Origin of the sequence: Roseateles sp. 22389 (genome assembly GCF_052044995.1) — a bacterium.
GTDB lineage: Bacteria > Pseudomonadota > Gammaproteobacteria > Burkholderiales > Burkholderiaceae_C > Roseateles.
The window spans coordinates 1-113926 of record NZ_JBQEOF010000015.1 but is presented as its reverse complement, the minus strand read 5'-3'; the positions used below and the strand labels follow the sequence as shown (position 1 = coordinate 113926).

At 70.6% G+C, this 113926-nt stretch carries 93 protein-coding genes, 1 tRNA gene and 1 pseudogene (1 of these 95 cut by a window edge); 44 read left to right on the top strand and 51 right to left on the bottom strand.

Annotation, left to right across the window (positions count from 1 at the left end; all coding sequences use genetic code 11):
* The 6 genes from ACTJKJ_RS19650 to ACTJKJ_RS19625 form a co-directional block, all read left to right on the top strand.
* On the top strand, positions 1-1270 hold the 3' portion of the coding sequence (locus tag ACTJKJ_RS19650) for a lipopolysaccharide biosynthesis protein (protein WP_297386122.1). It extends 248 nt beyond the left edge of the window; the window shows 1270 of its 1518 coding nt (coding positions 249-1518); the start codon falls outside the window, past its left edge; it ends in the stop codon at positions 1268-1270.
* Between the two features lie 22 nt (positions 1271-1292).
* Complete coding sequence (locus ACTJKJ_RS19645) at positions 1293-1853, top strand: acyltransferase (RefSeq protein ID WP_440821457.1); 561 nt, start codon at positions 1293-1295, stop codon at positions 1851-1853.
* 28 nt (positions 1854-1881) lie between these two features.
* Entirely contained in the window at positions 1882-3030 is a 1149-nt protein-coding gene (locus tag ACTJKJ_RS19640; protein WP_297386118.1) for an acyltransferase family protein, read from the top strand.
* 258 nt (positions 3031-3288) lie between these two features.
* Positions 3289-4314: a glycosyltransferase family 2 protein gene (locus ACTJKJ_RS19635; RefSeq protein ID WP_440821456.1), complete on the top strand. Its 1026-nt coding sequence runs from the start codon at positions 3289-3291 to the stop codon at positions 4312-4314.
* Positions 4315-4399: 85 nt separating this feature from the next.
* Positions 4400-5407 (top strand): NAD-dependent epimerase, encoded by a 1008-nt coding sequence (locus tag ACTJKJ_RS19630; RefSeq protein WP_440821455.1) that lies wholly within the window; start codon positions 4400-4402, stop codon positions 5405-5407.
* A gap of 56 nt (positions 5408-5463) precedes the next feature.
* Complete coding sequence (locus ACTJKJ_RS19625; protein ID WP_297386112.1) at positions 5464-6807, top strand: UDP-glucose dehydrogenase family protein; 1344 nt, start codon at positions 5464-5466, stop codon at positions 6805-6807.
* Here ACTJKJ_RS19625 and ACTJKJ_RS19620 read toward each other — a convergent pair whose 3' ends face one another.
* On the bottom strand, positions 6808-8439 hold the full coding sequence (locus tag ACTJKJ_RS19620; RefSeq protein ID WP_440821454.1) for an Atrophin-1 multi-domain protein: 1632 nt from the start codon (positions 8437-8439) through the stop codon (positions 6808-6810).
* Positions 8440-9033: 594 nt separating this feature from the next.
* On the opposite strand from ACTJKJ_RS19620, the gene kdsA reads away from it, so the two are divergent.
* Positions 9034-9873 carry a 3-deoxy-8-phosphooctulonate synthase gene (gene kdsA / locus ACTJKJ_RS19615; RefSeq protein WP_183489734.1) on the top strand — a complete coding sequence of 280 codons (840 nt, stop codon included), beginning with the start codon at positions 9034-9036 and terminating at the stop codon, positions 9871-9873.
* Between the two features lie 36 nt (positions 9874-9909).
* On the opposite strand, the gene ACTJKJ_RS19610 is transcribed toward kdsA, so the two are convergent.
* From ACTJKJ_RS19610 to ACTJKJ_RS19560, 11 genes are all read right to left on the bottom strand, one after another.
* Positions 9910-11148, bottom strand: a complete 1239-nt coding sequence (locus tag ACTJKJ_RS19610) for an acyltransferase family protein (protein WP_440821453.1) — start codon at positions 11146-11148, stop codon at positions 9910-9912.
* 132 nt (positions 11149-11280) lie between these two features.
* Positions 11281-12438 carry a non-hydrolyzing UDP-N-acetylglucosamine 2-epimerase gene (gene wecB, locus ACTJKJ_RS19605; RefSeq protein ID WP_440821452.1) on the bottom strand — a complete coding sequence of 386 codons (1158 nt, stop codon included), beginning with the start codon at positions 12436-12438 and terminating at the stop codon, positions 11281-11283.
* A 7-nt stretch (positions 12439-12445) separates the two neighbouring features.
* The gene (rfbC, locus tag ACTJKJ_RS19600; protein ID WP_297386101.1) at positions 12446-12997 is read right to left on the bottom strand and encodes a dTDP-4-dehydrorhamnose 3,5-epimerase; all 552 of its coding nucleotides are present in this window, start codon (positions 12995-12997) and stop codon (positions 12446-12448) included.
* Positions 12997-13887 (bottom strand): glucose-1-phosphate thymidylyltransferase RfbA, encoded by an 891-nt coding sequence (rfbA, locus tag ACTJKJ_RS19595; protein ID WP_440821451.1) that lies wholly within the window; start codon positions 13885-13887, stop codon positions 12997-12999. The genes rfbC and rfbA overlap by 1 nt, the downstream gene beginning before the upstream one ends.
* A 14-nt stretch (positions 13888-13901) precedes the next feature.
* Entirely contained in the window at positions 13902-14783 is an 882-nt protein-coding gene (rfbD, locus tag ACTJKJ_RS19590) for a dTDP-4-dehydrorhamnose reductase (protein WP_297386097.1), read from the bottom strand.
* A 21-nt stretch (positions 14784-14804) separates the two neighbouring features.
* Complete coding sequence (gene rfbB / locus ACTJKJ_RS19585) at positions 14805-15863, bottom strand: dTDP-glucose 4,6-dehydratase (protein WP_440821450.1); 1059 nt, start codon at positions 15861-15863, stop codon at positions 14805-14807.
* Between the two features lie 82 nt (positions 15864-15945).
* The gene (locus ACTJKJ_RS19580; protein WP_440821449.1) at positions 15946-17226 is read right to left on the bottom strand and encodes a nucleotide sugar dehydrogenase; all 1281 of its coding nucleotides are present in this window, start codon (positions 17224-17226) and stop codon (positions 15946-15948) included.
* A 189-nt stretch (positions 17227-17415) separates the two neighbouring features.
* On the bottom strand, positions 17416-18825 hold the full coding sequence (locus ACTJKJ_RS19575) for a mannose-1-phosphate guanylyltransferase/mannose-6-phosphate isomerase (RefSeq protein ID WP_297389800.1): 1410 nt from the start codon (positions 18823-18825) through the stop codon (positions 17416-17418).
* A gap of 121 nt (positions 18826-18946) precedes the next feature.
* Complete coding sequence (gene galE, locus ACTJKJ_RS19570) at positions 18947-19969, bottom strand: UDP-glucose 4-epimerase GalE (RefSeq protein ID WP_297389794.1); 1023 nt, start codon at positions 19967-19969, stop codon at positions 18947-18949.
* Between the two features lie 12 nt (positions 19970-19981).
* Positions 19982-21148 carry a hypothetical protein gene (locus ACTJKJ_RS19565; RefSeq protein ID WP_440821448.1) on the bottom strand — a complete coding sequence of 389 codons (1167 nt, stop codon included), beginning with the start codon at positions 21146-21148 and terminating at the stop codon, positions 19982-19984.
* Between the two features lie 21 nt (positions 21149-21169).
* The gene (locus ACTJKJ_RS19560) at positions 21170-22564 is read right to left on the bottom strand and encodes an undecaprenyl-phosphate glucose phosphotransferase (protein ID WP_440821447.1); all 1395 of its coding nucleotides are present in this window, start codon (positions 22562-22564) and stop codon (positions 21170-21172) included.
* Positions 22565-22757: 193 nt separating this feature from the next.
* Between ACTJKJ_RS19560 and ACTJKJ_RS19555 the strand changes: the two genes are divergently transcribed.
* Both ACTJKJ_RS19555 and ubiB read left to right on the top strand, forming a co-directional pair.
* Positions 22758-23291 (top strand): hypothetical protein, encoded by a 534-nt coding sequence (locus ACTJKJ_RS19555; protein WP_297389785.1) that lies wholly within the window; start codon positions 22758-22760, stop codon positions 23289-23291.
* Between the two features lie 22 nt (positions 23292-23313).
* Positions 23314-24867 carry a ubiquinone biosynthesis regulatory protein kinase UbiB gene (ubiB, locus tag ACTJKJ_RS19550; RefSeq protein WP_297389781.1) on the top strand — a complete coding sequence of 518 codons (1554 nt, stop codon included), beginning with the start codon at positions 23314-23316 and terminating at the stop codon, positions 24865-24867.
* A 54-nt stretch (positions 24868-24921) separates the two neighbouring features.
* Here ubiB and ACTJKJ_RS19545 read toward each other — a convergent pair whose 3' ends face one another.
* Both ACTJKJ_RS19545 and ACTJKJ_RS19540 read right to left on the bottom strand, forming a co-directional pair.
* Positions 24922-25638, bottom strand: a complete 717-nt coding sequence (locus tag ACTJKJ_RS19545) for a sigma-70 family RNA polymerase sigma factor (protein WP_297389778.1) — start codon at positions 25636-25638, stop codon at positions 24922-24924.
* Positions 25639-25727: 89 nt separating this feature from the next.
* Entirely contained in the window at positions 25728-25949 is a 222-nt protein-coding gene (locus ACTJKJ_RS19540; RefSeq protein ID WP_175538166.1) for a FliM/FliN family flagellar motor switch protein, read from the bottom strand.
* A gap of 305 nt (positions 25950-26254) precedes the next feature.
* On the opposite strand from ACTJKJ_RS19540, the gene ACTJKJ_RS19535 reads away from it, so the two are divergent.
* From ACTJKJ_RS19535 to aspS, 4 genes are all read left to right on the top strand, one after another.
* On the top strand, positions 26255-27718 hold the full coding sequence (locus tag ACTJKJ_RS19535) for a sodium:solute symporter family protein (protein WP_297389773.1): 1464 nt from the start codon (positions 26255-26257) through the stop codon (positions 27716-27718).
* Between the two features lie 30 nt (positions 27719-27748).
* Positions 27749-28093, top strand: coding sequence for an FmdB family zinc ribbon protein (locus tag ACTJKJ_RS19530; protein WP_297389771.1), 345 nt, complete (start codon positions 27749-27751; stop codon positions 28091-28093).
* A gap of 20 nt (positions 28094-28113) precedes the next feature.
* Positions 28114-28788 (top strand): DUF502 domain-containing protein, encoded by a 675-nt coding sequence (locus ACTJKJ_RS19525; RefSeq protein WP_091721619.1) that lies wholly within the window; start codon positions 28114-28116, stop codon positions 28786-28788.
* Positions 28789-28952: 164 nt separating this feature from the next.
* Positions 28953-30746, top strand: a complete 1794-nt coding sequence (gene aspS / locus ACTJKJ_RS19520; protein WP_091721624.1) for an aspartate--tRNA ligase — start codon at positions 28953-28955, stop codon at positions 30744-30746.
* Between the two features lie 154 nt (positions 30747-30900).
* Here the strand turns inward: aspS and ACTJKJ_RS19515 are convergent, their stop codons facing one another.
* Positions 30901-35127, bottom strand: a complete 4227-nt coding sequence (locus tag ACTJKJ_RS19515) for a type I secretion C-terminal target domain-containing protein (protein ID WP_440821446.1) — start codon at positions 35125-35127, stop codon at positions 30901-30903.
* 45 nt (positions 35128-35172) lie between these two features.
* Between ACTJKJ_RS19515 and ACTJKJ_RS19510 the strand changes: the two genes are divergently transcribed.
* Positions 35173-36207 (top strand): hypothetical protein, encoded by a 1035-nt coding sequence (locus ACTJKJ_RS19510; RefSeq protein ID WP_440821445.1) that lies wholly within the window; start codon positions 35173-35175, stop codon positions 36205-36207.
* A 235-nt stretch (positions 36208-36442) separates the two neighbouring features.
* Positions 36443-38017: a hypothetical protein gene (locus ACTJKJ_RS19505; RefSeq protein WP_440821444.1), complete on the top strand. Its 1575-nt coding sequence runs from the start codon at positions 36443-36445 to the stop codon at positions 38015-38017.
* Between the two features lie 58 nt (positions 38018-38075).
* Here ACTJKJ_RS19505 and ACTJKJ_RS19500 read toward each other — a convergent pair whose 3' ends face one another.
* Both ACTJKJ_RS19500 and ACTJKJ_RS19495 read right to left on the bottom strand, forming a co-directional pair.
* The gene (locus tag ACTJKJ_RS19500; RefSeq protein ID WP_440821443.1) at positions 38076-41006 is read right to left on the bottom strand and encodes a hypothetical protein; all 2931 of its coding nucleotides are present in this window, start codon (positions 41004-41006) and stop codon (positions 38076-38078) included.
* 1231 nt (positions 41007-42237) lie between these two features.
* Positions 42238-42651, bottom strand: coding sequence for a hypothetical protein (locus tag ACTJKJ_RS19495; RefSeq protein ID WP_440821442.1), 414 nt, complete (start codon positions 42649-42651; stop codon positions 42238-42240).
* Between the two features lie 331 nt (positions 42652-42982).
* On the opposite strand from ACTJKJ_RS19495, the gene nudB reads away from it, so the two are divergent.
* From nudB to clsB, 3 genes are read left to right on the top strand one after another with little or no spacing between them, the layout of a single operon-like run.
* A complete protein-coding gene (gene nudB / locus ACTJKJ_RS19490) occupies positions 42983-43510 on the top strand; it encodes a dihydroneopterin triphosphate diphosphatase (protein ID WP_440821483.1) in 528 nt (175 codons plus the stop codon).
* Positions 43507-44337, top strand: a complete 831-nt coding sequence (locus tag ACTJKJ_RS19485; protein ID WP_091721653.1) for an endonuclease/exonuclease/phosphatase family protein — start codon at positions 43507-43509, stop codon at positions 44335-44337. Before nudB ends, ACTJKJ_RS19485 begins: the two co-directional genes overlap by 4 nt.
* Positions 44334-45608, top strand: a complete 1275-nt coding sequence (clsB, locus tag ACTJKJ_RS19480; RefSeq protein WP_440821441.1) for a cardiolipin synthase ClsB — start codon at positions 44334-44336, stop codon at positions 45606-45608. Before ACTJKJ_RS19485 ends, clsB begins: the two co-directional genes overlap by 4 nt.
* 127 nt (positions 45609-45735) lie before the next feature.
* Here the strand turns inward: clsB and ACTJKJ_RS19475 are convergent, their stop codons facing one another.
* The 4 genes from ACTJKJ_RS19475 to ACTJKJ_RS19460 all read right to left on the bottom strand — a co-directional run bounded on the left by ACTJKJ_RS19475 (position 45736) and on the right by ACTJKJ_RS19460 (position 52035).
* Positions 45736-47103 carry an alpha/beta hydrolase gene (locus ACTJKJ_RS19475; protein WP_440821440.1) on the bottom strand — a complete coding sequence of 456 codons (1368 nt, stop codon included), beginning with the start codon at positions 47101-47103 and terminating at the stop codon, positions 45736-45738.
* An 83-nt stretch (positions 47104-47186) separates the two neighbouring features.
* Positions 47187-48746 carry a histidine ammonia-lyase gene (hutH, locus tag ACTJKJ_RS19470; RefSeq protein ID WP_440821439.1) on the bottom strand — a complete coding sequence of 520 codons (1560 nt, stop codon included), beginning with the start codon at positions 48744-48746 and terminating at the stop codon, positions 47187-47189.
* A 78-nt stretch (positions 48747-48824) separates the two neighbouring features.
* Positions 48825-50519, bottom strand: a complete 1695-nt coding sequence (hutU, locus tag ACTJKJ_RS19465) for a urocanate hydratase (protein WP_091721664.1) — start codon at positions 50517-50519, stop codon at positions 48825-48827.
* Between the two features lie 64 nt (positions 50520-50583).
* A complete protein-coding gene (locus tag ACTJKJ_RS19460; protein WP_440821438.1) occupies positions 50584-52035 on the bottom strand; it encodes a purine-cytosine permease family protein in 1452 nt (483 codons plus the stop codon).
* Between the two features lie 98 nt (positions 52036-52133).
* On the opposite strand from ACTJKJ_RS19460, the gene hutC reads away from it, so the two are divergent.
* The 6 genes from hutC (at position 52134) to ACTJKJ_RS19430 (ending at position 58936) form a co-directional block, all read left to right on the top strand.
* The gene (gene hutC / locus ACTJKJ_RS19455; protein WP_440821437.1) at positions 52134-52889 is read left to right on the top strand and encodes a histidine utilization repressor; all 756 of its coding nucleotides are present in this window, start codon (positions 52134-52136) and stop codon (positions 52887-52889) included.
* Between the two features lie 88 nt (positions 52890-52977).
* Positions 52978-53532: a HutD/Ves family protein gene (locus tag ACTJKJ_RS19450; RefSeq protein ID WP_175538170.1), complete on the top strand. Its 555-nt coding sequence runs from the start codon at positions 52978-52980 to the stop codon at positions 53530-53532.
* Positions 53533-53534: 2 nt separating this feature from the next.
* Positions 53535-54761, top strand: a complete 1227-nt coding sequence (hutI, locus tag ACTJKJ_RS19445; protein ID WP_440821482.1) for an imidazolonepropionase — start codon at positions 53535-53537, stop codon at positions 54759-54761.
* A gap of 88 nt (positions 54762-54849) precedes the next feature.
* Entirely contained in the window at positions 54850-55710 is an 861-nt protein-coding gene (hutG, locus tag ACTJKJ_RS19440; RefSeq protein WP_440821436.1) for an N-formylglutamate deformylase, read from the top strand.
* The gene (gene hutF / locus ACTJKJ_RS19435; protein WP_440821435.1) at positions 55707-57077 is read left to right on the top strand and encodes a formimidoylglutamate deiminase; all 1371 of its coding nucleotides are present in this window, start codon (positions 55707-55709) and stop codon (positions 57075-57077) included. The genes hutG and hutF overlap by 4 nt, the downstream gene beginning before the upstream one ends.
* Positions 57078-57379: 302 nt before the next feature.
* Positions 57380-58936 (top strand): methyl-accepting chemotaxis protein, encoded by a 1557-nt coding sequence (locus ACTJKJ_RS19430; protein WP_440821434.1) that lies wholly within the window; start codon positions 57380-57382, stop codon positions 58934-58936.
* A 25-nt stretch (positions 58937-58961) separates the two neighbouring features.
* Here the strand turns inward: ACTJKJ_RS19430 and ACTJKJ_RS19425 are convergent, their stop codons facing one another.
* A complete protein-coding gene (locus ACTJKJ_RS19425; protein ID WP_183489796.1) occupies positions 58962-60644 on the bottom strand; it encodes a GGDEF domain-containing protein in 1683 nt (560 codons plus the stop codon).
* A 179-nt stretch (positions 60645-60823) separates the two neighbouring features.
* Between ACTJKJ_RS19425 and ACTJKJ_RS19420 the strand changes: the two genes are divergently transcribed.
* Together ACTJKJ_RS19420 and ACTJKJ_RS19415 are read left to right on the top strand one after the other, a co-directional pair.
* A complete protein-coding gene (locus tag ACTJKJ_RS19420; RefSeq protein WP_440821433.1) occupies positions 60824-61648 on the top strand; it encodes a DUF429 domain-containing protein in 825 nt (274 codons plus the stop codon).
* A 116-nt stretch (positions 61649-61764) separates the two neighbouring features.
* Positions 61765-62658 (top strand): ketopantoate reductase family protein, encoded by an 894-nt coding sequence (locus ACTJKJ_RS19415; RefSeq protein WP_091724981.1) that lies wholly within the window; start codon positions 61765-61767, stop codon positions 62656-62658.
* Between the two features lie 123 nt (positions 62659-62781).
* Here the strand turns inward: ACTJKJ_RS19415 and rocF are convergent, their stop codons facing one another.
* The 4 genes from rocF to ACTJKJ_RS19395 all read right to left on the bottom strand — a co-directional run bounded on the left by rocF (position 62782) and on the right by ACTJKJ_RS19395 (position 66666).
* Positions 62782-63702, bottom strand: a complete 921-nt coding sequence (gene rocF / locus ACTJKJ_RS19410; protein ID WP_091721709.1) for an arginase — start codon at positions 63700-63702, stop codon at positions 62782-62784.
* A gap of 42 nt (positions 63703-63744) precedes the next feature.
* Positions 63745-64653, bottom strand: coding sequence for an LOG family protein (locus ACTJKJ_RS19405; protein ID WP_440821432.1), 909 nt, complete (start codon positions 64651-64653; stop codon positions 63745-63747).
* Positions 64654-64749: 96 nt separating this feature from the next.
* Positions 64750-65499, bottom strand: coding sequence for a HesA/MoeB/ThiF family protein (locus ACTJKJ_RS19400; RefSeq protein WP_440821431.1), 750 nt, complete (start codon positions 65497-65499; stop codon positions 64750-64752).
* 3 nt (positions 65500-65502) lie between these two features.
* Positions 65503-66666 (bottom strand): trypsin-like peptidase domain-containing protein, encoded by a 1164-nt coding sequence (locus ACTJKJ_RS19395; protein WP_183485454.1) that lies wholly within the window; start codon positions 66664-66666, stop codon positions 65503-65505.
* A gap of 13 nt (positions 66667-66679) precedes the next feature.
* On the opposite strand from ACTJKJ_RS19395, the gene ACTJKJ_RS19390 reads away from it, so the two are divergent.
* The 3 genes from ACTJKJ_RS19390 to ACTJKJ_RS19380 all read left to right on the top strand — a co-directional run bounded on the left by ACTJKJ_RS19390 (position 66680) and on the right by ACTJKJ_RS19380 (position 69243).
* The gene (locus ACTJKJ_RS19390; RefSeq protein WP_091721727.1) at positions 66680-67432 is read left to right on the top strand and encodes a Nif3-like dinuclear metal center hexameric protein; all 753 of its coding nucleotides are present in this window, start codon (positions 66680-66682) and stop codon (positions 67430-67432) included.
* Complete coding sequence (pdxA, locus tag ACTJKJ_RS19385) at positions 67429-68466, top strand: 4-hydroxythreonine-4-phosphate dehydrogenase PdxA (protein WP_440821430.1); 1038 nt, start codon at positions 67429-67431, stop codon at positions 68464-68466. Before ACTJKJ_RS19390 ends, pdxA begins: the two co-directional genes overlap by 4 nt.
* Positions 68467-68586: 120 nt before the next feature.
* Complete coding sequence (locus tag ACTJKJ_RS19380) at positions 68587-69243, top strand: energy transducer TonB (protein WP_440821429.1); 657 nt, start codon at positions 68587-68589, stop codon at positions 69241-69243.
* Between the two features lie 42 nt (positions 69244-69285).
* On the opposite strand, the gene ACTJKJ_RS19375 is transcribed toward ACTJKJ_RS19380, so the two are convergent.
* Positions 69286-71718: a DUF1631 family protein gene (locus ACTJKJ_RS19375; protein ID WP_440821428.1), complete on the bottom strand. Its 2433-nt coding sequence runs from the start codon at positions 71716-71718 to the stop codon at positions 69286-69288.
* Positions 71719-71835: 117 nt separating this feature from the next.
* Entirely contained in the window at positions 71836-72279 is a 444-nt protein-coding gene (mscL, locus tag ACTJKJ_RS19370) for a large conductance mechanosensitive channel protein MscL (RefSeq protein ID WP_091721743.1), read from the bottom strand.
* Between the two features lie 220 nt (positions 72280-72499).
* On the opposite strand from mscL, the gene petA reads away from it, so the two are divergent.
* The 6 genes from petA to ACTJKJ_RS19340 all read left to right on the top strand — a co-directional run bounded on the left by petA (position 72500) and on the right by ACTJKJ_RS19340 (position 76857).
* The gene (petA, locus tag ACTJKJ_RS19365; RefSeq protein ID WP_091721747.1) at positions 72500-73096 is read left to right on the top strand and encodes a ubiquinol-cytochrome c reductase iron-sulfur subunit; all 597 of its coding nucleotides are present in this window, start codon (positions 72500-72502) and stop codon (positions 73094-73096) included.
* 20 nt (positions 73097-73116) lie between these two features.
* Positions 73117-74517 (top strand): cytochrome b, encoded by a 1401-nt coding sequence (locus ACTJKJ_RS19360; protein ID WP_440821427.1) that lies wholly within the window; start codon positions 73117-73119, stop codon positions 74515-74517.
* 26 nt (positions 74518-74543) lie between these two features.
* Positions 74544-75326 carry a cytochrome c1 gene (locus ACTJKJ_RS19355; protein ID WP_297389469.1) on the top strand — a complete coding sequence of 261 codons (783 nt, stop codon included), beginning with the start codon at positions 74544-74546 and terminating at the stop codon, positions 75324-75326.
* A 167-nt stretch (positions 75327-75493) separates the two neighbouring features.
* On the top strand, positions 75494-76111 hold the full coding sequence (locus ACTJKJ_RS19350) for a glutathione S-transferase N-terminal domain-containing protein (protein WP_091721758.1): 618 nt from the start codon (positions 75494-75496) through the stop codon (positions 76109-76111).
* Between the two features lie 14 nt (positions 76112-76125).
* Complete coding sequence (locus ACTJKJ_RS19345; RefSeq protein ID WP_147242159.1) at positions 76126-76674, top strand: ClpXP protease specificity-enhancing factor; 549 nt, start codon at positions 76126-76128, stop codon at positions 76672-76674.
* A gap of 107 nt (positions 76675-76781) precedes the next feature.
* Positions 76782-76857, top strand: a tRNA-Thr gene (locus ACTJKJ_RS19340).
* Between the two features lie 64 nt (positions 76858-76921).
* Here the strand turns inward: ACTJKJ_RS19340 and ACTJKJ_RS19335 are convergent.
* From ACTJKJ_RS19335 to ACTJKJ_RS19265, 15 genes are all read right to left on the bottom strand, one after another.
* Positions 76922-77731: a tetratricopeptide repeat protein gene (locus ACTJKJ_RS19335; RefSeq protein WP_440821426.1), complete on the bottom strand. Its 810-nt coding sequence runs from the start codon at positions 77729-77731 to the stop codon at positions 76922-76924.
* A complete protein-coding gene (locus ACTJKJ_RS19330; RefSeq protein ID WP_440821425.1) occupies positions 77728-78267 on the bottom strand; it encodes a cytochrome c-type biogenesis protein in 540 nt (179 codons plus the stop codon). The genes ACTJKJ_RS19335 and ACTJKJ_RS19330 overlap by 4 nt, the downstream gene beginning before the upstream one ends.
* Positions 78264-78782, bottom strand: a complete 519-nt coding sequence (locus tag ACTJKJ_RS19325) for a DsbE family thiol:disulfide interchange protein (RefSeq protein WP_091721774.1) — start codon at positions 78780-78782, stop codon at positions 78264-78266. The genes ACTJKJ_RS19330 and ACTJKJ_RS19325 overlap by 4 nt, the downstream gene beginning before the upstream one ends.
* On the bottom strand, positions 78782-80854 hold the full coding sequence (locus tag ACTJKJ_RS19320; RefSeq protein ID WP_440821424.1) for a heme lyase CcmF/NrfE family subunit: 2073 nt from the start codon (positions 80852-80854) through the stop codon (positions 78782-78784). Before ACTJKJ_RS19320 ends, ACTJKJ_RS19325 begins: the two co-directional genes overlap by 1 nt.
* Positions 80851-81357, bottom strand: coding sequence for a cytochrome c maturation protein CcmE (ccmE, locus tag ACTJKJ_RS19315; protein ID WP_440821423.1), 507 nt, complete (start codon positions 81355-81357; stop codon positions 80851-80853). Before ccmE ends, ACTJKJ_RS19320 begins: the two co-directional genes overlap by 4 nt.
* A complete protein-coding gene (locus tag ACTJKJ_RS19310; protein WP_297389446.1) occupies positions 81354-81488 on the bottom strand; it encodes a hypothetical protein in 135 nt (44 codons plus the stop codon). The genes ccmE and ACTJKJ_RS19310 overlap by 4 nt, the downstream gene beginning before the upstream one ends.
* Positions 81485-82288 (bottom strand): heme ABC transporter permease CcmC, encoded by an 804-nt coding sequence (gene ccmC / locus ACTJKJ_RS19305; protein WP_440821481.1) that lies wholly within the window; start codon positions 82286-82288, stop codon positions 81485-81487. Before ccmC ends, ACTJKJ_RS19310 begins: the two co-directional genes overlap by 4 nt.
* 70 nt (positions 82289-82358) lie before the next feature.
* Positions 82359-83012, bottom strand: coding sequence for a heme exporter protein CcmB (gene ccmB, locus ACTJKJ_RS19300; RefSeq protein WP_440821480.1), 654 nt, complete (start codon positions 83010-83012; stop codon positions 82359-82361).
* Positions 83012-83743, bottom strand: a complete 732-nt coding sequence (gene ccmA / locus ACTJKJ_RS19295) for a heme ABC exporter ATP-binding protein CcmA (RefSeq protein ID WP_440821422.1) — start codon at positions 83741-83743, stop codon at positions 83012-83014. Before ccmA ends, ccmB begins: the two co-directional genes overlap by 1 nt.
* Positions 83730-84419, bottom strand: a complete 690-nt coding sequence (locus ACTJKJ_RS19290; RefSeq protein ID WP_440821421.1) for a cytochrome c3 family protein — start codon at positions 84417-84419, stop codon at positions 83730-83732. Before ACTJKJ_RS19290 ends, ccmA begins: the two co-directional genes overlap by 14 nt.
* Positions 84420-84435: 16 nt before the next feature.
* Positions 84436-85032 carry a nitrate reductase cytochrome c-type subunit gene (locus ACTJKJ_RS19285; protein ID WP_254783189.1) on the bottom strand — a complete coding sequence of 199 codons (597 nt, stop codon included), beginning with the start codon at positions 85030-85032 and terminating at the stop codon, positions 84436-84438.
* Positions 85033-85045: 13 nt separating this feature from the next.
* Positions 85046-87541, bottom strand: coding sequence for a periplasmic nitrate reductase subunit alpha (gene napA / locus ACTJKJ_RS19280; protein WP_440821420.1), 2496 nt, complete (start codon positions 87539-87541; stop codon positions 85046-85048).
* Entirely contained in the window at positions 87538-87816 is a 279-nt protein-coding gene (locus ACTJKJ_RS19275; RefSeq protein WP_440821419.1) for a chaperone NapD, read from the bottom strand. The genes napA and ACTJKJ_RS19275 overlap by 4 nt, the downstream gene beginning before the upstream one ends.
* 95 nt (positions 87817-87911) lie before the next feature.
* Positions 87912-88082: a periplasmic nitrate reductase, NapE protein gene (napE, locus tag ACTJKJ_RS19270; protein ID WP_440821418.1), complete on the bottom strand. Its 171-nt coding sequence runs from the start codon at positions 88080-88082 to the stop codon at positions 87912-87914.
* Positions 88083-88361: 279 nt separating this feature from the next.
* Positions 88362-88697 (bottom strand): hypothetical protein, encoded by a 336-nt coding sequence (locus ACTJKJ_RS19265; protein WP_091721812.1) that lies wholly within the window; start codon positions 88695-88697, stop codon positions 88362-88364.
* Between the two features lie 236 nt (positions 88698-88933).
* On the opposite strand from ACTJKJ_RS19265, the gene secA reads away from it, so the two are divergent.
* The 5 genes and pseudogenes from secA to ACTJKJ_RS19240 all read left to right on the top strand — a co-directional run bounded on the left by secA (position 88934) and on the right by ACTJKJ_RS19240 (position 99778).
* Positions 88934-91693: a preprotein translocase subunit SecA gene (gene secA, locus ACTJKJ_RS19260; RefSeq protein ID WP_440821417.1), complete on the top strand. Its 2760-nt coding sequence runs from the start codon at positions 88934-88936 to the stop codon at positions 91691-91693.
* A 212-nt stretch (positions 91694-91905) separates the two neighbouring features.
* Positions 91906-93112, top strand: a pseudogene (argJ, locus tag ACTJKJ_RS19255) (bifunctional glutamate N-acetyltransferase/amino-acid acetyltransferase ArgJ).
* Between the two features lie 1758 nt (positions 93113-94870).
* Positions 94871-95827 (top strand): response regulator, encoded by a 957-nt coding sequence (locus ACTJKJ_RS19250; protein WP_440821416.1) that lies wholly within the window; start codon positions 94871-94873, stop codon positions 95825-95827.
* A 25-nt stretch (positions 95828-95852) separates the two neighbouring features.
* Positions 95853-97184: a class I SAM-dependent methyltransferase gene (locus ACTJKJ_RS19245; protein WP_440821415.1), complete on the top strand. Its 1332-nt coding sequence runs from the start codon at positions 95853-95855 to the stop codon at positions 97182-97184.
* Positions 97185-97345: 161 nt separating this feature from the next.
* The gene (locus ACTJKJ_RS19240) at positions 97346-99778 is read left to right on the top strand and encodes a membrane-bound PQQ-dependent dehydrogenase, glucose/quinate/shikimate family (protein ID WP_440821414.1); all 2433 of its coding nucleotides are present in this window, start codon (positions 97346-97348) and stop codon (positions 99776-99778) included.
* 438 nt (positions 99779-100216) lie between these two features.
* On the opposite strand, the gene ACTJKJ_RS19235 is transcribed toward ACTJKJ_RS19240, so the two are convergent.
* Entirely contained in the window at positions 100217-102412 is a 2196-nt protein-coding gene (locus tag ACTJKJ_RS19235; RefSeq protein WP_297384632.1) for a prolyl oligopeptidase family serine peptidase, read from the bottom strand.
* Between the two features lie 305 nt (positions 102413-102717).
* On the opposite strand from ACTJKJ_RS19235, the gene ACTJKJ_RS19230 reads away from it, so the two are divergent.
* Positions 102718-103062, top strand: coding sequence for a hypothetical protein (locus ACTJKJ_RS19230; RefSeq protein WP_091721839.1), 345 nt, complete (start codon positions 102718-102720; stop codon positions 103060-103062).
* Positions 103059-103337: a type II toxin-antitoxin system RelE/ParE family toxin gene (locus tag ACTJKJ_RS19225; RefSeq protein ID WP_440821413.1), complete on the top strand. Its 279-nt coding sequence runs from the start codon at positions 103059-103061 to the stop codon at positions 103335-103337. The genes ACTJKJ_RS19230 and ACTJKJ_RS19225 overlap by 4 nt, the downstream gene beginning before the upstream one ends.
* A 9-nt stretch (positions 103338-103346) precedes the next feature.
* Here the strand turns inward: ACTJKJ_RS19225 and ACTJKJ_RS19220 are convergent, their stop codons facing one another.
* From ACTJKJ_RS19220 to ACTJKJ_RS19195, 6 genes are all read right to left on the bottom strand, one after another.
* Entirely contained in the window at positions 103347-105761 is a 2415-nt protein-coding gene (locus ACTJKJ_RS19220; RefSeq protein WP_297384637.1) for a TonB-dependent receptor, read from the bottom strand.
* 179 nt (positions 105762-105940) lie between these two features.
* Positions 105941-106339 (bottom strand): DUF2946 domain-containing protein, encoded by a 399-nt coding sequence (locus tag ACTJKJ_RS19215; RefSeq protein WP_440821412.1) that lies wholly within the window; start codon positions 106337-106339, stop codon positions 105941-105943.
* A gap of 210 nt (positions 106340-106549) precedes the next feature.
* Positions 106550-107797 carry a M20 family metallopeptidase gene (locus ACTJKJ_RS19210; protein WP_440821411.1) on the bottom strand — a complete coding sequence of 416 codons (1248 nt, stop codon included), beginning with the start codon at positions 107795-107797 and terminating at the stop codon, positions 106550-106552.
* Between the two features lie 108 nt (positions 107798-107905).
* A complete protein-coding gene (uraD, locus tag ACTJKJ_RS19205; protein ID WP_440821410.1) occupies positions 107906-109732 on the bottom strand; it encodes a 2-oxo-4-hydroxy-4-carboxy-5-ureidoimidazoline decarboxylase in 1827 nt (608 codons plus the stop codon).
* Positions 109733-109765: 33 nt separating this feature from the next.
* Positions 109766-110722 carry an allantoinase PuuE gene (gene puuE, locus ACTJKJ_RS19200; protein WP_183485509.1) on the bottom strand — a complete coding sequence of 319 codons (957 nt, stop codon included), beginning with the start codon at positions 110720-110722 and terminating at the stop codon, positions 109766-109768.
* Between the two features lie 13 nt (positions 110723-110735).
* Positions 110736-111419 carry a GntR family transcriptional regulator gene (locus tag ACTJKJ_RS19195; RefSeq protein WP_091721867.1) on the bottom strand — a complete coding sequence of 228 codons (684 nt, stop codon included), beginning with the start codon at positions 111417-111419 and terminating at the stop codon, positions 110736-110738.
* A gap of 72 nt (positions 111420-111491) precedes the next feature.
* Here ACTJKJ_RS19195 and uraH point away from each other — a divergent pair, with 72 nt between their 5' ends.
* The gene (uraH, locus tag ACTJKJ_RS19190; RefSeq protein WP_440821409.1) at positions 111492-111845 is read left to right on the top strand and encodes a hydroxyisourate hydrolase; all 354 of its coding nucleotides are present in this window, start codon (positions 111492-111494) and stop codon (positions 111843-111845) included.
* An 8-nt stretch (positions 111846-111853) separates the two neighbouring features.
* A complete protein-coding gene (gene xdhC / locus ACTJKJ_RS19185; protein ID WP_297384651.1) occupies positions 111854-112672 on the top strand; it encodes a xanthine dehydrogenase accessory protein XdhC in 819 nt (272 codons plus the stop codon).
* Positions 112673-112748: 76 nt separating this feature from the next.
* Here xdhC and ACTJKJ_RS19180 read toward each other — a convergent pair whose 3' ends face one another.
* Positions 112749-113729: an IS110 family transposase gene (locus ACTJKJ_RS19180; protein WP_440819474.1), complete on the bottom strand. Its 981-nt coding sequence runs from the start codon at positions 113727-113729 to the stop codon at positions 112749-112751.
* Positions 113730-113926: the final 197 nt, after the last annotated feature.

Here is a 113926-nt window from a genome sequence, read left to right as displayed (position 1 = left end):
CTTCAACTCCTCGCTGTGGGCCGCGGCGCTGGTCGGGCTGCTGATGTGCGTGCTGGGCCTGCCGCTGCTCACCCACATCGCGCGCTGGATCGAGGTGCCGGCCGGCTGGGAGCGGGACGCCGGTTGGCTGTTCTTCCTGACCGTCGGCGGCCTGGCGGTGACCACGCTGGGCACGCCCTTCCAGTCCGTCGTCTACAGCCGCAACCGCTTCGACCTGCAGAACCTGGGCAACATCCTCGGGCTGGTGGCGCGCGTGGTCGTCGTCGTCGCGCTGTTCCAGCTGACGGCGCCCCGGCTCTGGCATGTGGGCGCGAGCGTGCTGTGCGCCGCGCTGGCCACGATCGCGGTGGTGATCGCCGCCTCGCGCCGCCTCGCGCCGGCGCTGCGGCCGCGGCTGGACGGCTTCTCCTGGCCGATGGTCAAGGAGATCGGCGGCACCGGCGGTTGGGTGTTCATCAGCCAGATCGGCACGCTGCTGCTGATCAACATCGACCTGCTGGTGGCCAACAAGGTAGTCGGCGCGGCGGCCGGCGGCCAGTACGCGCTGGTGCTGCAGTGGTCGATGCTGCTGCGCAACTTCGCGCTGGTGGTGTCCGGCGTGTTCGGACCGACCATCCTGACGCTGCACGCCCAGGGACGGCTCGACGAGATGATCGACTACGCCCGCGCCTCGGTGCGCCACCTGGGGTTGGTGATGGCGATCCCGATCGGCATCGTCTGCGGCTTCTCGGAATCGATCCTGCAAGTGTGGCTGGGACCGGCGTTCGCGCCGCTGTGGGGTGTGATGGTGCTGGCCACCGCCCATCTGGCGCTCAACCTCGCCTACCTGCCGCTGCACAACGTCAGCCTGGCCACCAACCATGTCAAGGTGCCCGGCATCCTCCAGGTGGTGGCGGGCGTGGTGAACCTGGCGCTGGCCATCGCGATGGCGCGCGCCTGGGGGTTGTACGGGATCGCGATCGCCGGCGGGCTGGTGCTGCTGCTGCGCAACCTGGTCTTCACGCCGCTGTACGCGGCCCACATCCTGTCGCGGCCGTGGTGGACTTTCGCTCGCGAGGCGCTGCCCATCCTGGCCCTGGCCACCCTGGTGTTCGCGGCCGCGCTGGCGGTGTCACGCTGGGCTACGCCCGGCTCCTGGCCAGCGCTGGCCCTGTGCGCCGGCGCGGTGGGCGTTGGCGGCGCGCTGCTGCTGTGGACGCTGTTCCTGCGCCGGGAGGACCGCGCGGCGGTGATGGGCAAGGTCCGCGGCAAGCTGCAGCGAGCGGGATGAACGGACAACGGAGATCGATGCGATGGGAAGGCTCTCGACACTGGTGCGACGGTTGCTGGGACGACCGGCGCGAGAGGTCGCGTTCAAGGCGCGCGGCGAGGGCTGCGGCATCGCTGGCGGCAACGAGTTCGTGTTCCCCGAGCGCATCACGCTCGGGCATCACGTCCACATCGAAGGCAAGGGCTACTTCAACGGACAGGGCGGGCTGAACATCGGCGACCACGTCATCTTCGCGCCCGGCGTAGCGGTGATGACCTCGATGCATCGCTACAAGGACGCGACGATGGTGCCTTACGACGAGGTCGACCTGCTGCGTCCGGTGACCATCGAGCGCTTCGTCTGGGTCGGCATGCGCGCGATGATCCTGCCCGGCGTGACGCTGCGCGAGGGCACCATCGTCGGCGCCGGCGCCGTCGTCACCAAGTCCCATCCGCCGGGCGCGATCCTGGGCGGCAACCCGGCCGTGCAGATCGGCACGCGCGACATGGTCGCCTTCCGGAAGATGGTCGACGAGGGCCGGCATTACCTGGCGCTCAAGCAGGCGCAGGGCCTGCGCAAGCGCGAAGTGCTGGACGCGCGCTGAGGCGGTCCGACGACACGAGCAGTACCCGATGGCCACGACTCCAGAGACCTCCGCGGCCGTCCCCTCGACCGCCGCCCTGGCCGCCTCCCCGGCCGCGACGACCGGAACGAGCGCGAGCCGCGGCGCGGCCGCCCGCTCCGACTGGATCGACATCGCCAAGGGCATCGGCATCCTGCTGGTGGTCTACGGCCATGTGGCGCGCGGCCTGGTGAACGGCGGCGTCCCGCTGGACCGCGCCTGGTTCACCGCGCTGGACACGGCGATCTACGCCTTCCACATGCCGCTGTTCTTCCTGCTGTCGGGCTGGTTCTTCGTCGGCTCGCTGACGCGGCGCGGCCCGCGCGACTACCTCGCCACGCGCGTGGCGACGGTGCTTTATCCCTATGTCCTGTGGTCGCTGCTGCAGGGCGGCATCGAGCTGCTGCTGTCGCGCTGGACCAGCCAGCCGCTGGCGCTGGCCGACGTGCTCGCGCTGGGCTGGGCGCCGCGGGCGCAGTTCTGGTTCCTCTATGCGCTGTTCCTCATCAGCCTGATTGCGCTGGTGATGTGTGCACGCCATCCCAGGGCCGGCGTGGGCGCGCTGGTCCTGACCGGCGCGCTGCTGCTGGCGGCCCAGCCGCGGGACTGGCCGATGCCGGCGGCGCTGGTGGCCAGCCATCTGCTCCACTTCGCCGTCGGCGCCTGGCTCGGCGCCCGCCGGGACACGCCCGCCACGGTGTCGCGGATCGCGCTCGCCGGCGTGCTGGTCGGGGCCGGCGCGCTCCTGGCGCTGCAGCCGCTGGGCGCCGAGTGGCCCAAGCTGCTCCGGCTCGCGGCAGCGCTACTCGGCGTGGCCCTGGTCGCGGGCCTGGCGCTGGCGCTCGCCGCGCGTGGATGGGGCCATCGGCTGGCGGCGCTGGGGCGAGCCTCGATGGCGGTCTTCCTCGCCCACATCCTGGTGGCCAGCGGCACCCGCATCGTGCTGGTCAAGGTGCTGGGCATCACCAGCCCCTCGATGCACCTCGTGGCCGGCATGGTCGCCGGCACGCTGCTGCCGTGGTGGCTGTGGCGGGCCGTGCAGGGGCGCGCCGGGATGGCGCTCTTCGAGTTGCCGCCGGCCTGGCGGCTGCGGCTGGCGGGCCAAGCGCCGCCGCGACAGGAATCCGCAGCGGCCGCGCCCGTGTCCGCTGAACGCTGAACGCCGGGGCTGCGGTCCGGGGTCCGCAGCTGCGGGCAGAGCGGCGCGCATCGCGCTGAGGACGCCGTACGCCGAGCCGTCCTTCGGGGACAGCGCCGGCATGACGCCGAGTTGGTGCGGCGTTAACATTTTTGGTGCGTTTGGCGTACGTCCTGGCACCACAGCGGGGCGATATCCCCTCCCGTGGCTGTACGGGGAGCGCCAACCCCCACCGGGCTCACGGGCTCCCGGTCGCGCTCCACCGCCACCGAGACCGCCATGGCCGCCACGTCCGATCACCCGCGACTGTCCGTCGTCATCCCCCTCTACAACAAGGCCGGGCAGATCGCCCGGGCGCTCGATTCAGTGCGCGCCCAGACGGTGCGCGACATCGAGGTCATCGTCGTCGACGACGGCTCCACCGACGGCGGCGCCGACATCGTGCAGGCCTGTGGCGACGCGCGCGTGCGGCTGCACCGCCAGCCCAACGGCGGCGTCTCGGCGGCGCGCAACCAGGGCGTGGCGCTGTCGCGTTGCCCGCTGGTGGCCTTCCTCGACGCCGACGACGCCTGGCATCCCGACCACCTGGAGCGCCTGTGGCGCCTGCGCCTGGCCCATCCGGGCGCGGTCGGCTGGGCCACCAACTACGAGATCGTCGAGCCCGACGGCCGGCGCACGCCTGGCGTGCGCTCGGAAACCGCGCCCCACGTCGTGCTGACGCCGGAGAACTTCTACCGGATCGCGCTGCAGGGCTCGCCCGTCTGTTCCTCGGCGGTGATGGTGGACAAGGAAGCGCTGCTGGAAGTCGGCGGCTTCCCGGTCGGCGTCCGCCTGGGCGAGGACCTCGACACCTGGATCCGGCTGCTGTTCGCCGGCCCCATCGTGTTCGATCCCCAGCCCGGCGCCTGCTATCACGCCGACGGCGACGACCGGGCGCTGGTGCGCCATGCGCCGCCGGCCCGGTACGTCTTCTTCGACACCGGCGAGGCCTGGCGCCGCGCCCATCCGCAGGCGACGCAGGTCGGCCGGGACATGGAGGAGTTCCACAACTTCTTCCGCATCTCGCACGCGCATCACCAGATCAAGTGGGGCGACAAGGCCGCGGGCCGCGCGGTGCTCAAGGCCTGCGACACCCGCGCGTTCGCCGACGAGCGCCGCCGGCTGCTGCGGATGAGCCTGCTGCCGCAGTGGGCCTACCAGGGCCTGACGCGCCTGAAGCGGGCGCTGCGCCCGCCGCCGCCAGCGCCGGCGCCGCTCCCCCCGGAGCCGGGCGCCACCGCCCCGGCCTCCCGCGCCTACCCCTGACTGAGCGGGGCCCCGGACTCGGCAGCGTCACTCGCCTGGGTGAGAATCGGCGCCGTTCGCAACGCCTCACCCCCGGGGAGCAGGTTTGAAAGTTCTCGTCACCGGCGCCGCCGGCTTCATCGGCATGCACGTGAGCCAGATCCTGCTGGCCCGCGGCGACCAGGTCGTCGGCCTGGACAACCTCAACGACTACTACGACCCGACGCTCAAGGAGGCCCGGCTGGCGCGCCTGAGCGGCCACCCCGGTTTCAGCTTCGTGCGCATGGACGTGGCGGACCGCGCCGGCATCGCCGCGCTGTTCGAGCAGCAGCGCTTCGACCGCGTCGTGCACCTGGCCGCGCAGGCCGGCGTGCGCTACTCGCTGGTCAACCCGCATGCCTACATCGACGCCAACATCGTCGGCTTCACCAACATCCTCGAGGGCTGCCGCCACACCGGCGTGCAGCACCTGGCCTACGCGTCCAGCTCCAGCGTCTACGGCGGCAACACCCACATGCCGTTCAGCGAGCATCACGGCGTGGACCATCCGGTCAGCCTGTACGCCGCGACCAAGAAGGCCAACGAGCTGATGGCGCACACCTACAGTCACCTCTTCGGCCTGCCGACCACCGGCCTGCGCTTCTTCACCGTCTACGGGCCGTGGGGCCGGCCCGACATGGCGCTGTTCCTGTTCACCAAGGCCATCCTCGCCGGCGAGCCGATCAAGGTCTTCAACCACGGGAAGATGATCCGCGACTTCACCTACATCGACGACATCGCCGAGGGCGTGGTGCGGGTGCTGGACCGCGCCGCGACGGCCGACCCTTCCTATGACCCGGCGAGCGCCGACCCGGCGCGCTCGAATGCGCCCTATCGCGTCTTCAACATCGGCAACCACGACCCGATCCCGCTGATGGACTTCATCGGCGCGATCGAGCAGGCGGTCGGCCGCGAAGCGGTCAAGGAGCTGCTGCCGCTGCAGGACGGCGACGTGCCGGCCACGCATGCGGACGTCGAGGAACTGGCCGCCTGGACCGGTTTCCGCCCGGCCATGCCGGTGCCCGAGGGCATCCGCCGCTTCGTCGCCTGGTACCGCGACTACTACAAGGTCTGAGGACCGCCGTCCGGCCGCGCGCCGGACCGCCAACGCATCCGAGCTGGAGAGAACGAATGAAAGTGACGACCATCGGCACCGGCTACGTCGGCCTCGTGACCGGCGCCTGCCTGGCCGAGATGGGCAACCACGTGGTGTGCCTCGATGTGAATCCGGAGAAGATCCGCGTGCTCAACGAGGGCGGCATCCCCATCCATGAGCCGGGCCTGGACGCGGTCGTGGCGCGCAACCGCGCCGCCGGCCGGCTGCAGTTCACCACCGACGTGGACGCCGCCGTCGCGCACGGCACGCTGCTGTTCATCGCGGTGGGCACGCCGCCGGGCGAGGACGGCTCGGCCGACCTGCAGTACGTGCTGGCCGCGGCGCGCTCGATCGGCGAGCGCATGACCGACTACAAGGTCGTCGTCGACAAGAGCACCGTGCCGGTGGGCACCGCCGACAAGGTCCGCGCCGAGATCGCGCGGGCGCTGCAGGCGCGAGGTTCGGACGTGAACTTCGCGGTGGTCTCCAACCCCGAGTTCCTCAAGGAGGGCGCGGCGCTGGAGGACTTCATGAAGCCGGACCGCATCATCGTCGGCTCCGACGACGAGCAGGCCACGCTGATGATGCGCGCGCTGTATGCGCCCTTCACCCGCAGCCACGACCGGCTGATGGTGATGGACGTCAAGAGCGCCGAGTTCACCAAGTACGCCGCCAACGCGATGCTGGCCACCCGCATCAGCTTCATGAACGAGCTGGCGCTGCTGGCCGAGAAGGTCGGCGCCGACATCGAGCTGGTGCGCCGCGGCATCGGCTCCGATCCGCGCATCGGCTACCAGTTCCTGTACGCGGGCGCCGGCTATGGCGGCTCGTGCTTCCCGAAGGATGTCAAGGCGCTGGTGCGCACCGGCCGCGAGCACGGCCAGGACCTGAAGGTGCTGAACGCCGTCGAGGAAGCCAACGATCGCCAGAAGCTGGTGCTGGTCGACAAGGTGGTGGCGCGCTTCGGCGAAGACCTGACGGGCCGGCGCTTCGCGCTGTGGGGCCTGGCCTTCAAGCCCAACACCGACGACATGCGCGAGGCGCCGTCGCTGGTGGTGGTGGAGGAACTGGCGCGGCGCGGCGCCGCGGTGGCGGCCTACGACCCGGTCGCGATGGGCGAGGCCGCCAAGCTGCTGAGCCAGGTGCCCGGCGTCAGCTTCTGCGAGCGCGCCGAGCACGCGCTGAGCGGCTCGGACGCGTTGATCGTCATCACCGAGTGGAAGGAGTTCCGCACGCCGGACTTCGACCGCATCAGGAGCGACCTCAAGCAGCCGGTGGTCTTCGACGGCCGCAACCTGTACGAGCCGGCGACGATGGCGATGCTGGGCCTGGAGCATCACGCCATCGGCCGCGGCACGGCGCCGCGGCCGACCGCCTGATCATCCGGCGCAGACGCTGCCCGCCGGGCCGCCGGTCTTGACCAGCGTCGGGCGCACGACCGACTCGACGTTGTCCACGCCGCTGCGGGCCCAGGTGGTGACCTTGAAGCTGGCCACGTTGGGCCACACCAGGGTGGTGGACTGGCCGTCGGTCAGATAGCCGCTGTCGTACAGGGTGGCGCCGCTGGTCTTGTCGCTGACGACCATCCGGAACGAGGCGCCGCCGCTGGCGTCGACGTCCAGCCGGAAGGTGTCGCCCGCCACCGGCGTGGCCCAGGTGACCGGGTTCATCGCGCGGCCGGTGGCATTGGCCTGCTCGATCAGCGTCGTCGTGGCGGGGAACACCAGCGCCTGGCGCCAGGTGTCGAACTCGCCGCTGACGGTGCCCTTGGTGCGCCACCAGGCGCCGCGCATCGACAGCAGGTTCAGCGCGGTGCTGGTCACCGTGGACGAAGCGGCGCCGTTGCCGTCGACCCAGCCCGCGGCGTCTTGCAGCGGGCGCAGCGCGGCGCGGATCAGGTTGAGGTCGTTGGCGGTGGCATTGCTCCAGCCGTTGCGATGCAGCTTGAAGTCGGCGCCGATCTCGACGTAGACGACGAAGGGCGTGCCGGTGTTGCGGTCCACCACGTAGGCGCCGTAGGCCTTGAGCGTCTCGGCGACCTTGCGCAGCTCGGGCGTGGCCAGGGCCTGCGCGTTGAAGCTGGCCGGCAGCATCATCAGCGCGCCCATCGGGATCTGGCCGCTGTTGGTCGTGCCCGCATTGCTGTCGGCCGAGGTGGCCGGGAAGCGGTAGGTCGGGGCGGCGCTCAGGCCGGTGGCATCCAGCGACATCGCCAGCGCGTGGCGGAACATGGTGTCGCCGTCATTGGCCTCGGCGACGCGGATCAGACCGCCCAGCGTCGAGACGCCCGCGGCGCGCGCGCCCTGGTAGTAGTGCGAGGGGTCGCCCATGCCCCGGCCGGCCAGCGGCGTCCAGGCGTACTGCTTGGCGACCCAGGCGCCGTTGACCTGCTTCAGGCCCCAGAACGAGTGGACGATGCCGGTGGTCGTGTCGACCACCTCGGCATGGCCGTCGGTGCCGGTGGCCGGCGTGGTCTCGGCCGGCCAGTGCGCGATCGTGACGCTCGGGCGGTAGACCTCGCTGTCCGGATCCCAGACGCCCTGCGTGGTGGCGCCGGTCACCACCATCGGCGGATCCTCGGCGGTGCCCTCGAAGGCGGCGCTCGACCAGGCGCCGGCGGCGACGGTCGGGGTGTAGAGGGCGGTCGGGATGGTCGCGCTGCCCAGAACCGGCGACACCGGGCGGCTGTTCCACGGCGAATCCGGGCTGAACGGGCGCTGGAAGCTGCCGAAGTTGCCCGACGTGCAGGCGGCGGTCGCGGAGGCACGGGCGATGGTGTCGGCGGCCAGGACGGCGACACCGGCGACGGCCTCGCTGGCCGGCGAGGCGGGCGTCGTGGCGACCGAGACCGGGGTGGAGGCGGCGGTCGGCGGCGTCTCCAGGGCCAGCGGCGCGACGCCGGCGGCGCTGCTGCCGCCCCCGCCGCCGCAACCGGCCAGCAGCAGGCTGGCGGCGAGCGCGCAGGCGTTCAGGCCGGCGGAGATTCCAAAGGAAGAAGAGGTTTTCGTCATGGTGTTTCGAACTGCTGAAAATGCGCGGAGCGCGTTGACGAGTAAATGCCGGCGATCTCTTCTTCTTGTGCGCCGACGCTGCGTATCGCAGCCTTCGGCGGGACTCTTGTTACTGGATGTTGGCACCGCGGAAACTGACTGCTTCATTCCCGCCCCGTGGAGCAGGTGTTGCGGCCATGACTCAGTATGCGGAGTCCTATGGGCTCATTTCCAGCGCAGAGGCCGGCCGCGCGGAGGTGATTCCGGGAATATTGGGCAGCCGCGGTGAGGTACTCTTTGAAACATCCAGGTCAAGGATTGACAACCTGACGGATGTCTCGGATCGAGGGGTTATTGCCCGTCGTTACATACCCGTCCTCGAGCCCGAGATACTCGGGTTCGATATTCGAAACAAAACATCGGACGTCGCACGAAACTCGGGAAGGCAAGCCGCTGAAGGCCGTGTCAGCCGATTCCCGACGGGCCCTCGACGGGTGGGCGGGCCGGTCGATGCCGGCCCCTCAACGAGGGGGACGAGGCGGCCGGGGGGGCGGCCGGTCGCCAAAGGGGCCTATGGGATACTCCGCGCCTTCGCCTCAGGGAATCGGAATCGAGATGGTCAAGATCAATGACATCGTGGTCGACAACGCCCGGCCGTTCGTGCTGTTCGGCGGTGTCAACGTGCTGGAGTCGGAGCAGTTCGCGGTCGACGTGTGCGGCGAATACCTGCGCGTGACCCGGGAACTGGGCATTCCCTACGTCTTCAAGGCGTCCTTCGACAAGGCCAACCGGTCCTCGATCAAGAGCTACCGCGGCCCGGGCCTGGACGCCGGCCTGAAGATCTTCGAGGCGGTCAAGAAGGCGCATGGCGTCGCGGTGCTGACCGACGTGCACGAACCCCACCAGGCGGCCGAGGTGGCCGCCGTCTGCGACGTGCTGCAACTGCCGGCCTTCCTGGCCCGCCAGACCGACCTGGTGATCGCGCTCGCGAAGACCGGCCGGGTGATCAACATCAAGAAGCCGCAGTTCGTCAGCCCGCCGCAGATGAAGAACATCGTCGAGAAGTTCGAGGAAGGCGGCAATCCGAACGTGATGCTGTGCGACCGCGGCGCCCAGTTCGGCTACGACAACCTGGTCGTGGACATGCTGGGCTTCGGCGTGATGAAGCAGGTCAGCGGCGGCAAGCCGGTGATCTTCGACGTGACCCATGCGCTGCAGCAGCGCGAGTCCGGCGCCGCCGCCTCGGGCGGCCGCCGCGGCCAGGTGACCGAGCTGGCCCGCGCCGGCATGGCGATCGGCCTGGCCGGCCTGTTCCTGGAGGCCCATCCCGAGCCCGAGAAGGCGCTGTGCGACGGCCCCAGCGCGCTGCGGCTGTCGCAGCTCAAGCCCTTTCTGGAGCAGGTCAAGGCGATCGACGACCTGGTCAAGGGCTTCCCGGTCCTGGACACCCACTGACCGCCGCGGCCCCCGGCCGCGTGGGCCGGCGCCGGATCAAGCGCCGGATCGGGCGCGGCCCGGCGCGGGCGTGACCGGGCGCTCGCCCTGGGGGGCGGGCGTGCGGCCGTTGAAGAGCAGCCGCATGAGGGCGAAGGGCCGCACCAGCCAGCGGTGGATCGCCAGGCTCAGCGCCAGCGTGGCCAGCGCGATGATCGGGAACTTGACCGCCGCCGGCCAATCGAGCGGCAGCAGCAGCAGCGCCAGCGCCACCACCAGCAGGTGGTGGACGAGGAAGATCGTGTAGCTCGCCTCGGCGAGCATGCGGCCGAGCCAGCCGCGCGGGCCGGTGCGCCAGCGCGCCAGCGCGCCCACGGCGGCCCCGGTCGCGATCCAGATGCCCAGCAGTTCCACCGCCAGTGCCGCCTCGCGGGCCAGCGGATGCGGCAGCGTGGCGCTGGCCGCGTCGCCCCAGTTGGCCGCGAAGGCGGCCACCGGCAGCAGCCAGAGCGGCGTCGACAGCCACGCCCGCAGCCAGGCCGGGCGATGCCACAGCGCCAGGCCGGCGAGGAACAGCGGCGCGTAGAAGGCCAGGTTGAACAGCGTCAGGTCGCCCGGGCCGGCCTCGTAGGCGATGCCGGTCAGCCGGACGGCGAGGATCAAGGCATGGCCCAGCAGCGCGCCGGCCAGCGCCACCGACAGCCAGTGCGCCGGCCCGGCGTCGCCGGCACGCGCGAGCCAGGCGGCGAAGCGCCCGGGGCTGCGGGCGGCGGTCCGGGCGGCGCGGCGATGCCGGCCCTGGGCGATGGCCCAGGCGGCGAGCACCAGCAGGTTCAGCACCAGCAGGTCGCGCAGGAACCAGAGGTGGAACACCGGGGCGGCCAGGCCGTCCAGCGCCGCCCAGGGATCGGCGCCCCGTTGCCAGGCGAGCAGTGCCTGCTGCGCGCCGTTGAGCAGCAGCCAGCAGCTCAGCAGCGGCACCCCCAGGCGCAGCAGCTGGCGCACGAGCAGGTCGGGCGTGGCGTGGCGGCGCAGGCTGCCGGCGAAGAGCAGGCCCGACAGCAGGAAGAAGCCGGGCACCCGGAAGCTGTGGATCAGCGCGACCAGGGCGTCGAAGAAAGCGCTGCGGTGGCTGTCGGCGACCAGCCAGTCGCCCGAGGTGATGAAGACATCCGCGGTGTGCAGGGCGATGCCCAGGACCATCAGCGTCGCGCGGGTCCTGTCGAGGTCCAGATCCGCTGCGCCGGCGATGCCGGGGCGGTGCGCCTCCCCGGTGGAGGCGGTTGAAACATCCATGGCGATCTCCCTCTGCCCATGCCCGGCGCTTCTCTGAGCGCGTGAGGCCGCAACTGTACGCCCGCGACCCCGCCCGGCTTCACGCCAGCGTGACAACTTCCGGTGGCAGACCCCCGGAACGCGGGGGGAGGCTCAGCGGAGCAGATCCGTCGCCAGGCGCTCGACGATGCGCGCGGCCGACCGGCCGTCCCACAGCGGGGGGCGGCGCACCGGGGCGGTGCCCGTGCCGGCGGCGTCGAGCTCGTCCAGTCGCTGCCCTGCCAGCGCCAGGACGCGCGCGGCGTCGGTGCCGGCGATGCGGTTGGTGCCCAGGTCCACCGTCACCGGCCGCTCGGTGTTGTCGCGCACGGTGAGGCAGGGGATGCCCAGCGCGGTGGTTTCCTCCTGCAGGCCGCCGCTGTCGGTGAGTACCAGCGCGGCGCGGCGCCACAGCGCCAGGAAGGGACGGTAAGGCAGCGGCGGCAGCAGGTGCAGGCCCGGCGTGGGCGCCAGGCCCAGCGCCGCCAGCCGGTCGCGGGTGCGCGGATGGACCGGGAAGAGCAGCGGCAGCCGCCCGGCGAGCGTGCCCAGCGCGCCCATCAGTGCCGCGAGCTGGGCCGGCTCGTCGACGTTGGACGGCCGGTGCAGCGTGACCACGCCGAAACGGCCAGCGATCGCATGCCGGGCGCCGGCCGCGTCGAGCGCGGCGAGCGCCGCGGCCTCGGCGGCCCGGGCCGGGGCGTCGCCGGCCTCCAGGCGGTCGAGCTGGAACAGCAGGTTGTCGACCATCACATGGCCGACCTCGACGATGCGGGTGTCGGGATGGCCTTCGCGGCGCAGGTGGGCGGCGGCGCTCGGCTCGGTCGTGAAGAGCCAGTCCGCGATCGCGTCGGTGGCGCGACGGTTGATCTCTTCCGGCATGGTCATGTCGCCGCTGCGCAGGCCGGCCTCGACATGCGCCACCGGCACGCCGAGCTTGCGGGCCGCCAGCGCGCTGGCGAGCGTCGAGTCGACATCGCCGACGACGACGCAGGCCGCGGGCCGGTCGGCCAGCAGGTGCGGCTCATAGGCCTGCAGGATGGCGGCCGTCAGCCGCGCGTGGCCGCCGCCGTGGCAGTCCAGCGAGACGTCCGGCGGCGGCAGCCCGAGCTCGTCGAAGAAGACACCGCTCATCGCGGCGTCGTGGTGCTGGCCGGTGTGGATCAGCTTCCAGTCGAGCCGGCCGTCCGCGCGCAGCGCCCGCACCAGCGGCGCGAGCTTCATGAAGTTGGGTCGCGCGCCCGCGATCAGGTGCAGCAGCGGCGCGGCCATCGGCGGGTCAGTCGAAGGACTTCGCGTCGGCGAGCAGCGGCGCCTTCGCGTCCTTCTCGGCGAGCTTGAACTCGACGCCGAGCGTCGGCCAGTCGATGCCGATGGCCGGATCGTCCCAGCGCACCGAGCCCTCGGCCTGCGGCGCGTAGAGGTCGGTGGTCTTGTAGAGGAAGTCGGCGGTCTCGCTCAGCACCAGGAAGCCGTGGGCGAAGCCCGGCGGGATCCAGAGCTGGCGGTGGTTCTCGCCGGTGAGCTCGACGCCGGCCCACTTGCCGAAGTTGGGGCTGGAGCGGCGCATGTCGACGGCCACGTCGAACACCGCGCCGGCGGTGCAGCGCACCAGCTTGCCCTGCGCATGCGGCGGCAGCTGGAAGTGCAGGCCGCGCAGCACGCCCTGGCTGGAGCGCGAATGATTGTCCTGCACGAAGCGCACGTCGTAGCCGCAGGCGGCGTTGAACTTCGGCTCGGTCCAGCTCTCCATGAAGAAGCCACGCGCATCGCCGAAGACCTTCGGCTCGATGATCAGCACCTCGGGCAGCGCGGTCGGGATCACATTCATCAGAACACCTGTTCGTTGAGCACCTGCTTCAGGTACTGGCCATATCCGTTCTTGAGCATCGGCTGCGCCAGCTTCTCCAGCTGCTCGGCCGTGATCCAGCCCTTGCGGTAGGCGATCTCCTCCGGGCAGGCGGCCTTCAGGCCCTGGCGCTTCTCCAGCGTCGCGATGAACTGGCCGGCTTCCATCAGGCTGTCATGCGTGCCGGTGTCCAGCCAGGCGTACCCGCGGCCCATGATCTCGACGCGCAGCTGCTGCTGCGCGAGGTAGCGGGCGTTGACGTCGGTGATCTCGAGCTCGCCGCGCGGGCTGGGCTTGATGTCGGCGGCGATGTCGCAGACCTGGCGGTCGTAGAAGTACAGGCCGGTCACCGCGTAGTTGCTCTTGGGCGCCTTGGGCTTTTCCTCGATGCTGACCGCGCGCTGGGCGGCGTCGAACTCGACCACGCCATAACGCTCCGGATCGTGCACGTGGTAGGCGAAGACGGTGGCGCCGTCGGTCTGCGCATCGGCGCTGTCCAGCAGGCCGGCGAAGTCGTGGCCGTAGAAGATGTTGTCGCCCAGCACCAGCGCGCTGGGCGCGCCGCCGATGAAGTCCTTGCCGAGCACGAAGGCCTGCGCCAGGCCGTCCGGGCTGGGTTGCACGCAGTACTGGAGGTTCAGGCCCCAGCGCGCGCCGTCGCCCAGCAGGGCTTCGAAGCGCGGCAGGTCCTGCGGCGTGCTGATCAGCAGGATGTCGCGCATGCCCGCCAGCATCAGCGTGCTGAGCGGGTAATAGACCATCGGCTTGTCGTAGACCGGCAGCAGCTGCTTGCTGATGGCCAGCGTCGCCGGGTGCAGCCGGGTGCCGGAACCGCCGGCCAGGATGATGCCCTTGCGGGGGGTGTTGCTCATCGCGGTCTCTCCGATCACAGGATTTCTTCGAGCAGGCGGTCGACGCCGACCTGCCAGTGCGGCAGCACCAGCCCGAAGCGGTCCTGCAGCTTGTGGTTGTCCAGGCGCGAGTTCAGCGGGCGCGGCGCCGGCGTCGGATAGGCGCTGCTGGGCAGCGCCTCGACCTGCTCGGGCTGCACCTTCAGCGCCAGTCCCTTGTCGCGGGCGCGGCCGAGCACATGCCGGGCGTAGGCATGCCAGCTGGTCTCGCCGCTCGCCACGGCGTGGTAGATGCCGCACAGCGCGCGGTCCCGCAGCGTGGTGCGGACCAGGTGGGCGGTGACATCGGCCAGCAGGTCCGCGCCGGTGGGCGCGCCGATCTGGTCGGCGACGACCTTGAGCTGCTCGCGCTCGGCCGCCAGCCGCAGCATGGTCTTGGCGAAGTTGCCGCCGCGCGCCGCGTAGACCCAGCTGGTGCGCAGCACCAGCGCATCGGCGCCGCTCGCGGCGATGCGCTGCTCGCCCTCGAGCTTGGTCTTGCCGTAGACGCTCAGCGGGCCGGTGGGCGCGTCCTCGAAGCGCCAGTCCGAGCCGGCACCATCGAAGACGTAGTCCGTCGAGTAATGGACCAGCAGCGCGCCCCGGGCCTTGGCCTCCTCGGCCAGCACGCCGGGGGCCAGCGCGTTGATCTGGCGCGCGGCCTCGGGCTCGCTCTCGGCCTTGTCGACGGCGGTGTAGGCCGCGGCATTGACGATCACGTCGGGCGCCACGCGGCGCAGCGTGGCGCGCAGCGCCTCGCTGTCGCCGAGGTCGCCGCCCTCATGGCGGTCCAGCGCGACCAACTCGCCCAGCGGGGCGAGCGCGCGTTGCAGTTCCCAGCCGAGCTGGCCGTTCTTTCCGAGCAGCAGAATCTTCATGCCGATGTCCTGCCCGGGCGCTCAGGCGCCGTATTGCTTCGAGACCCACTCGCGGTACGCGCCCGAGAGCACGCGCGAGGCCCAGTCCTCGTTGGCCAGGTACCACTGCACCGTCTTGCGGATGCCGGTCTCGAAGGTCTCGGCGGGGCGCCAGCCCAGGTCGCGCTCGATCTTGCGGGCGTCGATCGCGTAGCGGCGGTCGTGGCCGGGGCGGTCCTTCACGTAGGTGATGAGCCGCGAGTAGGGGCCGGCGGGATCGGGGCGCAGTTCGTCGAGCAGGGCGCACACCGTCTTCACGATGTCGATGTTGGCCTTCTCGTTCCAGCCGCCGATGTTGTAGGTCTCGCCCAGCGTGCCGCCGGCCAGCACCGCGCGGATGCCCGAGCAGTGGTCGGTGACGTAGAGCCAGTCGCGGATCTGCTGGCCGTCGCCGTACACCGGCAGCGGCTTGCCGGCCAGCGCGTTGACGATCATCAGCGGGATCAGCTTCTCGGGGAAGTGATACGGCCCGTAGTTGTTGGAGCAGTTGGTCGTCACCACCGGCAGGCCGTAGGTGTGGTGCCAGGCGCGGACCAGGTGGTCGCTGGCCGCCTTGGAGGCCGAGTACGGGCTGTTGGGCTCGTAGGGATTCGTCTCGGCGAAGGGCGGGTCCTCGGCCTTCAGCGAGCCGTAGACCTCGTCGGTGGAGACGTGATGGAAGCGGAAGGCCGCCTTGGCCTCGCCCTCCAGCGCGCTCCAGTAGCCGCGCGCGGCCTCCAGCAGCGTGAAGGTGCCCTCGACATTGGTGCGCATGAAGGCGCCGGGGCCGTGGATGGAGCGGTCGACGTGGGACTCGGCCGCGAAGTGCACGATCGCGCGCGGGCGGTGCTTGGCCAGCAGCTGGTCGACGAGCGCGCGGTCGCAGATGTCGCCCTTGACGAAGACATGGCGCGCGTCGTCCTTCAGCGAGGCCAGGTTCTCGAGGTTGCCCGCGTAGGTGAGGGCGTCCAGGTTCACGACCGGCTCGTCCGAGGTCTTGAACCAGTCGAGCACGAAATTGCTGCCGATGAATCCGGCACCGCCGGTGACGAGGATCGTCATGGAACTTCCCTGAAATGTCTTTGGGGGCCCCGAGGCCCCGGTCCGGCGCGGCGCATCGAGGGGGTCGACGCGCCGTCCGTGCTTACAGCCGCCAGACCTTGAGGCCGGCGGCGCGCAAATTGTCGCTGCTAAAGGCAGCCTTCACGTCGATGAAGGCGCCGCCCGGGACGACCTTGGCGGCGAGCGCCTGCGCGCCCAGGGCCTTGTATTCGCGGTGCGCCACCGCCGCGACGATGGCATCGGCGCGGGGCAGGGTGTCGAAGGCGTGCAGCCGCACGCCGTATTCATGCATGGCTTCGTCAGCCTCGGCCGCCGGGTCGGTGACGAAGACCTCCACGCCGTAGGTCTTGAGCTCGCGGATGATGTCGATCACCTTGGAGTTGCGCAGGTCGCCGCAGTCCTCCTTGAAGGTCAGGCCCAGCACGTTGACCTTGGCCCCCTTGATCGGCGAGCCCGCGGCGATCATCTGCTTGATGGTCTGCTCGGCGATGAACTTGCCCATGCCGTCGTTGATGCGCCGGCCCGCCAGGATGACCTGCGGGTGGTAGCCCAGCATGTCGGCCTTGTGCGTGAGGTAGTAGGGGTCCACGCCGATGCAGTGGCCGCCGACCAGGCCCGGCTTGAACTTCAGGAAGTTCCACTTCGTGCCGGCGGCCTCCAGCACCTCGGAGGTGTCCAGGCCCAGACGCTCGAAGATGATCGCCAGCTCGTTCATCAGCGCGATGTTCAGGTCGCGCTGGGTGTTCTCGATGACCTTGGCCGCCTCGGCCGTCTTGATGCTGGAGGCGCGGTGCACGCCCGGCACGATGATGCGCTCGTAGGTCCTGGCGACGATCTCCAGTGTCTCGGGCGTGTCGCCGGAGACGATCTTGAGGATCTTCGTCAGCGTGTGGTCCTTGTCGCCCGGATTGATCCGCTCGGGGCTGTAGCCGACGAAGAAGTCCTGCTTCCACTTGAAGCCGGATTCGCGCTCCAGCACCGGGATGCAGACCTCCTCGGTCGCACCGGGATAGACGGTCGATTCGTACACGACGACCGCGCCGCGCTTCATGTGCCGGCCCACGCTGGTGGACGAGCCGACCAGCGGCCGGAAGTCGGGGATCTTGGCCTCGTCCACCGGCGTGGGCACGGCCACGATGATGACGTCGGCCTCGGCCAGGCAGGCCGGGTCGCTGTGGTATTCGGCGTGGACGGCGGCGCGGACTTCCTCGTCGCTCAGTTCGCGCGAGGGGTCGGTGCCGGCGCGGCATTTCTCGACCTTGTCCACCGCGATGTCGAAGCCGATCGTGCGGCCGTGCTTGCCGAACTCGACCACCAGCGGCAGTCCCACATATCCCAATCCGACGACGGCAATCACGGACACGGCCTTCTCCTGTAGCGGCGTTGCGCTCTGAACTCTTGTGAACGGGGCTGAATGCGCGGAACGCCCGGGCGTTGCCGACCGGGCGTTCGTGGATTCCCTCTCAGGACGGCTTTGTATCCGACTTTCGCCCGGCTGCCGACCCGGGCCCCCTGGGTGGTGGGGGCTCCCCCGTTGCGGGGGAGGCCGGCCTCAGTTCCGGCCGTAGGTGTCCTGGTAGCGCACGATGTCGTCCTCGCCCAGGTAGGAGCCGGACTGGACCTCGATGATCTCCAGCGGCACCTTGCCCGGGTTGGACAGGCGGTGCACCTGGCCCAGCGGGATGTAGGTCGACTGGTTCTCGGTCAGCAGCAAGGTCTTGTCGCCGTTGACGATCTCGGCGGTGCCCTGCACCACGATCCAGTGTTCGGCGCGGTGGTGGTGCATCTGCAGGCTCAGCGAGGCGCCGGGCTTGACCATGATGCGCTTGACCTGGAAGCGCTCGCCCATGTCGATGCTGTCGTACCAGCCCCAGGGGCGGTGCACCTTGCGATGCAGGTTCTGCTCGTCGCGCTGGGCGGCGGTCAACTGGCTGACGATCTTCTTGACGTCCTGGCTCTTGCTGCGGTCCGCGACCAGCACCGCGTCCGGCGTTTCGACGACGACGATGTTGTCCAGCCCCACCGCCGAGACCAGCCGGCTGGTCGCATGCACCAGCGTGTTGCGGCTGTCCGCGATGATCGCGTCGCCGCGGCTGGCGTTGCCGGCGGCATCCTTCTCCGCCACCTGCCAGACCGCTTCCCAGGCGCCCAGGTCGTTCCATCCGGCGTCCAGCGGCACCATGCGCAGCGCGACCGGGCTGCCGGGGCAGCGCTCCATCACGGCGTAGTCGATCGATTCCGACGGCACGGCCGCGAAGGCGTCCTTGGCCGGGCGCACGAAGGGACCGTCCACCGCCTTGCCGCCGAAGGCCACGCGCGTGGCCTGGTCGATGTCGGGGCGGAACTGCTGCAGCGCCTTCAGCCAGACGCTGGCGCGCAGCACGAACATGCCGCTGTTCCAGTAGTAGCCGCCCTGGTCGACGTACTTCTGCGCGGTCGCGGCATCGGGCTTCTCGACGAAGGCCTCGACGCGCAGGCCGGTGCCTTCGGCGCCGGCGCGGATGTAGCCGTAGCCGGTCTCGGGCCGGTCGGGCGTGATGCCGAGGATGACGATGGCGCCGCCGCTGGCCTGGCGCACCGCGTCCTGCAGCGCGGCGGTGAAGGCCGGGCCGTCGGTGACCGTCTGGTCGGCCGGCGTGACGACCAGCACCGGGTCCTCGCCGCCTTCCAGCGCCTGCAGCGCCGCCAGCGTGATCGCCGGCGCGGTGTTGCGGCCGACCGGCTCCAGCAGGACGGCGCTGGGCGCGAGCCGCTGCTCGCGCAGCTGGTCCAGCACCATGAAGCGGTGTTCCTCGTTGCCGACGACGATCGGCGGCTTCACCGCGATGTCCTCGGCACCGAGCGTGGCCAGGCGGTCCGCGGCCTGCTGGAACAGGCTGGTGTTGCCGTTCAGCACCAGGAACTGCTTGGGATAACCGGCGCGGGACAGCGGCCACAGCCGCGTGCCGCTGCCGCCCGCCATGATCACCGGTTGCGTGTCGATCTTGCTCAAGGTACTGCTCCCTCTGGAACTGGCGCCCCTTGCATGTCGATGCGGGGCTGTGGATTCGAAAAATGGGTCGGAAGTGTCGCAGAGCCGCGCATCAACCCTCGAAACCGTTCGGATTGGACGATTGCCAGCGCCAGCTGTCCTCGCACATGCGCTGCAGGTCGAAGCGGGCGCTCCAGCCCAGCTTCTCGCGCGCCAGCGCCGGATCGGCGTAGCAGGCGGCGACGTCGCCCGGGCGGCGGGCGACGATCTCGTAGGGGATCTCGCGGCCGCTGGCCTTGGCGAAGGCGTTCACCAGTTCCAGCACGCTGTAGCCGCGGCCGGTGCCCAGGTTGACCCAGATCGACTCCTGGCCGCGCAGCAGGAAGTTCAGCGCCGCCACATGGCCCTCGGCCAGGTCGACGACGTGGATGTAGTCGCGCACGCCGGTGCCGTCGGGGGTGTCGTAGTCGTTGCCGAAGATCGACAGCTTGGCGCGCCGGCCCACCGCCACCTGCGTGACGTAGGGCATCAGGTTGTTGGGGATGCCGCGCGGGTCCTCGCCGATGCGGCCGCTCTCGTGCGCGCCCACCGGGTTGAAGTAGCGCAGGCAGGCGGTCTGCCATTGCGGGTCCGAGGCGCCTAGGTCGCGCAGGATGCCTTCGCCGATCAGCTTGGTCGCGCCGTAGGGGTTGACCGCCATCAGCTCGGCGTCCTCGCGCAGCGGCAGCGACCTGGGCTGGCCGTACACGGTGGCGCTGGAGGAGAAGACGATGCGCTTGCAGTCATGCCGGCGCATCGCTTCGCAGACCGTCAGCAGCCCGTCCAGGTTGTTGCGGTAGTAGCTCAGCGGCTTGGCGGTGGACTCGCCGACCGCCTTGAAGGCGGCGAAGTGCACCACCGCGGCCGGCTTGTATTCGTTGAACACCGCGTCCAGCGCCGCGCCGTCGCAGACGTCGAGCTTCTCGAACAGCGGGGTCTGGCCGCTCAGCTCGGCCAGACGATCCAGCACCTTGGGCGAGCTGTTGCTGAAGTTGTCCACGCCGACGACGCGGTAGCCGGCCGCCAGCAGCGCGAGCCAGGTGTGGGAGGCGATGTAGCCGGTCGCGCCGGTCAGCAGGATGGTGTCGTTGGCCATGGAGTGGGAGCGTCAGCGGATCATGCCTTGCACGTAGCAGCCGGCGGTGTAGGCGTTGTAGGAATAGAGGACGTTGCTCGTGTCGCGGTCCAGGCGTGTGTATTGGCACCCGACCGTGACGTTGCGCAGCGCCTCCCAGGCCAGGCCCAGGCTGTACTGCTTGGAGTTGTCCTTGGGGCCGGCGCCGGGCAATGCGATGTTCTGGTCGCGGCTCAGGCGGGTGATGCCCACCCCGGCCGTCGCGGTGAGCTTGCCGGTGAGGCGGTAGCTCAGGTTGGCCTGCACCGCGGTCTGCACGCGGTTGAAGTCGGCCAGGCCGTTGTTGATGCCCAGGTAGTAGGTCTCGACGCCGGTGTCGCGGGACAGCTTGGTGTTCAGCACCCAGCGGCCGCCGGGCGCCCAGGTCCAGCTCAGCGCGCCGGTCACGCCGGTGAACGAGTCGGAGCTGCTGTGGCTCAGGCGCGCGTTCAGGCTGCTGGAGCCGGTGGCGCGCCACAGCGCGGTCAGGTCGACGTCCTTGCGATCCCACTCGAAACCGTTCACCGGCACGCGGCCCTTGGTGTAGCGACTCGCCACGCCGAAGCGCCAGGCGCTGCTGGCGTTGTAGAGCAGGCCCAGCGACGAGGTGTTCTGGCGGTACTCCTGCGTGGCCCACTGGGCCAGCGAGTAATCGCGCTCGCGGCGGCTGAAGGTGCCTTCGATGATGAACGGCGAGAGATTGGGCAGGCCCAGCCGCACGCTGCCGCCCAGGCTGCGGTCCGTCTGCAGGTTGCGCTCGGTCGTCGGGGCGATGCCGGTGTTGCTGTTGAAGTCGGCCAGCGTGCGGGCGGTGGTGTAGTCCAGCGTGCCCGAGAGGTTGCCGGCGGTTTCCCAGTCCACGCCGGCGTCGATGTTGTAGCCGCGGTTGTCCAGCCGGCTGTTGTCCTCGTAGCGGGTGTCGTTGAAGCGGGCGTCGGCGTGCAGCCGCTGCCGACCCAGCCGCGTGTCCGCGCCGGCCAGCAGGCTCAGCGAGGTCAGCCGGTCGCTGCTTTCGGCGGCATTCGAGCGGAAGACGTTGTCCGTGTAGTAATGGCCCAGCGAGGCGCCCAGGTACCAGGGACTGCCCTGGTCGCTCTGGGCCCAGCAGGAGGCGGACGCGAGCAGGGCGAAGGGCAGCGACAGTCGGTGGAGGCGGTTCATCGTGGGAAGGTCTCCTGCGGGTCAATAGGCGTGGCGGTCGAACAGCATCAGCCGCACGGTGCGCACGATGATCTGGAGATCCAGGCCGAGCGACCAGTTGCGCAGGTATTCCAGATCGTATTCGACGCGCGCCTTCATCTTGTCGACGGTGTCGGTCTCGCCGCGCAGGCCGTTGACCTGCGCCCAGCCGGTGATGCCGGGCTTGACCTTGTGGCGGACCATGTAGGCCTTGATCAGCTGGCGGTATTCCTCGTTGTGCGCGACCGCGTGCGGGCGCGGGCCGACGATGCTCATGCGGCCCTGCAGCACGTTGATGAACTGCGGCAGCTCGTCCAGCGAGGTCTTGCGGATGAAGGCCCCGAACGGCGTGATGCGCGGGTCGCCCTTGGTCGCCTGCTTGACGACCGCGCCATTGTCCATCGCGCGCATCGAGCGGAACTTGTAGACGACGATCTCCTCGCCATCCAGGCCGTTGCGGCGCTGCTTGAAGATCACCGGGCCGGGCGAGCTCATCTTCACGCCGATCGCCAGGATCAGCAGGATCGGCGAGATCAGCACCAGGATGAGCGCGGCCAGGATGATGTCGCTGATGCGCTTGACCACCTCGTTCACGCCGGTGAACGGGGTCTCCAGGATGCCCACCACCGGCACGCCGTTCACGTCCTGCAGCCGGCCCTGGATGATGCTGATGCCGAAGACGTCCGGCACGAAGAACAGCGAGGCGGTCGTGCCCTGCAGTTGCTCGAGCAGCTGCAGGATGCGCGGCTGCGAGCCCAGCGGCAGCGTGATGTAGACCTCGCGCACGCCGTTGGCGCGGACGTAGTCGCTCAGTTCCGGCAGCGTGCCCAGCACCCGGCCGACGCTGTCGGGATGGAGGCGGTCGTCGGTGCGGTCATCGAAGAAGCCCAGGCACTCGACGCCGCGGATCGAGCCGAAGGACAGCGCCCGGCCGACCTTCGCGCCCAGCGGCCCGGCGCCGACGATCACCGCGGTGCGCCGCACCGAGGGCTGCTGCGCGCGCCAGCGCAGCACGCGCCGGCCGATCTCGACCGCCAGGATCTGCGCCAGCGGCGTCAGCAGCGCCCACCACAGCAGCACCGGGCGCTCGAAGTAATGGAAGCTGCTGGTGGCGTAGGCGAACATGCCCAGGATCAGCAGCAGCATCAGCCAGGAACCGACGATGTCGGTCACGGCGCTGGCGGGATGATCCGAGAAGCGGTTGCGTCCCGGGAAGGTCAGCGCGAACACCAGCATGCACAGCGTGTAGGTGGAGCGCATGACCGGTTCGCCGAACCAGGCCAGCAGGCACAGGTAGATCAGGACGATCAGCGTCGGTTCCAGGAATGCCGCGATGAACGACTGGACCGACTGCGGCGCGCTGTAGAAGGTTCTCTTGTAGTTCCGGTCCTCAAACATCACCCGTTGGTCCTTCGTTGCTTCCCTCGTGGCCGTACGGCGGGCGGCGTCGAGGCCGGCCTGCCGCTCCTGTCCGGCCGGAGCCGGAAATTCTCTCTCAATTCATCTCACGAACTCGTAACCGGACGCCCCAGCTTGTCACCGGTTTCCTCGTTCATCAGGCCGCCCTCCGGGCCTGCCTACAATCCGCCCCATGCTTCAAGAATGGTCCAAGCTCCTGGCCCCTGCGCTCCAGGATCGCATCACGCTGTTGCTCAACCATGTCATGTCCCGCGAGCCGGTCGCCACCGCGCGCCTGGCCCCGCACACGGGCAAGACGCTGCGGCTGCGCCTGGTGGGCTGGCCGGCCATGCTGCCGGCCGCGCCGGACCTGCGGCTGCGCATCACCCCGGCCGGTCTTCTGGAACGGTTGGGCGACGAGGATGGCCCTAGGCAAGAACCGGACCTGCTCATCGAACTCGATGCAGCGAATCCTGCGGCGGCGGCCTTCGCGGCGCTGTCCGGCGCCCGGCCCGAGGTGCGGGTGGACGGCGACGCGCAACTGGCCGGCGACTTCAACTGGCTGATCGATCACGTGCGCTGGGACATCGAGGACGACCTCGCCGCCATCACCGGTCCGGCCGTGGCGCACCAGCTGGGCCGCTTCGGACGCGCCGTCGCTGGCGCGATGGCGACCCTGGCCCGTCAGGCGGGCCGTTTCATGCCGGACGGCCAGGGCCGGGCATGAGGTCCGGGAATCCGGTCCGGGCATGAGGTATCTGTCCCGCCTCCTGGTCATCGTCTGGACCCTCTACCGATTCGGGCTGGACGAACTGGCGTTGTCGACGCTCAAGCGTCGGCGCTTCCGTTTCCTGCGCCGGCTGATCTCGGTCGGCCGCGCGTGGGACCAGCCGCGCGGCGTGCGGCTGCGGCTCGCGCTGGAGCGGCTCGGGCCGATCTTCGTCAAGTTTGGCCAGCTGCTGTCGACGCGGCGCGACCTCGTGCCGCCGGACATGATCGAGGAGCTGTCCAAGCTGCAGGACAACGTGCCGCCATTCCCGGCCGAGCTGTCCCGCGAGCTGATCGAGCGCGCCTTCGGGCGGCGCATCGAGGAGCTTTTCGCCACCTTCGAGGCCGAGCCGGTGGCCAGCGCCTCGATCGCGCAGGTCCACTTCGCGACGCTGATGGACGGGCGGGAGGTCGCGGTGAAGGTGCTGCGGCCGGGGATGCTCGACATCATCGAGGACGACCTGGCGCTGATGCGCACCGTCGCGGGCTGGGTGGAGCGCTTCTCCGCCGACGGGCGCCGGCTCAAGCCGCGCGAGGTGGTCGCCGAATTCAATACCTACCTGCACGACGAACTGGACCTGGTGCGCGAGGCCGCCAACGCCGCCCAGCTGCGCCGCAACATGCAGGACCTGCACCTGGTGCTGGTGCCGGAGATGATGTGGGAGCTCTGCCGGAGCGAGGTCATCGTGATGGAGCGCATGCGCGGCGTGCCGATCTCGCAGCTCGAGCGCCTGCGGGAGGCCGGCGTCGACATCAAGAAGCTGGCCCGCGACGGCGTCACGATCTTCTTCACGCAGGTCTTCCGGGACGGCTTCTTCCACGCTGACATGCATCCCGGGAACATCCAGGTCAGCCTGGATCCGCACACCTTCGGCAACTACGTGGCGCTGGACTTCGGGATCATCGGCACGCTCACCGAGGTCGACAAGGATTACCTGGCGCAGAACTTCATCGCCTTCTTCCGTCGCGACTACAAGCGCGTGGCGGAGCTCCACATCGAGTCCGGCTGGGTGCCGCCAGAGACCCGCGTCGATGAACTGGAAGGGGCGGTGCGCACCGTCTGCGAGCCGCATTTCGACAAGCCGCTGAAGGACATCTCGCTCGGCCAGGTGCTGATGCGGCTGTTTCAGATCTCCCGCAGATTTAACGTGGAGATTCAGCCGCAGCTGGTTTTGCTGCAAAAAACGCTGCTCAACATTGAAGGATTGGGCAGGCAGCTCGATCCTGATCTGGATCTCTGGGCCACGGCCAAGCCCTTCCTCGAGCGCTGGATGGATGAGCAGGTGGGCTGGCGCGCCTTCGTGCGGCAGCTGAAGAAGGAGGCGCCGCGATTCGCGCAGATGGTGCCGGAATTCCCCCGCCTGATGCACGAGGTGCTGCGCCAGCGCGCCGAAGGCGGGCATTCGGACTTGACGCGCCAGCTGCTGCTGGAGCAGCGGCGGACCAACCATCTGCTCCAGACGCTGCTGTGGGGCATCGGCGGATTCACGCTCGCGCTGGTGGCGACCCAGCTGGTGATGCGCTGGATCGACTGACCGCGCTTGTCCGGCCGGGAGGCGGGAGGTGCGGCGGGGCTGGGCGGGGCGGGATCAGACCGCGTAGTCGGCGAATTCCTGCTTCAGGCGGGCGCGCAGCAGGGTGCGGACGCGGTTCACCCGTGAGCGCACCGTGCCGATCGGGATCGCCTGCAGCGCGGCGACCTCGCGGTAGGACTCTTCCTGCAGGCAGGCCAGGTCGAAGGTGCAGCGCAGGTCGGGTGACAAGCCCGACAGCGTGACGTCGACGATGCCGGCCAGTTGCCGATAGGCGACCTGCTGGCTGACATCCTTCCTGCCGTCGCGCGCGTGGTGGACCGATTCGCCGTCCCGCGTGTGCGGCGCGTCGTCCAGGCTTTCCATCTGACGATTGCGTTTGGCGCAGCGCGCCACATGGTTGCGCGCGACGTTGGCCGCGATGCCGAAGAACCAAGTCTCGACGGTGGAGCGGCCCTGGAAGCGGTCGGCGCAGCGGGTGGCCTCGAGCATGGCGTCCTGGATGATGTCGTCGAGCTCGCCGGGCGAGCGCTCGTAGCGCCGCAGGAAGCGCTTGAGCTTGCTGGAATCGCTGCGGGCGTCGTGGGCGATCTTGATGATGTGCGACAGGACCAGTTGCTGGCGCTGCCGGGCCAGTTCCGGGTCGACCGGTTCGTCGGGCGCGGCGTGCGGCGCGCAGGTGCCGGCGCCGGAGGAGTGGGGTGCGGGGCTCGTCGCCCCGGACTTCGCAAGGGGGCCGGGCGGGCGGCTCGTGGCTTCGGTGTGATGGCTCATGGACAGGCTCGAAGAAGATCCGGTGGGCCTCTCCCGGAGCCAGTGGCTCCCTGGGACAGGGGAGGAAAGGGCGCGCTGCGCCAGGCAGGTCACCGTGGATGGCCCCACTGCAGCACCTCGACCGCCAGCCGGTCGTCGTGCTCGACCAACCGGCCGATGCCGAGCTCGGTGCCGTGCGCGACGATGCGCACGAGTGCCGGCGTCGAGGTGTCCAGCGGGACGATCCGGCCCGCCGTGAGTCCGCTCAGTTCGCCGACGGTCATGGCGACGCGGCCGACGATGAAATCCAGGTCTACGGTCAGGGCATCCACGTTGCGGGGCTCCGGTGGCGGTGGCAGGGCGTGGAGGGGATTGGAAAGGGAGCCCATTGGCGGCCCCATCCCTGGAACTCGCGTGAGACATGCGCCCCATGACCCAAATGGAGGAGCTGACCCGCAGATATCTGGTGAAAAGGGGGGCGGATCCCCCATCGCGGGTGCCGCTGAAACGGGGTGTCCGGGGGGCGGGGAGGACCCTGGGCAGCAGTCCCCGAGGTTCCGGGGATAATCCGCGCGCAATTTTTTGTGCGCCGGATTCCTGCGCTCCCGCCTTCCCCGCATTCCCAAGGCCCGCTGCCATGCTCCTGACCCTGGTCATCCTTTACCTGCTTGTCACCATCGCGATCGGCCTGTGGGCCGCCAAGCGGGTGAAGAACACGGCGGACTTCGCCATCGCTGGCCGGCACCTGCCGCTGGTGATGATCATCACCACCACCTTCGCGACCTGGTTCGGCTCCGAGACGGTGCTGGGCATCCCGGCCAAGTTCGTGCAGTCGGGCCTGAACGGCGTGGTCGAGGATCCGTTCGGCGCGGGTTCGTGCCTGATCCTGGTGGGCCTGTTCTTCGCGGCCAGGCTCTACAAGATGACGCTGCTGACGATCAGCGACTACTACCGCGAGCGCTACGGCCGCGTGGTCGAGGTGGTCTGCAGCTTCATCATCATCCTGTCCTACCTGGGCTGGGTGGCGGCGCAGGTGACCGCGCTGGGGCTGGTGTTCAAGCTGCTGTCCGGCGGCGCGATCAGCATCCCGGTGGGCATGATGATCGGCACGGCGTCGATCCTGGCCTACACGCTGTTCGGCGGCATGTGGTCGGTGGCGGTGACCGACTTCATCCAGATGATCATCCTGGTAGTGGGGCTGTCGCTGATCGCCTGGTTCGCGGCCGACATGGCCGGCGGCGCCGACAAGGTCATCGCGCTGGCCTCGAGCCAGGACATGTTCCGCTTCCTGCCCGAGCCGAGCTTCCACGACATCGTGTTCTTCGTCGGCGCGGCCATCACGATGATGCTGGGATCGATCCCGCAGCAGGACGTGTTCCAGCGCGTCATGTCCGCCAAGGACGTCAAGGCGGCGACCCGCGGCCCGGTCATCGGCGGCATCTGCTACATCCTGTTCGCCTTCGTGCCGATGTTCATCGTCGTGAGCGCGCTGATCATCATGCCCACCGAGGCCAAGCAGCTGATCGCCGAGGACCCCCAGCAGGTGATCCCCACGCTGGTGATCGACAAGATGCCCTTCGTGATGCAGGTGATCTTCTTCGGCGCGCTGCTGTCGGCGCTGAAGTCGACCGCCTCGGCCACGCTGCTGGCGCCGTCGGTGACCTTCGTCGAGAACATCTGGCGCCAGTTCTTCCCGCGCGTGTCCGACAAGCAGGAACTGCGCACGATGCGCATCGCGGTGCTGCTGTTCTCGGTCTGCGTCTGCGCGTACGCGATCGCGCTGCAGGGCACGTCGATCTACGAGATGGTCTCCAGCGCCTACCAGGTCACGCTGGTCGGCGCCTTCGTGCCGCTGCTGTTCGGCCTCTACTGGAAGCGCGCGACGACGCAGGGCGCGATCTTCGCGATCGTGCTGGGCGTGCTGACCTGGATCCTGTTCCTGATGACGCCGGCGGGCGAGCAGTTCCCGGCCCAGCTGGCGGGCCTGCTGGCCGGCATCGTGGGCATGCTGGTGGGCTCGCTGGGGCCGCAGGCGATCCGCGACGTGCACGGCAGCCACCACCGCCTGGCCGGTGCGGCGCCGGCGGGCCACTCTATATAATTTCGGGTTTTTGACCCGGTAGTCCCTCAAATGCCGATCTACGCCTATCGCTGCGGCGCCTGCGGCCACGCCAAAGACGTGCTGCAGAAGCTGTCCGACGCTCCGCTGACCGTCTGCCCCGCCTGCGGCGCGGAGAGTTTCTCGAAGCAGGTCACCGCCGCCGGTTTCCAGCTCAAGGGCTCGGGCTGGTACGTGACGGACTTCCGCGGCGGATCGGGCGGTGCCAGCGCGCCGGCGGCTCCGGCCGCCGCGCCGGCCGCGGGTGGCGAGGCCGCCCCGGCCTCCGGCGGGACCGCCGCCGCCTCGTCCGAGTCCTCCTCCGGCACGTCGGCCTCGTCGGGCACCGCCTGCGGCGGTTCCTGCGCCTGCCACTGACGCCGAGGCCGGACCCAGGCATGAGAAAGTACATCATCACCGGCCTGCTGGTCTGGCTCCCGCTCGCGATCACCGTCTGGGTCCTGCTGTGGATCCTCGGCATGATCGACGGCGTCTTCGTCTGGCTGCTGTCGGCGGTCGGCGCGGTGCTGCCGCTGTCGGCGCAGACCTCGCTCAAGCAGCTGCATGACATCCCCGGCCTGGGGGTGGTCGTCATGGTCGCGCTGCTGATGCTGACCGGCATGTTCGTGGCGAACATCTTCGGCCAGTGGTGGCTGCGCCAATGGGATCGGCTGCTCTACAAGATCCCCATCGTCAAGAGCATCTACAGCTCGGTCAAGCAGGTCTCCGACACGCTGTTCTCCTCCAGCGGCAACGCCTTCCGCGAGGCCGTGCTGGTGCCGTACCCGCACCAGGGCTCGTGGACCATCGCCTTCGTCACCGGCAAGCCCGGCGGCGAGGTGGCCCAGCAGCTGGGCACGCTCAGCGGCGCGGAGCCGGAGGAGCATGTCGCGCTGTACGTGCCGACGACGCCGAACCCGACCTCCGGCTTCTTCCTGATGATGCCCCGCGCGCAATTGCGGCCTTTGGCGATGAGCGTCGATGAGGCGCTCAAATACATCATCTCGATGGGGGTAGTCGCTCCTCAGGGGGAGCCGGCCATCGTCCTGCCGAGCGAGGTCGCCCGAAATTGACTGGGCTGAGCGCCCCGGCAAGCGCTCAGTCCTGAGGGTCCGCGGGACCCCGCCAGCGCCCATTCCCTGAATCCGTCCTTCCCGCGCCGGCCGCGCGCGTCGCGATCCGCATCGACGCCCCGCCGCCAGCGCCGTCCCGACACTCGAAATTTCCGGAGAACTCCATGCGTACCTGCTATGCCGGCCAAGTCAGCGAGAAGCTGCTGGACCAGACCGTGACCCTGATGGGCTGGGCCCATCGCCGCCGCGACCATGGCGGCGTGATCTTCATCGACCTGCGCGACCGTGAAGGCCTGGTCCAGATCGTCTGCGACCCGGACCGCCCCGAGATGTTCAAGGTGGCCGAAGAGGTCCGCAACGAGTTCTGCGTGAAGATCGTCGGCAAGGTGCGCGCGCGCCCGGCCGGCACCGAGAACGCCAACCTGGTCAGCGGCAAGGTCGAGGTGCTGTGCCACGAGCTGGAAGTGCTGAACCCGTCGGTGACGCCGGCCTTCCCGCTGGACGACGAGAACATCTCCGAGACGACGCGCCTGACGCATCGCGTGCTGGACCTGCGCCGCCCGTACATGCAGAACAACCTGATGCTGCGCTACCGCGTGGCGATGGAGGCGCGCAAGTTCCTGGACGAGCACGGCTTCGTCGACATCGAGACCCCGATGCTGACCAAGAGCACGCCGGAAGGCGCCCGCGACTACCTGGTCCCGTCGCGTGTGCATGACGGCATGTTCTTCGCGCTGCCGCAGTCGCCGCAGCTGTTCAAGCAGCTGCTGATGGTGGCGGGCTTCGACCGCTATTACCAGATCACCAAGTGCTTCCGCGACGAGGACCTGCGCGCCGACCGCCAGCCCGAGTTCACGCAGATCGATATCGAGACCTCGTTCCTGAACGAGGAAGAGATCCGCGCGATGTTCGAGGGCATGATCCGCCATGTCTTCCGCAAGGCGCTGAACGTCGAGCTGGGCGACTACCCGGTCATGAAGTACGCCGAGGCCATGCACCGCTTCGGCTCGGACAAGCCGGACCTGCGCGTGAAGCTCGAGTTCACCGAGCTGACCGATGTCATGGGCGACGTGGACTTCAAGGTCTTCTCCGGTCCGGCCACGACGCCGGGCGGCCGCGTGGTCGCGCTGCGCGTGCCGGGCGGCGCGACGATGAGCCGCGGCGAGATCGACAGCTACACCGAGTTCGTGAAGATCTACGGCGCCAAGGGCCTGGCCTGGATCAAGGTCAATGAGACGGCCAAGGGCCGCGAAGGCCTGCAGTCGCCGATCGTGAAGAACCTGCACGACAAGGCGGTGGCCGACATCCTGTCGCGCACCGGCGCCCAGGACGGCGACCTGATCTTCTTCGGCGCCGACAAGGCCAAGATCGTCAACGACGCCATCGGCGGGCTGCGCCTGAAGATCGGTCACAGCGAGTTCGGCAAGTCCACCGGCCTGTTCGAGGACAAGTGGGCGCCGCTGTGGGTGGTCGACTTCCCGATGTTCGAGGAAGACGAGGAGAACAAGCGCTGGGCCGCGGTCCATCACCCGTTCACCGCGCCGAAGGACGGCCATGAGGACCTGATGGTCACCGACCCCGGCAAGTGCGTGGCCAAGGCCTACGACATGGTGCTCAACGGCTGGGAACTGGGCGGCGGCTCGGTGCGTATCCACCGTGCCGACGTGCAGGCCAAGGTCTTCGAGGCGCTCAACATCAGCCCCGAGGAGCAGCGCGTGAAGTTCGGCTTCCTGCTGGATGCGCTGCAGTACGGCGCGCCCCCGCACGGCGGCCTGGCCTTCGGCCTGGACCGCCTGGTCACGCTGATGACCAAGGCCGAGTCCATTCGCGACGTGATCGCCTTCCCGAAGACGCAGCGCGCGCAATGCCTGCTGACCGGCGCGCCGTCCTACGTCGACGAGAAGCAGCTGCGCGAGCTGCACATCCGCCTGCGCAACCCGGGCGCGGCTTCGGCCTGATCGCCGGGCACGGTGGCCTTCCCGCCACCGTCGCGCCAGGAACAACGCCCCGAAGCGCAGGCCGTCGGGGCGTTGTTGTTTTCGCGGCGGCATCGCGGCGTGATGTCCGCGGTGGCCGCGGCCTGGCGCGTGCGGCACCGACCGCGCCAGGCCGTCAGAGCACCGCCTGGCCAGCTCCGGTCAGGACGGTGATCGTGTCGGTGGGCCGAAGGTCCGCCAGCGTGATCGTCAGCTCCGGCTGGTTGAAGTCGCCATTGCCGTGGGCGTCGATCAGCAGCTCGACCTGCCCCTGCGCATCGACGCCGCGGCGGATGAAGCGGTCCTCGCCGCCGACGGGGACGCCGCGCAGCAGCTGCGTCAGGTCGAGCCGGTCGCCCTGGGCATTGCTGTAGTCCAGCACCGTGTCATGCCCGGTCTGGCCGGCCTGCCAGCGGAAGGTGTCGGCGCCGCCACCGCCGATCAGCACGTCGTTGCGCGAGCTGGCGACGATCACGTCGTTGCGCTGGCTGCCGATGACCATCGTTTCCAGGTGGTCGCCGCTGTGCTGGAACTCGCGGCCATCGAGGATCAGCCGGTCCCCCGCGTCCATCTGCACGACCAGCGGCGCATCGCCGTTGGCCGCCAGCGTGGCCGAGGTCAGCGTCAGCGTGTTGGCCGCGCCGTTGTCCATCCACACCTGGGCCAGGCCCTTCACGCCGCCGGAGAAGGCGCCGAAGTCGAGGTTCGCGTCGCCCGAGACGTACAGCGCGTCATGGCCCAGCAGGCCGTCGATGCGGCTCACCTCGCGCTCGCCCGAGTAGGTCAGCACGTCGTTGCCGGCGGTGCCCAGCAGCGACTGCACGGCCGGCGTGGCGGTGCCGTCCTTGTCGAGGAAGACGAGGAACTCGTTGTACATGGCCTGCTGGTAGTAGCCGGTGTCGCTGCCATTCGCCCAGTCGCCGTGCCAGGCGATCTTCCACTGGGCGCTGGTCGGGAACTGGCTCGGCAGGGTGCCGTCGGAAGCCACCCGGATGCCTTCCTCGAAGATGACCTGCTTCGCATCGACGTAGTTGAGGGCTGCGGTGCCGGCGCCGGTGTTCCCGGCGTGGGCCTCGAACACGACGTCGTTGGCGTGGTTCAGCAGCGCGTTGCTCGACGGCAGGGGCTGCACGAGGCGGCCGTCGCCGCTGGCGGTGTCGACGTCGAAGTAGTAGTTGTTCCAGGCCGGGTAATGGCTGCTGAGCCGGCCGTTGTTCTCGCTGACGCCCAGGTTGAACAGGGTGCCGAAACCGGTGCCCTCGGACTGGACCTTGGTGTAGACCGCCACGCTTTTCCAGTCGTCCGCCGCGGCGCCGTTGGCGACCATGTAGTCGTTGTTCCTGCCATTGCGACCGTTGTTGAAGCTGATGGCGGCTGAGCCATCGGCGCGCTGCACGACCTTTCCCGCGTCGACGATGACGCCCTGCCTGGCCAGGTCCGTCTGCGTCATGTCACGCCCGTTGCCGGACTGGTCGAACCACTGGGTCACGAAGCCCTTGTCCGAGGCGCCGCGGCCGACGAAGTCGAGCAGCGCGGTGCGGTCGAGCTCGCCATTGAGGTCGAAGCCGATGTCCTGCTCGGCGTTGTCGGAACTGCGCCGCACCCGGATCGCGAAGTCGTTCTGGTGCGGGTTCAGGTCGCGCAGGCCGTACGCCGCCTGCAGCCGGTTGACGTCGATCTCGTTGATGTTGCCGATGCCCAGGCCGTCGGCGATCCGTCCCGCCGTCGCGTCCTCCAATCGGACGACGACCTTCTCGTTCACCTCGCGGTAGTGGTCGCCGTTCACCGTGAAGCGGACCAGCTTGCTGGTCTCGCCCGCGGCGAAGCTGAGCAGGCCGGTGCTGGCGCCGCTGAAGTCGGCGGCCGAGGCGAGGGCGGCACCGCTCGATCCGGCCGAGCTGGCGCCGCGGTCCACGGCGAAACGGACGCTGCCCGCCTCGCTCAGGTCGCCGTCGCGGGTGACCATGAACACCATCTCGCGGCTGCCGTCGGTGCCCTCGATCACATGCGAGTCGGAGATGCTGTACGTGGCGCCCGCGGTCACGCTGTCGGCGGTCTTCACCGTCACGTTGCCCGCCAGGTCGGCCGACGTGACCCGCACGTGCACCGGGTCGCCGGCGTCGAAGCGGTGGCGTTCGCCCGCCACCGGCGTGGCCGTGGCGGTGTCCACGCGCCACTGGCCGGCGGCGTCGGAATGGGTCACGTAGCGCAGCTCGTAGCCGTTGGCGATGTTGTCGTCGGTGTCGATCTCGACGGTCACCTCGACCCGCGCGTCCGTCGTGCCGGACAGCACCGGACGGGGCTGGACCGTGTCGCCGATGGCCACCACGCTGGCCGGCGGATGCGTGTCGACGGTGAGCTCGAGCGCGCCGGAGGTCAGGCCATCGGCCACGGCGCCGAAGCGGTACACGCCGTCCTCGAGCCCGGCGCCGGCGAGCTGCAATTCCCACCGGCCGTTCCCGTCCGCCACGACCGTGCCCAGGACTTCGTTGCCGGCCATCACGCCGTCGCCGTCGGCGTCGAGGAACACCGTGACCGTGGCTCCCGCCGCGGCGTAGCCCTTGAGGATCAGCGGCGACGCGGCGGAGCCGTTGGCCGAGGTGACGCCGTCGTACGGCGACAGGCCGGAGTCGCTGTCGCGGCTGAGCAGGATGGCGGGCGTGCCGGCGGGCCGCACCTCCAGCGTCACCTGCGAGGCCACGGCGCTGACGTTGCCCGCCAGGTCGGTGGCGGTGATCTCGACATGGCGGTTGCCCACCACGGCGCCCGCGCCCGCGCTGTAGGCCAGCTGCTCCAGCAGCGCGCGCGTCATGTCCGCGGTGAGCGTCATCGACGGGACGACGGTGAACAGCACCGTGCCGTCCGGCGAGCGCTCGCAGGTGATGCCGTAGCGCAGTCCAGCCGTCGAGGTGGTGGCCTCGACGGACGAGGCGGCCCCCATGCTCAGCATGCCGGCGGTCTGTTCGGGGTTGGCGCGGTCATACAGGCCGAAGCGCTCCAGGCGGTCGGCGTTGGCAGGGTCGGCCGCATCGGTCGCGACGAAGGCGCCGTCCACCTCGCTGCTGAAGCGGAACTGGAGGCGGACGATGCCGTGGGCCTCGGTGATCTCGGTCTTGGACGGCATCGCGAGCGGGAAGGCGATCGGCAGGCCCGGCGACACGGTCACCGTCCGGTCGAGGCCGGGCGCGGGGCCGTTGAGGTCGATGACCGGGGCGGTGCGGTCGACGATGAACAGGCTCGTGGCCGTGCCGGTCCGGCCGAGGTGGTCGGTGACGGTGATCTGGTACGAGCGGGGGCCTTCCAGCGCGAGCGGCGAGGTGTCGATCAGCCGCAGGGAGTCCAGCAGGGCCTGCGTCTGCGCCAGGCTGGCGGCGGAGCCGTCGGCCAGCATGAACTGGTAGCGATCGGCCAGCGCCATGGCCCGCCACTGGACGCCGGCCACGGTGATCGTGAGGTCGACCTGGCCCAGCTGGGTGATCACGCCGCCGTCCAGACAGCCGAGATGGTCGTCCGGGCTGACGCTCTCGCCGCTGATGTCGATCGTCACCTGCTGGAACGTCGCGTCCGGATTCGTGTGGGACAGCGTGCCGCCTGGCGCCAGCAGCGGCTGCGGCGTGGCGAGGTCGTGGATCACGGTCTCGGTGTCGACGCCGGCCAGCGGGCCGTTGAGGTCCAGCGAGGGCACGTGGTTGTCCATCACCACCGACACCTGCGACTCGGCGCTGGCATTGCCGGCGAGGTCGACCACGGACAGCGCGATCACGCGCTCGCCTTCGCGCGGGCGGCCCATGGTGTTGCTCAGGCGGATCGCGTTGGACAGCGCCGCGGCGTCGGAGCCGGTCAGCGCGGTGCCGTCGGAGCGCCAGATCGACAGGCTGGCGGTGTCGGCGTCGTAGCGGTAGGAGAGGCCGGCCAGGCCGCCGATCTCGATGTTGTCCATGGCCGCGCTGACGTCCAGGTCCAGGGCCTGGTCCAGCTGGAGCTTGTCGTTGATCGGGTCGAATCCGACGCCGGTGATCCGCACGCGCAGCGCGCTGAGGTCCTGCGCGGTCAACGCGTCCTGGGTCGCGGTGAGGGCGACGCCCGGCGCCAGCTGGAAGCGGTCGACGACGCTGGTGACCGCCGTCTGGAGCCCTGCGGCCGGGGACAGGTCGAGATCGTCCGCGCGCGTCTGGAGGACGAATCGCAGCGTGGTGATCTCGCTGGCCCCCTGGGCGTTGATCTGTCGCGCCAGGACGGTCTGCGTGCCGTCCTGCGTGAACTGCGAGGCGGGGATGGTGTCGTCCTGACCGTCTTGCCAGGTGAGGCCCAGGTCCAGGCTGAACTGCCAGGTCGCCTTGTCCGCGAGGCCGGAGATCCTCACGCGCGCGTCGTTGGTGTGGAGGTCGGTGGCGGACAGCCCGGAATCGTGAACCAGCGCGAGACGGGGCGCGTCCGGGGGAGGGACTGGATCCACCGGATCCACCGGGTCAACCGGATCGACCGGATCGACCGGGTCAACCGGATCAACCGGATCAACCGGATCAACCGGATCGACCGGGTCAACCGGATCAACCGGATCAACCGGATCGACCGGATCGACCGGATCGACCGGATCGACCGGGTCAACCGGGTCAACCGGATCAACCGGATCAACCGGATCAACCGGATCGACCGGATCGACCGGATCAACCGGATCGACCGGATCGACCGGGTCAACCGGATCGACCGGGTCGACGGGATGAATCGGATCAACCGGGTGATCAGGGTCGGTGGGAACAACGGGATCCACCGGTTGCTCGGGTCTGACGGGGTCCACCGGTGGCATCGGATCGGAGGGAAGCTCCGGGTCGGCCGGATGGACCGGCTGTTCGGGCTCGACCGGGACGACCGGGTCGCCCGGCGGCCGGGGGACGTCGGGCGGACCCGGGTCGACGGGAGGCTGCGGATCGGAGGGACGCGGCGGGTGACCGTCACCGGCACCGCCGTGGGTGCCGCCACCGCCACCGCCACCGCTCGCGGCCGCCGCGATGCTGGCGCCCATCAGCGCGACACCCGGCCAGACCCAGCCGCCCTCGGCTGGGCCGGCGGACGCCGCCGCGACGGACCGCGGCGTGTCCGCTTGCGCGCCGCCGCAGTCGGCGGTGTTCGATGCGGCGCTCTCCGGCGACGTGGCCTGGGGGAGGCACTCGGCCGGCGCCGGCGCGTCGCTTGCGGCAGCGGCCTCGTCGCTGGCGGACGCTGCAGTCGCGGTCTCGGCCTCAGCGGCGGGCGTCGATTCGTCGTCGGCCTCGCGTTTCGGGCGCGGCAGCGGGCGGTTTTTCTCCGGGGTGGACGACGGCGGGAGGGCGCGCGGATGCGGCGCGGTGGCCGGCGAGGAGGGGATGGTGGAGGAGGTGGAGGAGGTGGTAGCCGGTTCAGGCTGGCGGGGCGAGGGGGTCGGAGCGGCGTTCATGGCGACTAGCACGGATGGATGGAATGCCGGCAGTCTCCGAGGTCCGAACCTGAGGGGCGATGGCTGAAACGGGTGTGATTCCTGTAGCCGAATAGCAAGTTCATGTCAGTCATAGGCCTCTGCCATGACTTGAAGAGGTGGGGCTCCGACGATTCCCCTCGCCGAGCGCTAGCCTGATGAAGTCAATCGTCAGGCGTTTATGCTTCCGCCTTCCCCGGACGGGGCGGCTTCGGACGGAATGGACATGGCGATCGGCGAGCGGGGCGAGGGCGGCGGCAAGGGCAGGGGCGGACGGACGCGTCCCGCGGGCGCGCGGCGCGGCGGAGGCGCCGTCACCCGGACGGCGCTGTCGCCGCAGGCGCGTTGGGAGCGGCTGGTGATGCGCCGCCCCGGGCTGGCTTTGCCACGGCTCCAGCGCCTGATCGCGCGCGAGGACGAACCGCCTTTCCAGGCGCTGCTGGGCGCCTTCTTCATCCTCGAGCGCTGGGGCCGCGGGCCTGAACTGCAGGCCGAGCTGGAGCGCGCCCTGGCGCGCGCGCTGCAGCACCGCCTGCTGGAAGAGGCCGCCGAGCTCAGCGAGGCGCTGGGCCGCATGCATTACCAGCGCGGCGACTACGTCCAGGCCTGCAACGCCTGGAGCCAGACCCTGGAGCTGGCCGACGACGAGACCCGCTGGGCCTGCCTGGCCCGCATCGGCCTGGCGCACCTGTGCTTCGCGCTGGGCGACTGGGCGCGCGGCGGTCGCGTGCTGGACCAGGCCGAGCTGCACTACCCGCAGCTGGGCGACGACCCCTACATGCGCTCCAAGATCGCGCTGAACCGCGCGGTGTCGCTGCGCGCGACGCAGGGCCCGCAGGCCGCGCTGCCGCGCCTGGACGAGGCCCGCGCCGACGCGCGCGCCGTCGGGCACCGCGACTACGAGGCCGAGGCCATGTGGCATCACGCGCGCTGCGCCCGCGACAGCGGCGCCCTCGACCACGCGCTGGCGCTGGCGCTCGAAGCCGAGGATCTCTCGCGCCGCAGCCGCTATCGCTGGCTGCAGGCGCAGACGCTCCTGCTCGTCAGCGAGCTGCGCCGCGGTGCCGAGGCGGTGGCGGCCGCGCAGCAGGCGCTCGCGCTGGGCGAGGCGATCCAGTCGCGCTCGCTGCAGGCGGCGGCGCATGGCCGGCTCGGGCAGTTGATGGCCGAGCAGGAGCAGCTCGGACCCAGCTGGTACCACCAGCAGCAGCGGCAACGGCTGGAGGCGACGCTGGGCCAGACGGAGTTGCCCGCGCGCCTGGAGCAACTGGCGCGCTTCGACACGGACCCGCATGGCGCGGAGGGGCTGCTGCTCGCGCTCGGCCGGTCCGCCGCCGTGGTGACCTCCACCGCCGAGGTCGAGGCGCAGTGGCAGCAGGCGCGGCCCCGCCTGATGGAGTCGCTGGCGCTGACCGGACTGGAACTGCGATGGACGCCGGGCGGCCTGGCCGGCGGGCGGATCGAGCGCAACGATCGCTCGTCGCAGCTGCTGACCTTGCGCGACGCGAGCGGCGGGGCGGTCGGCGCGCTGGTGCTCGAACGCGCCGCCGGCGCCGTGTGGTCGCGCGCCGATCGCAGCCGCGCCGAGCGGCTTGCCGGATGGCTGCAGCGGATGATCGCGCAGCTGCCGCTGCCGGGCGCGACCGTCGCCGCCATCGAGACGGTCGAGCCCGCCGAGCAGGCCCGGGCGCTCGTGGCGACCCTGGAGCGCCTGTCCGGCGAGACCGACGCCGCTGTCCTGGCGGCCGGGTTGCCACAGGCGCTGGCGCTCGCGCGGCGGCTCGCCGCGCGGCTCGGCTGAGGCGCCCCGTCACGACCGCGGCGGGCGACCGCGTCGCGCCGCGGCCGCGACGAGCGCTTCAGACCACCGCCTGGCCCGCGGTCACGAGGTGGAGCGGGTCGCTCGCCCACAGCACGGCCGGCGTGATCGTCCGGCCGTCGTCGCCGATGCCGTCGTCGTCCGGCCCGTCGATCAACGGCTCGGTCAACAGCTCGGTCAGCGGCTCGGCCTGCGCGCGTGGCGTGACCCCGAGGAGGGCGCGGGCCTCGACGCCCTGCAGCCGGTCCAGGTCGACCGCCGGGAGGCTGCCGATGCCCAGGCCGTCGTCGATCCGACCGTGGATCGGTGCCTCGAGCCGGATCCCGACCTCCTCGACCACCCCCCGCTCGCCCTGGACGGTGAAGCGGATCGTCTTGACAGTCTCGCCGGCGGCGAAGCTCAGCAGGCCGGCGCTCGGGCCGGAGAAGTCGATGCCACCGGCCAGTTCGTCGGCGGACTGGCTGGCGGTCGTGGACGCGCGGTCCACCGCGAAGCGCACGCTGCCCGCCTCGCCCAGGTCACCGCTGCGCGTCACCGTGAACACCAGCTGGGTGGTGCCGTCCGCTCCGTCGACAAGCTGCCCGTCCGAGAGGCTGTAGAGCGTCTCCGCGGCGACGGCGCTCGCGGTCCGGGTCGTGACGTTGCCCGCGCGGTCGGTCGCCAGCACGCGCAGGTGGACCGTGTCGCTGCCGTCGAATCGACGCGCCGCTCCCGCGACCGGTGTCGCGGTGGCCGTGTCCAGCAGCCACTGCCCGTCGGCGTCCGCGCGCGTGAGGTAGCGCACTTCGTAGCCGTTGGTGGGGTTGCCGTCGGTGTCGAGCTCGACAGTGACGCTCACATTCGCCTCGGTCTTGCCGCCCAGCACCGGGCGGGGACGCACCGTGCTGCCGATGTCGATGACGCTGTCCGGCGCGCTGGCGTCGACCGTGACCGCCAGGAGCGCCGACGTGAAGCCGCTCGCGACCGCGCCGAAGCGATGCGTGCCATCCGCGAGCGCGGCGCCGGCGAGCGTGTATTGCCAGCGGCCGGTGCTGTCCGCCACCACCGTGCCCAGCGCCTCGCCGGCCTCGAGCAGGCCGTTGTCGTCGGCGTCGCGGAACAGCGTCACCGTCGCGGCGGCCGCGGCGAAGCCGGCGAGTGTCAGCGGCGAGGCCGCGCTGCCGTTGGCGAAGGTGAGTTCGTCATGGGCCGACGCGCCGGTGTCGCTGCCGCGGCCGAGCTGGACGACCGGCGTGCCGATCGGCTTCACGTCCAGCGTCGCCAGCGTGGGGATGATGCTGACGTTGCCGGCGCGGTCCGTCGCGGTGATCTCCACCTGGCGCATGCCCGGGACCTGGCCGATGCCGCATTTGTAGGCCAGACGCTCGAGCAGCGCCTGGGTGACGTTCTCGGTCAGCGTCATGTTCGGCGTGATGGTCACGACCACCGAGCCGTCGCCGGGACGCGTGTAGACCATGTCCATCAGCAGGCCCGGGAACCAGCCCACCGCCGAGTAGCTGAATGGCTGCCCCAGGTTGTCCATGAAGAGGAGCTGGTCCGGCTTGTCCAGGTCGTAGAAGCCGAAGATCTCCGTGTCGTTGCGCAGGTTCGGCGGGTAGTTGTTGGTGGGCGCGAGCGCGCCGGCGACCGCGCTGGTGAACTTGAGCTGCAGCTGGACGACGCCGCTGCTCTCGGTGACCTGGCTCCGGGTCGGCAGGCCGAGCGTGACGCCGATGGGCACGCCCGACACGGCCGTCAGGCTGGCATCGAGCCCCGGCGCCGCGCCGTTGAGGTCCAGGACCGGCGGCGTGGTGTCCAGCAACAGGACGCTGGTGGCCGAGCCGGTCCGGCCGAGGTGATCGGTGACCGTGACCTTGAACTGCCGGGGGCCTTCCTGCGGTTGCGCGGCGACGCTGCCCAGCGTCAGCGATTCGAGCAGCGCCTGCGTCTGGGCCGCGCTGGCCCAACTGCCGTCCTCGAGGCGGAACACGAAGCGGTCGGCCGCGCGGCTCGCGTGCCACGCGGTGCCGGCCACGGTGAAGGTGTTGGCGGCCTGATCCAGCGCGGTCACCGCGCCGCCATCCCGGCTGCCCAGGACGTCGTCCCGGCTCGCGCCGGCGCCGCTGGCGTCGATCGTCACCTGCTGGAAGCGCGCGTCGGGATTGGCGTGTCGCAGGCCGGCGCCGTCCGGCAGCAGGGCACGCGGCGCGGTCAGCGTGCGGAAGGCGATGTCGGCGTCCAGGCCGGGCCGGGCGCCGTTGAAGTCCAGCGTGGGGACGCGGGTGTCCACCATCACCGACACCTGCGCGTCGGCGCTGACGTTGCCCGCCACGTCGAGCAGGCTCAGGGTGACGGTCCGCTCGCCGTCGCGCGGCCGGGTCTGGAGGTTGTTCAGGCGGATCGCGTTGGTCAGCGCGGCGGCGTCGGAGCCGGTCAGCGCGCTGCCGTCGGCGCGCCAGATCGCCAGCGACGCGGTGGCCGCGTCGTAGCGGTAGGCCAGGCCGTCCAGGCCGCCGATGCGTACGCCCTGTGCCTGGCCGTCGCGGCTCAGGTCCAGGTCGCGGTCCAGGCGCAGGCGATCGTTGAGCGGATCGAAGCCGTCGCCGCCCAGGCGCAGGCGCAGTTCATGGAGGTCTTGCGGGGTCAGGGCGGCGTCGGTGGCGGTGAGCGCGACACCGGCGGCGATCGTGGCGCGGTCGACGATGCGGTGCAGCGCGGACTGCGGCCCGGGCTGCGAGGAGAGGTCCAGGTCGTCGGCGTGGGTGTAAAGGGCCAGGCGCAGCGCGCTGAGCCCGCTGCTGCCGTGGGCATTGGCCTGCCGCGCCAGCACCGTGTGCAGGCCGTCGCGGGTGAACAGCGCCGCGTCCACGCTGTTGCCCTGCCCGTCGTGCCAGGTCTGGCCGAGGTCCAGGCTGAACTGCCAGTGCGCGTCGGGCGCCAGCCCGGACACGATCACCTGCGCATCGCGGGTGCGGTGGTCCACGGCGGACATCCCGGAGTCCTGCGCCAGCGAGAGCCGAGGCGGCCCGGGGCGCAGCGCGGGATCCGGCTCGAACGGGTCGACGGGCGGGGTCGGATCCCCGCCGGGCTGGTCGGGCTCGGAGGGCCCTCCGGGGCGGGTGGGATCCTCCGGCAGCGGCGGTTCAGCCGGGCGAGACGGGTCCTCGGGGTGGCCCGTGTCCCCCGGACGAGTGGGGTTCCCGGGCTGCGAAGGATCCTCCGGATGGGAGGGATCCCCAGGCTGCGAGGGGTTCGTCGGGTCGGTGGGATCCGTAGGCCGGGTCGGGTCCGTCGGGCCAGCGGGATCGGCCGGATTGCCTGGATTGCCAGCATCGCCAGAGTTGCCGGAGCCGCCGGAGCCGCCGGAGCCGCCGGAGCCGCCGGAGTTGCCGGAGTTGCCGGAGTTGCCGGAGTTGCCGGAGCTACCAGAGCTACCAGAGTTGCCGGAGTTGCCGGGGTCGGAGGGGTTGGCGGGCGACGCGGGCTCCCCCGGCGTCGCCGGGTCCGTGGGCCGGCCCGGCCCGATGGCATGCGCCGGTGCGAAGGGGGCGTCATCGCGAGTACCGCGCAGGCCGCCGGCCATCACGCCGAACGCCCAAGGCGTGATCAGCCCCGCGCCGGGCCAGATCCAGCCGATGACGGGGCCGCGGTCGTCTTCGGTCGCCGCGCCGGGTGTCACCTCGGACCTCGTTCCGCAAGGGACGGCGGTCTTCTGGGCGTCGATGGCGGCGTCGGCGTTGGCCGGCGTCGGCGCGTCGGAGGCGGGAGCGGGGCAGTCGGGGATCGTCGTGTCGGCCGCCGGGGCCGTTGCAGAAGAGGCCGACGACGGCTGTTCATCGCTGTTGGCCGAGGGGGCCACCCCCTCATCTGCCGGACGTCCGGCGCGAGCGGCCCTCGACGTGGGGGTGCCTCGAGCTGGCGGCAAGGTCGCGGTCGGAGACGGCGAAGGCGACGGGGGGAGGGGCGAGGCGGTCATCGCGGCCGAAGCGGCCGGCAGGGAGCGGGGATCGGACATGGGCAAAGGGGGTTCACCAAGGAAGCCCGCAGTGTTCCGGGCCGAAACCGCCCGATCGATGACCGGAAACGACGTGAGATTGGCGGTCCTTAGCAAAACCGAGTCGGTCGAGGCCCGCAGAAACACTGCTCCGGAAGGGCGAGGCGGTGAACCGGCGCGCGCGAGCGCCTCACCCGGGTGCACCGGACGAGGGCGTCGGCGCGCAGGGTCAGAGGATCTCGTCGACCAGCGCCTTGCCCGCGACGGCGCCCGCCGCGAGGTAGGCGCCGACGCTGCTGCCGAGCTCGCCGGCCTCCTTCATCACGGTGCTCGCGCCGCTGGCGACCGCGTCCTTGACCTCGCCCGCCAGTTCCGCCACCTCGGACACGCCGCTCGAGACCGCGTGGCCCACCGCCTGGGCGCCGTCCTCCAGCGCCTGCAGGCCTTCCTCGCTCCAATGGACGACGCTGCTGACGGCGCTCTCGCCGCCCTGCCAGGCGGCCTGCGCCAGGCCGATCGCGCCGGCGGCGACGCTGCCGTACTCGCGGGCGTTGATCTCGAAGCTGCCGCTCGGCCGATTGACGAGTTGGCGCGACGCGACCGGCGCGGCGCCGGTGCCGTTGATCTGGGAAACCGTGGTCATGACCCCTCCAGGGTGTGTGCTTGGTGAGCTCATTCTTCTGGCGGCCGGCACGGCGGATGCCCGCATGAGCGACCAGGGCCGACGGCTCTACAAACTTTCTATATTTCCTGCCGCACATCTGCCGACGCCCTTGTGCCGCGCTTGTGAACAAGCGTTTCGGGACTCGGCGCCGCTCATGTCGGAAACCGCGATGCGCCCGTTGTTGTCGACTGTCCGTCCCGCTCGTCGGCATCCCTGTCGGCCGCGTGCCAGGCCTGGCACGCGCCGGTCGCGCCATGACGCTGGGATATGCTTGCCCGCTATGAGCGAAGTGCCTCTCGCCCCTGCCGCGATGCCGTCGGCGGCCGCCGCCGCGGACACCGATACCGACGCCGATGCGTCCGCGCGCCCCTACAAGATTCCCGAGTCGGTGCTGGTCGTGATCCACACCCCGGCGCTGGACGTGCTGATGCTGGAACGCGCCGACCGGCCCGGCTTCTGGCAGTGCGTGACCGGCTCCAAGGACCGCCTCGACGAGCCGCTGGTCGAGACCGCGGGCCGCGAGGTGCTCGAGGAAACCGGCATCCGCGTGCAAGACCTGGCCCCGGGCGCGCTCGATGACTGGGGCCTGGCCAATGTCTACGAGATCTATCCGGTCTGGCGCCACCGCTACGCGCCGGGCGTGAGCCGCAACACCGAACATGTCTTCGGCCTGACGGTGCCGGCCGGCACCGCGGTGACGCTGGCGCCGCGCGAGCACCTGCGCTACCGCTGGCTGCCCTGGCGCGAGGCCGCCGACCTGTGCTTCTCGCCCTCCAACGCCGAGGCCGTGCTGCAGCTGCCCGCGCGGCGCGCCCGCCGGGCCGGGAGCGCCGCATGATCCGCCGCACCCCGCGCCACGCGGCCGTGGCCAATTCCGCGACCACCGACACCTCGCCGGCGGACAGCGTCGGCCGGCTGCGGGTGGCGACCTACAACATCCACAAGGGCGTGCGCGGCATGGGGCCGGGCAAGCGGCTGGAGATCCACAACCTCGGCATGGGCGTGCAGGCGCTGGACGCGGACCTGGTGTTCCTGCAGGAGGTGCGGCTCTTCCACCACCGCGAGGCGCGCCAGTTCGAGCGCACCTGGTTCGGCTGGCCGGAGCAGGGCCAGGCGGAGTTCCTCGCGCCCGAGGGCTACGAGGTGGCCTACCGCACCAACGCGGTGACGCGCCATGGCGAGCATGGCAACGCGCTGCTGTCGCGCTACCCGATCGGGGACGTCGGCCACCATGACGTGTCGGACCACCGCTTCGAGCAGCGCGGCCTGCTGCATGTGCCGGTGCAGTGGCAGGGCACGGAGGTGCATGCGGTGGTGGCGCACCTGGGGCTGATTCACGGCAGCCGGGTGCGGCAGGTGCAGCGGCTGGGCGCGTTCATCGAGGACCATGTGCCCAAGGGCGCGCCGCTGGTGGTGGCCGGCGACTTCAACGACTGGGGCGAGCGGCTGGACGAGCCGATGCGCGCCGGCGGGCTGAGCCGCGCGGCGCTGCCCGGCGCGCGGCGCTCGCTGCCGACCTTCCCGTCGCGGGTGCCGGTGTTCTCGCTGGACCGCATCTACACGCGCGGGCTGCGCTGCGTCGACATGAAGGTGCCGCGCGGTCCGGCCTGGGCGCGCATGTCCGACCACCTGCCGCTGCTGGCTGAACTCGTCCTGGAATCTTGAAGCGGCCGCAGGAACCCCTCTTCCCCTGGACCCTCGGGTCGCAGCCCAGCTTCTCGGGCGGCAACGCGGTGGGGCTGCTGTGCGGGGGCGATGCGCTGTTCCCGGCGCAGATCGCGGCGATCGACCGGGCCGAGCACGAGGTCTGGCTCGCGACCTACATCTTTCATGACGACGAGGCCGGCGCCGCGACGCTGGGCGCCTTGCGGCGCGCGGCGCTGCGCGGCGTGCGGGTGCGGGTGGTGGTGGACGGCTTCGGCTCCAAGGCCAGCCTGGGCTGGCTGCGCGAGCAGCTGGACGGCGCGCCGGTGGCGCTGGCGGTGTTCCGGCCGATCGACCGCTGGTGGAACTGGCTGCATCCCGGCCAGCTGCGGCGGCTGCACCAGAAGCTGTGCGTGGTGGACGGGCTGGTCGGTTTTGTCGGCGGCATCAACGTGATCGACGACCGCGTCGACCTGCATCACGGCCGCACCGAGGCGCCGCGGCTGGACTTCGCGGTGAGCGTCAGCGGCCCGGCGGTGCGGGCGATCGAGCAGGCCGCGCGCGCCGTCTGGACGCGCGCCTGGCTGGGGCACGACTTCGGCGACGAGATGCGCGCGATGATCCGCAGCGCCTCGCCGGCGCGGCGCGCCAAGCGCCTGATGCGTCGCATCCGGATGCCGCGCGGCGAGCATCGCCGGCGCGATCCCGAGCGCCTGGCGCCGGTGCGCGTGGCCTTTGTGCTGCGCGACAACCTGCGCCAGCGCCGCACGATCGAACGCGCCTATGTCGAGGCGATCCGTGGCGCGACCGCGCGGGTGGACCTGATCACGCCCTACTTCTATCCGGGGCAGCGCTTCCGGCGCGCGCTGAAGGACGCGGCCCGGCGCGGCGTCCAGGTGAGGCTGCTGCTGCAGGGCAAGGTCGACTACAAGATCGCGGCGATGGCGGCGCATGCGCTCTACGACGAACTGCTCGGCCACGGCGTGCAGATCTACGAGTACACGCCGGCCTTCCTGCATGCCAAGGTCTGCGTCGTCGACAACGACTGGGCGACGGTGGGCAGCTCCAACATCGATCCGCTGTCGCTGCTGCTCAACCTGGAGGCGAACATCGTGGTGCGCGACGCGCCGTTCGCCGGGGACGTGGCGCGCGAGTTCGACGCGGCGGTCGCCCGCTCGCGGCGCGTCGAACATCCCGAAGGCCGCGGCCTGCGCGGCGTGCTCGGGCGCGCGCTGGTGGCGTGGGTGGCCTATGTCTACCTGCGCGTGGCGGGGCTGACCGGGCGGTATTGAGCGTTCGTGCGGGAGGCCAAGCGCGGGCTCTCCACGATGCAGGGGGCATCGCGTCCGCGAACCCCCAGCATCATTCCGGCCCCACTCGCAGTCGTGGGACACGACGATCCTCGAACCGAGGACTGAGTCAATAGGTGCCTTGGCCCTTGGGCATCGGAGGACGGACCTCGACAGGGAACGGATCCCGCTGCTGACGATTGCCATCGCGCGGCTTGGCGTTGAACTGCCGGTCGACGAAGCGCAGCACCGGCTCCACACGCGCCGCCCAGCTCGCTTCATCGTGCGTCGCACCCTCCGCCTCGAGGTAGGCGATGTCTCCGCTGGCCCAGCCGCGCGCGTACAGCACGCCGCGCAGCTTGCGCAATTGCCGGATCGCCTCGGCCCCTTCGCCGGTCCCCATGTCCAGCCACAGCTTCGGACGCGGCACCGACATCGGCAGCGGAGTCTTCTGCGCATCCCGAATCGGGAATTCGTTGTCCCACCACAGCGAGGGCGACACCACCAGCGCCGTGCCGAACACGTCGCCGTGATGCACCGCCAGCCACAGGCTCATGATCCCGCCCAGCGACGATCCGCCCACCGCCGTGTGCGCCGCGTCCGGCAGCGTGCGGTAGCGCGCGTCGATCGCGGGCTTGAGCTGCTCGATCAGGTAGCGCGCGTAGGCCGCCGCCTGGCCGCCCTGCGTGTGGCCGTCGCGGCTCATCGCGGTGGCGGTGTACTCGTCGATGCGGCGCGTGGTGTTGTTGACCGCCACGATGATCATCGGCTGGATCTGCCCGTCCACCGTCAGCCGCTGCGCCGTCTCGTCGACCTGCCATTCGGCGCCGGCCGCCGCCGCGTCGAAGACGTTCTGCCCGTCGTGCAGGTAGAGCACCGGATAACGGCGCTGCGTGTCGCGCTCGTAGTTCGGCGGCAGCCAGACCTGCACGCCGCGCGCGCCGACGAAGCGCTCCGGCAGCGGCTCCAGGCGTTCGATGGTGCCGGCGCGGCTCAGCGAGATCGGCGCGCCCGGCGCGTTGAACGCGCGCGTCACGCGCACCTCGTCCGACACCAGCTCGATCGCGCGGTTGCCGCCGGTCTCCCAGCCCGCGTCGCCTTCGCCCTGGCCGGGGCGCTCGATGCGGAACTTGTAGGGCACGGTGCCGCCCGGCGGCACGCGCTCGAAGCTCGTGGTGACGCTATACCAGCCGTCGCGCCCCAGCCCGGCGGCCGGCGCGATCAGCGAGCGGGTCCAGCTCAGCGGCGCGGCGCCGCCACGCACGCCCACCATGTCCCGGGCCGGATCGAAGCGGCCGGCGGCGATCTCGTCGCGCAGGTCGATGTCGAAGACCACCCGGGTCGCGGCGAAGGCGCGCGGCGCGACCAGCATCGCCGCCATCAGCAGCAACAGCGCGGCAACGAAGCGGACAAGCGCGGGCGAGGGGCGTGCCGGCGCGCGGCCGGCGGAAACGACAACGGCGCGCGGGAGGCGCGCCGTGGAGGCGGTGTGAGGCATGTGGAACCCACCAGGTGAGCCGGACGGTCAGGCCGCCGTCCGGCGGGTCGGCGGCGGGCCGGGCCCGCCGAGGCCCCCGGATGTTAGTCCAGCACGACCAGCTCGGTGCGCGCGCGCAGCAGCGCCGCGGGGCCGCGCGGGCCATCGTCGTTGACCAGCGCGAAGGCGCGCTCGATGTCCGGCGCCAGGTAGTGGTCGGAGGGCATGGCGGGGCAGCGCTCGCGCAGCAGGGCGTGCATGTCCTCCAGCGGCGCCGAGCTGCGCAGCGGGCGCAGGAACTCGATGCCCTGGGCCGCGGCCAGCAGCTCGATCGCGACGATGTGCGCCGTGTTGTCGAGCATCGGGCCCAGACGGCGCGCGCCGAAGGTCGCCATCGAGACGTGGTCCTCCTGGTTGGCCGAGGTCGGCAGGCTGTCGACGCTGGCCGGATGCGCGAGCGACTTGTTCTCGCTGGCCAGCGCCGCGGCGGTGACGTGCGCGATCATGAAGCCGGAGTTGAGGCCCGCGTTCTCGGTCAGGAAGGGCGGCAGGCGCGAGACGCCGGTGTCGATGAGCATCGCGATGCGGCGCTCGGCGATGGCGCCGACCTCCGCGATCGCGCAGGCCAGCGCGTCGGCCGCCAGCGCGACCGGCTCGGCGTGGAAGTTGCCGCCCGAGATCATCGCGGCCGGGCCGTCGGCCGGCGCGAACACCAGCGGGTTGTCGGTGACCGCGTTGGCCTCGCGCAGCAGCACGTCGCGGACGTAGCGCGACTGGTCCAGGCAGGCGCCCATGACCTGCGGCTGGCAGCGCAGGCAGTAGGGGTCCTGCACCCGGTCGTCGCCATCGCGATGCGACTGGCGGATCGGGCTGCCGGCGAGCAGCGCGCGGTAGGCCGCGGCCGTCTCGATCTGGCCGGGCTGGCCGCGCACCTCATGGATGCGGGGATCGAAGGGGCCGTCGCTGCCGCGCGCGGCGTCCAGGCTCAGCGCGCCGCTGACGACGGCGGCGGCATAGACGGTCTCGAAGCGCAGCAGGCCCTCCAGCGCCAGCGCGGTCGAGGTCTGCGTGCCGTTGATCAGCGCCAGGCCCTCCTTGGCCTCCAGCACCAGCGGCTTCAGGCCGGCGCGCTCCAGCACCGCGAGCGCGGGCTGGCGCTGGCCGTCGACCAGCATCTCGCCTTCGCCCATCAGCGCCAGCGTCATGTGCGACAGCGGAGCCAGGTCGCCCGAGGCGCCCACCGATCCCTGCGCCGGCACGTAGGGCACCAGGCCCGCGTTGAAGGCGTCCAGGATGCTCTGCACGACGGACTCGCGCACCCCGGAGAAGCCGCGCGCCAGCGAGGCCGCCTTGGTCGCCAGCATCAGCCGCACGACCGGCGGCGCCAGCGGCGCGCCCACGCCCACGCAGTGCGAGCGGATCAGGTTGCGCTGCAGCGCGGCCAGCTCGTCCTTGCCGATGCGCTTGGAGGCCAGCTTGCCGAAGCCGGTGTTGACGCCGTAGACCGGATCATCGCCGGCCGCGGCGGCCTGCACGACGGCGGCGCCGCGGCGGATCGCCGGCCAGGCATCGGCGTGCAGCGTCAGCGTCACGCCGCCGGCGCGGATGCGGCGCAGCTGGTCCAGCGTCAGCCGGCCGGGGATGAGTTCAAGGGAAGTCGTCATGGGAACTCGGTTCGAGAACGGATTCGTGGATCGGGGATCGCGGGATCGCGAGATCGCGAGATCGAAAAGGGCGGCGGCTCAGCGGCCGAGCATCGGCAGCTTCAGGCCGCGCTCCTGCGCGGTCTGCTGCGCGATCTCGTAGCCCGCATCGGCATGGCGCATGACGCCGGTGCCGGGGTCGTTCCACAGCACGCGGGCCAGGCGCTTGTCGGCGGCTTCGGTGCCGTCGCAGACGATCACCACGCCGCTGTGCTGCGAGTAGCCCATGCCCACGCCGCCGCCGTGGTGCAGCGACACCCAGGTCGCGCCGCCGGCGGTGTTGAGCATCGCGTTGAGCAGCGGCCAGTCGGAGACGGCGTCGGAGCCGTCCTTCATCGACTCGGTCTCGCGGTTGGGGCTGGACACCGAGCCGGAATCCAGGTGGTCGCGGCCGATGACGATGGGCGCCTTCAACTCGCCGGTGCGGACCATCTCGTTGAAGGCCAGGCCCGCCTTGTGGCGCTCGCCCAGGCCCAGCCAGCAGATGCGCGCCGGCAGGCCCTGGAAGGCGATGCGCTCGCGCGCCATGTCCAGCCAGCGGTGCACGCCGGCGTGGTGGGGGAACAGCTCCTTGATCTTGGCGTCGGTCTTGTAGATGTCCTCCGGATCGCCGGACAGCGCGACCCAGCGGAACGGGCCGCGGCCCTCGCAGAACTGCGGGCGCACGTAGGCGGGCACGAAGCCGGGGAAGTCGAAGGCGTTCTTCACGCCCTGGTCGAAGGCGACCTGACGGATGTTGTTGCCGTAGTCGACGGTGGGAATGCCCATCGCCTGGAAGTCCAGCATCGCCTGCACATGCACCGCGCAGCCGCGCGCGGCGGCGGCCTTCAGGTCGGCGTGCTTGGCGGGATCGGCGGCGGCGGCCTTCCACTGCTCGACGGTCCAGCCCACCGGCAGGTAGCCGTTGATCAGGTCGTGCGCCGAGGTCTGGTCGGTGACCAGGTCCGGCTTGATCGCGCTGCCGGCCTTCACGCGGGCCGCCAACGCCGGCAGCACTTCCGCCGCGTTGCCCAGCAGCGCGATGGAGACGGCCTTCTTCTCGGCCGTGTACTTGGCGATGCGGGCCAGCGCGTCGTCCAGGTCGGCGGCCTGCTCGTCGACGTAGCGGGTCTTGAGGCGGAAGTCGATGCGCGACTGCTGGCATTCGATGGTCAGCGAGCAGGCGCCGGCGAAGGTCGCCGCCAGCGGCTGCGCGCCGCCCATGCCGCCCAGGCCGGCGGTCAGCACCCAGCGGCCGACCATGTCGCCGCCGAAGTGCTGGCGGCCGGCCTCGGCGAAGGTCTCATACGTGCCCTGCACGATGCCCTGCGAGCCGATGTAGATCCAGGAGCCGGCCGTCATCTGGCCGTACATCATCAGGCCCTTGCGGTCCAGCTCGTTGAAGTGCTCCCAGTTGGCCCAGGCCGGCACCAGGTTGGAGTTGGCCAGCAGCACGCGCGGCGCGTCGACATGCGAGGGGAAGACACCCACCGGCTTGCCGGACTGGATCAGCAGGGTCTCGTCCTCGTTGAGGTTCTTGAGCGACGTCAGGATCTGCTCGAAGCAGTCCCAGTTGCGCGCCGCCTTGCCGATGCCGCCGTAGACCACCAGCGCATCGGGGTTCTCGGCCACGACCGGATCCAGGTTGTTCTGGATCATCCGGTAGGCGGCCTCGATCAGCCAGTTCTTGCAGGTGAGCTGCGTGCCGATCGGGGCACGGACGGGACGGGGTTGGGCGTGGTGCGCGTGGCTCATGGCGGTTCCTTCTCGGGAGGCTGGGGATCGTGAGGCGTAAGGGGGCCTGGGGGGGGCGTGAGGGTCAGCGGCGGCCGGGGGCCGTCTCGCCGTCGGGATAGATCATGGTGGCGGGCACGCGCATCGTGCGGCGCGCCAGCGGGTAATAGACCAGCGAGGTCAGCACCAGGCTGACGATCCAGGAAATGTCGGCGCCGCCCAGCCAGTCGGCGATCGGGCCGCGGTACAGCTTCTGGTTGAGGAAGGGGATCTGCACGATCACCCCCAGCAGGTAGCAGCCCAGCGCCATCGCGTTCCAGGCGCCGTAGCGGCCCTGCGGGTCGTAGAGCGCGGGGATGTCGACCTTCTCGCGCGAGACCAGGTAGTAGTCCACCAGGTTGATCGCGCTCCAGGGCACGAAGACCGCGAGCAGCAGCAGCACGAAGTTCTTGAAGTGGTTCAGGAAGTCGGCGCTGGCCAGCACCGCGATCGCCATCGAGGCCAGCACGAAGCCCAGGATGGTCGCCGCGCGGGCCGCCGCGCCGATGCGCAGCGACGGCCGGAAGGCGCCCAGCGTGGTCAGCAGCGTCATGCAGCCGCCGTAGGCGTTCAGGCAGTTGACGGTCAGCTTGCCGGCGACGATCACCGCGTAGATCGCCGCGGCCACGGCCGGCCCGGCGAGCTCGCCCATGAAGCCGACCTGGTTCTTCAGGAATCCGCCGCCGGCGGCCGCCACCAGCACGCCGAAGGTCATCGTCAGCTGCGCGCCCAGCACCGTGCCGGCGAAGGTGGTCCAGAAGGTGCGCGCGGTCGAGGTGCCGGAGGGCAGGTAGCGCGAGTAGTCGGCCACGTAGGGCGCGAAGGTCAGCTGCCAGCCGGCCGACAGCGCCATCGTCAGCAGCAGCGAGGCCATGGTGAAGGGCTTCTGGCCGAAGACGGCGGCCACGTCCTGCTGCTGGAACAGCCGCAGCGCCAGGTAGCCGAAGCCCAGGATCCCTAGCACCGTGGCGATGCGGCCGACGACGTGGATCAGCCGGTAGCCCACGGTGGCGATCAGCGCGGTCAGGCCGCCGAAGATCGCGATGCCGACCAGCGGCGACTCCGCGCCCAGCAGCAGGTTGATCGCCTGGCCCGACAGCACCGTGCCGGTCGCGGCGAAGCCCAGGTACATCACCAGCGTCAGCAGCAGCGGCAGGGCCGCGCCCTTGACGCCGAACTGCACCCGGCTGGAGATCATCTGCGGCAGGCCCAGCCGCGGTCCCTGCGCCGAATGCAGCGCCATCACCGCGCCGCCCAGCAGGTTGCCCAGCAGCAGGCCGACGATCGCCGTCAGCGCCTCTGCGCCGAAGACGATGGCCAGGGCGCCGTCCACCACCGCGGTGATCTGCAGGTTGGCCGCCATCCAGAGGCTGAACTGGCTGCCCGGGCTGCCGTGGCGCTCGCGTTCGGGCACGCGGTCGATGGTGCGCGTCTCCAGCAGCCGGTCCGGCGGGGCGGACGCGCCGGCGCGCGACGCGGCGGAAGTCGATACGGTCATGGATGTCTCCTGGGCGCCGTCGTGCGTGTCGCATCTGCTGGCGGGATGCGGCGGACTCTAGTTGTCTATACAAGTACAGTCAAGTAGGATGCGACCCCATGGCGACGAAGTCCTCGAGCTCCCTTCCGGCCTCCGCGTTGAGCGGTGCGGGCGGCCCCGCGCCGCAGTACCTGAAGGTCAAGACGCACCTGCGCGAAGGCATCGCGGGCGGGCGCTGGCGGCCGGGCGAGCGCCTGCCGTCGGAGGCGGACCTGACCGAAGCCTTCGGCGTCAGCCGCATGACGGTCAATCGCGCGCTGCGCGAGCTGCACCAGGAAGGCCTGGTCGAGCGGGTGCAGGGCGTGGGCAGCTTCGTCGCGCAGCTGCACCGCATCGCCTCGACGCTGACGGTGCGCGACGTGCATGAGGAGATCGCCGCGCGCAATCACCGGCACGAGGCCAGCGTCCATGTCCTGGAGACGGTCAAGGCCAATGCCGAACAGGCCGGCCTGCTGGGCGTGCGTACCGGCGCGACGCTGTTCCACAGCGTCATCGTGCATCGCGAGAACGGCGTGGCGATCCAGTGCGAGGACCGGCTCGTCAACCCGGCTTGCGCGCCGGACTACATGGACCAGGACTTCACGCGCGTCACGCCCACCCATTACCTGCTGGAAGTCGCGCCGCTGTCGGAAGCGCGCTACACCATCGAGGCCGCCATGCCGGTCGCGCTCGAGGCCCGGCTGCTGGGCATGCCGCGCGGCGAACCCTGCCTGGTCGTGAAACGTGTCACATCCAGCCAGGGCCGCGCGGTGACGGCGGTGCGATTGGTGCATCCGGCCAGCCGCTACCTGCTAGAGGGGAGCTTCCAGGCGTGACCCCCGGGTTGACGTTTGGTGACGTGTCCTCATGAGCGAGTCTTCGAGAATCCCGCCCTTCAGCAATAGCCCTGTGCAGTTGGATGACATGAGCTGGATGAGGATCACCGCCGACGAGGTTGCCCCGACCCCGTGGCGCAATGGGGGAGGCCGGACCCGCGAGCTGCTCGCGTGGCCGCACGTCGCGGACTGGAAGGTGCGCATTAGCGTCGCGGACATCGACCGCGACGGGCCGTTCTCGGCCTACCCCGGCGTGGACCGCTGGTTCGGCGTGCTGTCGGGGGAAGGCGTGATCATGCGTGGCCGTGCGCTCAAGCCCAACGAGGGCATGGTCCGGTTTCCCGGCGAGGACGCGCCCGACTGCACGCTGATCGACGGCCCGACGCAGGACTTCAACGTGATGCACCGGCGCGATGCCGGCGTGTTCCGGCTGCAGCCGGCCGACCGGCCGCTGATCCCGCACGGCGCGCGCTGGCTGGGCCTGTTCACGCAGGAAGGCGGCTTGCTGATCCACGGTCACCGCTCGGTGCCGCTGGCGCCCCACACGCTGGCCTGGTGTGAATCGCCGGCCGCGCACAGCTGCGTCTTCGACGACGGCGATCAACATGGGCCGGCCTGGTGGCTGGTCTGGAGCGACACATGACGATGACCTCGACCGCCGCGCCACGCCGCGCCCTGTGGACCCACGCGACACTGGCGACCTTCGCCGGCGAGCGCGACTGGGGACTGGTGCACGACGGCGCGCTGCTGGTCGAGGACGAACAACTGCGCTGGGCCGGCCCCGCGGCCGAGCTGCCGGCCGACCTGCGCGACGGCGTCGCCGACACGCACGACCTGGGAGGTGCGCTGGTGACGCCCGGGCTGATCGACTGCCACACGCACCTGGTCTACGGCGGCGAGCGATCGGCGGAATTCGAGTTGCGCCTGCAGGGCGCGACCTATGAGGAGATCGCCCGCGCCGGCGGCGGCATCCGCTCCACCGTCGCCGCGACGCGCGCCGCCAGCGAGCAGGCGCTGTGGACGCTGGCGGTGGCGCGCGCCCGCGCGCTGATGGCCGAGGGGCTGACCACGCTGGAGGTGAAGTCCGGCTACGGCCTGTCGCTGGCGGACGAGGCGAAGTGCCTGCGGGTGGCGCGCCAACTGGCCGGGCTGGGCCTGACGGTGCGCACCACCTGCCTGGGCGCGCATGCGCTGCCGCCGGAATTCGAAGGCCGCCAGGACGAGTACGTCGACGCCGTCTGCGCCTGGCTGCCGCAACTCCAGCGCGAGGGCCTGGTCGACGCGGTCGACGTGTTCTGCGAGCGCATCGCCTTCACGCCGGCGCAGACCCGCCGCGTCTTCGAGGCCGCGCGCGCGCTCGGGCTGCCGGTCAAGCTGCATGCGGAACAGCTCAGCGATCAGGGCGGCGCCGCGCTGGCGGCCGAATTCGGCGCGCTGTCCTGCGATCACCTCGAATGGCTGAGCGAGGACGGCATCGCCGCGATGGCGCGGGCCGGCACCGTCGCGGTGCTGCTGCCCGGCGCGTTCTACTTCCTGCGCGAAACCAAGTTGCCGCCGGTCCAGGCGCTGCGCGACGCCGGCGTGCCGATCGCCCTGGCGACCGACCACAACCCGGGCAGCTCGCCGGGGCTGTCGCTGCTGCTGATGCTGAACATGGCCTGCACCTTCTTCCGCATGACGCCGGAGGAGGCGCTGCGCGGCCTGACGGTGAACGCGGCGCGGGCGCTCGGCTTGCCCGACCGCGGGCGGCTGGTCGCCGGCCTGCGCGCCGATTTCTGCGTCTGGGAGGCCGCGCATCCGCGCGAGCTGGCCTACTGGTTCGGACGCAACCCGCTGCGCCAGGTGGTGGTCGGCGGCCAGGCGCGAGCGTGAGACAAGCGGCGGACGATCGCGCGACGACGTGATCGCTGCCGCGGCGCGGCGGCCTGTTGCCGTCGCGCGGAGACAAGAGGAACGAGCGATGAAGCACGACGTCTTTGAACTGCGGCGCGGCCGCACCCCGCTGCTGATCAGCATGCCGCACGTGGGCCGCGAGATCCCGGCCGACCAGCATCACCGTTATGTGCCGCGCGCGCTGGGCAGCGAGGACACCGACTGGCACCTGGAGCCGCTGTACGCGCCGATCGCCGAGCAGCTCGGCGCCGGGATGCTGGTGCCGCGTTTCTCGCGCTACCTGATCGACCTGAACCGCCCGCCCGAGGACACGCCGATGTACCCCGGCGCCTCCAACACCGAGCTCTGCCCGACGCGCTTCTTCACCGGCGAGCCGCTCTACCAGGACGGCCTGGCGCCGGACGCGGCCGAGAAGCAGCGCCGCATCGAGCAGTACTGGGCGCCCTACCACCAGGCGCTGCAGGGCGAGCTGCAGCGGCTGCGGCAGGAGCACGGCTTCGCGCTGCTGTTCGAGGCCCACAGCATCCGCTCGGAGCTGCCCTGGCTCTTCGAGGGCCGCCTGCCCGACCTCAACATCGGCACCGTCGAGGGCAAGTCCTGCAAGCAGGTCACGCGCCAGGCGATCGAGATCGTGCTGCAGGCGCAGGACGACTTCAGCTGGGTCGTCGACGGTCGTTTCAAGGGCGGCTACATCACGCGCCAGTACGGCCGGCCCGAGCTGGGCCAGCAGGCGGTGCAGCTGGAGATGTGCTACCGCTGCTACATGGTCGAGAACGACATGGGCTTCACCGGCTACGAGCTCGACGCGGGCTGTGTCGAGCGGGTGCGGCCGGTGCTGACGATGCTGCTGCAGGCCTACCTGATGGCCAACCCATCGGCCAACCCGTCCGCCAACCCACCGACCCACCCGCCGCGGAGCGCCGCATGAGCGCCGCCCCCGTGACGCCGACGGCCTTCCACGCGCCGCTGGCCTGGCTGGACGGGCGCTGGCAGGCTGATGTGCTGATGCGCGTGGGCGCCGACGGGCACTGGACCGCGCTGAACGCCGGCGCGCCGGCGCCGGCCGATGCGCTGCGCCTGGGCGGGCCGGTGCTGCCGACGCTGGTCGATGCCCACAGCCATGCGTTCCAGCGCGCCTTCGCCGGCCTCGCCGAGCAGCGCGACAGCGACAGCGACGATTTCTGGTCCTGGCGCGACCGCATGTACGGCGTCGCCCTGCGCGTGACGCCGGCGCAGCTGAAGGACATCGCCGCGCAGCTCTACACCGAGCTGCTGGCCGGCGGCTACACGCAGGTCTGCGAGTTCCACTACCTGCATCACCGCGAGGACGGCACGCCCTACGAGGACGAGCACGCGATGGCGCTGGCGCTGGCCGAGGCCGCGCAGGAGGTGGGCATCGGGCTGACGCTGCTGCCGGTGTTGTACGCGCACGCCGGCTTCGCGCACCCGGGACTGCGCGAGACGCAGCGCCGTTTCCGCACCGATGCCGACTGGGTCTGGCGGGCCTGCCGCCGCATCAACGCCGCCGGGCTGCCGCTGGTGCGCGCCGGCGTGGCGGTGCACTCGCTGCGCGCGGCCCATGAGGCCGACGTGCGCGCGCTGCAGGCGCTGATCGGGGACGCGGACATTCCCATCCACGTGCACGTCGCCGAGCAGATGCAGGAGGTCGATGACTGCCTCGCGGCGGCCGGCCGGCGGCCGATCGATTTCCTGGCCGACTACGGCCTGGATCCGCGCTGGCAGCTGGTGCATGCCACCCACAGCACGCGCGAGGAGATCGCGCGCATTGCCGCCAGCGGCGCGGGCGTGGTGATCTGCCCGGGCACCGAAGGCAACCTCGGCGACGGGCTGGCGGACCTGCCGGGCTGGCTGGCGGCCGGTGTGCCGCTGACGGTGGGCTCAGACAGCCAGGTCACGCGCGGTTGGGTCGAGGAATTGCGCTGGATGGAGTACGGCCAGCGCCTGGGCTTGCAGCGGCGCAACGTGGCGGCGCGGCCGGGGCACCAGCCCTCGACGGCGGCGCGGCTGTTCGATGCCTGCGTCGCGGGCAGCGGGCGGGCGGCCGGGCTGCCGTCCTGGGGCTTGCAGGCCGGGGCGCGGGCCGATTTCCTGGTGCTGGACACGACGGCCAGCGGGCTGGCGGGCCTGCCCGATGCCGCGCTGCTGGACGGCCTGGTCTTCGCCAGCCAGGGCCCCGCCTGGCGCGAGGTCTATGTCGCCGGCCAGCCGCGCCCGACCGACGATGCCCACCGCCGCGAGCGCTTCCAGGCGACGATGGCCGCGCTCTGGCGCTGACGCGGGCGGGGCCGGGAGCCCCGCGCTCGCGTGGCGGTGGCGCGGCCGGTCAGCTCCACCGAGCGCATCGCGCGCCAGGGCAGCAGAACGCGGCGCTGGTCGAGGAATCGGCCGCGGCGGCGCGGAGCCTGCAGCACCAGGCGGATGCGCTGTCGCAGTCGGTGGCGGTGTTCAAGCTCTCCTGAGCAGCGTGACTTCCGTCCGGGAGGAGTGCACGCTCGACCCGGTTTAGCGCGCCGCGTCGCCGTGCGCCGGCATGCGGGCTGCTAGGCTTTTCGCTTCGATCCAATCGTCGGGAAAACATGCAGTCTCTGCGCAATTACACGATCCGGACCCGCCTGCTGGGACTGGGCCTCCTGTCGGTCCTGGCGCTCCTGCTGATCGGGGGCGCCGGCCTCTGGGCCATGGGCAGCACGCGGTCCGAGTTCCAACAGTACGTCGCCCAGGACGTGGGCTCGCTGACCCAGCTCTCCGAGGTGCGCGCCGGCATCGGCAACCTGCGCCGCTTCGAGAAGGACATGCTGATCAACATCGGCGATGACGGCACCGTCAAGCAGGCCCAGGCCGACTGGCAGAAGACCTATGCCGGCGTGATCCGCAGCCTGGACGCGCTGGCCGCGATGGAGACCGGCGCCGAGACCGCCGCCATGCCGCCGAAGCTGAAGCAGGCGCTGCAGGCCTACAAGGCCGGCGTGGACGACATCGCCAAGCGCATCCTGAACGCCGATTTCGTCGATGCCGCCGAGGCCAACCGCTCCACCGACGTCATCAAGGCGCCGGTGCAGGCGATGGACAGCGGCGTGGCCGAGATGACCCGGGCCATCCTGCAGCACGGCGAGGACGAAGTGGCGCGCCTGAGCACGCGCGAACGCGCGGTGCGCGGCGCGCTCGGCGTGGTGCTGGTGATCGGCGTGGTGCTGATCGGCCTGCTGACCGTGCTGAACATCCGTTCCATCCTGGCGCCGCTCGCGCAGGCGGTGGACACCACCGAACGCATCGCCCGCAAGGACCTGAGCGAGCCGGTGACCGTGCACGGCGCCGACGAGACGACCGCGATGGCGCGCGGCGTGCAGGGCATGCAGGACGCGCTGCGCGAGGTCGTCGGCGGCGTGCGCAGCGCCACGGACAGCATCGCGACGGCGTCGCGCGAGGTCGCGGCCGGCGCGCATGACCTGAGCCAGCGCACCGAGCAGGCGGCCTCCAACCTGCAGGCGACGGCCTCCGCGATGGGGCAGCTGACCGCCAGCGTGCAGCACAACGCGGCCTCCGCCGGCGAGGCCAAGGCGCTGGCCGAGCAGGCCGCCGACGTCGCCGGCCGCGGCGTCAGCGTGGTCGGCGAGGTGGTGCAGACGATGGGGCGCATCAGCGCCTCGTCGGCGCGCATCGGCGACATCATCGGCACCATCGACGGCATCGCCTTCCAGACCAACATCCTGGCGCTGAACGCCGCGGTGGAAGCCGCGCGCGCGGGCGAGCAGGGCCGCGGCTTCGCGGTGGTGGCGAGCGAGGTGCGCTCGCTGGCGCAGCGCAGCGCCGAGGCCGCCAAGGAGATCAAGCAGCTGATCACCGCCAGCGGCGAGAGCGTCGCCAGCGGCGCGGCGCTGGTGGAGCGCGCGGGCGAGACGATCAACGAGATCTCCGACTCCATCACCCGCGTGTCGCGCATCGTGGCCGAAATCAGCCATGCCACCGCCGAGCAGAGCGGCGGCATCAACCAGATCGGCTCGGCCATCGCGCAGCTGGACCAGATGACGCAGCAGAACGCCGCGCTGGTCGAGGAATCCGCCGCCGCGGCGCAGAGCCTGCAGCATCAGGCGGATGCGCTGTCGCAGTCGGTGGCCGTCTTCAAGCTGGGCTGACACGGCCCGGCGGCGCCCCGCCGGCTCAGACCCCCATCACCTGCACGCGATTGCGGCCGGCGTGCTTGGCCGCGTACAGCGCCTGGTCGGCGGTCTCCACCAGCATCGCGGCCTTCGCGGGCGGCTCCCCGGCCGCCAGGCCGATGGAGACCGTGACGCGCAGGTCCGGCGCGAGCTCGCCCCACGCGTGGTTGGCGATCGCGCCGCGCAGGCGCTCGCAGATCTCCTGGCCGCGCTCGGCCGGGACGCCGACGAAGACCAGCATGAACTCCTCGCCGCCGACCCGCGCCAGCAGGTCGGCGCTGCGCAGCTGCCGCCGCAGCACCTGCGCCACCTTCTGCAGCGCCTGGTCGCCGACGCCGTGCCCGAAGGCATCGTTGACCTGCTTGAAGTGGTCGATGTCCAGCAGCCCCAGCGCGATCGGCTTGTGCTCCTGCCGCGCCCGCTCGAGCAGCAGCGGCAGCGCGAACTCGGCGTGACGCCGGTTGTTGAGGCCGGTCAGCGCGTCTTCATGGGCCATGCGGCCGAGCTCCGCGGCCTCGCGTCGCAGGCGCTGCTGCTCCTGCTCGGCCAGCTCGGCCCGCTCGCGCTCGCGACGCGCGTCCTGCATCGCATGCTCGGCCCGCGCCTGGGCCTGCTCAAATTCCTGCCGGATCAGCATCGCCTCGGTCTGCAGCGCCATCGCGCTGCGCGCCGTCTGGCGCTCCAGCGACGACAGCAGTTCGTGCGCCGCCAGCGCCCGCGCGGCATCGCCGCGCAGCTTGCAGGCCCGATAGATCGCCAGCGCGAGCTGTCGCCGCAGGCGCGTGGGCAGGGACTGCGGCGCCTGTTGGCCGACCAGGTCCTGCAGCGTCGCCAGCGCCGGCAGCGCGTCGGTCGCGCCGGCGCCGTCGTCGCGCTTGAGCTGCAACAGCGCCCGCTGCGCGCGCGCCTGCAGCACCATGCCGGCGTAGCCGTGGCGCTGCGCCAGCCGCTCGTATTCGTCGGCGATGAGCAGCGCGTCGTCGATCGCGCCGGTGCCCAGCTGCAGCTCGACCAGATTGGACAGCGACACCACGACCAGGAAGGGATTGCCTTCCTCCCGCACCAGGTCGGCGGCGCGCACGGCGTAGGGCTCGGCCTGGGCCAGCGCCTCGGCGGCCGAGCGCCGGTCCTCGTCGCGGATCGCTTCCGCGTGCGCCTGCAGCCAGAAATGCGCCAGGTTGTTGAGGCAGGACAGCAGCAGTTCGCGCTCGCCGGCGGCCTGCTGCTGGGCGATCTCGAGCGCCTGCAGCGTGTGCTGGCAGGCCTGCTCGACCTGGTCGGTCACCGCGAAGGCCACCGCCAGCCGGTTCAGCGCCCAGGCTTCGCGCGCCGGATCCTGCGCGCGCCGCGCCGCGGCCAGGCCTTGCCAGCCGGCCTGCATCGCGTCCCGCCCCATCTGGAACTGCGCGTAGACGTAGCAGAGCTCGGTCAGCGCCTGCGCAGTCCATTCGTCCTGGTCGGGGCCGTCGATCAGCCGCACCAGCGCCACCGCCTCGCTGGCGCGCCGCAGCGCCGCGGGCAGGTCGCCCTGGCGGGGCAGGTTGTGGGCGATCAGGATCAGCGCCCGTGCGCGCTCCCGCACCGAATCGGCCGCCACCAGCGCCAGTTCCAGCGCATCGGTCGCGTCGCGGTAGGCGCCGCGGCGGCTCAGGTGCAGGGCTCGGGCCAGTTCGCGCTGGAACAAGGCGACTCCTCCTTCGGCGATGCGGACGACCGGAAGACCTCAGCATTGGTCGGCGCACATCGCACGTCAATCGCGGCTGGCCCCAGTGGACGATGGATACAGTCGCGGGCATGCCAAAAGTCTCGAAAGCGCCGGTCCCCGCCGCCGCGCCAACCCCGCCCGTCGCTGCCTCCGCATCGATGGTTGCGGTACCGGCCGCGCGCGTGCTGGTCGGCGTGGACTTCAGCAGCGCGCCGACGGCCCGCAAGCCGATCCGGCTGGCCTTCGGACAGCGGCGCGGCGCGGTCGTGAAGCTGGAGCGGCAGGAGGCGCTCCCGTCGCTGGACGCCTTCGCGGCCTGGCTGGCGGCGCCGGGGTCGTGGCTGGGCGGCTTCGACCTGCCGTTCGGCCTGCCGCGCGAGCTGGTCGAGACGCTGGGCTGGCCCACCGAGTGGGCCGCGTTGATCGCGCACTACGCGAGCCTGTCGCGCGCGGAGATCCGCGACACCTTCGCCGCCTTCTGCGATGCCCGTCCGGCGGGCCGCAAGTTCGCGCACCGCGCCTGCGACGCGCCGGCCGGCTCGTCCCCGAGCATGAAGTGGGTGAATCCGCCGGTGGCCTACATGCTGCACGCGGGCGTGCCCCGGCTGGTGGCCGCGGGCGTGCATCTGCCGGGGCTGCATGCGGGCGACCCGTCGCGCGTGGCGCTGGAGGCGTATCCCGGGTTGCTCGCACGCGAGCTGATCGGCCAGCGCAGCTACAAGAGCGACGACCGCGCCAAGCACACGCCCGAGCGCCTGATCGCCCGAAAGGACCTGATCGAGGCGCTGGAGCAGGGCCGCACGCGGCTGGACCTGCGGCTCAAGCTCAGCCACGCGCAGCGCGACGAGCTTGCAGACGACGGCAGCGGCGACAAGCTCGACGCGGTGCTGTGCCTGATGCAGGCGGCCTGGGCCGATGCGCGGGCGGACTACGGCCAGCCCGCCGGCATGGACCCGCTCGAAGGCTGGATCGTCTGTGCTTGAATCGGGATCGCCCGGCGAGGCGCCCGGCTCCCCCACGCGATGACAAGGAAGATCCCATGACGCCAGTCGATGTTCCCGAGGCGCAAGCGCCGCTGCAAACACCGCCGCGGGTGCCGCTGCAGGTCGCCGTGATGGGCGCCGGCGCGGTGGGCTGCTTCTTCGGCGGCATGCTGGCGCGCGCCGGCCATGACGTGACGCTGATCGGGCGTCCGGCCCACGTGGCGGCGGTCCGCGATCACGGCCTGCGCATGGAGACGCGGATGTTCGACGAGCAGGTCCGCCTGCGCGCCGATACCGAGCCCGCCGCCGCCCGCGGCGCGCAGCTGGTGCTGTTCTGCGTGAAGTCGACCGACACGGTGTCGGCGGCGCAGGCGCTGGCGCCGCACCTCGGCGCGGACACGCTGCTGCTGTCGATGCAGAACGGTGTCGACAACGCGGAGCGGCTGCGCGAAACCGTGCCGCAGCCGGTGTCCGCGGCGGTGGTGTACGTCGCGACGGAGATGGCCGGGCCCGGCCACGTGAAGCATCACGGCCGTGGCGAGCTGGTCATCGAGCCCGCGCCCGGCGCCGAGCGCGCCGCGCAGGCGCTGGTCGCGGCCGGCGTGCCGGTCGACGTCTCGGACAACGTGCGCGGCGCGCTGTGGTCCAAGCTGCTGATCAACTGCGCCTACAACGCGCTGTCCGCCCTGACGCAGCAGCCTTACGGCGAGCTGGTGAAGGGGGAGGGCGTCTGGACGGTGATGGACCAGCTCGTCGACGAGGGCCTGGCGGTGGCGGCGGCCGACGGCGTCACCCTGCTGGGCGACGTCCGTCAGGCGGTGCGCAAGATCGCGGAGACGATGCCGGGCCAGTTCTCCTCGACCGCGCAGGACCTGGCGCGCGGCAAGCCGACCGAGATCGATCACCTGAACGGCTTCCTGGTCCGGCGCGGGGAGGCGCTGGGCGTGCCCACGCCGGCCAACCGCGTGCTGCACACGCTGGTCCATCTGGCGGAGCTCAGCCGCGCCTGACTGGCGGCCGACCCCAGGCCGCGGTGGAAGCCGTCCCCAACGTGAAGAAGCCGGGACGAGCCCGGCTTCGTGACGGTGGCCGCGCGCGGCCTGGCCCTCAAGGGACGGGGCCCGGGGCGCGCTTCACTTGCGCATCAGCGTCGACTTGCCGAACAGCGACTCGACCAGGTCCACCGCCACCAGCGCGGTCTTGTTGCGCACGTCCAGCGCCGGGTTGAGCTCCATGATGTCCAGCGACGCCAGCCGGCCGGTGTCCGCGATCATCTCCATGCAGAGCTGGGCCTCGCGGTAGGTCGGTCCCCCCGGGATGGTGGTGCCGACGCCGGGCGCGACGTCCGGGTCCAGGAAGTCCACGTCGAAGCTGACATGCAGGTGGGTGTTGGCGTCCATCGTGGCCAGCGCCAGCTCCATCGTGTGGCGCATGCCCATCTCGTCGATGTAGCGCATGTCGAAGACTTCCAGGCCGACCTCGTGGACGAAGCGTTTCTCGCCGGGGTCGACGCTGCGGATGCCGATCTGACGGATCCACTTCGGATCGATCGCGGGGACCTTGCCGCCGATCTGGATCAGCTCCTGCGGGCCGTAGCCGCACAGGCAGGCGACCGGCATGCCGTGGATGTTGCCGCTGGGCGTGAGCTGGCTGGTGTTGAAGTCGGCATGGGCGTCCAGCCACAGCACGCGCAGCTTCTTGCCGGTGTCGCGGCAGTGGTGCGCCACCGCCGCGATCGAGCCCAGCCCCAGGCAGTGGTCGCCGCCGAGCAGGATGGGCATGCGGCCGGCGCCCAGTTCGGCGTAGACCGCGTCGTGCACCGCCTGGTTCCAGGCGGTGACCTCGTCCAGGTGTCGGTAGCCGGCGGTCGGCGGCTGCCAGGGGTTGGACGGGCCGGTGAGGTTGCCGCAGTCCTTGACCTCGACGCCATGTGCCCGCAGCGCCTCGGCCAGGCCGGCCACCCGCAGGGCCTCCGGCCCCATGCTGGCGCCTCGGGCGCCGGCCCCCACGTCGGTGGGGGCGCCGATCAGGCTCACGTGTCGTGCTGCGGTCATGGTCCAACCTCTCTTGCTTTGGGATGCCCCCGGAAGGGCGGATCAGGTGCCGTCGCCCCCGCTGCCGTTGCCGTTCGCGGGCGAGCCGATGTCGTATTCCTTCATCAGCAGCGCCCAGGCCTCGTCGGCGGTCTCGACGTAGTGGAAGAGCTGCTCGTCGCCCGGGCTGATCATGCCGGTGTCGATCAGCAGCTCGAAGTCGATCAGGCGCGACCAGAAGTCGCGTCCGAACAGCAGGATGGGGCGACGGCGGCACTTGCCGGTCTGGATCAGCGTCAGCGTCTCGAAGAGCTCGTCCAGCGTGCCGTAGCCGCCAGGGAAGGCCGCCAGCGCCACCGACCGGATCAGGAAGTGCATCTTGCGCAGCCCGAAGTAGTGGAAGCGGAAGCAGAGCTCCGGCGTGATGTACTGGTTGGGCCGCTGCTCGTGCGGCAGCACGATGTTCAGGCCGATGCTGCGGCCGCCGGCCTCATGCGCGCCGCGGTTGCCGGCTTCCATGATGCCGGGACCGCCGCCGGTGACGACGTACAGCGGATGCGCGAAGTCCTTGGTGTGCTCGGTGATCAGGCGCGCGAACCTGCGCGCTTCCTCGTAGTAGCAGCTCATCACCAGGCGACGCTCGGCGCGTTGCAGCGCGGCCTCGTCCTTGGCGGCGCGCGCGGCCTCGACCGCCGCCTGCGCCGACTCGCGGTCGGCGATGCGTGCGCTGCCGAAGATCACCACCGTCGACTGGATGTTCAGCTCCTGCTGGATCAGCTCCGGTTTCAGCAGCTCGAGCTGCATGCGCACCGGGCGCAGCTCGGGGCGGAGCAGGAAGTCGGTGTCGGTGAACGCCAGCTGGTAGGCGCTGGGGGGATTGGCGTCGAACGCGGCGTCGAAGGCCGCTTGTTGCGCGGCCTCCTCCTGCGCGGAGGGGAAGTTGCGGGCGGTGAGTTTGTCGCTTCTGATCATGATTCGATGGCCCGGGAGCTTACGGGCGTTGCCACTTAATTTCTGTTCGTCTCGCGCGGCGGCGCAGCGGCGTGGACGACGGTTTGTTGCGCGCGCTCAGCGGTCGCCGCAGCACGGGCAGCGCGGGTCGCGCGCGACCTGCAGGTCGGTCCATTCCATCCGCCGCGCATCCAGCATCAGCAGCCGGCCCGGCAGCGCCGAGCCCATGCCGGTGAGCAGCTTCAGCGCCTCCGCGGCCTGCATGCTGCCGATGATCCCGACCAGCGGCGCGAACACGCCCATCACCGCGCAGCGCTGCTCTTCCGGCGGCTGGTCCGCAGGGAACAGGCAGGCGTAGCAGGGGAAGCGCCGTTCGCGGCTGTCGTAGACGCTCAGCTGCGCGTCGAAGCCCAGCGCGGCGCCCGAGACCAGCGGCCTGCCGTGCTTGACGCAGGCCGCGTTGACGAGGTGGCGGGTGGGGAAGTTGTCGGTGCAGTCCAGCACCACGTCGGCCTGCGGCACGAGCGTGTCCAGCAGCGCGGCGTCGGCGCGCTCGGTGATCGCGCGCACGCGCGGTTCGGGATTGATGGCGGCGATGCCGGCGGCGGCCGATTCGGCCTTGGGCTGGTCCACCCGCGCCAGGCTGTGCGCGATCTGGCGCTGCAGGTTGGTCACGTCGACGCGGTCATGGTCGACCAGCGTGATGCGCCCGACGCCGGCCGTGCCCAGGAACAGCGCCGCCGGCGAGCCCAGGCCGCCGGCGCCGATCACCAGCGCATGCGCGTCCAGCAGGCGCTGCTGGCCCTCGACGCCGATGTCGTCCAGCAGGATGTGGCGCGAGTAGCGCAGCAGTTGGTCGTCATCCATGGTTCATTCCGGCGGGGTCTCGTCGCTGGTCTGCGGCTGGCGCAGGCCCACCTGCAGCGGCAGCTTGAGCAGCTCCTTGCCGCGCTGCACCGCGATCACCGTCTGGCTCTCGGGCCGCAGCGCCGCCACCACGTTGACCAGTTCCCGCGGCGAGCGCACCGCCTGGCCGCCAACCGCGGTGACGACGTCGCCCGCCTCCAGGCCGGCCTTCGCGGCGGGGCTGGCCTTGAAGACTTCCTTGACCAGCACGCCGTGATCGACGGCCAGCTTGAGCGTGTCGACGACCTCCGGATTGACGTCGCCGGTGATGACGCCGAGCCAGCCGCGCGAGACCTTGCCGTCCTTCACCAGCGCCTCCAGCACCTGGTAGGCGGAGTCCACCGGGATCGCGAAGCCGATGCCCAGGCTGCCGCCGCCGGTGCGCGAGTAGATCGCGGTGTTGATGCCCACCAGCCGGCCCTGCACGTCCACCAGCGCGCCGCCGGAGTTGCCGGGGTTGATGGCGGCGTCGGTCTGGATGAAGTTCTCGAAGGTGCTCAGACCCAGCTGCGTGCGGCCCAGCGCGCTGACGATGCCGGAGGTGACCGTCTGGCCGACGTTGAAGGGATTGCCGATCGCCAGCACCACGTCGCCGACCTGCAGTTCGCCGGCCTTGCCGGGATGGATCACCGGCAGCGGCGGCGGCAGCGTGATGCGCAGGACGGCCAGGTCGGTCTCGGGATCGGTGCCGACCAGGCGCGCCGCGGTGTCGCGGCCATCGGCCAGCTGGACCCGGATCTCGGTGGCGCCGGAGACGACATGGTTGTTGGTCAGCACGTAGCCGTCCGGCGAGACGATCACGCCCGAGCCCAGGCCGGTCTGCGGCCGCTGCTGCTGCGGCAGCCGCTTGCCGAAATGGAAGCGCAGCCAGGGGTCGGCGTCGATCTCGCGCTGGCTGGGCGCGGGCTTGTTGGCGAGCACCGCGACGACCGCCGGCGAGGCCGCCTGCGCCGCGGCGGCGAAGCTGAACTGGACCGCCGCGCGCGGCGGGGCGCCGGCGGCGGCCGGCAGCGTGGGCACGACCTTGGGCGCTTCGTGCAGCCATTCCGGCTTGAGCGTCGACACGACGAAGTAGCCGGCCAGCGCCACGGTGGTGGCCTGGGAGAAAATCAGCCAGGTTTGACGCAAGAGAGATCCTGTCATGGCACATCGCACGGAGCTGGAGCGGCTGCTCGCCGCCACGCTGGAGCCCACGCGGTTCAAGGATTATGGGCCGAACGGTCTGCAGGTCGAGGGCCGCGACCAGATCCGGCAACTGGTGTGCGGGGTCACCGCCAGCCTCGCGCTGATCGACGCCGCCATCGAGGCCGGCGCCGATGCGATCCTGGTCCACCACGGCCTGTTCTGGCGCGGCCAGGACGGCCGCGTCACCGGCTGGATGAAGCAGCGGCTGGCCCGGCTGCTGACGCATGAGATCAACCTGTTCGCCTATCACCTGCCGCTGGATGCGCATCCGGAACTCGGCAACAACGCGCAACTGGCGAAACACCTGGGCTGGGCCGCCGACGGCCGTTTCGGCGAGCAGGACCTGGGCTGCGTCGGCGCGCTGCCGGCGGCGCTGGACACGCTCGATGCGCTGACCGCCCACGTCGGCGAGCGACTGGGCCGCGCCACCGTGCAGGCGGCCGGCGACGGTCGCGCGCTGCGGCGCGTGGCCTGGTGCACCGGCGGCGCGCAAGGCTACTTCGAGGCCGCCATCGCCGCCGGCGCCGATGTCTTCATCACCGGCGAGATCTCCGAGCCGCAGGCCCATTACGCCGCCGAGACCGGCGTGGCCTTCATCGCCGCCGGCCACCATGCCACCGAGCGCTACGGCGTGCAGGCCCTGGGGCGGCAGGTGTCGGAGCAGCTCGGCCTGCACTACCGCTTCATCGACATCCCCAATCCCGCATGAACCGGCCGTCCACTTCCCCGGCGAGCCCGCGCCCGCTGCTGCTGACGATGGGCGACGCCTGCGGCATCGGGCCCGAGATCGCCGTCGCCGCCTGGGCCCGCGACCGCGGCGCGGACCTGCGCCTGGTGGGTGACGTCGCGGTCTTCCGGCGGGCTGTCGGCATCCTGGGCCTGGACCTGCCAGTGGCGGTGCTCGAGCGGGCCGACGATCTCGCCCCGCCCGATTGCCTGCCGGTCTGGCAGCCGCCGGGCCTGCCCGCGGACCTGGTCGACCAGCCACTGGGCCGCGTCAGCGCGGCGGCGGGCGCGGCGGCGGCGCGCTGCATCGTCGCGGCGGTGCATGAGCAGCAGGCCGGCCGCTCGCGCGCGCTGGTCACGGCGCCCATCCACAAGGAAGCGCTGCATGCCGGCGGCATCGATCATCCCGGCCACACCGAACTGCTGCAGGCGCTCTGCGCCGACGCGCAAGGGCAACTGCCGCCGGTGCGCATGATGCTGGCCAACGACGAACTGCGGGTGGTGCTGGTGACCATCCATGTGGCCTTGCGCCAGGCGGTCGACCAGATCACGACGGGGCGGGTGCTGCAGACCCTGCGCATCACCGACGCCGCGCTGCGCCGCGCCGGCCTGGACGCGCCGCGCATCGCCGTGGCGGGCCTGAATCCGCACGCCGGCGAGGGCGGCCTGTTCGGCACCGAGGAGATCGAGCACATCGCGCCGGCGATCGCGCAGGCGCGGACGCTGGGCATCGATGCCCACGGACCGTTCGCGCCGGACACGGTGTTCATGCGCGCGCGCCACGCGCCGCCGCGGCACGTCGGCGAGTTCGATGCGGTCGTGGCGATGACCCACGACCAGGGGCTGATTCCGGTGAAGTACCTGGGCGTGGAGGAGGGCGTCAACGTGACCCTGGGCCTGCCGCTGGTGCGGACCAGCCCGGATCACGGCACCGCCTTCGACATCGCCGGCACCGGCCGCGCGGACCCGTCCAGCATGGCCGCGGCGATCCGCATGGCGCGCGCGATGTCGGCCTGAGCGGCGTCGGTGCCGGGTCGCTCCGTGGTCCCGCTCCCCCTCAGGAGGGAGCGGGCGACGGTGGAACTGCCTTCGGGCCGCGCCCATAATTCCCGCCATCCAAATCGACAGGGGAGCCAGATGGAGATCGGGAAGACGAGGCGACCGCGGTGGCTGGTCGCGCTGGCGCTGGCCGGCGTGATGCAGTTCGGCGCGCTGGGCACGGCGGCGGCGCAGGAGGTCAATCAGGCGCTGAACGTCTGGTTCGACGTGCTGTTCGACGAGAACGGCCAGGTCAAGGAGATCACACCGGTCGACGAGGCGTCGCAGTCGCCGGGCTTCTGGAAGCAGATGACGGCCCGGCTGCAGAAGGCCAAGATCCCGCCGCGCCAGGAGGAGGGCCGCAACGCCACCTTCCGCACCGGCGTCGTGCTCTATCTGGCCGTGGACAAGGAGAAGTCGACGGTCGGCATCCGTTCGATGCAGCTGATGCCCATCCCCACCAAGCTCTACTACGCGGCTTATCCGGACGACGCGGCGGCGCTGGCGGGCTGGGAAGGCGAGATCCGGATGGTGTGCCGCGTCGGCGTCGACGGGACCTGCGTGGAGTCGACGGTCGAGATGCCCGCGGGCATGCCGCAGTCGCTGAAGCGATATGGCCGGACCTCGATGGCGCAGTGGCGCTTCAAGCCGCAGGAAGTGAACGGCAAGCCGGTCGAGGGCGAGTATGTGGTGCCGTTGAGATTCCGGACCGAGGACAACATGCCGGTCGATTTCCGCGACCCGCGCAAGCTGTGAGTTGAGGGGGCGGCCGGGCCGACCCGCGGTCGGTCCTGCGCCTCAGGTCGCCTTGGCGCCCAGCGCCGCGAGCTGCTGGCGCGCGCGCGCCGTGGCGCGCTCCAGCAGGTAGGCATGCTCGAAGGCGCGCAGCCGTTCCGCTTCGCAGAGCTTGCGCAGCATCCGCGCCGTCATCGTCAGCGTTTCCTGGTGCTTGCTGCCGTGGGTGAAGATGAAGAAGCTGCGGGTCGCGCTGATGTGAGCGAGCCGCACCTTGATCCAATCGCCGTCGCGGTGCATCCGGTAGGCCGTGCCGATCTGCAGGTGGTCGATCAGCAGCTCACCGGCCGGGGGCGACGGGTCTTCCTCGGCCGCGGGCAGGCCATCGATGCTGATGTCCACCGCCTGTAGCGCTTGCTGTTCATCGGCGCCCAGGTCCAGGTCGATGTCGACCTGGCCGTCCCAGTCGACGTGTTCGTCCTGCACGAGGCCCAGCCGCTCGGCTTCTTCCTCGGACAGCTTCTCGCTCAGGTCCAGGTCCAGCGGTGCCGCGCTGGGGGCGGGCAGGTCCTGCTCGCGCGGCGGGGCCATGCCGAACACGGCCTCCAGCTGCTTGGCCAGCAGGTTGTACTCGAGCGGGCTGAGCGCCTGGCCCTTGAGCGAATCGGCGTGCGCCGGCAGCAGTTCGGCGAAGAACTTCTTGCGCTCGGCTTCGGGCCAGCGGATCAGGTCCAGGCCTTCGTTGAGCGTGCGCATCAGCACCGGCAGCGAGGCCAGGAAGGCCTGGCGCTGCTGCGGCGTGGTCTTGGGCTGCACCGACAGCACCAGGTCGCGGCCCATCTGGCGCAGCCGGTCGACCAGGGCGGCGTCCAGGTCCGGGTGCCGCGACGCATGCACCAGCACCTCGCTCCAGGTCTGGGTGAGGAAGTCGCGCAGGAAGTCCCGCATGTCGACGTTCGCCATCGCCTGCTGCAGCTGCTGCATGTAGCGGCGCTGCAGGCGCAGCTCGGTCTCCTTGCGCTCGAGCAGCGCGGCCGCGTCGCCCTGGGCCTTGAGGGCCTCGGAGGTCTGGTCCTCGATGAACTGCTCGAGCTGGACCAGCTTGGACTCGTAGAGGTCCATGCGGTCGAAGTCGCCGCTGACGACGTCCTGGACCAGTTCGCGCACCAGCGCGAGGAAGGACTTGCCGGGGTCGTCGGTGAAATCGTCGTAGGCGGCCGCCAGGGTCGCGATGCGGTTGACCAGGCGGCGCACCGGATGTCGGCGCGAGGAGAAGAAGGAGCGGTCGCCCAGCGCCGCGCGCAGCACCGGCAGCTGCAGCCGCGCGATCTGCTGCGCCATCAGCGGCGGCAGCTTGGCGTCGGACAGGATCTGGTCGAACAGGCCGGCCACGACGTCGATCACCATGTGGTCGAGCGAGCCGTTGGCCGCCTGCCGAAGTTCGTCGCGATGCAGGTGGATCAGGTTGGGCGGCAGCACCAGCGGCGCGCCCTCGACATAGGCGCCGGCGTCGCCCTCCCAGCCCTGCCACTGGCTGTTGGTCGGCAGGCTGCCGCCGGTGGTTGGACCGCCGATGCCGGCCGAGGGCGTCTGCGCCAGCCGGCGCAGCAGGTCCATCAGCTGGGGATCCACCCCGCCACCGAAACCGCCACCGAAGCCGCCGCCATGGGCGCCGCTGCCGCTGGCCGGATAACCGCCATGGCCGCTGCCTTGGAAACCGCCGGCCATGCTGTGCAGGCCGCCGGCGCGGCTGCCTTGCAGCGGGTGGAGCGCGCCGGGCATGGTCGCGTAGCGGCTGTCGTGCAGCGGCACGCCCGAAGTGGTGGCGCCCTGCATCGAATGGCCGCTGCGCGCGGCGCCCGCCGTCGCCCGCACGCGCAGGTCCTGCGGACGCAGGCCGCGACTGCGGAACAGGCCCGCGACGTCGGCGTAGCAGGCGCGCATCTCCAGCGAGAGCGCGCGGGTGAGCTCGTCGACCAGCACCTGGCGGGTGTCGGCGTCGTCGGTGACCGCGTTGACGCCCTCGATCAGCGCCTGCGCGATGGCCTGCGGGCGCAGCGGGTGGCGATCCTCGGCCACGCCGGGAATGTCGCCCATGTAGGAATTGACCTCGCGCAGCTCCCACTCGCTCTGATGGCCGAGGGCCAGGCCGATCCGGTCGGTGGCGACCATGGTGTTGACTTGGTCGTCGTCCATCAGCGAGAGCTCGTCCCACTGCGTCACCTTGGGCGCGGCACGCGACGTGCCTGCCGCGGCGCCGCCCGGCGACGGTGTATCGGCGGCCTGCTGCCGCATGGACTGGTCGAAGCGCTGCGAGAACAGCGCCTGATGCTTGCGGAAGATGAATTGCGCGGACAGCAACGCGTCCCGCCGCTTCGCCTGCCCGGAGGACAGTGCGGCGAGACCCATACCTTCGGCGCCGCGCTCGGCGGCTTGTTCCGCCGCCAGGCGCACGCGCTGCAGCGCCGCGTCGACGTGGGGGTTCAGACGGTTCATCGAAGCTTCAGGCACATTGTGGTGACCACACCACATGATAAGTATCGGCGATGACCATCCCACCTCCGGGTGGGGCTCACCCGGCTTGTGCGCAAAAGGTGACGATTGATGAAAGCTTTACGCTTTGTCACGTCTCAGCGCGTCGCGGATCTCGCGAAGCAGCTGGATGTCCTCCGGCGGCGCCGCCGGCTCGGCCGGGGCGGCGGGGGTGTCGCGCTTCAGGCGGTTCACCTGCTTCACCATCACGAAGATGATGAAGGCCAGGATGATGAAGTTCAGCAGCACCGTCAGGAAGTTGCCGTAGGCGAAGAGCGGCACGCCGGCCTTGGTGAGCGCCTCGTAGGTCATGGGGCCGGTGTAGTTGGCGGGCGGGTCCGACAGGAGGATGAAGTAGCTGCTGAAGTCCAGCCCGCCGACCGCCTTGCCGATGATCGGCATGATCAGGTCCTTGACGACGGAGTCCACGATCTTGCCGAAGGCGGCGCCGATGATCACGCCGACGGCGAGGTCCATGACGTTGCCCTTGACGGCGAACTCACGGAATTCGGTCAAAAAACCCATCGCTTGCTCCTTGTGCTCCACGTGTGCGAAGGCGCCCACTACCAAGCGCTTTCCCGGGTGGCCCTCCGCCTCCGGGCAAGCATCCTAACGGCGTTTGCGCCACGACCGATGTCAACGTGGTGCACCGATGCACATCGGTAGAGCGCCTAGGGGCGGCCCGGAACTTTCTTACCTAGAATCGTTGGTTGCCCCTGATCAGAAGTTCCCTGTAAGGACCCTCATGAGTGACCCACAAGTGGACCAAGGCAAGCGCACCTGGCTGATCGCCACCGGCTGCGCGGGAGCAGTAGGCGGCGTGGCCACCGCCGTCCCGTTCGTCAGTACCTTCGCTCCCAGCGAGCGGGCCAAGGCGGCCGGTGCCGCCGTTGAAGTGGACATCGGCGGACTCGCCCCCGGTCAGAAGCTGACCGTCGAATGGCGCGGCAAGCCGGTGTGGATCGTCCACCGGACCAAGGAGCAGCTGGACGCGCTCAAGTCCAACGACCCGGACCTCGCCGATCCGCAGTCGGACCGCAAGGCCTTCCCCATCCCCGAGTACGCCAAGAACGAGTGGCGCTCGCGCAAGCCCGAGTATCTGGTCGTCGTCGGCATCTGCAGCCACCTGGGCTGCTCGCCCAGCGACAAGTTCCAGTCGGGGCCGCAGCCCTCGCTCCCGGACAACTGGCACGGCGGCTTCCTCTGCCCCTGCCATGGCTCGACCTTCGACATGGCCGGCCGCGTCTTCAAGAACAAGCCTGCGCCCGACAACCTCGAGGTGCCTCCCTACACATTCCTGTCGGACACCAAGCTGTTGATCGGTGAAGACAAGCAGGCCTAACCCGGAGCGAGATTCACGACATGGCTGAATTCAAGGAAGCACCCGCCGGCGCTCCGATGGGCGTCCGGCTCATGACCTGGGTGGACAACCGGTTCCCGGCGTCCAAGCTCTACAAGGAGCACATGTCGGAGTACTACGCTCCGAAGAACTTCAACTGGTGGTACATCTTCGGCTCGCTGGCGCTGCTGGTGCTGGTGATCCAGATCGTCACCGGGATCTTCCTGGTGATGCACTACAAGCCCGACTCGGCGCTGGCCTTCGCGTCGGTCGAGTACATCATGCGGGACGTCCCCTGGGGCTGGCTGATCCGCTACATGCACTCGACGGGCGCCTCGGCGTTCTTCGTCGTGGTCTACCTGCACATGTTCCGCGGGCTGCTGTACGGCTCCTACAGAAAGCCGCGCGAGCTGGTGTGGATCTTCGGCTGCGCGATCTTCCTGTGCCTGATGGCCGAGGCCTTCATGGGCTACCTGCTCCCCTGGGGACAGATGTCCTACTGGGGCGCGCAGGTGATCGTGAACCTGTTCGCGGCCGTGCCCTTCGTCGGCAACGACCTGGCGCTGCTGATCCGCGGCGACTACGTCGTCGGCGACGCGACGCTGAACCGCTTCTTCAGCTTCCACGTGATCGCCGTGCCGCTGGTGCTGCTGGGCCTGGTGGTGGCGCACATCATCGCGCTGCACGAGGTGGGATCGAACAATCCGGACGGCGTGGAGATCAAGGCCAAGAAGGGGCCGGACGGCCGCCCGCTCGACGGCATCCCGTTCCATCCGTACTACACGGTGCACGACATCTTCGGCGTCGGCCTCTTCCTGATGGCCTTCTCCGCGGTGATCTTCTTCGCGCCGGAACTGGGCGGCTACTTCCTCGAGTACAACAACTTCATCCCCGCCGACCCGCTGAAGACGCCGCCGCACATCGCGCCGGTCTGGTACTTCACGCCGTTCTACTCGATGCTGCGCGCCACCACCGACGTGATGGTCCAGGTGCTGTGCGGCGTGATCGGGATCTCCGCGCTCATCACGCTGCTGCGCGGCGGGCTGTCGACGCTGGGCAAGGGGATCGTGGTCGTGGGCGCGGTCGTGGGCATCGCGCTGCTGCTGACCTTCGACGCCAAGTTCTGGGGCGTCGTCGTGATGGGCGGCGCGGTCATCATCCTGTTCTTCCTGCCCTGGCTGGACCACAGCCCGGTCAAGTCGATCCGCTACCGGCCCGACTGGCACAAGTATCTCTATGGGATCTTCGTGCTGCTGTTCCTCGTGCTGGGCTACCTGGGCGTGAAGCCGCCGTCGGATGCGGGAACGATCGTGTCGCAGATCGGCACGCTGTACTACTTCGGCTTCTTCCTGCTGATGCCGTGGTGGAGCAAGGCCGGCCAGTTCAAGCCGGTGCCCGATCGCGTCACGTATCACCCGCACTGAACCGCCAACGTCACGGAGTCGAACGAATGAAGAAAATCATCGCCACGCTGCTGACGTCGCTGTGCCTGGGCGCGGGCCTGACGTCGACGGCGCTCGCGTCGGAGGGCGGGATCGAGTGGGACCGTTTCCCGACGCAGAAGATGAACGACCTGGCCGCGCTGCAGAACGGCGCCAAGCTCTTCGTCAACTACTGCCTGAACTGCCATAGCGCGAACTTCATGCGCTACAACCGGCTCAAGGACATCGGCCTGAGCGACGAGCAGATCAAGGGCAACCTGCTGTTCGCCGGGGAGAAGGTGGGCGAGACGATGAAGGTCTCGCTGGACCCGAAACAGGCCAAGGACTGGTTCGGCGCGACGCCGCCCGACCTGACCGTGATCGCCCGATCGAGGGCCGACGGTGCCAAGGGAACGGGGGCGGATTACCTGTATACCTACCTCAGAAAGTACTACCGGGACGAAACCAAGGCCACGGGATGGAATAATCTCGCCTTCCCCAGCGTGGCGATGCCGCACGTGCTGTGGGAACTCCAGGGCGTCCGCACCGCCAGGTTCGAAGAGGAAAAGGACCCGCACGACCACGGCAAGGTCGTGCATGTCTTCAAGGGCTTCGAACAGGTCACGCCCGGGACGATGACACCGCAGCAGTACGACGAGTCCATCGCCGACCTGGTCGCCTACCTCCAATGGATGGGCGAACCGGCGCAGGGACTGCGTTTCCGGCTCGGCATCATCGTGGTGCTGTTCCTGCTGGGGTTCACCGTGTTCGCCTGGCGCTTGAACGCTTCCTTCTGGAAGGACGTCAAGTAAGTCCCGATGGCTCGGCCGCTGGCCGGGCCCTCAAGCGCAGTGGGGCGCCGAACAGGCTCCCACTGCGTTGTCGTTTGTTTGTTTGGTCTTTGACCACGCCGGCCATGGGCTGGTGTTGTTGTTAGAAAACGAGGACGCCGAGAGGCGTCGATCAGGAGTCCACTGCCATGATGGTGCTTTATTCCGGAACCACTTGCCCCTACTCGCACCGTTGCCGGTTCGTGCTGTTCGAGAAGGGCATGGACTTCGAGATCCGTGATGTCGACCTCTTCGCCAAGCCCGAGGACATCGCGCTGATGAACCCGTACAACGAGGTGCCCATCCTCGTCGAACGCGACCTCATCCTGTACGAGTCGCACATCATCAACGAGTACATCGACGAGCGCTTCCCGCATCCGCAGCTGATGCCTGGCGACCCGGTGGCCCGCGCCCGCGTGCGCCTGTTCCTGTTCAACTTCGAGAAGGAACTGTTCGCCCACGTCAACGTGCTGGAGAACCGCGGCCAGTCGGTCAAGCCCACCGAGAAGCAGCTGGAGAAGGCGCGTTCGCAGATCCGCGACCGCCTGACGCAGCTGGCGCCGATCTTCCTGAAGAACAAGTACATGCTGGGCGACGACTTCTCGATGCTGGACGTCGCCATCGCGCCGCTGCTGTGGCGCCTGGACTACTACGGCATCGACATGTCGAAGAACGCGGTGCCGCTGCTGAAGTATGCGGAGCGGATCTTCTCGCGTCCTGCCTACATCGAGGCGCTGACGCCGTCCGAGAAGGTGATGCGCAAGTAATACACTGCCTCCCCATGGATGACAGCAAGGATGGCGGCGGGCTCGCCGCCAGTTCGACGCGGCCGTATCTGATCCGCGCCCTGCACGAGTGGTGCACCGACAACGGGTTCACGCCCTACATCGCGGTCCACGTGGACCGCATGGTGCAGGTGCCGCTCGAGTACGTGAGCAACAACGAGATCGTGCTCAACGTGGGTTTCGACGCGACCAGCAACCTGGACCTCGGCAATGAACTGATCCAGTTCAAGGCCCGGTTCGGTGGCGTGGCGCGCGAGATCATCGTGCCGGTCGATCATGTGGTGGCGATCTACGCGCGGGAGAACGGGCAGGGCATGGCCTTCCCGCCGCCGAGCCCGGAAGAAGCCAGCGCTGCCGCGCGGGCGCCGGCCGGGAGCGCTCCCCGAGGCCTGCGCCTGGCCTCCGAGGGCGACGGCCAGGGCCAGAGCGAGACCAAGCCCGAACCCGTCGCCGCCCCGGCGCCGGTCGTGGCGCCCGCACCGGACGACGACGATCCGGGCGCGGGTCCGTCGGGCGGTCGCCCGGCGCTCAAGCGCATCAAGTGATCGTCCAGATGAGGGGATGAGCGAGCTGTTTTCGTTCATCGGCCCTCATCGCTGCGTCTAGAATGCAGCCCGCGTCGCAGTGGCTGCGACGCACCAGTTTTCCGTGTGCCGGCTTAGCTCAGTTGGTAGAGCAACCGCCTTGTAAGCGGTAGGTCATCAGTTCGAATCCGATAGCCGGCACCATCAAACACGCAGAAGCCCCCGTTCGTCGCACGACGAACGGGGGCTTCGGTCATTTGCGCGACCGTCATCGGTCCGCCGCCGGGGCGGGCGCGGCCGGTCGAGCGGAGGCCGGCCGGGCGTCTTCGGCAAGCCGCGCCAGGTCGGCGCCCACGCGCTGCGCCATGTCCGAACCCGGCTCCAGCAACCCCAGCAGCCTCGTCCAGTGCCGACGCGCCAGCGCCAGGTCGCCTTGGCGCACCGCGGCCGCGCCGGCCAGGGCCAGCGCCTTCGGCTGGTCGGGATCGAGCGCGAGCGCCGCCTCGATCGCCGCCAGCGCCGGGCCGCCCAGGTCGCCTTGCTGCTGCGAGCCCAAGGTGTCGGCCAGGTCGGCCTGCAGCTTCGCCCGCAACAGGGTCTGCTCGGGCGCCGTCGCCAGGGCGATCGCGCGGCGATAGGCCGTCGCCGCCTCGGCATAACGTTCCTGCACCTCACGCGACCGGGCCAGGACCATCCAGCCTTGCAGGTCCTCGGGCGAGGCCTGCAGGCGCGCCGCCAGCCCTTCGACCATCGCCTCGACGTCCACCCCCTGCGTCGCATGCGCGGCGCCTCCCTCGGTGTTCGCTTCGGCCGCCGCGCGTGGATCGCCGACCTCCAGGTACACCGCCAGCGCCGCCACGGGCAAGGTGAGGCTCAAGACCGCCGCCGTCCCCTGCCGCCACCCGGCGCCACGAGCGCGGCGGGTCGAGCCCGCCGGCACGGCGACCTCGGCCGCGAAGGCCTCGTCCGGCGCATCGGAGGACGGCTCGTCGCCCTGCAGCAGCGGCCGCAGCAGCTCCGCGAGCACCGCCAGCAGCAACACGAGCGCGCTGGCCCAGAGCGGAAACATCGCGTTCATGCGGGCCGTCCTTCCTCGAATTCATCGTTGTCGGGATCGAAGGGCGCCTCGTCCGCGAGCGCATCGAGCGCCGCGCCCTGTGCGAAGGCGCCGCGCCGGTGCAGCGCCGCGGCCAGCGCGGCCAGGCCGGCGGCCAGCAGCAGGAAGGGACCGGTCCACAGCAGCCAGGTCGATGGCTGCCACGGCGGCGAGTAACGGACGAAGGCCCCATAGCGCGCCTCGAAAAAGGCGACGACCTCGGCGTCGCTGCGACCGTCGCGCAGTTGCTCGCGGACGGCCTGGCGCATGTCGGCGGCCAGCGGCGCGTTGGATTCGGCCAGTGTCTGGTTCTGGCAGACGACGCAGCGCAGCTGATGGGCGAGGCGCGATTCGCGTGCCTCGAGCTCCGCGATCGCGGCGGCCGGCGCTGCGGCCGAGACCGCCGTCGTGCCGGCCTCCGGTGCGCCTGAGGCGCCGGACGACGCGGTCAAGGCGATCAGCGCGCCCAGCGCCACCGGCGCCAGACGTCTCGCGGCAAGACGCAGGCGCGCGCTCATCGCGCTGCCTTCAGCGCGGGCAGCAGCTTGTCGCGCCAGACCTCGGCGGTCACCGGTCCCTGGTGGCGATAGCGCACGCGCCCGCGGGCGTCGATGACGAAGGTCTCCGGCACGCCCTGCACGCCGAAGTCCAGGCCGACCCGGCCATCGGCGTCGATCGCCGACGCCCGATACGGGTTGCCCACCGCGCCCAGCAGCGCGCGGGCCGCGTCGTCCCGGTCCTTGTAGTTGAGGCCGTACAGCGGCACGCCGTCGCGCGCCGACAGCTGGCGCAGCGCCGGCAGCTCCTGCCGGCAGGGTTCGCACCAGGACGCCCAGACGTTGAGCATCCACGGCTGCCCGCGCAGGGCAGCGCTTCCCAGTTGCTGGCCGGGGTCCTCGAGCACCGGACGCTCGAACACCGGGACCGGGCGATCCAGCAGCGCCGAGGGCAGCGCGCGCGGATCGCGTTCCAGCCCGAGGGCCAGCATCAGCGCCAGGCCCAGGAACAGCAGCAGCGGCAACAGGTAGCGCATCAGGCGGTCTCCTCCCGGGTGAGGGCCGGACCGCCGGGCAAGGCGACGCCGGCGGGCGCCGAGCCCGGCGGGCGCGCGCGGCCGGGCGCCGCTGCGCTCGGTGTGGGCGCCGCCGGATGGGACGACGCGGGATCGCGCTCATGCCGGGGCATGCGCAGCCGTCGGTCCACCATCGCCAGCAGCCCGCCGATCGCCATCAAGGCCACGCCGGCCCAGATCCAGGCCATGAACGGCTTGACGTGCAGCCGCACATGCCAGCGGCCGTCCCCCACCGGATCGGCCAGCACGACGAACAGGTCGCGCCGCCAGCCGACGTCGATGGCGGGCTGGCTCAGCGCCGTGCCGTCGGCGCGGAACACGCGCTTCTCCGGATGCAGCGTCGCCTCGCCGGCGCGGAAGGTCGCCCGCACGCTGTCGTGGTTGGGACCGGCCACCGGATCCAGCGACTCGAACTGGAAGCGCACGCCATCGAGCACCACGGCCTCGCCGACCGCGAGCGCCGCTTCCTGGCGCTGCTCGAAGCCGGTGGCCAGCGTCGCGCCGAGCACGAACACCCCCAGGCCCGCATGCGCGGCCAGCATGCCCCACCAGCCGGCCGGCTGGCGCCGCGCGCGGCGTCCGAGCCCGCCCTCGCCGGTGGTGCGCAGCCGGTCGTGGGCGTGGGACAGCGCCGAGCCGATGCACCAGGCCGCCAGCACCACGCCGAAGCCGGCCAGCGGCGTCCAGCCGGACAAGCGGCCGCCGGTGAGCGCGAGCAGCGCCAGCGCGCAGGCGCCGCTGGCGATGAGCGCGCCGCGCAGCTGGTGGCGCAGCTCCGGCACCGGCGCCCGCTTCCAGCGCGCCAGCGGGCCGACGCCCATCAGCACCAGCGCCGGCACCAGCATCGGCATGAAGACGGCTTCGAAGTAGGGCGGGCCGACGGAGATCTTCTCGCCGCGCAGCAGGTCCAGCGCCAGCGGATAGAGCGTGCCCAGCAGCACGGCCAGCGCGGCCACGCCGAGCAGCACGTTGTTGAGCAGCAGCAGGGTCTCGCGCGACAGCGCCGCGAAGCGGCCGCCCAGCCCGACCTGCGGCGCGCGCCAGGCGAAGAGCAGCAGCGAGCCGCCGACCACCGCGATCATCATCGACAGGATGTAGAGGCCGCGGCCCGGGTCGACCGCGAAGGCATGCACCGAGGTGAGCACGCCCGAGCGCACGAGGAAGGTGCCCAGCAGGCTCAGCGAGAACGCCGCGATGGCGAGCAGCACGGTCCAGCTGCGGAAGGCGCCGCGGCGGTCGGTGACGACCAGCGAGTGGATCAGCGCCGTGCCGACCAGCCAGGGCATCAGCGACGCGTTCTCGACCGGGTCCCAGAACCACCAGCCGCCCCAGCCCAGCACGCCGTAGGCCCAGGCGCTGCCCAGCAGGATGCCCAGCGTGAGGAAGCTCCAGGCGGCCAGCGTCCACGGCCGCGACCAGCGCGCCCAGGCGGCGTCCAGCCGTCCCGACAGCAGCGCGGCCAGTCCGAAGGCGAAGGCCACCGAGAAACCGACGTAGCCCATGTAGAGGAAGGGCGGATGCGCGACCATGCCGGGGTCCTGCAGCAGCGGGTTGAGGTCGCGGCCCTCGGGCGCGGCCGGCGATAGCCGCGCGAACGGGTTGGACAGCCACAGCAGGAACACCAGCATGCCGATGCTGAGCGCGCCCAGCACCGCGAGCACGCGCGCGACGTAGTCGCGCGGCAGGCGGGCGCTGAGCAGCGCCACCGCCGCCCCCCAGACGCTCAGCAGCGTCTGCCAGAGCAGCATCGAGCCCTCGTGGCCGCCCCAGACCGCGGTGAAGCGGTAGATCGCGGGCAGCGTCGAATGCGAGTTCGCCGCGACGTACAGCACCGAGAAGTCGCCCCTCAGGAAGCAGGTGGCCAGCACGCCGAAGGCCAGCAGGCACAGCGCGCATTGCAGCAGCGCGGCGGGCCGGGCCACGCGCATCCATGGCGCCACGCCGCAGTGCGCGCCGACCAGCGGCAACACCGCCTGCACGACGGCCACCAGCAGGGCGAGCACCAGCGCGAACAGGCCGATCTCCGGCATCATGGCGCGGCTCCCGGGACCAGCGCGGGCGAGTCCGCCGCGACACCGCCAGCGCGGCGGGCCCCGCCGGTGGCGCCGGCCTGCCTGGCGTGATCGAGCGCCGCGGCCGCTTCCGGCGGCATGTAGTTCTCGTCATGCTTGGCCAGGACCTGCGTGGCGACGAAGGCGCCGTCCTCGCGCAGGCGGCCGGCCACGACAACGCCCTTGCCCTCCTTGAACAGGTCGGGCAGCACGCCGCGGTAGCGCACCGGCACGCGATGGACCTGGTCGGTGACGACGAAGCGGACGGTGAGGCTGTCGCCGGCGTCGCGATGCAGCGAGGCCGGCTCCACCAGCCCGCCGAGGCGGAAGGCGGCGTCGCGCGGCGCCTGCGCCGCGGCGATCTGGGTCGGGCTGAAGAAGAACATGACGTTGTCGCCCAGCGCGCGCAGCACCAGCGCGGTCGCGAGCCCGAGGGCTCCGAGGCCGAGCAGCACGGCCAGCAGGCGGCGTTGACGGGCTTTCAAGCGGACTCCTCCTCGCCGGCCGGTTCAGGGAGCGGAGACGATTGGCGGGCACGGCGCCACAGCGCCAGCACTTCAACCAGCAGCAGCAGGCCCGCGGCCCAGCCGATGGCGAGGTAGAACGCGTGGCTCATGGCAGTGCCTCCAGATGGCGTTCGCGCAGCAGGCAGCGGGCGCGCGCCAGCGAGACCGCGATCGCGTAGGCCCAGCAGGCCAGCGCCATCAGCAGCATGCCGGCGAGCATCGAGCTGGCCATGGACGGGGCGGCATCGAAGCGGATCGACGCGCCTTGATGCAGCGTGTTCCACCACTTCACCGAGAAGTAGATGACCGGCACGTTGACGACACCGACCAGCAGCAGCAAGGCCCCGGCGCGATCGGCACGGCGGACGTCGTCGATGGCCGAGACCAGGGCCAGGTAGCCGAGGTAGAGGAACAGCAGCAGCAGCTCCGAGGTCAGCCGCGCGTCCCAGACCCACCAGGTGCCCCAGGTCGGCTTGCCCCAGGCGGCGCCGGTCCACAGCGCGATGGCGGTGAAGACTGCGCCGGTGGGCGCCAGCGCGCGCGCCATCACCGGCGACAGCCGCGTGCGGTAGATCAGCCCCAGTGCCGCATGCAGCGCCGCCACCAGGTACAGGAACATCGACATCCAGGCGGCGGGGACATGGAGGTAGATCAGGCGATAGACCTCGCCTTGCTGGTGGTCGGTGGGCGCGACGACGAAGCCGATCCACAGGCCCGCGGCGCCCAGCAGCGCGGCGGCGCCGGCAAACCACGGGACGACGCGGGCGGCCCAGCGGTCGAAGACGACGGGCGAGGCGAGCGCGCGCCAGCGGCGTGGGCGAGCGAGTGGGTGAGTAGCCTGGCGGGCGTGGGACGCGGGTGCGGCGGCCGGATCGCCGGACCGGCTGTGAGGCGCGCCGCTGCGCGTCATGTCGCCGGCGGCGTCGGTCGACGTCGTGGCGAGCGGAGCGATGCCGGTCATCGACATGGCGGGGACCTCCTCATTCGACGGCCAGGCGCAGCGCGGCGGCCGTGGCCCAGGGCAAGGTGACCAGCGAGACCAGCAGCGCCGCGCCGAGCAGCGACAGCTGCGGGCCGGCGGCCAGGCCCTGCTGGGCGGCGGTGGTGGCGCCGCTGCCGAAGATCAGCGTCGGCACGCACAGCGGCAGCACGATCAGCGCGAGCAGCACATGACCCCGCAGGCCCAGCGTCAGCGCCGCGCCGAAGGCGCCGAGCAGCGACAGGGCCGGCGTGCCGATCAGCAGCGCCAGCGCCAGCACGCCGGTGGCCGTGGGCGCCAGGTCGTACTGCAGGGCCAGCAGCGGCGCGGCCACCACCAGCGGCGCGCCGGTCGACAGCCAGTGCGTCAGCGTCTTCGCGGCCACGACGGCCAGCGCGCCACCGGGCGCCAGCACCGCCTGTTCCAGGCTGCCGTCGGCCAGGTCCGCTTCGAACAGCCGGTATTGGGAGAGCAGCATTGCCAGCAGCGCCGCCACCCAGATCACGCCCGGGCCGAGCACTGCCAGCAAGGCAGGATCGGGGCCGATCACCAGCGGGAACAGGCAGGCGACAAGCGCGAAGAACACCAGCGGCCCGAGCGCATCGGCCGGCCGGCGCGCCGCCAGCAGCAGGTCGCGATGCAGCAGCGCCAGCATCACGGCGCGAACTCCATGGGGCTGGCGGCCGGCGCCGGGGCGATGCCCGGATCGGGCCGGGAGGATGCGGGACCCAGCGTCAGCGCGATGCAGCGGGGCAGCGGCAAGGCGAGCGGCTGATGGGTGGCGACGACGGCGAGGCCACCGGATTCCAGATGCGCCGTCAGCAGCCGCGCGAAGAGCTGCTCGCCGTCGCCATCGAGCGCGGCGGTCGGCTCATCGAGCAACCACAGCGGGCGCGCGCTGGCCCGCACCCGCGCCAGCGCAAGCCGGCGGCGCTGACCTTGCGACAGCCGCCGCGCCAGCGTCGCCGCCGCCTGCCGCAGGCCGACCTCTTCGAGCGCGGCCTCCAGCGCCGCAGGCGACAGGTCGCGGCCACCGATGCGCGTGGCCAGCGCGAGGTTCTCGCGCGCGCTCAGGTCCAGGCTCAGGCCGTTCTGATGCGCCAGGTAGGCCAGGTCCGCCGGGGCGGCGCCTTCGACCACGCCGTGCTCCCGCGGCGGCAAGCCGGCGAGCTGACGCAGCAGGCTGCTCTTGCCGCTGCCGTTGGGGCCGCGCAGCGCCAGCGCCTGTCCGGCGTGAAGCTCGAAACTCAGGTCGCGGAAGAGCCAGCGGCCGCCGCGCGCGCAGCCCAGGCGTTCGACGCGCAGCGCGCGGCGCAGCGCATCAGGCGCATCGGGGGCCTCGGTGTCGGCGCGACCGTCGAGGTCGCCGCGCTCACGATGCGCCATCGCCCGGACGGCCCTGGGGGGCCGCGCCCGTTCTGGCCGCGTCGTCGCCCTTGGGCACATGCTGGCCCGGGCTGTCGGACGGGCCCTCGCCCGGCGGGATGTGCGGCAACCGGTGCGCGATGCCCTTGTGGCAGTCGATGCAGGTCTTCTCCTTGTTGGCGAGGTAGGTCGAGTGCATCGCCTGCGCCCGCGCGCTCTGCCGCGTGAAGTCCATCGACTCGTAGTTGTGGCAGTTGCGGCACTCCAGCGAGTCGTTGGCCTTGAAGCGCGCCCACTCGTGTTTGGCCAGCTCGAGCCGCTTGTCGTGGAATTTCTCCGGCGTGCTGATGGTCCCGAAGATCTTGCCCCAGACCTCCTTCGACGCCTGCATCTTGCGGGCGATCTTGTCGGTCCAGTTGTGCGGCACGTGGCAGTTGGAGCAGATCGCCCGCACGCCCGAGCGGTTGGTGTAGTGGATGGTGCTCTTGAGCTCCGCGTAGACGTTCTCGCGCATCTCGTGGCAGCCGGTGCAGAAGGCCTCGGTGTTGGTCGCTTCCATCGCGGTGTTGAACGCGCCCCAGAAGACGACGCCGCCGATGAAGCCGCCCAGCGTCAGGAAGCCGAGGCTGAAATGGACGCTGGGCCGTCGCAGGACGGTCCAGTAGCGCGTCAGGAGCCGGATCGTGGCTTGCAGCATGGTCCGCTCCCAGGTCTCACTTGCGGCCCGCGGGCGCCGGGGCGGCCTTGCGGGTCTGCGGGTTCAGGGTGTCGCGCCGGATCAGCGTGTCGATGTCGACGAAGGTGTTGGGCACCACCAGGGGCGCGGCGTCCTGCGGCACGTGGCATTGCACGCAGAAGTAGCGCCGCGTCGAGACCTGCCCGAGCATGTGCCCCTCGCGGTCCATGTAGTGGGTGATGCTCACCGGCACCGCCTGCGACACGGATGTCTTCGCCCGCGCGTGGCAGTCCAGGCACTTGTTGAAATTCTTGTCCAGCTGGTAGCCGTCGATCCGGTGCGGGATCGTCGGCGGCTGCATCGCGTAGTTGCGGGTGCGGCGCAGGTCGTCGTTGATCTGGTTGCCCAGCAGCGGCGGCTTGGTGGTCTCGGTGATCGGCGTGGGGCCGCGCGCCGCGTCGATGAAGGGCTGGCCTGGCTTCGGGCCGGCCGGCTGCGCCGCGGCCAGGCCGGCGGTCAGCAGCGCGGCGCCCGCGATGCCGGCCGCGCGGCCGGCTGCATGACGGGCTGCATGTCGGACCACACGGGCGACGATCGCCAGGAGCCGGCGCGGGAGAGTGTGCATCGGGGTCATCGCGCGTTCTCCTTCAGGCGACCTTGGTGATCTTGACCGCGCACTTCTTGTAATCCGTCTGCAGCGAGATCGGATCGGTCGCGTCCAGGGTCACCTTGTTGATCAGCTCGCTCGCGTCGAACCAGGGCACGAACACCAGGCCCTGCGGCGGCCGGTTGCGGCCGCGGGTCTCGACCCGGGTCTGCATCTTCCCGCGCCGCGACGAGATCTCCACCAGCGAGCCGCGCCGCACGCCCAGCGCCTTGGCGTCGTCCGGATGCATGTAGCAGTAGGCGTTGGGCACCGCGCGGTGCAGTTCCGGCACGCGGCGCGTCATCGAGCCCGAATGCCAGTGCTCCAGCACCCGCCCGGTCGAGAGCCAGAACGGATAGTCCTTGTCCGGGGACTCGGGCGGCGGCTCGTAGGGCAGGGCGAAGATGTTGGCCTTGCCATCGGGGTTGCCGTAGAACTGCCAGCCGGTGCCGGCCTTGACGTAGGGATCCTCGCCCTCGCGGTAGCGCCAGCGCGTTTCCTTGCCGTTGACCACGGGCCAGCGGATGCCGCGCGCCTTGTGGTACTCGTCGAACGGAGCCAGGTCGTGCCCATGGCCGCGGCCGAAGGTGGCGTATTCCTCGAAGAGGCCCTTCTGCAGGTAGAAGCCGAAGGCCTGCGCCTCGTCGTTGGCGTAGGCCTTGTCGACGTCCGCCAGCGGGAACTTGTCGACATGGCCGTTGCGGTAGAGCACGTCATACAGCGTCTTGCCGCGCAGGCCGGGTTTCTGGTCGATCAGTTCCTGCGGCCAGACCTCCTCGACCTTGAAGCGCTTGGAGAACTCCACCAGCTGCCAGAGGTCGGAGCGCGCATCGCCCGGCGCCTTCACCAGCTGGTGCCAGAAGTGGGTGCGGCGCTCGGCGTTGCCGTAGGCGCCTTCCTTCTCGACCCACATCGCGCTGGGCAGGATCAGGTCGGCGGCGACCGCGGTCACCGTCGGGTAGACGTCGGAGACGACGATGAAGTTCTCCGGATTGCGGTAGCCCGGGTAGGTCTCCTGCATCAGGTTGGCGCCGGCCTGCATGTTGTTGTTGACCATCACCCAGTAGGCGTTGAGCGCGCCGTCCTTGAGCTTGCGGTTCTGCTCGACCGCGTGATAGCCGGGCTTGGCCGGGATGGTGCCCTCGGGCAGGCGCCAGATCTCCTCGGCATGGGCGCGGTGCTTGGGGTTGGTCACCACCATGTCCGCCGGCAGCCGGTGCGCGAAGGTGCCGACCTCGCGCGCGGTGCCGCAGGCCGAGGGCTGCCCCGTCAGCGAGAACGGGCTGTTGCCCGGCGTCGAGATCTTGCCGGTCAGCAGATGGATGTTGTAGATGAGGTTGTTGGCCCAGGTGCCGCGCGTGTGCTGGTTGAAGCCCATGGTCCAGAACGAGGTGACCTTGGTCTTGGGGTCCGCGTACAGCTCGGCCAGCGCCTTGAGCCGGTTCTTCGGCACGCCGGTCAGTTCGGCGGTGTAGTCCAGGTCGTACTTGCTGACGAACTTCGCGTACTCGTCGAAGGTGATGGGCTTGGCGCCATTGGGGTCGCCGGCGTTCTTCGCGGCCTTCTGCAGCGGATGCTCCGGCCGCAGGCCGTAGCCGATGTCCGGATTGCCCAGCTTGAAGTTGGCGTGCTTCTCGACGAACTCCTTGTTGACGCGGTCGGTCGAGATGATGTGGTGGGCGATGTAGTTGAGGATCGCCAGGTCGGTCTGCGGCTTGAAGATCAGCTCGATGTCGGCCAGCTCGCAGGAGCGGTGCTCGAAGGTCGACAGCACCGCGACCTTCACGTCCGGGCCGCTGAGCCGCCGGTCGGTGACGCGGGTCCACAGCACCGGATGCATCTCGGCCATGTTGGAGCCCCACAGCACGAAGACGGTGGCGTTCTCGATGTCGTCGTAGCAGCCCATCGGCTCGTCCATGCCGAAGGTCCGCATGAAGCCGGTCACCGCCGAGGCCATGCAGTGGCGCGCGTTGGGATCGAGGTTGTTGCTGCGGAAGCCCGCCTTCATCAGCTTGGACGCGGCGTAGCCCTCCCAGACCGTCCACTGGCCCGAGCCGAACATGCCCACCGCCGTCGGTCCCTTGGCCTTGAGCGTCTTCTTGAACTGCTCGGCCATCACGTCGAAGGCGCGGTCCCAGCTCACCGGCTGGAACTCGCCGTCCTTGGCGTACTGGCCGTCCTTCATCCGCAGCAGCGGCGTGGTGAGCCGGTCCGCGCCGTACATGATCTTGGACAGGAAGTAGCCCTTGACGCAGTTCAGGCCGCGGTTGACCTCCGCTTCGGGATCGCCCTGGGTCGCGACGACGCGGTTGTCCTTGACCGCCACCTGCACGTGGCAGCCGGTGCCGCAGAAGCGGCACGGCGCCTTGGACCAGGTCAGCTTCGAGGCCTGCGCGTAGGCGTTGCCGTCCTGGGCCAGGACCTCGATGGGAACGCCGGCCACGGCGCCGGCGGCGACGGCGGCGGAATGTCGGACGAAGTCGCGGCGAGTGCTCATGGTCGGGGTTCCTCTTGAAGGCAAGGCTCGGGTTCGGGTTCGATGTGCTGGTAGACCAGCGCGACATTGACCACGCCGGGCAGGCCCTGCAGCTCGCCGACCTGGTCCAGGATCTCGCTGGCGGTGTTGCCGTCCAGCGTCACGACCAGCTTGCCGCTGGCCGAGCGACCGTGGAGTCGCGCCGACGGCATCCGGTCGACCGCGGCGGCGGCGGCGTCGAGCAGGCGTGGCAACACCTGCACCACCACGCTGGCGATGTGCATCTCTGCGGGCATGGCATGCCTCGGAAGGGGTTCAGGGCCGCGATCGGCGGCGTGTCGCCGGACGGATCGCGTGGGAACGCCGCTGCGGCGGCGGTGGGGCGGGGGCGCTACCCGCCGGGCGGGCCGGCGAACATCTGGTAGACCCAGACGGTGAATCCATAACCCGCGACGGTGACGACGGCCAGCACGGGCGCCATCACGACAGCGAGGAACAGGAAGCTGCGCAGCTCTTCGGCGCGCGTCGACGGCGAGGCGTCGGTCGGAGGGAACAATGGCATGACGGCTTCTCCCTGGCGGTCGGCCCCTTGAACCTGGCGGTTTCTGTTCTGTACGCGGGGCGACCGGCCGGTTATAGCGGCCGCCTCCTCGGACTGTCAACGAGAACCCGCGTGTAACCGGCCCAAGGCCCCGATCACAGGGACATCGCGCGCAGGTCGTCCCGACGGGGGCAGGTGTTGCGGGGAACATGGGCGGCGATTCTTCGCCGCAGCCTCATGCCGCGTGTTGACGACTGTCAACGCAGGGGCCGGACGCCGTCAAAGGCCCGGCGCGTCGCTTCAGGACTGGCGCACGCGGATGCGCAGTTCGCCCTCGAGCAGCAGGCCTTCCTCGCGCAGCAGCCGTAGCAGCGTCGGCTGCAGGTGCCGCAGCTTGGCGGCGATGGCGGCGTTGTCGGCGACCAGGGTCCAGCCCTGCTCGTCGAGCGTGCCGGCCTGCACGAAGCGCTTCATCGCGCCCGGCAGCGCCACGCTCACCGCGGCCAGGTGCCGCTGCGACAGCGCCAGTTGCTGCCCCAGCCGCGCCAGCACGCCGTGCTGCGACATCGCCCGGCCGAAGTCCAGCGGATCGGGCGCTTCGGGCTTGACGCGGGGTGGGAGGTAGCGGGGCGGCATGGGTCGGCAGTGTAGTCCCGGCACTGGAAAACCCGCATCCGGACCGGGATGGCGCGNCGCGAGGGGCGGGTGCTAAACTCCGCCGGTTTTTTTCCGCGCTGGCGCTTGCAGGCCGGGGTTTGCGTCCCCAACTGCACCGGTCGCGCGGAACTGCCCTCGGAGGCCGCCCACGAGGCGGTCCGGCGGGCGTCCGAGCCCGGTCGACCGGGCCCCACAAAAGAACTTCACGAAGCCGCATGTTGCCCAAGCTTTTGACCCAGATTTTCGGCAGTCGGAACGAGCGCCTGCTCAAGACCTACCGCAAGGTCGTCCAGCAGATCAACGCGCTGGAACCGCAGTTCGAAGGCCTGAGCGACGACCAGTTGCGCGCCAAGACCGAGGAGTTCAAGCAGCGCATCGCCAAGGGCGAGACCGTCGACGACATCCTGCCCGAGGCCTTCGCCGTCTGCCGCGAGGGCAGCAAGCGCGTCCTCAAGATGCGCCACTTCGACGTGCAGCTGATCGGCGGCATGGTCCTGAACGCCGGCAAGATCGCTGAAATGCGCACCGGCGAAGGCAAGACCCTGATGGCCACGCTGCCGGTCTACCTGAATGCGCTGACCGGCAAGGGCGTGCACGTCGTGACGGTCAACGACTACCTCGCGCGTCGTGACGCCGAGTGGATGGGCCGCCTGTACCGCTTCCTCGGCCTGACCGTGGGCATCAACTACTCGGGCCTGCCGCGCGACGAGAAGCAGGCCGCGTACAACGCCGACGTCACCTACGGCACCAACAACGAATACGGCTTCGACCACCTGCGCGACAACATGGTCTACGAGGTCCGCGACCGCGTGCAGCGCGGGCTGGCCTACGCGATCGTCGACGAGGTGGACTCGATCCTGATCGACGAGGCGCGCACCCCGCTGATCATTTCCGGCCAGGCCGAGGACCACACCCAGCTCTACGTCGCGATCAACGCGGTCGCGCCGCAGCTCAAGCGCCAGATCGGCGAGCTGGACCCGCGCACCGGCGAGGGCGTGATCGAGCCGGGCGACTTCACCGTCGACGAGAAGTCGCACCAGATCTACCTGACGGAAGACGGCCACGAGAACGCCGAGCGGCTGCTGTCGCAGGCCGGGCTGCTGAGCGAGGGCGCGTCGCTCTACGACGCCGCCAACATCACGCTGATGCATCACCTGTACGCCTCGCTGCGGGCGCACCACGTGTATCACCGCGACACGCACTACGTCGTGCAGAACGGCGAGGTCGTGATCGTCGACGAGTTCACCGGCCGCCTGATGACCGGCCGCCGCTGGAGCGATGGCCTGCACCAGGCCGTCGAGGCCAAGGAAGGCGTGCAGATCCAGGCTGAGAACCAGACCCTGGCCTCGGTGACCTTCCAGAACTACTTCCGCATGTACGGCAAGCTGTCCGGCATGACCGGCACGGCCGACACCGAGGCCTACGAGTTCCAGGAGATCTACGGCCTGGAGACCGTGGTGATCCCGCCGAACCGCCCGACGGTGCGCCGCGACGAGCTGGACCTGGTCTACAAGACGACCAAGGAAAAGTACGACGCCGTTACCCAGGACATCCGCGACTGCCATGAGCGTGGCCAGCCGGTGCTGGTGGGCACGACCTCGATCGAGAACTCGGAGAAGGTGTCCGAGCTGCTGACCAAGGCCAAGCTCCCGCACCAGGTGCTGAACGCCAAGCAGCATGCGCGCGAGGCGGACATCATCACCCAGGCCGGTCGTCCGGGCGTGATCACGATCGCGACCAACATGGCGGGCCGCGGCACCGACATCGTGCTGGGCGGCAGCATCGAGAAGGACGTGGTCGCGATCGAGAACGACGAGGCCCTGTCCGAGTCCGAGAAGCAGGCCAAGATCGCCGCGCTGAAGGCCGAATGGCAGAAGCTGCACGAGCAGGTGAAGGCCGCCGGCGGCCTGCGCGTGATCTCCACCGAGCGCCATGAGAGCCGCCGCATCGACAACCAGCTGCGCGGCCGTTCGGGCCGCCAGGGCGACCCGGGCTCGTCGCGCTTCTACCTGTCGCTGGACGACCAGCTGATGCGCATCTTCGCGGGCGACCGCGTGCGCGCCATCATGGACCGCCTGAAGATGCCCGAGGGCGAGGCGATCGAGGCCGGCATCGTGACGCGTTCGATCGAGAGCGCGCAGCGCAAGGTCGAAGCCCGCAACTTCGACATCCGCAAGCAACTGCTCGAGTACGACGACGTGTCGAACGACCAGCGCAAGGTCATCTACCAGCAGCGCAACGAGATCCTCGAGGCCGAGGAACTGCTGGCGCAGATCTCGCACCTGCGCACCGGCACGCTGACCGACGTGGTGCGCGGCTTCGTGCCCGAGGAATCGCTCGAGGAACAGTGGGACCTGGTGGCGCTGGAGCGCGTGCTGCGCGACGAATGGAAGCTCGAGGTGCCGCTGGGCGAGATGCTCAAGAAGAGCGAGACGCTGACCGACGAGGATGTGCTGAACGCCGTGCTCAAGGCCGGCGACGCCGCCTTCCAGGACAAGCTGGACCGCGTCGGCCTGGAGCAGTTCACGCCCTTCATGCGCATGGTGCTGCTGCAGAGCATCGACCAGCACTGGCGCGAGCATCTCGCGTCGCTGGACTATCTGCGCCAGGGCATCCACCTGCGCGGCTACGCGCAGAAGAACCCCAAGCAGGAATACAAGCGCGAGGCCTTCGAGCTGTTCTCGCAGCTGCTGGACGCGGTGAAGCTGGAAGTGACCCGCGTGCTGCTGAACGTGCGCATCCAGTCGCAGGAGGAGGCCACCGCCGCCGCCGACGCGATCGAGCAGCGCGCCGAGAACGTCAGCAACGTGACCTACACCCATCCGAACGAGGATGGCTCGGTGTCGCAGGACGCGGCACCGGTGGCGGGCGGCACGCAGGCCGTGCCCAGCGAGTGGGGCCACGTCGGCCGCAACGATCCCTGCCCGTGCGGCAGCGGCAAGAAGTTCAAGAGCTGCCACGGCAAGCTGGCCTGATCCGGTCCGGCTCCCGCTGATGAACGGCGCCCCTCGCGGGCGCCGTTTTGTTTTGGTGCCCCCCCGGTCCCGCAAAAAACTCCCTCGCCCCGCTTGCGGGTAGAGGGTGGGGGTGAGGGGCCGAGCCTCCTACAATCCCGCGCGCGGGCGCCGACGCTCGCGCTCGCACCGGACCGCCGCGTCCGGACGCCGACCCTCAACGACCGTCCACCATGCCCGTCAACCTGACCGCTCCCGATCCGCAAACCCTGCTGCCCGTGCCCGGCGTGCGCCTGGGCGTCACGATGGCCGGCGTGCGCAAGGCCAACCGCCGCGACCTCACGGTGATCGCGCTCGACGAGGGCGCCAGCGTCGCCGGCGTCTTCACCGCCAACCGCTTCTGCGCCGCGCCGGTGCAGGTCTGCCGCGAGCACCTCGCGTCGGGCGCGGCGATCCGCGCGATCGTCATCAACACCGGCAATGCCAACGCCGGCACGGGCGCCGACGGCCTGGNCGCTCGCCGCCGAGTTGAAGCTCGACGCGAAGCAGGTGCTGCCGTTCTCGACCGGCGTGATCATGGAAACGCTGCCGGTGGACCGCATCGTCGCCGGCCTGCCGGCCGCGATCGCCGCGCTGAAGCCGGACCACTGGGGCGAGGCCGCCGCCGGCATCATGACCACGGACACGCTGCCCAAGGCCTGCTCGCGCCAACTCAAGATCGGCGGTCGGACGGTCACCATCTCCGGCGTGTCCAAGGGCGCCGGCATGATCCGCCCGAACATGGCGACGATGCTGGGCTTCGTCGCCACCGACGCGGTGCTCGCGCCGGAGCTGCTGCAGCCGCTGGTCAAGGAAGCGGCCGACCTGTCCTTCAACCGCATCACCATCGATGGCGACACCTCGACGAACGATTCCTTCGTGCTGATCGCCACGCACCAGGCCGGCCACGATCGCATCACCTCGCTGACCAGCGCCGAAGGCCGCGCGCTGCGCGACGCGGTGGTGGCGGTCTCGCAGCAGCTGGCGCAGGCCATCGTGCGCGACGGCGAGGGCGCGACCAAGTTCATCTCGGTGGTGGTGCAGGGCGGCAAGACCGAAGAGGAATGCCGCAAGGCGGCCTACGCGATCGCGCACTCGCCGCTGGTGAAGACCGCGTTCTTCGCCAGCGATCCCAACCTGGGCCGCATCCTGGCGGCGGTCGGTTATGCCGGCATCGACGACCTCGACCAGGGCCTGATCGACCTGTTCCTCGACGACGTGCATGTCGTGACCAAGGGCGGCCGCCGCCCCGAGTACAAGGAAGAGGACGGCCAGCGCGTGATGAAGCAGAGCGAGATCACGGTGCGGGTCCACCTGAACCGCGGTCCGGCCGAGACGACGGTCTGGACCTGCGACTTCAGCCACGAGTACGTGACGATCAACGCGGACTACCGCTCCTGATCGAGGCCGCCGACGGCGGTGCATGAAGCGCGAACGGCGGCCCGAGGGCCGCCGTTGTCGTTCGCCGCGTCAGAAATCGACCGCGCGCGTGCCGCGGATGCCGCGCGCCAGCAGCGTCGCGTTGATGAGCTGCGCTTCCTCGCGGCTGCCGAAGGGCCAGACGGCCGCGCGCCAGCCGTCCTTGGTCTGGAAGACCTCGCCATTGGGCACGGCGTTGCCGCCCAGCGTCTGGCCGATCATCTCGCGCATGCGCGCCAGCTGGGCCTCGGCATCGGCCTTGTTCTTCTGCGGCTGACCCACCAGCGCCACCAGCTTGCCGCCGGGCGCGGCGTCGCGCTTCATCAGGTTGCCCAGTCCGGCGTCGTCCACGCTCACCCGGCGCTCGGCCTCCGGCGCCGAGGCGGCCGGCTTGCCGGCGTCCGGCGCCGGGCTCTCCTTCGCGGCGGCCGCCGCCGCCTGCTCGCGCTGGGCCCGCTCCACGCCGCTTTGCAGCGTCGGGCGGATGCTCGGGATCACGGCTGCGCTCGGCGCCGTGGCGGCCGGCGCGGCGCTTGCTGGGGCCGAAGACGCCGCAGCGGCGGAAGTGGCTGAGGCGGCCGAAGCTTCNGAGGGAGCGACTTGCGAGGCGGCGGCGCTCGCGGCCGTCGGTGCCTCGGACGCCGCGGCAGCCGGCGCCGATGCCGATGCCGATGCCGATGCCGACGCGGCGGAAGCCGCCTGCGTCGCCAGGGCCGCGGACGCCGCCGACGCGGCCTCGGCCGCGGCCTGCGCGGCGCGCTCTTCCTCCGACGGCTTGGACGACGGCCACAGCGCCCAGACCGCGGCGATGAGCACGAGCGCGGCAACGCTGCCGGCCACGCCCAGCCGCGCCGGATCCAGCGCGCGTCGACCCAGCACCCGGTCGCGCCGGCCGACGAGCACCCGCCGTCGCGCCGGCCCCGCATCGAAGGCGGCGCTCAGCAGCACCAATTCCATCGGCCATGCACCAGCCTGGTTCGCGTCGGCGGCCAGCGCGCGTTCATCGATCTCGACGCGCCGCAGCGGCAGTTCCTCCGGCGCGGCGGTGAAGCCGTGGTCCAGCGCCATCGCGGCCACCGCCGAGGTCTTCAGCCCCGGGATGAATTCATCGACCCACGCCGGCCGAGGCCCGTTCGCGGCGGCCTTGCGCTGCCACGGCAGGCGTCGCTTCGCCGGCGACGGGGCGGCGCTCTGGGGCGGCGCGGTGGCGGCCTCGAGGCTCGGTTCCTTGGGCAGCGCCTGCGCCATGAAGGGCAGGGCGACGGCACCGACGGTGTGCACGTCCGCGATGCCGATGCGACGCGCCAGCGGATGCTTGTTGTGCCAGTTCACCAGCAGCCAGGCGACGACGTCCGGCGACGGTCCTTCCCACGGCGCGGCCGGCGCGGCGGGGGCGGGCGTGGCGGCGGGCGCGGCCGCGCTGCCGTCGGGCGGCGGGGCGGTCGGGTCGACGTCGGGCGAGGCGGGGGTATCGTCCATGGCGCCGGCCATTGTGCGTCAGCCCCTGGCGGGCCGATCGCCGCGCGACCGGGGCGAAGGCCCTGGAATTCGAGGCTTCGGCCCGGTCCCGTCCCCTTGAGAAGCGGGCATGGGATTTGTATGGTGGAACGCATGCCGTCCCTGCCGCTCCCGCCACCTCGACCCTCCCAGCCGCGCGCCGACATGCCGCCCGCCCGCACCGAAGAGGCCGTCGATGCCAGCGCTTCCGGGACAGGCACCGGATCTCCTGGCTCCTCGGGCATGGGTGATGGCACAGGCGCTGGCACCGGCGCCGACGCCCGCATCCGGCTGCTGGTCGTGCAGGCGCTGAGCGTGCAGCCGCTGGCCGCCGTGCTGGAGGAGAGCGGCTACGAGCTGCTCCGCGCCGCGGATGCGATCGCGGCGGTCGACGGCCTGGGCGCGCGGCCCGCGCTGGTGATCATGGACATGACCCTGCCCGACCTGCCGGGCGACGGCCCGCTGGCGCTGCTGCGGCGGTTGGCCGCGGGCCCGGCGCCGGTGCTGACGCTGAGCCGGCCGCAGGACCCGCCGCGCATCGGCGCGCTGCTGGCCGCCGGGGCGGCCGAGTGCCTGATCAAGCCGGTGCGCATGAGCGAGCTGCTGATGCGGATCGAGCGCCTGCTGCGCCCGGCGCGCGGCACGGGCACGGCGGCGCCGCGCCGGCCGACGGCCAGCATGACGGTGCGCGAGCGCGACGGCCACTGCGCCTGGCAGACGCCGCAGGCGCGGGCCTTGATGGGCGCATACTTCCCGCCGCCGTGGTCGGACCATGCGCGCCTGCCGCCGGAGGTGCTGGCCTGGCTGCACCGCGAGGCGCTGCGTCGGCGGGCCGGCGCGCCGCCGTCCTCGCTCACTGTGGCGCCGCCCTCCGGCGCGCCGCGCCAGCGCCTGAGCTTCGCGCTGATGGCCGCCGACCCCGAGGTCATCGGCGACGGCCACTGGCTGCTGGTGCTGCGCGAGGCCGACGAGGCCGCCAGCATCGCGATGCTGGCCAAGGCGCTGGACCTGCCGCAGGCCGACGCCGAACTGCTCTTCGGCCTGCTGGGCCGCCCGCGCCCGGAGCAGCAGGCCGAGGCCCTGGGCCTGAGCGAGGCGGCCTACGGGACGCGGGTCGACGCGCTGTGCCGCCGCCTGGCGGTGAGCGACCTGATGCAGGCGCTCGAGCGCGCCCGCCAGGTCCTGGACCGGCCGGCCTGAGCCGGACAGGGGACAATCCGGCCCCATGTCCGCCGGAAATCCCCTGTTCAGCTCCCCTGTTCCCGACACGCCCGCGCCCGACGAGCGCCAGCGCTTCCTGCGCCTGCTGCGCACCGCGCTGGCCGAGCGCCGCTTCCAGCGCCTGCTGCTGGGCCGCCATGAGGGCGAGGACGCCTCGATCGAACGCCTGACGGTGCGCGACATCGAACTGCGCGGCGAGCGCGCGCTGAGCTTCCTGTGGCGCCACAAGACCAAGGACGTGACCAAGAACCATCCGCTGGAGGAAGGCCTGGCGCTGCTGGAGCAGTTGCTGGGCCGCGATTTCCAGCAGGCCCACCTGGACACGCTCGGCGAGGAAGTCCAGCTGCGCTTCAGCCGCAAGGGCAAGCCGCTGCTGCAGGTGGGGAAGAAGGCCGCGGCGCAAGCGGATGGCCTGGACGGCCCGGCCGGCCCGGGCGGCGAGGGCGCTTCGATCGCGCCCGGCGGCCATGACCGCGCCAAGCCGCGCGAGCTGTCGATGGCGCAGCCCTTCTGGCGCGACCTGGGCGTCACCCACGAGCTCAAGGGCCAGGCCGCGCTGGTGCCGGCGATGGCGCGCAAGTGGAAGCAGATCAACAAGTTCATCGAGATCTTCGGCGCCGCGGTCCGCAAGGCGGGCCTGGACGCACCGGCCGGCGCGGACCGCCCGGTGCGGGTGGCCGACTTCGGTTCCGGCAAGGGCTACCTGACCTTCGCGATGCACGACTGGCTGCGCGCGCAGGGCCTGGCGCCGCAGGTGCAGGGCGTGGAGCTCAAGCAGGACATGGTGGCGCTGGGCAACGCGGCCGCGGCCCGGCACGGGCTGGCGGGACTGAGCTTCGAGCATGGCGACGTGCGCGAGCGCGGCGACCAGCCGCTGGACGTCATGGTCGCGCTGCATGCCTGCGACATCGCGACCGACCACGCGATGCACTTCGGCCTGCGCAGCGGCGCGCGGATCATCATGTGCGCGCCCTGCTGCCACAAGGAGATCCGGCCGCAGATGAACACGCCGGCCGCGCTGCGGCCGCTGCTGCAGCATGGCATCCACCTGGGCCAGGAGGCCGAGATGGTCACCGACTCGCTGCGCGCGCTGCTGCTGGAGCTGATGGGCTACGACACGCAGGTCATCGAGTTCATCGCGCTGGAGCACACCAGCAAGAACAAGATGGTGCTGGCGGTGAAGCGCCCGCAAGACCTGTCCCCGGCGCGGCGCGCGGAGCTGCTGTCGCAGCTCGACGAGATCAAGCGCTTCTACGGCCTGCGCAGCCAGGCGCTGGAGACGCTGCTGCGCGTCGAAGGGCGGCTCGAGGTCGACGGCGGCGTGAACCGCGCGTGAAGCTCCTCCGGGGGCCGCTGCGGCAAGGCGCTGCCTGAAATTGAGGCAGCGCAAGAAAGGTCCTGGCGGATCAAGGGCTTGAAGGCGCCGGCCTCAGCTTTTCCCACGACTTGTCCACAGCGGCCGTGGGCAATCGGCATGTCGATTGCCGCTTCGGCGACATGTCGAATGTCCTCGCCCCCGTTCCCGCCCCGGTGCCCTGGCTCGCCCGCGTCCTCGGCGTGGTGCTGCTGGTCCTCGGATTCGTCATGCTGGCCGCGGGCGGCCTGCTGGCCTCGCTCGGCGGCAGCTGGTTCTATGCGCTGTCGGGCCTGGCCTGGGCCCTCATCGGCGCGCTGATGTGGGGCCGGCTGCGCGAGGCGGTGCTCGGCTACGCGCTCTACTTCCTCGCCACGCTGGCATGGAGCCTGTGGGAGGCCGGCCTGGACTGGTGGCCGCTGGGCGCGCGACTGGGCGTGCCCTTCGTCCTCGGCGCGGTGCTGCTGGCGCTGGTGCCGACGATGCGCCGCCACCTGCCGGTGGACGATCCGCGTCGCGTCGCGTGGCGCAGTCCGCCGGCGCTGGTGCTGGCCGCGGCGCTGGGCGCCTTCGTCGTCGTGGCCGTCGTGTCCTGGACGCGGGACCTGCACGTGCTGGAGGGCACGATGCCGGCCAACGGCGCGGCGCGTCCCCCGGGCGTGGCGGCCTCGGGCGCCGCGGCTGTGCCCGATGGCGAATGGCATGCCTACGGCCGCACCGGCTTCGGCCAGCGCTGGTCGCCGCTCGCGCAGATCACGCCGGCCAACGTCGGCGACCTCAAGCTGGCCTGGGAGTTCCGCACCGGCGATGTCCGCGGCCGGCCCGGCGATCCGAAGGAGACCACCTTCGAGGTCACGCCGCTCAAGGTCGGCGAGCGGCTGTTCCTCTGCACCCCGCACCAGACGGTGCTGGCGCTGGACGCGACGACAGGCCGCGAGCTGTGGCGCTTCGATCCGCAGGTGCGCGGTGAACTCGCGCTGCAGCACCTGACCTGCCGGGGCCTGTCCTACCAGCCGCCGCCCGATCCGATGGCCGCCGCCGGCGCGCGGGCGCCGGCCTGCGCGGCCAAGCTCTTCATGCCGACGGCCGACGCGCGCCTGATCGCGCTCGATCCCGCCTCCGGCAAGCCTTGCCCCGGCTTCGGCCGGCAGGGCGCGGTCGACCTGTGGGCCGGCATGCCTAACGCCAAGCCGGGCGCGTACTACTCGACCTCGCCGGTGGTCGTCACGCGGCGGCTGGTGATCGTCGGCGGCACGGTGCTGGACAACGCGTCGGTCAAGGAACAGTCCGGCGTGATCCGCGCCTACGACATCGAGACCGGCGCGCTGGTCTGGAACTGGGACTCGGCCAACCCGGATGCGACCGCGCCGCTGCCGGCCGGGCAGACCTACACGGCCAATTCGCCCAACAGCTGGTCGGTGGCCAGCGTCGACGAGGACCTCGGCCTGGTCTACCTGCCGATGGGCAACCAGCCGCCCGACCAATGGGGCGGCAAGCGCTCGGCGGCGGTGGAGCGGCATTCGTCCTCGGTGGTGGCGCTCGACCTGGCGACCGGCCGCCTGCGCTGGGTCTTCCAGACGGTCCACCACGACCTGTGGGATTACGACGTGCCCGCGCAGCCGGTGCTGGTGGACCTGACGGTGCGCGGCACGCGGGTGCCGGCGCTGGTGCAGCCGACCAAGCAGGGCGAGCTGTTCGTGCTCGACCGCCGCGATGGCCGGCCGGTGTTCCCGGTGACCGAGACGCCGGCACCGCAGGGCGCCGCGGCGGGCGACTTCACCGCGCCGACGCAGCCGGTCTCGGCGATCTCCTTCAACCCGCCGGTGCTGCGCGAGCGCGACTTGTGGGGCGTGACGATGTTCGACCAGCTCTGGTGCCGCATCGCCTTCCACCGCCTGCGTTACGAGGGCCGCTTCACGCCGCCGTCGACGCAGGGCTCGCTGATCAACCCCGGCAACTTCGGCGTCTTCAACTGGGGCAGCATCGCCGTCGATCCGGTGCGCGGCATCGCCTTCACGACGCCGGCGGTGCTGGCCTTCACCTCGCAGCTGGTGCCGCGCCGCGACGACAGCTCGCAGCTGGTGCAGGACGAGGGACCGCCCAGCGGCTCGCTGCCGGCGCTGAACGAGAACTTCGGCGCGCCCTTCGCGTCGCGGATGAAGCCCTTCACCTCGCCGCTGGGCGTGCCGTGCCAGGCGCCGCCGTGGGGCACGGTGGCCGGTGTCGACCTGAACGAGGGCCGCATCGTCTGGCGCCATCGCAACGGCACGGTGCGCGACCTCTCGCCGCTGCCCCTGCCGCTGCGCCTGGGCGTGCCCAGCCTGGGCGGACCGCTGATGACCGCCGGCGGCCTGGCCTTCCTCTCGGGCAGCATGGACGACTACGTCCGCGCCTACGACGTCAACGACGGCCGCGTGGTGTGGGAAAGCCGTCTGCCCGCTGGGGGCCAGGCCACGCCGATGACCTATCTCGGCGCGGACGGGCGGCAGTACCTGCTGGTGGTCGCCGGTGGGCATGGGTCGACGGGCACCAAGCCTGGCGACCACGTGCGCGCCTACGCGCTGGAGAAGCGCTGAGCGCCGCAAGAAAAGAAGCCCGGCCCCTCGTGCGAAGGGCCGGGCAAGAGCGCTGGGACGCCGCCTGGACACCCTGACTGCGAGGGCGTGGCGCTGCGGCGTGGCGATTCGGAAGCGCGTGCGCGCCGGCCATGAGGCGACCCGCGAGGGGACGCGGCCTGGGCGCGTGGATCGGGGAGGACTCAGTCGCGTCGCGACCGCGCCGGGGCGGGCCTGGCCGGGCAGGGATGCGAGCAGGGACGCGGGAGCGTGGTCTGCGGGCAGGCGGGCGTGCGGCGTGTCTTCATGCTTCGCATCATCGCCGCCGGGCGCGCCGGCGAGCCGCGAAGAACAGGCCCCAAATCCGGCCAAACAACTGGCCGGATTTCACCGCCATTTCCGCTGGCAGGGCGCCGTGGCGCGCGCACCGGCGCCGATCGGGACGCGGAGGTCCTCAGCTCACTTGACGTCCATGCCGAAGGTGTTGGCGATGAAGGCCAGGATGTCCGCGCGCTCCTCGATGATCTTGGAGGTCGGCTTGCCGGCGCCATGGCCGGCCTGCGTCTCGATGCGGATCAGCTTGGGCGCGGGGCCGGTCTCGGCGGCCTGCAGCGTCGCGGTGTACTTGAAGCTGTGGGCCGGCACGACGCGGTCGTCATGGTCGCCGGTGGTGACCAGGATCGCGGGGTAGCGCACGCCGGGGCCGCTCTTGATCGTGTGCAGCGGCGAATAGGCCAGCAGCGCCTTGAACTCGTCCGCGTTCTCCGAGCTGCCGTAGTCCGAGGTCCATGCCCAGCCGATGGTGAACTTGTGGAAGCGCAGCATGTCCATCACGCCGACCTGCGGCACCGCCGCGCCGAACAGCTCCGGACGCTGGTTCACGACCGCGCCCACCAGCAGGCCGCCGTTGGAGCCGCCGTTGATGGCGAGCTTGGCCGGCTGGGTGTACTTGTTGGCGACCAGGTACTCGCCGGCGGCGATGAAGTCGTCGAAGACGTTCTGCTTCTTGAGCTTGGTGCCGGCCTCGTGCCAGCCGGCGCCGTACTCGCCGCCGCCACGCAGCACGGCCAGCACGTAGACGCCGCCCATCTTCATCCAGGTCGCGGCGGTGACGCCGTAGCCGGGCGTCATCGGCACGTTGAAGCCGCCGTAGCCGTAGAGCAGCGTCGGGTTGCTGCCGTCCAGCTTCAGGCCCTTGCGGTGCGCGATGAAGATCGGCAGCTTCGTGCCGTCCTTGCTGGTGACGAAGACGCGCTTGCTCTCGAACTGGCTGGCGTCGAACGCGGTCTGGGTGCGCTTGAAGAGCTCGGCGCGGCCGGTCTTCGCGTCCAGGCGCCAGATCTCGCCCGGCGTGGTCAGGCTGGTGTAGCTGAAGAAGGTCTCGGGATCGTTCCACTTGCCGCCGAAGCCGGCGGCGGTGCCGACGCCCGGCAGCTGCAGGTCGCGGACATGCTTGCCGCTGGGCGCATGCACGCGCACCAGCGTCGAGGCATCCTGCAGGTAGCTCAGCACCAGGTGGCCACCGACGCCGCTCGCGGCGGTCAGCGCGTCCTTGGTCTCGGGCACCAGCGTGGTCCAGGTCTTGGGATCCTTGGCGGTCCAGTCCTTGTCGAGGTCGATCGCGATCAGGCGGCCGCGCGGCGCGTCCTTGTCGGTCTTGACGATCAGGCGCTGGCCGTCGAGCACGACGGGGCTGTACTCCGCATCGAAGCTCAGCGTCAGCGGGACCGGCTTGGCGCCGGCGTAGCCGCCCTGGCCGTCCAGCGGCAGCAGCATCAGGCCGTTCTTGCGGGCCGAGCCCTTCCAGACATTGATGAGCGCGAGGCGGCCGTCGTCGGTGACCTCGACGTTGAAGCCCCATTCCTTCTCGGCCGGGTTCTCGGCGACCAGCACGTCGGCGGACTGGGCCGTGCCCAGGCGGTGGTAGTACACCTTCTGGAAGTAGTTGGCGCCGGTGAGGGCCGCGCCGGCCTTGGGCGCGTCGTAGCGCGAGTAGAAGAAGCCCTTGCCGTCGGGCGTCCAGGACGCGCTGGAGAACTTGACCCACTCGATGGTGTCGGGCAGGTCCTTGCCGGTGTCGAGGTCGCGGACCTTCCAGGTCTGCCAGTCGGAGCCGGCGCCGGCGGTGCCGTAGGCCATCAGCTTGCCGTCGCGCGACACGGCGCCGCCGGTCAGGGCGACGGTGCCGTCCTTGGACAGCGTGTTGGGATCGAGCGCGACCTGCGGCGTGTCCTTCAGGCTGCGCGCGGTGTAGAGCACCGCCTGCTGCTGCAGGCCGTCGTTGCGGGTCCAGAAGTAGCGGCCGCCTTCCTTGTAGGGGACGCCGAACTTCTCGAAGTTGTAGAGGTCGGTGTAGAGCTTGCGCGCGGGCAGGCGCTGCGGCATCGCGGCGAGGAACTTGTCGGTGACCGCGTTCTCGGCCTGGACCCAGGCCTTGGTGTCGGCGCTGTTGTCGTCCTCGAGCCAGCGGTACGGATCGGCCACGGTGGTGCCGTGGTAGTTGTCGGTCTGCTCGACCTTGCGGGTGACCGGGTAGCTCAGGCCCTGCGAGGCGGTGGCGGAGGCAGCGGCGGGCGCGGGGGCTTGCGCGGTGGCGGCCGCGCTGGCGCCGAGTCCGACCACCAGTGCGGCGGTCAGCGTGAGACGGGAATGCATGCGGTGTGCTCCTGAGAGTCGGGGAGCCGCCCCGCGTGGCTCGTGGCCGGGCGGGGCGGTGGGCCGGCATTGTGCCCGGCCCACCCGGGGGTGCCTTTGGTCAGGGCGGGGAAACACCGAGGGGCTCGGAGGGCGTCGGCGAGCGGCGACCGCGCCGGCCTGTGGCGTGAGGGGCTGGCTCAAAGTGGTCGACTTTCGGCGAGCGCTGACTGGTCCCAGTCGTTTTGGGCGGCTGGCTGAATCCGGGTTGTCGCCAGCGCGCTCAGACTGCTCTTCTCCTCCTTGTTGGAAAGTGCAGGTGCAGAATGAACGCCCTCCTTGAGCGCATCGACTTCAGTCCGTATATGAGCAAGCTCTCCGCATTGACCGTTCACATTGCAGCGGAACTGAAAAGCGAACTTGAGGAGCGAGCGCGGCGCGCTCGCTTCACGGTCGACGAACTGGTCGAGCAGATGATCCGCGCCGCGCTGTTCCGAAGCTCAGCCGAGTACCACGATCCTTCCAGCGAACGTGCGAAGGAGTTCCGCATGATCGAGGCCGGCCTGGCCGAGATCCATCGCGGCGAGACGGTCTCGTGGGAGGACGTCGAGAAGTCGCTGGACCAGCTTCTCGGAGCGGCGGGGTCCGAGGACCTCCCGTCGAAACGGTGAAGGTCGCTTTCAGCCGAATTGCCCAGACAGAACTCTTCGACATCCTCATTCGAATCTTCCACGAGAACCCCTTCGCCGCTCGAAAGATGCGGAAGGAGTTCCTCAGGAAGCTGTCCCTGCTGGCGTTCCAGCCCGGCTTGGGGACGCGAGGGGAAGACTTCGAGACTCGAGAGACCTTTGTCAAGGGACGCTACCGCATCGTCTATCGCGTGGAAGACGAGGTGCTCTGGATCGCGCGGATCATCCACACGGCGAGGCTGTGGCCACCTGGTTGAGGCAGCCCCTCAGTAATCCCACCTCGCTTCCACCTGGAAGGTCCGTCCCGGATACGGATGGAAGTTCCAGTAGCGGTAGTTGTTGAGGTTGTCGACGCCGGCGGCCAGCGTCCACTGGCGGTCGATCTTCCACTGCGCCCGCGTATCGACGGTGAAGTACTTGCTCGCCGCCATGTAGGCGAAGCCGTTGACGTCGCTGTTGTCCAGGGTGCTGAACTGCTTGCCGCTATAGCGCGCCCCCAGGCTCAGGCTCAGGTCGTCCCGCGCCTGCCATTGCGCCAGCAGTGTCGCCCGCCAGCGCGGCACGCGCGGCTGCCATTTGCCGATCGTGTCGCCGGGCACCACCGCGTAGCCGCTGTTGGCCAGGATGATCGAGTCCGCGAACGTGAGGCTGCCCGTCATCGTGACCCGCTGGGGCAGCGTCGCCGTGCCGCTGAGCTCGACCCCGCGCGTGCGCACGTGATCGATGTTCTGCACCGTGCTGGTCGAGGTGCTCACGCCCGGATTGATCTGCGAATAGAGCGCATCCCGGCTGTCCTCGTGGAACAGCGTGATCCGCAGGTTGTCGCGCCCGCGGCCCGTCAATTCGGCGCTGAGCTCGCTGGTCCAGCTGCGCTCGGGCTTCAGCAGCGGGTTGCTGTTGATGAAGTTGCCGGCCGGGTCGAAGCCGCCCTGGAACAGCTCGCTCACCGTGGGAAAGCGCACCGCGCGTCCGGTGCTGGCCTTCAGCACCCAGTGCTCGGAGAGGCCGTAGGACAGCGCCGCCTTCGGCGACCAAGCGGTGCGGGTGCGGTCATCGTGCCGATGCGGCGTGGCATCGGCAGCGGCCTGCGTGAGCCCGTCGAAAGCCTGCCAGCGCTCGCCGCGCAGGCCCAGCACCGCGGTCCAGTCCGGCGCGAAGCTCCAGGCATCCTGCGCGAAGACGGCCCGCACGCGCGTGTCGCCTTCGAAGCGCGAGGTCTGCGCGCCCGCCGCCCCCCAGCGCCAGTCGCTGAGCGCGAACACCCGCGTGCGCAGCTGGTAGCGCTCTTGCGAGAGCCCGGCGTCGATCGCGTGATCGCTGCCCGCCGGCGTCCAGGTCAGCTTGGCGGACAGCGTGTTCCACCCGGTGCCGGCCTGGTCGGTGAGGCGGCCACCGTCGCTGGCCTTCTGCGTCGGCGCATAGGCGCGCGAGCGATCGGCGAGGTAGTCGTAGACGCTGCCCGACAGCTCCCAGCCGAGCCCGTCACTGACGCGCCGCTTCAGCGACAGCGCATGCATGCGGTGCTCGAGCTCATCCCGCGTCTGCGGGAAGTCGCTCGCGGCCAGCGTGTAGCCCTGGCCGTCGATGTTGACCGGCTGCGTGAGGCCGCCACCGTAGCGGTGGTCGACCGGCTGGCCGGCGGCGTCGATCAGGAAGCTCCGCGAGCGGCCATCCGAGCGATTGCTCCACAGCCCGAAGACATAGAGCGCCCGCAGGCCCGGCGCCAGCTCGTAGGCCAGCTTCAGCTTCGCCTGGTCCTGGACGGTGTCGTACTGCGTGCCGCTGCCGAGCAGCAGCCACGGCTGATTGACGCGGTTCAGGCCTGGCACCGCGCCTGTCACCGCCGGCGCGGCCGGATTGGCGGTCGCGCTGCTCACAGGCCGGGTCGCGAAGGTCTGCGGCTGGCCCTCGCTGTCGGTGCGACCGGCGTGCAGCCACCACGCAAACGCGCCGTCGGCACTGCCGATCGAGGCGCTGGCCTGCTTCGCGTCGTAGCTCCGCCGCGCGCCGTACAGGCCATCGGGCTGATGGCTGTAGCCAACCCGCGCGTGCGCTTCGAAGCGCGTGGGCATGCGGGTCTGGTAGTCGACCACCGCACCCACCGCGTTGCCCGGATACGCCGCCGAGAACGGCCCGTACATGACGTCGACGCGGCTGATTTCCTCGGGCGACACCAACCCCCAGCGCGGCGCGAAGGTAGCGCCATTGCCGAGCAGGTTGGACAGCAGGATGCCGTCCGCATAGACCAGCGATCGCGCGCTGTTGCCGGAGCCCGAGGCGCGCGTGGACAGCACTGCGTGGTTGTAGTCGCCGATGTAGCGCTTGCGCACCAGCAGGCTGGGCAGGTACTTGAGCGCGTCCTCGGCATCGGTGGCGTTGATGTCGCGGGCGATGTCCTCGCCCGAAACGCCCTCCATCGTCGTGGGGATGCGGCTGGGGAGGGAGGTCGGCGCGGCGCCATCGACCCGGACGACGCCGAGGGACGCGGCACGCAGCCCGGTGTCGTCAACTCGGGCTACGCCGAGAGACCAGGCCCCCGGTTCGGCGTCGTCAACACGGTCGGTGCTGGGGGACGCGGTGCGACGCGCAGTGTCGTCTGCCGCCGCGGTGGCGGCGCAGGCGCCCGCAAGCAGGGCAAGCACGCCGACTTGCAGGCGGCGCGCACGGAAATGTCTTTGCATGAAGGGACTCCAACGGAATGAAGGAGCACCGGAAAAGCCGTTGCCTGCAGAGCCCACGGTCGGGCTCTCCCAACCCCTTTTTTCACCCTCTCCCGCAGGGCGGGAGAGGGAGGGGTGAGGGTGGGAGCTCCCGCACGTCGCGGTGCCCCCTGCTGCAGAACCTCACCGATGCAGCGGCCTCAAACCACCGAAGGCGGCGCCCTGGCCGGCGCCCTCCGCCACACATGCGCAGTCACCGCCGCGCTGAAGAACCGCTCCGGCAAACCCTCACGCAACTCAACCCGCAGCGCCAACACACCCGACACCGGCGGCAGCGGCAACGCATCCTGATGCAGATGACAGAACGCACAGTGCTGGAACAGCACGTGATCCTGATCCTCCACACCACTGCCCGCCAACCCCTCACGCAACTCGGCAGCCCGCGGACCCACCACGCTGGATCGGCAAATCTGCGTCCACGGCGCCAACTCCCCGCTCAACGCCTGCGCCGCCATCGAGGCGGCAGGCAATACCGCCGCCAACCAGAAGACCAAAACGGCCATCCAGCGGGTGGAAGCAGAGGGGAATTGCAGACGCATGACGCGGGGGATTCTAGGACCGGGCGAGCATGCATGGCGGGGGCCGGCGGCGAAGCCGAGCGGACGCGCCAACTCGCTCTGCTCACCTTCGGCTCGCGTCGCTCACACAGACGGCGCTCCAGTCAGATGGAACGCTCGGCTTCGCCGCCGGCCCCCGCCATGCACGCCTCAGACACCGCGGCGTACGGTGAGGGGCCTGGGAGGCGGCGGTCAGCGCTTCTGGAGCAGGTCCAGCAAGGTGCGGGCAACCACCTTCGTCGCACGACGAAGATCCGACAACTCGACCCGCTCGTCCGCACGCTTGGCATGCGACTCCAGCACCGTGCGCGGACCCGCACCATAGATCGCCGCAGGAACGCCGTGCTCGCCATACAGACGGACATCCGTGTACAACGGCGTGCCAGAGGTGGGAATCGGCTCGCCGAAGATCAACTCGCCGTGGCGCTGCAAGGCCTCGACCAGCGGACGGTTGGACGGCAGCGGCTTCAGCGAACGCGCCAGCAGCAGGCGCTTCACGTCCACCTCGATGCCGGGATACGCCGCCGCCGCCGTCGCGATCGTCTCGCGGATCTCGGCCTCGACCACCACCGGGTCCTCCTCCGGAATCATCCGGCGGTCCAGCTTCAAGCTCACCTTGCCCGGCACGACATTCGTGTTGGTGCCGCCCTCGATGCGGCCCACATTCAGATACGGATGCTTGATGCCCTCGACCTGCGACGTGGTTCGCCGGTACTCGGCATTGCGCGCATACAGCGCATTGAGGATCACGACCGCGCCCTGCAACGCATCGATGCCGGTGTCCGGAATCGCGGCATGCGCCATCTTGCCGTGCACCGTCACTTCCATCTGCAGGCAGCCGTTGTGCGCGGTCACCACCTGGTAGCTGAAACCAGCCGCCAGCAGGTAGTCCGGCTTCGTCAGCCCCTGCCGGAGTAACCAGCCCGGGCCGAGTTCGCCGCCGAATTCCTCGTCGTAGGTGAAATGCAGTTCGACGCCGCCCTGCAGCGGCGCGCCCAGCGCCTCCAGCGCCCGCAGCGCGAAGGTGTAAGTCGCGAAGTCGCTCTTGCTGACCGCCGACGCACGCCCGTACAGCCGGCCGTCGACCACCTCGGCGCCGTACGGGTCGTGTGTCCAGCCCTCGCCAGGCGGCACGACGTCCCCATGCGCGTTCAGCGCGATCACCGGCCCCCCGTCCGCGAAGCGGCGTCGCACGATGAGGTTGGTCAGCGACTCCAGGCCGTACTCACGGACCTGCGCCTGCGGCACGGGATGCTGCTCGGCGACATAGCCCATCTCGGCCAGCAGCTCGGCCGTGCGCTCCGCATGCGGCGCGTTGTTGCCGGGCGGCGTGTCGGTGGGCACGCGCACCAGCGCTTGCAGGAAGCGCACCTCGTCGTCGAAGTGGGCGTCGATCCACGCGTCGAGCGCGTCATGCAGGGAGGGCGGGGAAGCGGTCATGGGGGTGGCAATCCTGAAGCGCGGAGCGATGACGGAAGGTGATGCGGCCTGGAGGGCGGGGCGGCGGACGATCGGAGGGGGCGAGCTGGCGCGGCGACCTGACGGGAATCAGAGGCCGTCGAGCAGCGCCTGGAAGGCGCGCACGCAGAGCTCGGTGTCGTCGTTGCTGATCGCCTCCAGCGGGTTGTGGCTGATGCCCAGGTTCAGGCCGCGCTGGAACAGCATGGCCTGTGGCATCGCCTGGTGGAGCTTCATCGCGTCGTGGCCCGCGCCCGACGGCATCCGGTGGACCGGCAGGCCCAGGGCGTTCACGGCCCGCTCCCAGCGCGACTGCCAATGCGCGTCGCTCGGGGCGGCGGCGGCGGCTTCGGTGCGTTCGAGCGTGAAGCTCAGGCCGCGCCGCTCGCAGATCTGCGCCAGGCGCGCACGCACGTCGGCGTCGAGCGCATCGCGCGCGGCGTCGGTGGTCGCGCGCAGGTCGAGGCTGAATCGGCAGCGGCCGGGGATGACGTTGATCGAGCCATTCGGGACCTGCAGCTGGCCGACGGTGCCAACGACCTCGGGCACGGCGCCGGCGCGTTCCTCGACATACAGGATGAGCTCCGCGACCGCCGCGGCGGCGTCGCGGCGCCGGTCCATCGGCGTGGTGCCGGCGTGCGAGGCCAGGCCGCGCACCTCGCCGACGTAGCGGATGCTGCCGTTGATCGAGGTGACGATGCCCAGCGGCAGGTCGAGCTCGTTGAGCACCGGGCCCTGCTCGATGTGGACCTCGACGAAACCGAGGTAGCGCGCCGGGTCGCGACGCAGCGCCTGGATGGCGTCCATCGTCGCGGGCAGGCCGGCGTCGCGCATGAGGTCGCGCAGCACGACGCCATCGGCGTCGGCCTGGTCCAGCCAGGCCGGATCGAAGCGGCCGACCAGCGCGCTGGAGCCGAGGAAGGTCGCCTTGTAGCGCTGCCCTTCCTCCTCCGAGAATCCGACCACCTCGATGCCGTGCTTGAGTCGGCGGCCCGCGCGATGCAGCTCGCGCACGCAGGCCATGGGCACGAGGATGCCGAGCCGGCCGTCGTACTTGCCGCCGTTGCGCACCGTGTCGTAATGGCTGCCGGTGAGCAGGCGCGGCGCCTCGCCGGGCTGCCCGTGGCCCTCGCCGTGGTCTTGGCCGTGGTAGACGCCGACGACATTGCCGACGGCATCGATGCCGACCTCGTCGAAGCCGCACTCGCGCATCCAGTCGGCGAGCTGCGCCGCGACCGCCCGGTGGGCGTGCGTCAGGTAGAGCACCGTGAGCTGGCCGTTCTCGGCGAAGCCCGGATCGGAGAAACGCGCCAGCGATTCCGCCCAGTCCCAGACCTGGTTGCCGAGCTGGGGCACGACGCCGAACTTGTCGTTGAGCCGGATTTCCGCGATGCGGTGGATGTTGCGCAGGCACTCGGCGCGCTCGATGTCCGGATGCGCGTTCAGGCGCCGCGCGAAGGTGTCGATGATCTGCTGGCGCGACAGGCCGTCGCCGCGCGGGCCGCGCACCGCCAGGATGAAGGGCCAGCCGAAGCGCGCGTTGTAGTCGGCGTTCAGCTGCTGCAGGCGCGCGAACTCCTCGGGCGTGCAGGCGGTGAGGCCGGCGGTGCGCTGCTCGTGGGTGGACTCGGCGGTCAGCGACTTCGCGACCATCGCCTTGCCGGCGAGTTCCGGGTGCGCGCGGATGAGACCGAGCTGCTCGTCGAGCGCGGCCTCGCGAACCACGGTGGCCAGCGCATGCTTGAGCGCGGCGAGGCTCGCGAAGCCCCCGGCGGGCCGTGTGGCGAAGGCCCGTCGCGCGATCCAGGGCGAATGCTCGTAGACGCCGTCCAGCAGCGCGACGAAGGGGTCCTCGCCCGCCGCGTTCAGCGCGGGCAGGGACAGGACGGGAGAGGGCGGAACGGCGGTGGTGCTCATCGGCGGCTCGGAAGACTCGAAGGATCCGGGGCCTCAGCCCCAGACGAAGGCCTTGTCCGCATCGAACGGATGCGTCGCGCGCCAGTGGCGGGCGATGTCGACGCGGCGCGCGATCCAGACGCGGTCATGCTTCTCGACGTGATCGAGGAAGCGCTGCAGCGCGCGCATGCGGCCCGGCCGGCCGAGCAGCCGGCAATGCATGCCGATGCTCATCATCTTCGGCGCCTCGGCGCCCTCGGCGTAGAGCACGTCGAAGCTGTCGCGCAGGTACTCGAAGAACTCGTCGCCGTGGCTGAAGCCCTGCGGCAGCGCGAAGCGCATGTCGTTGCAGTCCAGCGTGTAGGGCACGACCAGCTGCGGCGCCAGCGTGCCATCGGTCTTGCGGACGTTGAGCCAGAAGGGCAGATCGTCGCCGTAGTAGTCGCTGTCGTACTCGAAGCCGCCGAAGTCGGCGACCAGGCGCCGCGTGTGCGGGCTGTCGCGACCGGTGTACCAGCCCGACGGCCGCTCACCGGTCAGGCGCTGGATGATGTCCATGCCGATGTCCATGTGCTGGCGCTCGGTGGCCTCGTCGACCTGCTGGTAATGGATCCAGCGCCAGCCGTGGCAGGCGATCTCGTGGTTCAGCTCGACGAAGGCCCGCGTCAGCTCCGGGTGCCGCTCCAGCGCCATCGACACGCCGAAGACGGTCAGCGGCATCGCGCGTTTCTCGAATTCGCGCAGCAGCCGCCAGACGCCGGCGCGCGAGCCGTATTCGTAGATGCCCTCCATGCTCAGGTGGCGCGCCGGGAAGGCGGGCGGATTGAACATCTCGGACAGGAACTGCTCGCTGCCGGCGTCGCCGTGCAGCACCGAGTTCTCGCCGCCTTCCTCGTAGTTGAGGACGAACTGGACCGCGATGCGCGCCTGGCCGGGCCATTGCGCATGCGGCGGGTGTTCGCCGTAGCCGACGAGGTCGCGGGGATAGCCAGGGGAGACGACGGGCTTCATGGATGGGGCGGGGTCAGGGTTGGAGGACCGACTTCAGGTCCTGCACGCGCGGATCGAGCCGCAGGTTGGCCTCGACGTTGCCGAGATGCGCCTCGAGCAGCTTCAGCGCCGCGCGCTTGTCGCGGGCCTCGAGCGCGTCGACGATGGCTTCGTGCTCGGACTGCGATTCGGCGGCGGAATGGGAGCTCTGGTACATCAGCGCGATCAGCGAGCTGCGCGAGAGCAGGTCGGTCAGCAACTGCGCGAGCACCTCGTTGCCCTGCATGCGGGCCAGCACGACATGGAAGTCCGCCAGCAGCCGCGTGCGACCCGGTACGTCGGTGCGGCCGATGGCGTCGCGCTCCTGCTTTAGGTGGGCGCGCAGCTGCTTGATCTGCGCCGGTGTGATGCGCTGGCAGAGGTGGGTCAGCATCGCCGCCTCCAGCATCTTGCGCACCTCGAAGACCTGGCGCGCCTCCTCGACGCTGGGTTGCGCGACGAAGGCGCCGCGGGCGGGCTCCAGCTTCACCAGCCGGTCGCGGCTGAGCTGGTTCAGCGCCTGGCGCACCAGCGTGCGCGAGCAGTCGAAGATGTCCGCCAGCTGCTGCTCGACCAGCTTGGTGCCCGGCATCAGGCGACGCTCGACGATGGCCTGCGTGATGGCGGCGGTGATGCGCTCGGTGACGGAAGCGCTGGCGTCGAGGTCGCGGGCGTTCATGTTGGGGTGGGCGGTGTGTCCCGGAGTGTATACACTTTGCGCTTTCATTCCTCCCATTCATCGAAGGCGCCGATGGGCAAGCTCACCACACACGTCCTGGACACGATGCACGGCCGGCCGGCGGCCGGCATGGCGGTGCGGCTGTACCGGCTGGAAGCGGGCGGGCCGCAATTGCTACAGGCGCTGAGGCTCAATGCCGACGGCCGCGCGGACGCGCCGCTGCTGACGGACGAGGCGCTGCGCGCGGGCCGCTACCGGCTGGTGTTCGAGGTCGCCGCCTATTTCCGCGGCCAGCGCGTCGAGCTGCCCGAGCCCGCATTCCTCGACGAGGTCCCGCTGGACTTCGGCATCGCCGACCCGGCGGCGCACTACCACGTGCCGTTGCTGACCAGCCCCTGGTCGTACTCGACCTACCGGGGCAGTTGAGGCGACCGATGCGGCCCTGGCAGACCCTGGCCCTGAAGCTCGCGCGCGAGCCGGCGGTGCTGGTGCGCGTCGAGACGCTGCAGGGCAGCGGGCCGCGGGAGGTCGGGGCCTGGATGGCGGTGACCGCGTCGGAGGTGGTGAACACGATCGGCGGCGGCCAACTGGAGTTCGATGCGATCGCCAAGGCGCGCGCCGCACTTGCGGCGGGCCGGGTGATGGAGGCGCGCCAGCGCTTCGCGCTCGGGCCGTCGCTGGGCCAGTGCTGCGGCGGTGTCGTGTGGCTGGGCTTCGAGTGGCTGGACGCCCGGTCGATCGCCGGCCTCGCCGAGCGCCTGGGCGACCAGAGCGGCTGGCGGCCGATCGCGCTGTTCGGTGGCGGCCACGTGGGCCGCGCGATCGTGGACCTGCTGGCCCGGCTGCCGGTGAGGGTCCACTGGATCGACAGCCGCGAGGGCGTCTTCCCCGAGACGCTGCCCGACAACGTCCGCGCCGAGCAGTCCGAGCCGGTGCAGGGCGCGGTGCCGACGCTGGCGGCCGGCTCGCAGGTGCTGATCATGAGCTTCAGCCACGCGGAGGACCTGGACATCGTGGCCGCGTGCCTGAAGCGCCAGCGCGAGGCCCGCGACCTGCCCTCCATCGGCCTGATCGGCAGCAAGAGCAAGTGGGCGACCTTCCGGCACCGGCTGGAGGCACGGGGCTTCAGCCCGGCCGAACTCGCCCACGTGACCTGCCCGATCGGCATTCCGGGCATCGTGGGCAAGCAGCCGGAGATCGTGGCGCTCTCGGTCGTCGCCCAGGCGATGCAGACGCCCACCGAGCCCCGCTGAGCCACGCTGAGCTCTCCTCCGTCTTACCCCCTCTCCCGCTTGCGGGAGAGCAACTGTGTTCCAAGTCAAGCGCTAATCAGGCTAGCGCGGGCTGTGGATAAGAGGGCTGCCAAGCGGTGCCGGACTTGATGACGGCGTTGATGATGGTGAGCAGCTTGTGCATGCAGGCGGTCAGCGCCACCTTCTTAGGCTTGCCCGCTTGCACCAGTCGTTCGTAGAAGCTCCTGAGGACAGGGTCATAACGCACAGCGCTGAGCGAAGCCATGTACAGCGCCGAACGGACATTGGCCCGTCCACCCCAGGTGGAGCGCCGACCCTTGAATGTGCCGCTGTCGTTGTTCAACGGCGCCACACCCACGAGTTTGGCGATCTCGCGTCGCTTGAGTTGGCCGAGTTCGGGCAGCGCAGCCATCAGCATCGCTTGTGTGCCTGGCCCCACTCCCTTGAGCCCTTTGAGCAACTCCAGCTTGTCCTTGAAGTGCTCCTTCAGGAAGCCGCCCGCATCGTCATCGATCTTTCCGATTTGGTGGTCCAGCATCTTCAGAATGGTGCGAATGCTCTTGCGCTGCGACGCGTGCATGCTCGCCAATCGGTTGTGCTCAGCCACCCGCATGGCCACGAGCTGACTGCGCCGCGTCACCATGGCTAGCAGTGTCTCCTGCGCGTCCGTGGGCAGTTTGTAGAGCAGTCGCTCGCGCCGGTCGCTGGCATGCAGCGTGCGCGCAAACTGCGACAGCATCTTCGCGTCCGTGCGGTCCGTCTTGGCCAGGTAGCCCATCGCTTTGGCGAAGTCATGCGCCTGGCGCGGATTGATCACCATGACGGCCAAACCATGCGCGCACAGCATCGCCGCCGCCGGCTGCTCCAGCCCACCGGTGGCTTCCAGCAGAACGACTCCCACGCGCTCGCGCATCTCAGTGAGCATCGCCAACAGCGACTTCAAACCGGGCTCATCGTTGCTGAAGGTCTGCGTCTTGTCCCTGTCATTCAAGGCCACCTCAAGCGTGGCTTTGGAAACATCGATACCAACAAAAATCAGTTCAGGTGCGCCTGCCATTTCCCATCCTTGCAAATTCGAGGTCCGAGCACGCCAGTGCATGTCGGCCGTCCAGCAACTGTTCGGGCTTGCTCAACAGACGGCCAGTCGTCCACGCCAAATGCTCTCCCACGGGCTAGGTATCCCAGAGGGCAGACGGGCTGTGGACAACTGCCAAAACAAACCTGTGTGTACTCTCAAAACGAAAGATACAAGGG

Bases quoted from the DNA above. Each gene is read 5' to 3' on its own strand.
- ACTJKJ_RS19500 (WP_440821443.1), bottom strand. From the start codon at position 41,006: ATGTCCGCCGTGGACCACCGCACCCGCGATGCGCAGGTGATCGTGTCC.
- hutG (WP_440821436.1), top strand. From the start codon at position 54,850: ATGAAGCACGACGTCTTTGAACTGCGGCGCGGCCGCACCCCGCTGCTG.
- ACTJKJ_RS19350 (WP_091721758.1), top strand. From the start codon at position 75,494: ATGATGGTGCTTTATTCCGGAACCACTTGCCCCTACTCGCACCGTTGC.
- ACTJKJ_RS19645 (WP_440821457.1), top strand. From the start codon at position 1,293: ATGGGAAGGCTCTCGACACTGGTGCGACGGTTGCTGGGACGACCGGCG.
- ACTJKJ_RS19560 (WP_440821447.1), bottom strand. From the start codon at position 22,564: ATGTTTGAGGACCGGAACTACAAGAGAACCTTCTACAGCGCGCCGCAG.
- ACTJKJ_RS19195 (WP_091721867.1), bottom strand. From the start codon at position 111,419: ATGAACGCCCGCGACCTCGACGCCAGCGCTTCCGTCACCGAGCGCATC.
- rocF (WP_091721709.1), bottom strand. From the start codon at position 63,702: ATGACCGCAGCACGACACGTGAGCCTGATCGGCGCCCCCACCGACGTG.
- ACTJKJ_RS19620 (WP_440821454.1), bottom strand. From the start codon at position 8,439: ATGACGAAAACCTCTTCTTCCTTTGGAATCTCCGCCGGCCTGAACGCC.
- ACTJKJ_RS19335 (WP_440821426.1), bottom strand. From the start codon at position 77,731: ATGAACGCGATGTTTCCGCTCTGGGCCAGCGCGCTCGTGTTGCTGCTG.
- ACTJKJ_RS19345 (WP_147242159.1), top strand. From the start codon at position 76,126: ATGGATGACAGCAAGGATGGCGGCGGGCTCGCCGCCAGTTCGACGCGG.
- ACTJKJ_RS19235 (WP_297384632.1), bottom strand. From the start codon at position 102,412: ATGCATTCCCGTCTCACGCTGACCGCCGCACTGGTGGTCGGACTCGGC.
- ACTJKJ_RS19275 (WP_440821419.1), bottom strand. From the start codon at position 87,816: ATGCCCGCAGAGATGCACATCGCCAGCGTGGTGGTGCAGGTGTTGCCA.
- ACTJKJ_RS19245 (WP_440821415.1), top strand. From the start codon at position 95,853: ATGTCCGCCGGAAATCCCCTGTTCAGCTCCCCTGTTCCCGACACGCCC.
- aspS (WP_091721624.1), top strand. From the start codon at position 28,953: ATGCGTACCTGCTATGCCGGCCAAGTCAGCGAGAAGCTGCTGGACCAG.
- napE (WP_440821418.1), bottom strand. From the start codon at position 88,082: ATGCCATTGTTCCCTCCGACCGACGCCTCGCCGTCGACGCGCGCCGAA.
- petA (WP_091721747.1), top strand. From the start codon at position 72,500: ATGAGTGACCCACAAGTGGACCAAGGCAAGCGCACCTGGCTGATCGCC.
- ACTJKJ_RS19535 (WP_297389773.1), top strand. From the start codon at position 26,255: ATGCTCCTGACCCTGGTCATCCTTTACCTGCTTGTCACCATCGCGATC.
- ACTJKJ_RS19215 (WP_440821412.1), bottom strand. From the start codon at position 106,339: ATGCGTCTGCAATTCCCCTCTGCTTCCACCCGCTGGATGGCCGTTTTG.
- ACTJKJ_RS19290 (WP_440821421.1), bottom strand. From the start codon at position 84,419: ATGCTGCAAGCCACGATCCGGCTCCTGACGCGCTACTGGACCGTCCTG.
- ACTJKJ_RS19265 (WP_091721812.1), bottom strand. From the start codon at position 88,697: ATGCCGCCCCGCTACCTCCCACCCCGCGTCAAGCCCGAAGCGCCCGAT.
- ccmC (WP_440821481.1), bottom strand. From the start codon at position 82,288: ATGACGCGCAGCGGCGCGCCTCACAGCCGGTCCGGCGATCCGGCCGCC.
- mscL (WP_091721743.1), bottom strand. From the start codon at position 72,279: ATGGGTTTTTTGACCGAATTCCGTGAGTTCGCCGTCAAGGGCAACGTC.
- ubiB (WP_297389781.1), top strand. From the start codon at position 23,314: ATGAGGTATCTGTCCCGCCTCCTGGTCATCGTCTGGACCCTCTACCGA.
- ccmB (WP_440821480.1), bottom strand. From the start codon at position 83,012: ATGCTGGCGCTGCTGCATCGCGACCTGCTGCTGGCGGCGCGCCGGCCG.
- ACTJKJ_RS19400 (WP_440821431.1), bottom strand. From the start codon at position 65,499: ATGGATGACGACCAACTGCTGCGCTACTCGCGCCACATCCTGCTGGAC.
- ACTJKJ_RS19420 (WP_440821433.1), top strand. From the start codon at position 60,824: ATGGTTGCGGTACCGGCCGCGCGCGTGCTGGTCGGCGTGGACTTCAGC.
- rfbA (WP_440821451.1), bottom strand. From the start codon at position 13,887: ATGAGCAACACCCCCCGCAAGGGCATCATCCTGGCCGGCGGTTCCGGC.
- ACTJKJ_RS19475 (WP_440821440.1), bottom strand. From the start codon at position 47,103: ATGCCTCACACCGCCTCCACGGCGCGCCTCCCGCGCGCCGTTGTCGTT.
- ACTJKJ_RS19320 (WP_440821424.1), bottom strand. From the start codon at position 80,854: ATGATGCCGGAGATCGGCCTGTTCGCGCTGGTGCTCGCCCTGCTGGTG.
- ACTJKJ_RS19565 (WP_440821448.1), bottom strand. From the start codon at position 21,148: ATGAACCGCCTCCACCGACTGTCGCTGCCCTTCGCCCTGCTCGCGTCC.
- ACTJKJ_RS19230 (WP_091721839.1), top strand. From the start codon at position 102,718: ATGAACGCCCTCCTTGAGCGCATCGACTTCAGTCCGTATATGAGCAAG.
- hutH (WP_440821439.1), bottom strand. From the start codon at position 48,746: ATGACGACTTCCCTTGAACTCATCCCCGGCCGGCTGACGCTGGACCAG.
- napA (WP_440821420.1), bottom strand. From the start codon at position 87,541: ATGAGCACTCGCCGCGACTTCGTCCGACATTCCGCCGCCGTCGCCGCC.
- ACTJKJ_RS19530 (WP_297389771.1), top strand. From the start codon at position 27,749: ATGCCGATCTACGCCTATCGCTGCGGCGCCTGCGGCCACGCCAAAGAC.
- ACTJKJ_RS19240 (WP_440821414.1), top strand. From the start codon at position 97,346: ATGTCGAATGTCCTCGCCCCCGTTCCCGCCCCGGTGCCCTGGCTCGCC.
- hutF (WP_440821435.1), top strand. From the start codon at position 55,707: ATGAGCGCCGCCCCCGTGACGCCGACGGCCTTCCACGCGCCGCTGGCC.
- ACTJKJ_RS19360 (WP_440821427.1), top strand. From the start codon at position 73,117: ATGGCTGAATTCAAGGAAGCACCCGCCGGCGCTCCGATGGGCGTCCGG.
- rfbB (WP_440821450.1), bottom strand. From the start codon at position 15,863: ATGACGATCCTCGTCACCGGCGGTGCCGGATTCATCGGCAGCAATTTC.
- rfbC (WP_297386101.1), bottom strand. From the start codon at position 12,997: ATGAATGTGATCCCGACCGCGCTGCCCGAGGTGCTGATCATCGAGCCG.
- ACTJKJ_RS19450 (WP_175538170.1), top strand. From the start codon at position 52,978: ATGAGCTGGATGAGGATCACCGCCGACGAGGTTGCCCCGACCCCGTGG.
- ACTJKJ_RS19545 (WP_297389778.1), bottom strand. From the start codon at position 25,638: ATGAGCCATCACACCGAAGCCACGAGCCGCCCGCCCGGCCCCCTTGCG.
- ACTJKJ_RS19635 (WP_440821456.1), top strand. From the start codon at position 3,289: ATGGCCGCCACGTCCGATCACCCGCGACTGTCCGTCGTCATCCCCCTC.
- xdhC (WP_297384651.1), top strand. From the start codon at position 111,854: ATGCGGCCCTGGCAGACCCTGGCCCTGAAGCTCGCGCGCGAGCCGGCG.
- ACTJKJ_RS19355 (WP_297389469.1), top strand. From the start codon at position 74,544: ATGAAGAAAATCATCGCCACGCTGCTGACGTCGCTGTGCCTGGGCGCG.
- ACTJKJ_RS19405 (WP_440821432.1), bottom strand. From the start codon at position 64,653: ATGATCAGAAGCGACAAACTCACCGCCCGCAACTTCCCCTCCGCGCAG.
- ACTJKJ_RS19430 (WP_440821434.1), top strand. From the start codon at position 57,380: ATGCAGTCTCTGCGCAATTACACGATCCGGACCCGCCTGCTGGGACTG.
- ACTJKJ_RS19210 (WP_440821411.1), bottom strand. From the start codon at position 107,797: ATGACCGCTTCCCCGCCCTCCCTGCATGACGCGCTCGACGCGTGGATC.
- nudB (WP_440821483.1), top strand. From the start codon at position 42,983: ATGCCGTCGGCGGCCGCCGCCGCGGACACCGATACCGACGCCGATGCG.
- ACTJKJ_RS19180 (WP_440819474.1), bottom strand. From the start codon at position 113,729: ATGGCAGGCGCACCTGAACTGATTTTTGTTGGTATCGATGTTTCCAAA.
- ACTJKJ_RS19380 (WP_440821429.1), top strand. From the start codon at position 68,587: ATGGAGATCGGGAAGACGAGGCGACCGCGGTGGCTGGTCGCGCTGGCG.
- ACTJKJ_RS19625 (WP_297386112.1), top strand. From the start codon at position 5,464: ATGAAAGTGACGACCATCGGCACCGGCTACGTCGGCCTCGTGACCGGC.
- ACTJKJ_RS19485 (WP_091721653.1), top strand. From the start codon at position 43,507: ATGATCCGCCGCACCCCGCGCCACGCGGCCGTGGCCAATTCCGCGACC.
- ACTJKJ_RS19375 (WP_440821428.1), bottom strand. From the start codon at position 71,718: ATGAACCGTCTGAACCCCCACGTCGACGCGGCGCTGCAGCGCGTGCGC.
- ACTJKJ_RS19330 (WP_440821425.1), bottom strand. From the start codon at position 78,267: ATGAGCGCGCGCCTGCGTCTTGCCGCGAGACGTCTGGCGCCGGTGGCG.
- puuE (WP_183485509.1), bottom strand. From the start codon at position 110,722: ATGAAGCCCGTCGTCTCCCCTGGCTATCCCCGCGACCTCGTCGGCTAC.
- pdxA (WP_440821430.1), top strand. From the start codon at position 67,429: ATGAACCGGCCGTCCACTTCCCCGGCGAGCCCGCGCCCGCTGCTGCTG.
- uraH (WP_440821409.1), top strand. From the start codon at position 111,492: ATGGGCAAGCTCACCACACACGTCCTGGACACGATGCACGGCCGGCCG.
- ACTJKJ_RS19505 (WP_440821444.1), top strand. From the start codon at position 36,443: ATGGCGATCGGCGAGCGGGGCGAGGGCGGCGGCAAGGGCAGGGGCGGA.
- ACTJKJ_RS19460 (WP_440821438.1), bottom strand. From the start codon at position 52,035: ATGACCGTATCGACTTCCGCCGCGTCGCGCGCCGGCGCGTCCGCCCCG.
- rfbD (WP_297386097.1), bottom strand. From the start codon at position 14,783: ATGAAGATTCTGCTGCTCGGAAAGAACGGCCAGCTCGGCTGGGAACTG.
- ACTJKJ_RS19285 (WP_254783189.1), bottom strand. From the start codon at position 85,032: ATGACCCCGATGCACACTCTCCCGCGCCGGCTCCTGGCGATCGTCGCC.
- ACTJKJ_RS19495 (WP_440821442.1), bottom strand. From the start codon at position 42,651: ATGACCACGGTTTCCCAGATCAACGGCACCGGCGCCGCGCCGGTCGCG.
- ACTJKJ_RS19390 (WP_091721727.1), top strand. From the start codon at position 66,680: ATGGCACATCGCACGGAGCTGGAGCGGCTGCTCGCCGCCACGCTGGAG.
- secA (WP_440821417.1), top strand. From the start codon at position 88,934: ATGTTGCCCAAGCTTTTGACCCAGATTTTCGGCAGTCGGAACGAGCGC.
- ACTJKJ_RS19555 (WP_297389785.1), top strand. From the start codon at position 22,758: ATGCTTCAAGAATGGTCCAAGCTCCTGGCCCCTGCGCTCCAGGATCGC.
- ACTJKJ_RS19310 (WP_297389446.1), bottom strand. From the start codon at position 81,488: ATGAGCCACGCGTTCTACCTCGCCATCGGCTGGGCCGCGGGCCTGCTG.
- ACTJKJ_RS19575 (WP_297389800.1), bottom strand. From the start codon at position 18,825: ATGGCGGGCGGCAGCGGCACGCGGCTGTGGCCGCTGTCCCGCGCCGGT.
- kdsA (WP_183489734.1), top strand. From the start codon at position 9,034: ATGGTCAAGATCAATGACATCGTGGTCGACAACGCCCGGCCGTTCGTG.
- ccmA (WP_440821422.1), bottom strand. From the start codon at position 83,743: ATGGCGCATCGTGAGCGCGGCGACCTCGACGGTCGCGCCGACACCGAG.
- ACTJKJ_RS19610 (WP_440821453.1), bottom strand. From the start codon at position 11,148: ATGGATGTTTCAACCGCCTCCACCGGGGAGGCGCACCGCCCCGGCATC.
- wecB (WP_440821452.1), bottom strand. From the start codon at position 12,438: ATGGCCGCGCCGCTGCTGCACCTGATCGCGGGCGCGCGACCCAACTTC.
- ACTJKJ_RS19640 (WP_297386118.1), top strand. From the start codon at position 1,882: ATGGCCACGACTCCAGAGACCTCCGCGGCCGTCCCCTCGACCGCCGCC.
- uraD (WP_440821410.1), bottom strand. From the start codon at position 109,732: ATGAGCACCACCGCCGTTCCGCCCTCTCCCGTCCTGTCCCTGCCCGCG.
- ACTJKJ_RS19325 (WP_091721774.1), bottom strand. From the start codon at position 78,782: ATGCGCTACCTGTTGCCGCTGCTGCTGTTCCTGGGCCTGGCGCTGATG.
- hutC (WP_440821437.1), top strand. From the start codon at position 52,134: ATGGCGACGAAGTCCTCGAGCTCCCTTCCGGCCTCCGCGTTGAGCGGT.
- hutI (WP_440821482.1), top strand. From the start codon at position 53,535: ATGACCTCGACCGCCGCGCCACGCCGCGCCCTGTGGACCCACGCGACA.
- galE (WP_297389794.1), bottom strand. From the start codon at position 19,969: ATGGCCAACGACACCATCCTGCTGACCGGCGCGACCGGCTACATCGCC.
- ACTJKJ_RS19220 (WP_297384637.1), bottom strand. From the start codon at position 105,761: ATGCAAAGACATTTCCGTGCGCGCCGCCTGCAAGTCGGCGTGCTTGCC.
- ACTJKJ_RS19250 (WP_440821416.1), top strand. From the start codon at position 94,871: ATGGGTGATGGCACAGGCGCTGGCACCGGCGCCGACGCCCGCATCCGG.
- ACTJKJ_RS19525 (WP_091721619.1), top strand. From the start codon at position 28,114: ATGAGAAAGTACATCATCACCGGCCTGCTGGTCTGGCTCCCGCTCGCG.
- hutU (WP_091721664.1), bottom strand. From the start codon at position 50,519: ATGAGCCACGCGCACCACGCCCAACCCCGTCCCGTCCGTGCCCCGATC.